Genomic DNA, 115,343 nt, shown 5'->3' with positions numbered 1-115,343 from the left:
ATAAGAAGTTCCTTATAGCCAATACCTCTAGCTGACTGGCTGCCTTGAAGTCCTCTATCATAGAGCCACTGAACTTCTTCAAGAAGACCTTCCTTCATCATTTGATCCACTCGTTCATTAATTCTTTGATATAATTTCTCCCGCTCCATCGATAACCCGATCAATTGGAGATTATAGGCGTTTCATCCTCTTCTTGTTCATAAAATCGATCCATTGTTTTGCCCGTCAGATGATAGATTTCAAGAGCACGTATTACTCTTCTAAGGTTTTGAGGCGGAATCTCTTTAGCGCTCTTTGGATCTATTTCCCAAAGCTTTTGGTGTACTGCCTCTTTCCCAAATTTCTCTGCTTTCTCCTCCAGACTCTTTCTGAAACCTTCATCCTTCTCTGCTTCATTAAATGAAAAGTTTCTTGTCAGTGCTCGTATGTATAATCCGGTCCCTCCTACCACAACGGGAATCCTTCCCTTTTGGTTTATATCTGTAACCAGACGGCGGGCTTTCTCCTGAAATTCGGCAGCGGTAAAAGATTCACCAGGCTCTTTAATGTTGATCATATGATGGGGGACCTCCCCCATTTCTTCAGGAGTCACCTTAGCTGTTCCGATATCAAGGCCTTTATAGACTTGCATGGAATCGCCGCTGATGACTTCACTATTAAAATGTCTGGCGATTTCCACTCCTGCTTTTGTTTTTCCTACGGCAGTCGGTCCTACTACAGCGATCAATTTTTCCTTCATGTGTTTCCTTCTTTCTTTTCAATGGTTCCAAAAGCAATCTTTGAGCTCTTTCTTTTTCTTGGTATAAAGCCATGCAGATGAAAACGAGGACTATGGACCTCATCTTTTAACACAACTCTCTCCTTGGCCACTCTCTTTCCTTCTTCTACTGCTACCGCTGTCAAATCATTATACCATGCAAGTTTTTTAGGGGATGCAGATGAGTCGATGCATCAATCGTTTCATGAAACATAGGGTCAAAATAAACGATATCAAAACTATCTGACTGCTGCTTTTGAAGAAAAGTAACGTGGTCAGAGACCACCACGTTTATTCGCTGACAAGCTTCATCAAAAGACTCATTCCCGCTTTTCCACTCCTTAAGTCCCCAGGTCACCGCTTCAGCCATATACCGATTTCCTTCTAAAGCGGTCACCTTTCCCTTTTCTCCAGCAGAGAAGCTGGCTATGATGCTGTCTGAAGCCAGTCCCATTGTACAGTCCAATACCGACATACCTTCCTGAAGGCCAGCAGCTTCCACGAAAGTGTCCCTTTCATTATTAAGAAGGCGTTTTGCTCTCAACCAGGCCATGCTTGGATGAAAATAAAACGGATGCTCTTCATCGGGATGATAGATTTTTTCCGTATCGTTTTCCACTACATAGACCGGCTGATTCCATTCTCTTAACAGTGCTTTCATCGATGCCTTTTTGCGAATGACAAACGGCACCTCCCACTTGTCGGCAAGGTATTGAGCTCGTTGTACTTTATTGCCTTTTGCTTGTTTACTTGTCGTAATGATCAAGGTATCACCTGCTTTTTATCTTTTCCAAGTATACCATTTTTCACCCCTTGAAGAGGCAACTTGACCATAAAAAGCTTCCTAGCTCTTAAAAAAGCAAAAAAAAACCGCATGTCTGCGATTATCATTCCTTTTACCTGTCTTTTTTTCTTGCCTGGTATAAAAATGAAAAAGCAACCATTAAACCGATGCCAAGCATAAATGTAGATAAGCTGATAATAAGAAGGAGTTCACCAGCTGACATTGTATCTTCCTCCCTTTTTTAATAGGAAAGCTTTTCTTTATTTCTATGTCAGCTGATTCTTTTTATGCCAGTGCTGGCACCCAAAGTTTAAAAAATAATAGAAACCCTATCCACCAGGGGTTTTGGTCTCTACTGTGTTACAGTAACATTACATAAGATAAGGGTGCCAGGCACCACAAAAAGAGGCACCAAAAAAGCACCGGCATCCGGTGCTTTTTGCTTGTCCAATTAAGACTTATCTGATTCAGACTGCTTAAGAAAGTAAATCCCCATGATAATACCTACTCCAATTACAAAAGCGGAGATTCCTAAGATCGCGATTAGATCCAAGCCTGTCATGTTTTCACGCTCCCCTTACGTCTTTTTGACTTATTATACCACATTTCCCGATTGATTAACGAGGAGAAAGTGAACATTATGAGACGGTCAGCCGGGCCGTTCCAGTTAATAAAAAACGCTGATACTCCTTTGTATACGACGAGCTGGAAACAAATCCCCGGCCTTTCAGACTTCTGCCAATTTCATCATTCATTTCTATCGTGGCCAACTTCCCTTGCTGCTGCAGATCACTTAGGAAATCACTATAGGCCGTTTCAATCGTAATCGTCCAGGAGTGATTTTCTCCAGAGTTCGGGACCTTTATCAGACCAGTATGAAAATGTACCTTTTCCCCCTCAATCCAGACACTTTCAAGCTTATATCTTTCCACAAAGCTCCCTCCTTAAAACAATCATTGTCCTGCTGCTTTAGCCTACATAATTCTCTTAAACATTTTTTCCATATCATAGGTGGAATAATGAACAATGATAGGACGTCCGTGAGGACAAGTAAACGGGTCTGTGCTTTTTCTAAGCGTCTCCAGTAAGGAAAAGATTTCTTCCTCTTTTAGATGCCTGTTCGCTTTGATTGCCGCTTTACACGACATAAGAATAGCTGCTTCTTCACGCAGCTGATGAAGATCGATCTTTCTTTCCTCAAAAAGCTGATCAAGAATGTCTCTGATGGTTTCCTCCTCTTCTCCTTTAGGAAACCAAACAGGGTGAGACGTCACTCTATAGGTTAAAGGACCAAAAGACTCCAGAAAAATCCCGACGTCCTGTAATGCTTCTGAGTGGGATTCTAGAATGGCTGCTTCAGGCTGTGAAACCTCCAGAGTAATAGGAACCAGCAACTCTTGCAAGTATGGTTCTACTTCTCCAATTTTTTCTTTGAAATATTCATACTTAATTCGTTCTTGAGCTGCATGCTGATCTATAATGTACAATCCTTGTTCATTTTGAGCTAAGATATATGTCCCGTGAAGCTGGCCGATAGGATACATTGGCGGCACGCGAGCCTCGTGTGTCTCTTCAGCTGACGTCCAATCCTCCTGTATTTCGGTCTCTTCCAGCTCTTTTTCTTTAGTACCTTTTTGAACGTCAGATGATAGACCTGAAAGTGGAAATGATTCTTTAACCATCGATTCCATCACCGGATGTTCATCTTCCTCTTCTTTCCTTTCTTCACTCGGAGGTACTATCTTTCTATCCATGGGAGGAGGAGGCTGATCCTCAGGAGCATGTATCCTCGTTTCAGAAGAAGATGAAAAACGATTCAAAGAGAGACTTATTTGTTCTGATTTTGGTTTTGCTGCTTTTGGAAGTTCCCCCTGGGGTATCAGCTGTTCCCCTCGAAAAGCATTTCGTATTCCTTCTTCACAGGCTTTTAACAGTTCCTCTTCCTTGCTTAAACGGACTTCCAATTTAGAAGGGTGGACATTGACGTCAAGAAGAACCGGATCCATTGTAATATGAAGCACCACAAGAGGATGCCTGCCAATGGGAAGCAAGGTGTGGTATCCCTTCTCGATGGCTTTGTGAAGGGGGAAATGCTTGATATATCGTCCATTAATAAAAATAGAAATGTACTGGCGGGTGGCTCTGGTCACTTCTGGCCTTGCAATGAATCCTTTTATCTCGTAATCAAGAGTCTTCACTGATAAAGGCAAAAACTTCCTTGCCGTCTGCCTTCCATATATGGCTGCAATCACAGGGAGCAGATCGTCATTCCCATTAGTAAATAACAGCTGGCGTCCATTATGGGTCAACCGAAAAGAAATATCCGGATGGGCAAGGGCCTGACGGTTAATCACGTCCGTAATATTGCCGAGCTCTGTATGAATGGTTTTCATATACTTTAAGCGGGCTGGCGTATTAAAAAACAAATCCAACACCGTAATTTCGGTTCCCTTCCTGCTTTTTGAAGAAGAGGAGGCGATTCGCTTGCCGCCTTGATAACGAATCATCGTGCCAGGTCCCTCTCCATTTCCGGTTTCAATGGTCAGCCGGGACACAGAGGCAATACTTGGCAGAGCTTCTCCTCTAAACCAAGTGTGGAAATCTTGAAAAGATCCTGCTCATCTTTTATTTTGCTTGTCGCATGGCGGAAAAAAGCATTTTCTGCGTCTTCTCTCGTCATTCCTTCTCCGTCATCTAAGATGCGGATTTTTGAAAGCCCGCCTTCTTCCACATCAATTTCAATTCTTGAACTATTGGCATCAATTGAATTTTCAACCAGCTCTTTCACTACAGAAGCTGGTCTCTCTACAACTTCGCCTGCGGCAATCTTATTTGAAAGCTCATCATTAAGCTTAATAATCTTTCCCATGCCCTCACCTCCATACTGCGTCTATCAGTCTTTTATTTTTTGCTGCAAGTCATATAAGGTCTGCAGTGCCTGAATAGGCTCATGTTCAACACATCTGCTTTCTTTAACTCTGAAAGCACACCCTTTGCCTGGGAGGAAGCTTTTTCTTCAGGAGCTTTTGTGTGCTTTAAAGCAGCTGGCTCTTCCTGAAACAGTGAAAGCTGCTGAGGAGATGCCTCTTTCTCATTATCTTCAAGAGATCTTGTTTTCACAAAAGACTGTCCACCTTCAAGCTCTTTTAAGATCACCTCAGCTCTCTCTATGACAGAATCAGGGAGGCTCGCAAGCTTCGCTACATAAATTCCGTAGCTTCGGTCTGCCTGCCCTGGAATGACTTTATGCAAAAAACAACTTCTCCGTCTTCTTCCATCGCGGATACGTGGACATTTTTCATACGAGGAAGATTCTGATCCAGGGCTGTCAACTCGTGATAATGGGTGGAAAACAGCGTTTTGGCTCCAATGTTATTATGAATGTGTTCAATAATCGCTTGTGCCAGGCCATGCCATCATAGGTAGAGGTTCCTCGTCCAATTTCATCTAATAAGATTAAGCTGTTTTCTGTAGCCTTGGATAACGCATGATGGGTTTCAAGCATTTCTACCATAAAGGTGCTTTGCCCGGCTGCCAGGTCATCTGCAGCTCCAATCCTTGTAAAGACCTGATCGAATAAAGGAAGCTCTGCCTTTGCAGCTGGTACGTAGCACCCTACTTGCGCCATAATTGACAGTAAGGCAAGCTGTCTCATGTACGTGCTTTTCCCCGCCATATTTGGACCCGTGATAAGCAGCATTTCACATTCTTTGTCCATGGTGACATCATTGGCCACGTATTCACCCCGCTCAATCATTTGCTCTACGACAGGGTGTCTTCCTTCTCTGATTACAACCTTTCTGTTCTCAGAAAACGCAGGCATAACATAGTTTTGTTCTTCACTTAACACTGCAAAACCCTGAAGAACGTCTATTTCACTAATGATTTTTGCCAATTGCTGCAAAGGAGCCAAGTAGTCTTTCACACGTTCACGTATGTCAAGAAACAGATCATACTCCAATTGTTCTATATTCTCGGTCGCCTCCAGTATTAATGCTTCTTTCTCTTTAAGCTCCGGAGTAATAAAGCGTTCGGCATTCGTGAGCGTTTGCTTTCTTTCATATAAGCCTTCCTCAAGGTAAGGAATATTTGCCTTGGTGACTTCTATGTAGTATCCAAATACTTTGTTGTAGCCAATTTTTAAAGATTTGATGCCAGTTCGTTCTTTTTCTTTTTTCTCAAGAGAAGAAATCCATTCCTTGCCGTTTCGGCTGGCATGCTTGTATTCATCCAGCTGCTCATGGTAGCCGTCTTTAATCATGCCGCCTTCTTTAATAGAAATGGGTGGCTCGTCTACCAGACTTTTTTCCAATAAGTCTACTAATGGGCTGCATATATCCACGCTTTCTATTTGTTTGCTCGCGTACTCATTATTTAAAGAAGAGATGATTTCAATGATTCCCGGAACTTGTAAAAGAGATCGTTTTAATTGCACAAGCTCTCTTGCATTGACATTTCCGTATGCTACCTTCCCACATAAACGCTCAAGATCATAGACTTCTTTTAGTTTGTCTCTGACATCTTCTCTTGCAAAGAAATTATCAAGCCAGGAGGACACAAGTGAATGGCGCTCCTTAATACTGTCTTTTTCTAATAGAGGCTGCTCTATCCACCTTTTCAGTAACCGTCCTCCCATTGCAGTCACTGTTTTATCAAGGAGCCATAACAAGGAGCCTTTTTTTGTTTTTTCCCGGATCGTTTCAGTAAGTTCCAGATTGCGCTTAGAGAAAACATCGATTTGCATATGGTTGTTAGGGTTATAGATGTCCACGGCCTGCAGATGATCTAGCGACCTTCTCTGAGTGCTTGACAAATAGTTGGTCAGCCTGGCATACGTTTGTATGATCTTATCCTGCTGCACATGGCGGCACAAAGAGTGAAACGCCTGGTCTACCTCCGCATTGTCTTCATAGGAAACCGTGATCCCCAGCTTCTTGATTTCTTCAAGAATCCGATCTGGTGCTTCCCTGCAGACAACTACCTCTTTGACAGAGGTTCCGGCAAGTTCTCTTGTCCAATCTTTTGGATCATCAGTAAGAAGAGAGGCCACAGACTCCCCTGTAGTCAAGTCAATTCTTGCCAACGCTACCGTTCCGTCTTCAAAGTCATGTACAGCTCCTATAAAATTGTTTTCCTTCTCATCAATCATTTTTCCATCCATTACAGTACCTGGGGTAATTAATTGAACGACTTCCCTCTTCACTACTCCTTTGGCTGTCCGAGGATCTTCCACCTGTTCACAGATGGCTATTTTATATCCTTTAGCTATCAGCTGTGTAATATAATGCTCGGCTGAATGGTAAGGAACACCGCACATCGGAATGCTGTCTTCACCTTGTCCCCTTTTTGTTAACGTGATCTCAAGCTCCTGGGCGGCCTTTACCGCATCCTCTAAAAAGAGCTCATAAAAGTCTCCAAGTCTAAAAAAAAGAAAGGCATCCTGGTGCTCGGCCTTTATTTGTTTATATTGTTTCATCATAGGTGTTTCTTTCGCCACAACAATTCCTCCAAGTCTATCTTTCTACTCGTACAATTTTGCTGTCACATATTATATCATACTCTCTTTCTGTTCATCAGAGGGGCAGTACCAGAAGAATAAAGAACAAAAATGGAAAAAACAAAAGACAAAAGAAAAACACCTGGGTTACAGGTGTTTTAATCTTTATAATCGTGCTTGCCTCCTAGAAAATCTGTATCAATTTCTTTTAATTCTTCATCAGATACTTGCTCATCCCACTTAATATCCTCATAATCATGATCTTCAGCATCAGGATGAATTTGGATGCATACCTTTGTTTCTCCGACAATTTCAGCTGCAAACTCGCGCTCCACTTCTACCCTTACCTCTCTGTCTTTGTCCCCAATGGATGCTTCCAACGTATTTGGCTGTTTAATGGTTCTTGCAATCACATCAAAATCATCAGACATGACTTCTTTATCTCTCATGGTTAAAGGGACATACTCTTTATATTGGACATTCTCCGTGGTAACCTCAGTTTTAGTATTATCCTCATAGGAATACCAAATGTTAATATCATAGAACCCGGCTATTTCAACACTATCTCCTTTGCGGTCAGCTTCATACTTATGATTAATGATCCAGCACCCTAAAATACTTGAAGGTTTGTGCGGCGTTTTAACGACATGATGCTCTTTTGAATACTTTTTCCCTTTCCCGCAAACTGCTTTCGTGATAATCTCTCGATATTTTATTTCTTCACCGTGAGACATTTCCCTTCCCTCCTTCTTGAATAGCCCCCTGTTGGACGCAGCACGTACAATCAGGCTTTTACCTATACCTATGCAGAACAAATGGTGAATTTGCCTATCCTTTATCTCATGATGTTAAATAAGAAAAGTAGTCCTCACCCCTAATACCTATGCACAGGCTCTAAAAACATGAACAAAATATTGTCCGACTCCTCAGCAAATGAAGAAAAATGCCCTTTCTTCAGCGTAAGGAAAAAAATTAATTTACTTATGCAGACGTTGCCCTTCTGCACCCTTTTTTAGGGACAGGAGCCAGATTGCTTCAAGCTTTCGAGCTAAAAAGAAGGATCAGGAAGGCTGCTGCCTTGCTCCTGAAATCGATTAGAACCTTTTCCGTGGCTCCCTATCTAGACCAAAAAAAGAAGGCACCTCCAAAAGTCAGTATTTTGGAGGTGCCTTCTTTGCTTCTTATTTGTTATTAATGTTTAAGAACGGATTCTTATTTGTCGTGCCTTGAAGCACATCTCCGCCCATTGACGTAATAATTTCATCTGTCACTTTATTAGAGATGGTTCCGGATACAAGCTGAAGAAGTTCATTCACTTCTGTCTGGCTGCTTTTAAACTCATTGACAATTGGAATCTCATCAAGCTGTGCATTCAATTCATCAATTTCTTTTTCAACATTTTTCAAAGCTTCGCCTTTTTGATAATGTTGAAGATTGACAGCTTCTTTTTGCTTTTTCTTAATTTTACCAATTAATTCCTGAACTTTTAAGTTCTGGTTGATTTGTTTTTCGGCTCGCTTAAAAAAATCAACCTCTTCTGTTCCTGCAATTAACTTTCCTAGTTCCTTTGCCTGGGAAAGGACTTCTTTTTTTGTTACATATTGTTCTGACATCTACTTATTCACCTCTGCATGTTCAACAAGTTGGCCATCGAGCGACCACGTTTTAGCCTCTGTTACTTTTACATATACTATTTCACCTATTACAGACTTTGGACCAGCGAAGTTTACAAGTTTATTGGTACGTGTTCTTCCTGACAAGATATCTGGATTCTTTTTGCTTTCACCTTCCACAAGCACCTCAACCACTTGATCCTGAAGGGCCAGGTTCTTCTTAGCTGCAATATCATTGACCACTTTGTTTAATCTGGCCAGGCGGTCTTTTTTCACTTCCAACGGAACATTGTCTTTCATTTTAGCTGCTGGCGTTCCTTCTCTAGGAGAATAAATATACGTATATGCACTATCATATTCCATTTCTTTCATCAGCGAAAGGGTATCCTCAAATTGTTCTTCTGTTTCGTTAGGAAAACCGACGATAATGTCAGTAGTAAAGGAAGCATTAGGAATAGCTTTTTTAATCTTTTCAGCTAACTTCACATAGTGTTCTCTTGTATACTTTCTGGCCATAAGCTTCAGCACTTCACTGTTGCCTGACTGAACTGGCAGGTGGATATGCTCAACCAGATTGCCGCCTTTGCAAGAACTTCAATTAAATGATCATCAAAGTCACGCGGATGACTCGTCGTAAAGCGAACACGTGGGATGTCTATTTTTCGGATTTCATCCATCAAATCTCCTAAGCCGTACTCTTGATCTAAATCCTTGCCGTATGCATTAACATTTTGGCCAAGGAGAGTAATTTCTTTATATCCCTGTCTGGCAAGATCCCTTACTTCAGCGATGATATCCTCTGGTACTCGGCTGCGTTCTTTTCCTCTTGTATAGGGCACAATACAGTACGTACAGAACTTATCACATCCATACATAATGTTCACCCATGCCTGCGTTTTGCCTTCCCGCTTTCGCGGCATATTTTCAACAACGTCACCTTCCTTGGACCAGACTTCAATCACCATTTCTTTCCCATAAAGTGCCTCCTGGACGAGCTGAGGCAAGCGGTGAATATTGTGTGTTCCAAAGATTAAGTCAATGTGCTGATGCTTTTGCATAATTCGGTTCACAACGGCTTCTTCCTGAGACATACAGCCACATACCGCCAACATAAGTTCTGGCTTTTCCTGTTTGAGAGGCTTTAAGTGTCCTACTTCCCCAAACACCTTGTTTTCCGCATTTTCCCGGATTGCACAGGTATTAAGCAAAATAAAATCAGCTTCGTTTGTTTCTTCTGTTGCTTCAAAGCCCATGCCTTCTAGTATGCCAGCCATATTTTCCGTGTCATGGTAATTCATTTGACAGCCATATGTGCGAATGAGGTACTTTTTCCCTTTGCCTATCTCTTTCATTTCTTCAGGGATGGAGAAATCATAATGAACCTCCACTTCCTCTTTCCCTCTTCGCTTTCCCTTTTTATAATCAGGCTGGTCATTAATTAAAATACTGCGGCCGCCTATTTTCATATATTGTTTGCCGTCTTCTGAAGATTCAATGCTTGCTTTTGAAAAGTCGAAGTATTTACTGTATTCCTTTGGAGTCTGTTTCTTTTCCACTGACTCTGTCTCAGCTTCAGGTTCTAACCCTTGCTGCTGCCTGCGCTGTTCTTCATTCATTGTGTTAACTCCTTTCTTACAGGTGGTACTCTTCTATTTATATAAACAAAATGATCTGTTGTAAGACAAAGATACAATAGTAAATTATAACTCCAAATGACTGCAAACACAATAATTCCTTATATTTAACGGGGCTTTGCCACTTGAAGGGAGCGAAGACGATTGATGGCTGCGGATACTTCTATGCGTCTTGGCTTGGCAAGCTCCCCCGGATGCTTGCCTGGAAAAGAAGAAACCATGTCAATTCCCTTTTCCTCCATTTCCTTTTCAACTCTATCAAGAACTTCAGCAAGAGATGTTTGATCATCAAAAAGCTTGTCAGCACAATATTTTATAACGCAGCTACAGCCTTTGTCTGACTGGGATCAACCAATTGTTCGACAAAAGAAAGATCGATCGTTTCCCGGCCATAAAAATGGTGGTTCTTCCTTTGGCGTCCACTTTTTCCTTCTTGCCTTTTCTGGTATCAAAGCTTTCTTTTTTCACCAATCTTTTTTTGAAATCTCCAAACGATTCATCAAATAAATCACTTCTTTGTTTGCTGTCCTTTGCAATTTCTTTGGCCTTCTCCGTAACATCCACAGGGGTGTATTCATCCATCATGACCACTTTATCAGCAACTTCAAAATAATCTCCTGACCCCCCTACGACAAGGATGGTTGAGATGCCGTGCTCTTGGTACAGACTTGTAACCTTATCAATAAACGGAGTAATCGGCTCTTTCTCTTTAGCAACAAGCGCCTGCATTCGGCTGTCTCGAATCATAAAATTAGTGGCGCTTGTATCCTCGTCAATAAGCAATGTTTCGGCACCGGCTTCAATGCTTTCCATAATATTTGCTGCCTGTGACGTGCTGCCGCTGGCATTATCAGTGGAAAAGTGTTGTGTATCCTTTTGAATGGGAAGATTCGAAATGAAAGGTGAAATATCCACTCCCTTCACACTACGTCCATCTTCAGCCCGGATTTTACATGCACTTTCTTCGGTAATCACGTATTCACGGCCATCACCTCGTCTGTGGTTATATACTCCTCGCTCAATGGCTTCAAGGAGAGTGCTTTTCCCGTGGTATCCGCCGCCAACGACTAAGTTCACTCCTTTGGTCAGTCCCATGCCTTTGATGGGAGAACCGTGGGGAACTGGTATCTCAATTTCCATGGAAGGCGGGGATTGAAAGCTTACTGTCCTTGAAGATTGCAATGGTTTATTGCTGATTCCGCTTTCTCTGGGAAGAATTGAGCCATTGGCTACAAACGAAACAAGGTTATTTTTATGTAAATAGGTGCGAATGGCTTCTTGCTGATCCATAAGGATTAATTGTTCTGTAAGCCTTCTTTCCGCAAAATCAAAGACTGCCTCATTGATTAAAACAGGAAGCTCTTCAGTAAGAACAACTGCAGCCTGCTTTCCTAATATCGTCCGTCCCCTTGCCGGCAAGTGAAGGGACAGACGAAGCTCCAGACCATTGTCATTTGCAGCGCAAGCACTGCGCTCTATGACCTCCTGACCGGGTGCGTCTATGGTTAAAGAGCGAAAATGATTTTTCTTTATCCTCTCGGCTGCATTTCTTGCAAAATAATCTTCCACAGCAATCTTTCTGGCACGAGAAGAGAACCACTCTTTGTTCATCGGAAACAATTTCTGCTTGATTTCAATTCTTATTTTCGAAGGACTTGCATAGGGATCTGCCTGCACATGATCAATGTGTAAAATAAAACGAGGAAACTGATAAGTGCCTTTACAATCTTTGTACGCTTTGTATCCTTTATGATCAATTCGATGCAACAATTGTTTTAATTCTTTCATGACATGTACCCTCCTGCTTACATTTTCCTCCCCTAGCTTACCAAAGGGAATAAAAAGAAGGAAAGGACCTAAGAAGATCCTTCCCTTCGATTACATAAACTCATGTAACAATTCATTAAACTTTTCTTCATCCAAGTCGAGATCCTCGTGGGCGAGAGGAGTTTCTTTGTAGCCTTCCACTAATTCCTGATAGGATGGCTTCTCAGTATCTTGATAGATTAATCCGGTTACAAGGCCATTGTTTTCCATGAGCGTCTGCATTGCCTGCATGCGGCTGGATGGATCATATCCTTCAACTGAACTTAATTTCGTTAGATTCTCTTTAAACCAATCATAAGTATTGACCTTATTAAACGTAATACATGGACTAAAGACGTTAATCAACGAGAATCCTTTGTGAGCCATTCCTTGCTCAATTAAGGATGTTAATTCTTTTAAGTCACTTGAAAAGCTTTGAGCAACAAATGTGGCGCCAGCTGTCAACGCTGTTTCCATAACATGAAGTGACGATTCAATCGATCCTCCAGGCGTGCTTTTGGTTTTAAACCCCATTTCACTGCGCGGGGAAGTCTGTCCTTTGGTCAGACCATAAATTTGGTTGTCCATGACGATATAGGTAATATCGATGTTTCTTCTGATCGAATGGATCGTATGGCCCATTCCGATAGCAAAACCATCCCCGTCTCCTCCAGAAGCAACCACTGTAAGATCACGATTGGCCATTTTCACGCCTTGTGCTAAAGGTAAAACTCTTCCATGCACGCCATGAAATCCATATGAATTAATATAGCCGGAAAGGCGTCCTGAACAGCCAATTCCTGTGATCAAAGCTAGTTCATGAGGTTCCAGGCCTGAATTGGCAGCTGCTCTTTGAATCGCTGCCTGGACGGAAAAATCTCCACACCCCGGGCACCAATTAGGCTTAACCTTATTGCGAAACTCTTTCAATGTTGCCACGATGTGCAGCCTCCTTGCATTTATTATGAATTTCTGATGGAAGAAATGGGTTACCGTCATATTTCAAAATATTTTCGATATGAGCAGCCCCTGTATTTAAGCGAATAATATTGGCAAGCTGTCCGGTAGCATTATTTTCAACAACGACTACTTTATCAGCTCGGTCCATAAGCGGCTTAAGTTCATCGCTTGGGAAAGGGTGAAGAAGCCTGATTTGTGCATGGTTTACCTTGACACCGTCTGCTTCCAGACGAGGAATCGCTTCACTGATCGTCCCCCTTGTTGAATTAACGCCAATAACCAAAAGATCAGCATGGTCATGGGTACCTGTATAAGCCACCGGTGTATCAAATCGGTCTGAAACAGCGGAAAGCTTCCTCATTCGCTTGTCCATTTGGTCTTTACGATTTACCGGGTGTTCAGAAGCTTTCCTGTTTCATCATGCTCTACTCCAGTCACATGAAAAATTCCATTTTTTGTACCTGGGACCACACGAGGGGAAACGCCATCATCGGTTACGGCAAAACGCTTAAAGTATTCTGCCGGGTCCTGTTCTGGAAGGTTTGGATGAAAGTCCAATTTTCCACGGTTAATGTTAATTTTTTCATAATCGAGAGGCTCTACTGTCTGTTTCCCGAGTGAAAGTGCCAGATCTGTAACCATAATGACAGGGCACTGGTACTCATCTGCCAGGTTAAAAGCTTCTATCGTATCATAAAAGGCTTCTTCTACTGTACTTGGAGCCATCACAATCTTAGGGATTTCTCCATGCGTGCCGTAAATCATCGCCATTAAATCCGATTGTTCCTGCTTTGTCGGCAGTCCGGTACTCGGGCCGCCCCGCTGTGTATCTACAATTACCAGAGGAGTTTCTGTCATCCCTGACAGGCCGATCGCTTCTGTCATAAGAGAAAGCCCGGGTCCGGCAGACGCTGTTAATGCTCTTACCCCTGCATAATTAGCCCCAATGGCCATGACTGCTGCCGCAATTTCATCCTCAGTTTGGATAACAGTCCCTCCAAACTCTGGAAACTTCTTAATGAGATATTCCATAATTTCAGAGGCTGGGGTTATCGGATATGCCGGCATAAACCTGGCGCCGCCAGCGACAGCACCCAGTCCAATCGCGTCGTTGCCGATCATAAACATTCTCTTTTTCCCATCAGCTTCTATTAAATGGTATCTCTCTACTTCACCAGCCTGTTCTTTGAAAAATGCGGCACCCTGCTGCAAAGCTTCCATATTTTTCTCAACTACCGCTTCTCCTTTTTTTCCGAATATCTCTTGCACGACGTTTCGGTACAATTCAGGAGCAAGACCCAATACAGCAGCGGAAGCTCCGACAGCTACCATATTTTTCATCAGGGAAGTTCCTAGTTCCTTAGCAATCTCTGAAAAAGGGACAGGATAAAGTTCTGCCTTTCCTTCCTCAGGCAGGGTTGGAGAAAACTTTGCATCGGCAATCACAATGCCGCCTTCCTTTAATTCATGAACATTCACATCTATTGTTTCCTGGTCAAACGCTACTAATATATCAAGATCATCTGAGACAGAATTTAACGGTTTGGTACTTACACGGATCTTGTTATTGGTATGTCCGCCCTTGATTCGTGAAGAGAAATGCCTGTATCCATATAAATAATATCCTAAACGATTTAAAGCAATAGCGAAGATCTCTCCCGTACTCTCAATCCCTTCACCTTGCTGACCGCCAACTTTCCAGGAAAGTTGATCAATCATATCATCCAACTCCTTCTTGTCCATTTATAGAAATAAGGTATACGCAAACGATATAGATTCCTATTCAGGCCAGAATTGCAGCCTAAATTCCTTTATTAATCTTAGAATGAAGCGTAGTAAAAAGCAAGAACGCAAAACCTTAAAAATGTCACTGAGTACCGGTAATCAGAGGCCCTTGACCTCCCGGTTTTTCACTATTAATTTACCTCCTCCAAAACTTTAAAATAATAAATTTCAAAATTTGCCTCGTTGTGACAAAACCGGCATGGGCTTTTCATATCATTTTTTTTAATATGGGGTGCGTGGAGCAATTCAATTCCATCCTTAACATGGTCGCTGCAAACTAAGATCATTTTTCTTCCTCCACCTTTCCTAAAGAAAAATTCTTATTATGGTATACAATATACCATAATAAGAATTTTCAGACAACAGTTTCAGCAATAAAAAAAGGGCGATGACAAGAAATTTATCATTACCCTTCAGAAACTTGTTGGTTTTTACTGTTGATTGCTTCAATGTAGGCTCTCTTGGAGTTTTCGATGTGAATCTTTGTAAGGTATTCGGCCATCTCAACCTCATGGTCTCTCACAGCCTTTAAGACAGCTAAATGCTCTCTCATGGACTCCTCCATCCGCCCTTTAAGCTTATGGCCGGTAGAGGCAAAAGCACGGATATAGTCCATTAAATCTGTCAGCATCTCATAAAGCTTAGGCTTCTAGCCGCTCTATATAAAGCGTGGCTTATTTCAATATGAAGTTGAGAAATTTCAGCTGAATCCTTTTTCTCCAGAGCTGTCGTGATCTTTTGTATATATTGATCAAACTTCTCTTTTCAGTCTCTGAATTTTCTGTGCAGCCAACTTCGCCGCCAACACTTCTAGTGAAGATAAAATCGTAAATACTTCGATAACTTCTTCCGTGGAAATTTGGGAAACAAGCACTCCTTTTCGGGGAACCGTTTTAACAAAGCCTTGAGACTCCAATCGAAATAGTGCTTCCCTGATTGGCGTTCGGCTAATGTTCATTTTTTCCGCCAGTTCTCGTTCAACCAAACGATCACCAGCTTTATACTCGCCCTCTAGAATCATATTTTTCAAATATATATATGCCCGCTCCCTGATGGATATAATTTCCTCTTCAAACCAGCCTTTCAATGAAATCCCCCCTTGTTTTCTACCTTATTCCTAAAATTATACCGTATTTACTGCATTAAACCAATGAAATCAACTTCCGTAGTTTTTTGCGTTAGAGAAGAAAACCAAAACGTAAAAATTCACATCGTTTTCTTTTTATTATATAGCACTTTGTGGTATATTGTATACAAATAATTATTTAATAAGTTAGTATTTTTTGAATTATCTGCAATAAAAAACAAAATAGTAGGTGGATACGGATGCTGAAGTATTTGTTTACCGTACTAATAATTGTGTATCTTTTATCTGTTTTATTCCCTTCTTCTGTCGTTGAGTTCCTTGTTTCACTTCTTTCTCTGTTAAGTATTTTACTAACCATCACTTTAGTTAATAAAATGGTATTAAAATTCGGTCTTGCTTTCCTGGGTTTGGGGATATTCATGCTTTACACGAGTGGGACGAGCCCAGCCCATTATTTATTTTCATTTGGCAGCATGCTCAATTTACTAAGTTTATTTGCATTGGTCCCCATTCTAGCTTTGCCCATTAAATTAGGGAACTATGCTGAAGCTGTGCAAAATATTATACAGGAAAAAGTAAAAAACTCTGGCCAGCTATACATGCTGTCTTCCGGGATATCTTACTTCTTAAGCTCTTTTATGAATCTAGCTGCCCTCCCAATGACGTATTATGCGATTCAGCCATCGATCAGACTGTTTTCTATTACGAATAAACCTCGTTTTATGAGCAGGTCTATTACTCACGGCTTTGCTATGCCTTTACTATGGACACCTGTCACGCCGATCGTGGGGATTGTAATCGAAATGACTGGTGTCTCCTGGGGAGCCATGCTTCCTATTCTGATTCCTTTAAGTATTTTAGGCCTTCTGCTGGATTGGGCCACTGGAGTTTACTTATCAAAAAATATCATTCACCAAGCCCATTAGGACGCCCTCAAGCATACAAAGAAATGGCAGCTGCGATAGATCATTCTTCTCAAGGCGAAAAAACTTCTAAGCTGTTTCATTTAATTGGTGCTGTTCTCTTATTAAACGTCATTATTACTTTTGCAGACCTATACTTAGACGTAAGTTTCTTGTTTTTAGTTACGATTCTAGTCATCCCATTTTCTTTTACTTGGGCGCTTCTTATCCAGAAAGGCAAGGGATTTTTGACTGGATTAAAAGAGCACTTTGATACTCACCTGTTGAAAATGAAAGACCAGTTTTTTATCTTTTTATCTGCCGGCTTTTTCATTTCAGCCATCGGTATTTCGGGTACAGAACAAACCATTAATAAATGGATTGGGGGACTGATAACTGTTATAGGAGAGCATGCTTTTTTATTTATTGTGCCGCTGTTACCCCTTGCTTTAGCCTTTATTGGCCTGCATCCGGCTGTTGCTTTAGCACTTCTCGTTGAAGCAATCGACTTTTCTATCCTTGGCATCTCGCCGGTTGTCTTCACGTTAGCTATGTTGGGAGGAGCGGTGCCGGCATTTTTAATGGGTCCATATAATGCAACCCTAGGCTTATGTCCAATATCATAGACGAAGATCCTTATAAGATATCACGATGGAATGCCGGTTTCACCTTTATGTACCTCTTATTATTATTGATTTTTATCTCAGTTCTACAACTTATCTTTTAATCTTTTTTATAGGAGCTGTCTAACAGATTCCTGGGCGTGAGTTCAGCATAGTGCCGTGCTCACGTCTTTTTTGTCAGGTCCTTTTTAACCCTGGTAGTTGTGAAACATAATTGGAGGGATGGCAATGTTTACATAATGACTATTAATTCTAAAATGACTGATATGTCTAAAGGGGCATTCCTAAAAAAGAGAGGGATTGATAGTGACTTCCTCTCAAATAAGAAGTTATACCCCAAAGGCTATAATAACTTCAGGATGGCTTGGGTTATGAACAAAAGATAATCAAACACTGGCTGGAGAATAAAGATCAAATTTCTTTAATGTACACTGGGGTATACTCGATCCAAACCACAACCAACTATACTAATATTGAGAGATATGGAAGCGGTGGAATGAATATGAAGCTTAATGACTATAAAAGCCTAGGACGTAATAAGTCCTTGACTTAAGTCATCTTCTATTTGTTCTGTTTCGTCTCCGTTAACTTCTTCACCTTCGGCCATGTTTTCAAGTTCTACCTCTTCTGATACTTTTCCCCCACAAGCCACTAATGATGTGGCCAAAACCAAGACTCCAATGGTTAGACTGTTTTTTATCTCTTATTCCTCGGTTATCCTCTTGGTTACAGTTCTTATGTAAAAGGCCAGGTTCACAACTGTTAAAAGTGAGGGCAGAGCAAAGGATCTGGTGAAATATAAAATCAAGTCAGGATATAGACACCTGCAACAGTAATCAAGGGAATAATATCAATGCCTAAAGAAATCTCGCACTCTCTTTCTAGAAGTAAAATGATGAACTAGAAGTGATTATTAGTTAGACCGAAGGCGCAGAGGTTTTTTATCTAAGGGAAGGAACTTTCATTACACGACTATTGCAAGCAATGGAGTCGGTAGTGTTAATTACTACCCGATAAAGACAGATTGATAATTTCTAATGTTCTAAATCCTGTTACTGGATGAATTCCTTTGTCAAAGGAGTATCCTTTTTCTTTGAATTTGTTTCTTATTTCGTCGTTGATATACATATCACCAAGAGAAACCTCAGTTTTCCGTTCTTCCATAGCGTTTTCGATTCTTCGAACAATCTCTTTTATTTCTCTTTCGTAAGTTTCTTTAGTATTGCTGTTCATTTTTTCTTTTACCTCGGTTGCGTCCGGTATAATAATCATAGAAAAACCCTTTCTTTTTGTGTCATTGTACTATAAAGGAAAAGATTTTTGTAAGAGGTGTTGAGAAAATGATGTATGGCAGCCTTGTGATGGATAATGCAAACAACCATAATAAGGATTATAATACTGAGATCCACAATTATAGAAGAAAAGGAAAAACTGATACTAATTTCTCTGATATTCTAGAAGTGCAAAAAACGCTGTAACTACTGTGGACAAACCTATATTATTAAATCATGTTATTTCTGATCTATTTAAGTCCAGAGGAAATAAAAAGTATTTAATGTAAAAATAGTGCAACTAAACGTACTACTTTATTTTGAAACATAAAAAAAGGCCCTCCTGGAATCAATATGTTGTCCTGATAATAACTCATTGAGGAGCATGAAGCGTCTACTCATTTCTATACTGCCTAAAAACCAAAAGGTCTCCTTTTTTGAGGTAAGACATTTGATTCTCTGCAGAATCATTCAATATTCATGAGCGGCAAAACTTGAACATTACTTTAGCGGTTCTGTCGGACCTTGATAAGGAAGAACAAGAAAAACAGATCGAATGAGGAGAAACGGCTGCTTATTGTTCATCTATTCTGATGATTAAAGCTCACTCCTTTCAATGATAAAAAACTGCGCCTCCATTATTTTTGAGGAGGGGCAGTTTTTTAATTATTATCCTATTACGTGGCATCCTTAAATGACAGGAGGACGGCATGCAATTTCATTATCTTCGGTTGTTTCACTTGTTAACCAGGGACATTGTTCACAGTGTGATTTGCAAATTTGTCCGTATAATTCGCAAGAGACTGTCTGGTTCTCTTTGACCTGAACGACCCTTTCTTCAAACATATTCTCCCACCAATTTATTTGTTTAGGTAGAATCTTCATAAACATTCTCTCCACTTCTTTCTTTTTTTATTATACTCTCTTTGGTTTATTGTATACCAAATGAAGCAAAGATAAAACCTAAATCGTAAAAGTTCAATAATTTATAATATTCTTTCTAATGTAGACTCATTATAACGATGGGAAAACACGTAAACTATCTCTCCTTGGTCATACATTAGGTAAGCTTCCCACAGAGAAGAGGCATTATGGGAAGCGTTAACTATTTTAGCTTATATAAAAAAGAAACCAAAGTGGAAGAGAAAATGTTTATACCGTTGAATAAAAGGGTTCCGTTGAGACTTTAATTGATTCTGTCGGACAGCCTTCTTCTGCATCCAGCAAGTCTTCTTCAAGCTCCTCGTCCACTTGCTCTACTCCTTTATTACCATCTAATATATTTTCTGCCAGTCCTTCATCATCATAGTCAAATATCTCAGGTGCCGCAGCGCCGCACGCCCCGCACGCAATACAAGTCTCTTTATCCACCATTGTATATTTTGCCATCATCGACCCGCCTTCTATTATTATTAAGAAAATATACTTGTACTATGAAGCGGTTGCACCTTCGCCTTTGGATCAATAAAGGATTTAGCGTTATTTACTGCTGTTGGCGCTTCACCAAAGCCAGTTGCAATCAGCTTAACTTTTCCTTCATACGTACAAATATCTCCTGCCGCATATACCCCGGGAATGTTAGTTTCCATTTTTGAATTTACTACAATAGAGTTTTTCTCAATCGTAAGCCCCCAGTCTTTCATCGGCCCAAGTGAAGAGAGAAATCCAAAATTAACAATAACATCATCAACTTCCACGGTTTGTCTGTCAGTCTCTTCTTTGCTGTGTCTTAAGATGGTTTCTTTAATAGTGTGATGATCTCCCTGGAAACAGTCAGGTATATAAGGTGTTTTAATATCAACAGAGCTGTTAAATAACTGCTCCACGCTGAATTCATGGGCCCGGAACTTTTCCCGGCGGTGAACCAGTGTTACCTTTTTTGCTAATGGTTCAAGCATTAAAGCCCAATCCACTGCTGAGTCCCCGCCTCCAAACACCAGTACATTTTTTCCTTTAAACTTGTTCAAGTCATTTATAAAATAATGGAGATTTTTCCCTTCATACTGAACTGCATTATCCAATTCAATTTTCCTTGGACTGAAAGCACCGTTTCCTGCCGTTAATATAACTGTTTTCGTAAAATGAACCTGCTGATTAGTGGTCAGCTTAATTGTTTTGTCTTCTTGGACCTCAATATTTTCAACCATCTCTCCGAGGCAAATATCAGGGTTAAAGTAGTTAGCTTGTTCCCACAGCCTGTCAACTAGATACTGTGCTTTCACTTTTGGAAAACCTGCAACATCATATATATATTTTTCCGGGTAAAGGGCTGAAAGCTGTCCCCCTAAATGGGGCAGGCTTTCTACAATTTTTACAGATAACTGACGCATTCCTGCGTAGAAAGCAGTAAATAAGCCAACGGGGCCGCCCCCAATAATCGTGATATCATGTATTTCTTCTTTAATAGTCATGAATACTGTCTCCTTTAGCTCCGTACTCTTGAATTCCTACGTTCTTGTTATAAGGTATATTGTATACCAAAATGGTAGAAAAACTGATGATACATTCCCAAAGGAACATATCATTCTACTCAATCACACCCAGATTTAGGTGCTTACTTTTTTGACTTTCTGTCTTTGTACTTTTTTAGTCATTTCTTTATCCCAAGAAAGAGTAATCTCATCTTTTACAACAAATGTCTGGCAAGCAAGTCGATACCCTTCTTCCAATAGATCTTCTCCTACTTTCTTCTTTTCAGCTGGTTTAATGTTATCCAGGTTTTCACTTCCATCTTCAATTTTCACGAGGCATGTCCCACAATAGCCTCCACCACAGCGGTTTGGCACATCACCATCGTACCTTAATGAGTTTCTCAGGATGTTAGAATTATCATCTACCTCTAATTGTCTATCCGTGTTTTTAATTTTTATAATAGCCATATAAATAAATCCTCCTTTAAAGTCATAATGAATGTAGAGAATCACAATTCCTGTTACTTCTTACAGGTACAAGTACAATCACTGCACTTTCTTTTTTCTTTTCCCCCTGAACAGATACTTTATTAGAAGCAGCCTTTGCTAACAGCGAGTCCCCATTCACTTTCTTTTCCAATAGCTTCCCCCTCAAAATAAAATATTGTATACCAAATACAATATCACAAACTTAATTTTCTGACAATATCTTTTTTATTTATTTTTCTCGCAAATATTATTATTCAGAATAATCACCCGCTTTATTTGACATAAAGATAGAAGTAAGGCAAAATCAAGGTATAACTCGACCTTTTCAAACCTTTCATTTTTCACTTATATCCTTTCGGTTCTGTTTTTAAGAAATTTTGTTTCGTCTTTAGGTATACAATATACAACATTGGCGGTGATAATATGATTCAAATAGGTATCATAGGGTTTGGCACAATCACAAAGCAATTGATTTCTTTACTTTCAAAGGAAGAAGTAAATGTAGGGGGTATTCTCGTAAGGGACAAAGAAAAAGCGAGATGAATAGCAATATCTCTTTGCCGTTCACTGATGATCCTGACCAATTCTTTTCCAATAATTTTGATTATGTAGTGGAAGCTGCCGGCCATGAAGCTGTGAAAACATACAGCAGCCGAATTGTTAAAAACAGCAATGTCATCATTGTTTCAGTAGGCTCGCTTGCCGACCCTGAATTTCTAAATCATCTACAAGACAAAGCAGCGGCCAATAACAAACAAATTATTGTTCCTTCTGCGGCAATCGGTGGTTTGGATAGAGTTGCAGCCGGGGCAATGGGAGAGATTACACAAGTAAAATTAATTACGAAGAAGCCTCCTAAAGCCTGGTACGGTACAGTTATTGAACAAGAATATGATTTGCCTTCCATTACAGAACCCTTACTTGTATTTTCTGGAATCGCGCGGGAGTCCGCTGTTAAGTTCCCTGAAAATGTAAATGTGTCAGCAGCCTTAAGCCTGGCTGGGATTGGTTTTGAAAAAACAGAAGTTGATGTTTATGTAGACCCCTCCATAGACCAGAACATACATGAGATTTATATAGAAGGGCTTTTTGGGTCAACGAAAATAGAAGTCCAAAATACTCCCTCCCCCCATAATCAAAAACAGGCTACATCGTTGCGATGAGCATTGCAAAAGTCTTACATGGGTATACAAAACCATTAGTAATGGGAATATAGTTTCCCGGCACCTCAAAGTATTTCCTGGTCCTTATCAAAGGAACGACAGGGATAACAGTTGAGGTGTCTTTTTATTGAAAAAATACCAAAGAAAAATGGCCTAGTTTAAATAACCATGCCAGAGAGAAAAACAGCACCGTAGCATAATGCTCCTAAAATAACTAAAGCTGGGTGAACCTTCCACTTTTCTAAAGCAAGAAAGCTTACCGCCGTCAAAAGGAGAAGTTGAAAAATCCCGCTTTGTTCAAAGCTGTTTAAGAAAAACTGATAAGCCAGTACAGCCAGCAGAATAGCTATGACTGGCTGTACTGACCGAGTCATAAACTTTACTTGCAGCGCATTTTTAAATAAGTTCACAAACTTAAACAAGATAATGACAGCTACTGCTGAAGGAGCCACTGTTGCCATCAGAGCAGCACTTGCTCCCAGTACCCCGCCAATCTCATAGCCAATAAAACCTCCCATTTTTGTGGCAATCGGCCCTGGAAGAGCATTCGCAATAGCCAGCAGATCACCAAATTCCTCCATTGTCATCCATTCATATTTTGTAACCACTTCATGCTGAATTAGAGGAATGGTCGCAGGGCCGCCACCGTATCCTAGTAAATTAGCAATAAAAAAAGCTATAAAAAATTTCCACATAAATCATAAGCTGGCATCCTTTCTTAGCTCATTCTCTTCTTCAGCAGCCAGCTTCTGACGACGGCTGAGGTAGGTACCATATGAAAAGGCAAGGGTTAGTATAAAAGCAATAATAATCCCTGGATGGATAAAAAAGACTTCTAAAAACAACAAACAAAGTCCAGAGGTCACAATCATTCCTTTTTTGCCAAGACCGCTTGACGCTTTTTTGAAAAAACCAAATGCCATAACAGCAAGCATAACAGCAATAACGGGGGTAATAGCTTGAACCATTCCACTTACAATCCCGGAATTACGGTACGTATATAAAAATCCAAGAAGCCCGATCATCGCGATAATAGACGGCATGATGTGGGCTAAAATGGCTACCGCCGCCCCGCTTGACCCTTTTACCTTATAGCCGATATATGCTGCCATCTTTGTTGCTATCGGACCTGGCAGGGTATTGGCCAAGGCTAACGTATCCCCAAATTCATCTGAGTCCATCCATTTATATTTTTTACGGCTTCATGTTCTATTAATGGAATAACTGTAGGGCCGCCTCCGAACCCCAATACCCCTGACCTTGCAAAACCTGTGATAATTTGTAAGTAAGCACTCATCTCTCCTGCTCCCTCTCTTTTTCCTCCCGGAGAAAACAATCGTCATAGCATTCCCAAGCTTTGAATGCTATGACGACTTCTCCTTCTTTATAGTTTTATGTCTGCATCAGTAACAACGCTTAGATCCTGGTCTTTTACATGCTCTTCTAGTGCTTTTAGCGCAGCTGTACCTACTGCTGTATCCTGTTCACCGTTTCCGCCGCTGACTCCTACTCCGCCGACAACTTCACCATTGACAACGATTGGAAAACCGCCAACAAATACGGCAAATTTCCCAGGAATCATATGCTGGATGCCGAAAGCTTCGTTTCCAGGAAGCACCGGGCCATTAGGCTCCTTGTTAAATAAATGAGTGGATCTTTTGTGTCCGGCTGCAGTAAAGCCTTTTGCCATTGCGATTTCAGGACCTGTAATCCTGGAATTGTTCATTCGATCAAGAGCAATTAAATATCCCCCTTCATCTACTATCGCAATGGTTTCCAGGACATTGATTTCTTCAGCTTTTTGTTTTGCTGCTTCTATCATAATATGAGCTTCTTCTAAAGTGAGTTTGAGCGCTTGTTTCATTAATAGATCTCCTCCCTTATTTTAATAACCTACATAAACCGTTTTGATTTGGGTAAAAAATTCTAAGCCGACTCTTCCAGACTCTCGAAACGTTGAAGTGCTCGATTTTTTCAGCCCTCCAAATGGAGCATTTATTAAATTACCGGTCGTTGTCCGATTGACTTTAACAGTTCCTGCCTCAATATCTTTCGTAAATTGTTTTGCCAGCTTAATATTGTTTGTAAGAATGGAAGCAGATAAGCCATACTCTACATTGTTAGCAATCTTAATCGCTTCTTCATAGTTGCCAGCCGTTATGATAGAGATGACAGGTCCGAAAATTTCTTCCTGTGCTATGCGCATCTCAGGAGTAACACTGGTAAAAATAGCAGGGGTGACAAAATAACCGTTTTCAAATTTTTCACCTTTCACCTGCTCCCCGCCATATTGAAGAACGGCTCCCTCTTCTTTCCCAATATCAATGTAATGTAATACGTTGGTCAGCTGTTTTTTATTAGCAAGAGGCCAATTTTTGCGTTCTCATCAAGTCCATGGTCTATCCGTAATTCTTTTGTTTTCTCTACCAATTTCTGTGTAAATTCTTCCACCACCGATTCCATAATTATCACTCGGCTGGTACCCGTACATGCCTGTCCTGTTAAGGAAAAGCCACCGTTAATCACAATTTGAGCAGCCTGGTCCAAATCTGTATCTTCCATTACAATAACCGGGTTCTTTCCTCCGAGCTCCATTTGAGTGCGTGTCGTAAGAGATGTGCTTCGGTGTATTTGTTCACCTGCTGAAGTTGAGCCTGTAAAAGTTATGGCTTTAATAGCCGGATGGGAAACAATGGAGTCACCTATTTTTGAAGAGGATCCAGTCACAAAATTTAATACGCCTTCTGGAAGCCCTGCTTCATGTAGAGCCTGGACAAGCCGAAGCGCAATTAACGGCGTGTCAGATGAAGGCTTGAAAATAACAGTATTTCCTGTAATTAAGGCTGGCGCAATCTTTCTTGCAGGGATCGAAATCGGGAAGTTCCATGGAGTGATAACTGATACCACCCCCAATGGCTCTCTTTGCGTAAAGACATCCATATTCGGGTCATCATTTGGGAACGTTTCTCCTGTAAAGGTCTGCCCCTCTACCGCATAAAACCGAAGCGTTTGTGCTGTTCTTTTCACTTCCCCTTTGGCTGCAGAAATGATTTTCCCTTCTTCGCGCGTCAATTCTTCTCCGTACTCATCTACGCGGCTTTCTAATATTTCGGCAGCCTTATTTAAAATGGCAGCACGCTTGGAAGGAGATGTCTTGGACCAGGTTTTAAAAGCTTTTTCTGCAGCTTCAATTGCCTTTTCCACATCTTCAGGCGCAGAAGACTGGAATTCACCGAGAATATCATTTGTGTCAGCCGGATTAATGCTTGTAAACGTTTCTTTACTTGTGCTTTCCACCCATTCTCCGTTTATATAATTCTGGAACGTATTCACACTTGTTTTTAACACGTATACCACCCTCTGCTGTCAGTTTATGAATAAGGACGGCAGTTTCCAGTTGGAAACTGCCGATTTTGTTTAAATGGACAAAATGTTCGGAATTAGGACTTAACTGCTTCACCCAAGTCTTCTTTTAAGTAGGCATCCCATAAACCATCCATGTACATTCTTCTCATTTTGGCCCCTGTGCGGACAATTTCAAGGCATCGTTGCTGCAGCTCAGGAGTATCTGCATATTCTAGAACGATCTTGTACCCTCTTTCTCCGTGAATTTCATCAGAGACAATGTGCAGATCAAAGAATTCAATTTCTTCATCTGTAAATCCGTATTTTTCACGTAATACTGGAGTTTGTTTACGATAAATAGCAGGCACCTGTGATTCCAATCCTACAACAAGTGCAGCTGTAGCTACGACGAAGTTTTCACGTTGAGCTACTGTGTAGCACCAGCTTTGAAGACCTAGAGTAGTAGCAACCATATTTTTAGGATCTTCTACTCTTTCACGAGTGGTTCCACATGTTTCAGCAAAACGGATAAGCAAATCTGTATGTCTGTCACCAGCAATTTCTTCTTCATACATGTTTTGGAGAATAAAGTCTTTCGCATCAGAGTATTGTTCTGGTGTGTTGTGATACATATATGCTAGATAGTCAGCGAATGGTCCCACATAATGGTAGTGGTTCTCAGCCCAGCGTGCGAAATGTTCTCTTTTAAGATCTCCATTAGCCCATGCAATTGTAAATGGAGCAGCCTCACTATGATTTCCTTTGATTGCTTCCTCTAACTCTTTACGAAACTCTTCTCTTGATAATAGTTCTGCCATTTTAATAGCCTCCTTTAAAAGTAAAAGAAATTGATTTTTCTAAAAAGGTACGACCAAATGATGTTAGTATTTTGTATTTGGTATACCAAATGATAGTTTTATCGTAATGGACAACCATGTCTTCTGTCAATAACTTTGAAGAAATTTTCTAAATATTTTTTTTCTTCAGTTATAAGAAGAACATAATTGCCACAATACAGGCAACAAACAAGCCTGTCATCACAGGAATAAAGTTTCTGCGTACTAAATCAATCGGTTTTACCCCGGCAATACCGGCATCTGCTGCTACCCCAAACGCCCATGCAGCTAACGTACCGCCGCCGGCAAAAATAGCAGCTACTTGTCCTAGGCCTGCTAATACAGCGATATCCACACCAGCCCCGCTTCCAAGTCCCGAAGAAAGTGCGCCAACAAGGGGCAGCCCTGAAAAACCGGAACCATCCATCCCTGTTAATATGGCAATGATTACAATACCGAATGTTAAGGTGATCGTGTTTCCATCAATGTATTGCGCCATGGAATTCCCTAAGTCAAATAAATATCCGGGAGCTCCTTCACCTAACACTGTTTCTGCGTGATCCGGGTGTCCAATCAAGAAAAAAGCAGCTATAGGGATAACCGGAGCAAAGATCTTAATGGCAAAGAAGAAACCTTCTCTTATATAACTGACAATCCCTTCAATCGCTTTTGTTCCCTGGCTGCACAACGTTGATATGATTAATAATACAACAGCTGTACCTCCTAATAACGATGTTGCATCTCCGCCTTGTATGGCGTTATCCGGGTCAAACACACTCCGGTATACCATTAATGCAACGATAGCAATCAATGAAGCAGGAACTAATACAGCTAAAAATCTTGAATACTTGCCCAGTGGCGCTCCAGTTTCAACCGTTGCAGCAATTTCTTTAGATGCTTTATCATCTGGAAGCGCTTTCTTTTTTTCATTCCCAATGTCGATTGGAGGCTTTTCAGCCTTCAGTTTTCCTTTTTTCATATCTCTTCTAATCGTATAATAAGAAATTCCGATGGCTACAAATCCGACTATCAAAGAAAACATAAACGTATAAGGCAGGAGAATCGCTGAATCAATTCCTGCTGATGCAGAGGTTAACCTTGTGGCCCCTTGAATAACCACATCACCTGAAAGAGCCATCCCATGTCCAAACAAGTTAATGGATACTGCAGCTCCCATAGCTGGAAGGCCCATTTTCATAGCAACTGGAATAAGAACTGTACCTACAAGAGCTACAGCAGGTGTAGGCCAGAAAAAAGTAGCAGCCAGGTACATCGTAATTCCTAAGACAAAAAATGCTGTTGTCGTGTTCACCATTAACTTTTTCATAGGAGCGATCATGAGTACATCAGCCCCTTGAGACTGCAATGATTTTAACATTGCAACCATCAGTGCGATAACAAGCATAATATCAAATAGTTCTACCCCGGCATTTAAAAATGCCTGAAAGACGATTTGTCCAGAACCGATTGCTCCGTCAATGAATCCTGCTTCAGAGTTAAACATCCATCCTAAGACAAAAAGTCCAATGATTGAGGGCAGGACCACATCACGTCTGAAGATCATAAAAGCGAATATTGTGAAAATCACCGTTAAGTAAATCCAATGGGAGCTTGTCAGTGTCACACTTTCCATTATTTCCCCTCCGTTAATAGGCAGTATTCATCTTATCTCCCCACTTTTTTAACTCAGCCAGGCACTTTTGCACATTTACACTTCATGAACATTGTCAGAGGTTTCAAGCAGCTTTGAGATGGATGCAGACAGGTTTTCTAATGCTTCTTCTACAATTTCTCTTCCTATTTCCTCGCTCGCTTTGCGAGCATCTCCTATACAGCCATTTTTCGTCATCTCTTCATAGTAGTAAAACCCTTGCACAGGTTTGCCAGGCCGCAGCAATTCCCAATTCCCAGAATGAATGTCTCCTTTTTCGAGACGCTCACGGCGGACGATATGAGGAGCAAGATAAAGAGCTTCAGACACTTCCCTTTCACAACTGTGGCCAAACAGAACAGATTCTATATTCGTATCCATCGCTGTTTTGGCTGAGCTCGTAGTTTTTGCAAAATAAACCGCAACGTCCAACTCTTTTGAAAGCTTCATGCTTGCCACACTGAGAGTTGACTGGTTTCCCCCATGGGCATTAAGCAAAAGGAAATTTCTAATGCCATGCCCGCGCAATGACTCAATTATGTCTCTAATCATTGCAATAAGAGTATCAGGCTGAAGAGAGATCGTCCCTGGAAAATGTAAGTGATGAGGAGAAACCCCCATATTTATTGTTGGGGTTACCAGGGCCATTGGAGACAGTCTCTGTGCTAATAAATCGGCCATTTCCGTTGCCAGAACGGCATCACAGCTTTCTGCCATGTGGGGTCCATGCTGTTCATGAGCTCCTACTGGAATAATAGCAATCTTTGTTGCAGGCAGTGCCTCATCGACTTCTTCCCATGTCATCTCGGTTAAATTATATTTCTTCATGTCTTTCCCTCCTCCCTATAAAGTATTTGGTATACCATTAACTATAAATGAAACGAGTGGTTTTGATGATAGGTTTGACAGATAATATACGATTCTTTTTCTATCGATGGTAATTTTTACCTCTTTTTTGAATATTGTATACCAAAAATCCAGACGCTATTGGGCTAATTCAATGTCTCCCTGGATCGTCAATTGACATGTTAAACGATACCCTTCATCGAGCTTATCCCCTAGCATCTTTTTTTCCTTCCAGTTTGGCGGGGCCAAGTTTTCCTGTCCACTTATAATTTTAGATGTGCATTTCGTACATTTCCCCATTCCACAGCCATATTTTAAGGCTGGAAACTGTTTAATACCTGCTAAAACTACTAAATTACTATTTTTTTCTACTTCTTGCTCGTAAACTTCATTGTTTTGATGCAATTTTACTGTTGGCATACTATACACCCCTCAATATTTGGAATATAACAACATTATAAAGGTAGTTTGGTTGGTAAATCAACATATTGTGTGAAAATTTTTAATAATTATATTTTTTTATTTTTTCTCTTGTTTTATTTGCTTGTTTCCTTTACTATTTATGGTATACAATATCCCATGAACGAGGGGGTGAACTTTACCAGTTTTGTCGTCGGCGTAAAGGAACGCCCTACTTTACTTAAGGAGGAGAAAACATGAGTTATATTATCTTAACGAATAAAGCGGACTATCAAACAGATGTGCAAAATGAGGGCTTAGAAATTGTGGAAACCTATGAATATTATTTTTTTAAACAGTTAAAGGCGACCTACTCTATTGCGAAAGTAATTAAAGATGATATTAAAGTAACCTTACGAGAGGAAAAAGATGGTAAAACCTATACAAACCATATTCCTCTAAAATTCTTTGAAGCCTACGAGAAAATCGAAGATGCACATGAAGAATTAGGAGAAATCGCTGGTCCAGATTCTGAAAGTGCACGGTTAGTAAAAAATACTACAAATGAAATAACAATTCCCTCTTAATCATGACGATACTAATTAATAGTTTAAATAAGATAAAGCACCACTTTTTCAATTGAAAAGCTCAGGTGCTTTTCTTATTATAAAAATTAGATTGATATTTCTACATCTTTCTCATTACTGGAACGCTACTCCAAACAATAAAGGAGGATCCTATGAAAGAAACGGACACGATTGAAAATGATTTAAAAAGCATGGGCTTGACACTACCCCCGCTTCCTAAAAGATCAGGAAATTATTTACCTGCCAAACAACATGGTAAGTGTATATATTTAAGCGGAATAACGTGTAAAACTAACGGTCAGATTGAATATAAAGGAAAAGTGGGAGAGGATGTATCTACTGAGGATGCTTACTACGCTGCCAGGCTGTGTACATTGAACCACTTAGCAGTCATTAAATCGATGGTTGGCAGCTTAGAACAAATTAAGAGCGTCATAAAACTAGTAGGATATGTAAATTGCAGAGATGATTATCAAGACGTTCCTCTTGTAATTAATGGAGCTTCTGATTTATTAATTGAATTATTTGGGGAAAGGGGTCAACATGCTCGTTGTGCAGTTGGTGTTAGTTCACTCCCTGGTCTTGCTGCTGTAGAAACAGATTTAATTGTCGAAGTAAAATAAATAGAAAAAGGAAAAGCATCACCTGCTAGTGGTGATGCTTTTCCTTTCCCGCCTAGGATGAACGATCTGTTACCTTGGCTCCACAATTAATTTTATTGCCGTTCGCTCTTCACCCTCAATTGTAATATCAGTAAATGCAGGGATACATACGAGATCAATGCCGCTTGGTGCTACAAATCCTCGAGCGATGGCCACAGCTTTAATAGATTGATTGAGCTCCAGCGCCAATTGCTTGTATTTCTGCTGCTCCTCTTTCCCGGATGACACCTGCCAGGGCACCGGCTACAGAATTAGGGGTAGATTTAGCTGATACTTTTAATACTTCCATCTTTAGTACCTCCTTTTGTGGGATAATGCCACTCCCATACTATATTCCTGATAAGAGCCTATATTCCTTCTTTCAAAGGTAAATGTTTTCAAAATTTTCTGGTACGAATGTAAAATGAAAGAGTAGCGGCCCTGAGCCTCTTGTCTCAAAAAAGGAACTTCACTCAAAAAATGGCTTATCTTCACTAATTTGAATTCTTTGTATTTTGTTTGCTCTTCCTGTTTTTGGATGTACATCCACAAGAATTCCATTTAACTGTTCCCTGCCATTGGTGACTTCAAACCTTACAGGAAGATTTGTAAGAAATTTTTTCAACACTGCTTCCCGATCCATCCCAAGCACCCCATCATACGGGCCAGTCATCCCAGCATCGGTAATATAGGCTGTCTGATTTGGAAGGATGCGTTCATCTGCGGTCTGAATATGAGTATGGGTGCCGGCAACTGCTGTAACGCGACCGTCAAGATACCATCCCATCGCTTGCTTTTCACTTGTCGCTTCTGCGTGAAAATCCACAAAGATAAATGGAGTTCTTTTGCTCACTTCATCAATCAATTCATCTGCTTTGCGAAATGGGCAATCATTCGGCGGCAAAAACGTTCGCCCCATTAAATTGATAATAGCAAATTCAATGTCATTAATTCTTACATAAGTATACCCTTTTCCTGGTGTTCCCTCAGGGTAGTTAGCCGGCCTAACCAAATGAGGAGCATCTTCGATAAACTCAAAAATTTCTTTATTGTCCCATGTATGGTTTCCCATCGTGACTGCCTGGGCTCCCGAGTCAAGAAAACTTTTATATATTTTCTCGGTAATTCCCCGCCCTCCTGCTGCATTTTCTCCATTAATTATTGTCAGGGTGGGCTTATATTTGGTTTTTAGTTTAGGCAAATATTCTTTTACCATCTGCCTTCCCGGAGATCCAACAACATCTCCTATAAACATTAATCTCATCGTTTTCTACTTCCTTTCCTTTTATCGCTGCACAGTAGTATACTGATTTTCCTATTACTAAAACGTTTCCCATCTTTAAAGAATACTAATCAAATGGTTTACCCTATGTAAACGTGAAAAAGCGAATCTTTTAGAAAAAGAAATAAAGTGGCAGTAGCTGCCACTTTATTTCGCATATTCAACGGCCCTCGTTTCTCGAATCACGGTGATTCGAATGTGTCCCGGGTAGTCGAGTTCATCTTCAATTCGCTTAGTTATTTCTCTAGCCAAGTGATGTGCGACCGCATCGTCTACCAAGTCAGGTTTAACCATAATGCGCACCTCACGGCCAGCTTGAATCGCATACGTTTTTTCAACACCATCAAATGATTCTGCAATTTCTTCGAGTTTCTCTAAACGCTTAATATACGTTTCTAATGTTTCTCTTCTTGCTCCTGGACGAGCAGCTGATAATGCATCAGCCGCAGCCACTAACGTTGAAATTACGGAAGTTGGTTCAGTGTCCCCATGGTGAGAAGCTATACTGTTTATCACAACAGGATGCTCCTTGTATTTCGTGGCCAATTCGACACCAATCTCCACATGGCTTCCTTCTACTTCATGATCGATGGCTTTCCCGATATCGTGAAGAAGACCTGCACGTTTAGCTAATTGTTCATCTTCTCCAAGTTCAGCTGCCATTAGTGAAGTAAGGTGAGCTACCTCCATTGAATGCTTTAGTACATTTTGGCCATAACTTGTACGATATTTCAAACGTCCAAGTATCTTAATTAAATCTGGATGCAGCCCATGGATTCCCATCTCGAAAGTAGTTTGTTCCCCATATTCCCGGATAAGTTCATCTACTTCTCGACGCGATTTATCAACCGTTTCTTCTATTCGAGCCGGATGGATACGACCATCTTGTACCAGCTTTTCTAAAGAAGTTCTGGCAATTTCCCGTCGAATCGGATCAAACCCTGATAGAATTACGGCCTCCGGTGTATCATCAATAATTAAATCGATTCCAGTAAGCGTCTCTAAAGCTCGAATATTACGGCCTTCCCGTCCTATAATGCGGCCTTTCATTTCATCATTCGGAAGGTTTACTACAGACACTGTGGTTTCAGCAATATGATCAGCGGCACAACGCTGAATCGCAAGCGAAAGAATTTCTTTTGCTTTCTTATCAGCCTCTTCTTTGGCTCGCTCGGTATGATCCTTAATCATTAATGCCGTCTCATGCTGAAGTTCCTGTTTCACATCCCGAAGAATCATCGCTTGAGCTTCTTCACGAGACAACCCTGACACTCGTTCTAATTCTGCTTGCTGCTTAGAAAGGATTTCCTCCACTTTGCTATGTTTTTCTTCAACTTGTCGTTGTTTGTCGGCGAGAGTTTCTTCTCTCTTTTCCAACGATTCTTCTTTCTTGTCCAATGTTTCACTTTTACGGTCAAGAATTTCTTCTTTTTGCATCAATCGGTTTTCTTGTTTCTGAATTTCATTTCTTCGTTCGCGAAGATCTTGCTCAGCTTCCGCACGAATCTTATGAGCTTCATCTTTCGCTTCAAGGATAGCTTCTTTTCTGCTTGCCTCGGCATTTCGTTCAGCTTCCTCTGTGATCTGCTTAGCAGCTTGCTCCGCACTTGAAATCTTCGCTTCCGCTATGGATCTACGAATAAAATAACCGATAAATCCGCTCAAAGCTGCAACGACTATTAGCAAAATGGAGATGATAAAGATTAAATCCATGTCTTTTCACCTCCTCTTGCTATCAATTTGTCTTTGTTGGCCTTTCAGCCGGCCGACTTTTTCAAAAAATTGTCGGCAGATCATTAAATAATTATTTGGTGTGAAAAATGAAACGATATAATCTTACAATGAATGTTCCAATGCTAAACGCTGATTACTCACTTTCTTGCTCATTCCTGCGAACATTCAGTAAAATATGATGCTTGTAGACATCATTCCTGTTAATTGTATCCTTGAATAATATACATGTCAAGACTCCCTAAGGCTGAAGCAGTAAGGAAAAGAGAGCATTCACGTTTGCCGGGTCCATAATTTTCAAAGATCTGCCTGTAAAGCACAGGGGAAGAACCAAATCTCAAAAAATTGTCGGATCTTTTAGATCTTTGACTTTCTTTGCTTACTTTTATGTATATAGATTTATTTGTTTTATTTGGCTCGATTCTTCTTCAAAAAAAGCACTCTTAAAAGAGTGCTTTTCTCTTACTCCTCAACATCTAATGGCAAACCATCTTCATTTTCAGCTTCGCCTTCAGCCTGCTTAGCGTCTAATTCATAGTGGCTTCGGATGCGTTCCTCAATAATGCCGGCAATTTCCTGGTTTTCTTTCAGAAACTGCTTTGCATTCTCTCTCCCTTGACCAAGACGATCCCCGTCAAAAGAATACCAGGCTCCGCTCTTTTGAACGATATCAAGCTCAGAACCGATATCAAGAATAGATCCCTCTCTGGAAATCCCTTCTCCGTACATAATATCAACTTCTGCCTGCTTAAATGGAGGAGCAACTTTGTTCTTAACTACTTTAATTCTTGTTTTGTTACCAACCATGTCATTTCCTTGCTTTAATGTTTCTGCCCGGCGTACTTCCAAACGTACAGAAGAGTAGAACTTAAGGGCACGGCCGCCTGGTGTTGTTTCAGGGCTCCCAAACATTACTCCAACTTTTTCACGGATTTGGTTAATAAATACAGCAATAGAATTTGATTTGCTGATAGCCCCGGACAGCTTACGAAGAGCTTGAGACATGAGTCTTGCTTGCAGGCCTACATGACTGTCACCCATTTCACCTTCAATTTCAGCTTTTGGCACAAGGGCAGCAACAGAGTCAACAACCAGAATATCGACTGCTCCGCTTCTTACAAGAGCTTCAGCAATTTCTAACGCCTGCTCTCCTGTGTCTGGCTGAGACAATAGAAGATCATCAATGTTTACACCTAGCTTTTGGGCATATACCGGATCTAATGCGTGTTCTGCATCAATAAAAGCCGCTTGTCCTCCTTTTCGCTGTACTTCAGCAATAGCATGGAGGGCTACCGTCGTTTTACCAGAGGATTCAGGACCGTATACTTCAATCACCCGGCCACGAGGATATCCTCCCACCCCAAGTGCTATATCAAGAGCCAATGCACCGCTTGAGATTGTTGATACTCTTCTCTCAGCCTGTTCACCAAGTTTCATAATAGACCCTTTACCAAATTGTTTTTCAATGTTACGTAGAGCTTGATCAAGAGCTGCTTTACGTTCGCCCATGTGCCATCTCTCCTTTATAAGTTAAAGGCCTCACAAGAAATAAAGAAAGCAAAAAATACCCGTCCGCCTTCTTGTTTTCATTGCTTATCAGCCTGATAGATACTTGACTTGTTTCATCTACTTCATCATACATTGTTTTGAGATGTATGCCAATACTTTTTACGAACATTTATTCGCTTTTTCGAAAAAAAGATAGTGACGGTTAGTGAGCATATTGCTCAAAAGACCGATCCTTATTTTGAAAGTCTCTTTTTCAAAAAAGAAAGATGCCCTTTTGAAGAACTTGATTCAAAGGGGCACCTACGCTTTCGTTTATTGTTTTCTAGGAGCACGTTTTTCGCGAGGAGGGCGAGGTTTCGCTGGTTCCAGATTCACTCGCGCACCATTAATTCTTGAATAGCGAAGAGCTTCATATACAAATGGAGCAACCTCTTCAGGAACTTCTACAAACGTGAATTTTTCAAATATATCAATGCGTCCTACGGCTTTTCCAGGGATACCGACAATATCGGAAATCTCTTCAATGAGCACTTTCGGACTCATTTTGGCATTGCGTCCCACATTAATAAAGAAACGTACCATTCCCTTGGCTCCGCCGGTTTCACCAAAGTTGTAGCCGTCGTCGCTTTCATCAGTAACAGAAGAAAAGTTCATTTTCATTAAGGCTCGGACAACGTCCTTCGCCTCATAGTTGTACATAAGCTCTTCAGCTAAGTCATCAAACAAGCTCATGCCTTCCGGATTTTCCATCTGTGCCGTTATCTGCTTTTTCCAAGAATCCTGCTGCTTTTCCACCACTTCTTCAATAGATGGAACATCCTTTGTGGGAATCTGGGATTTAATTTCTGCTTCAATCGCACGAAGATGCTTCATCTCTCTTGGCGTCACAAGCGTTAAAGCTTGTCCTGTACGTCCGGCTCGCCCTGTACGGCCAATTCGGTGCACATAGCTTTCCGGGTCCTGAGGAATATCATAGTTAATGACGTGGCTGACGTTCTCCACATCAATCCCCCGAGCGGCTACATCGGTAGCTACAAGAAACTCAATGGAAGAATCGCGGAACTTTTTCATCACCGCATCCCGCTGTGACTGAGTTAAATCGCCATGAAGTCCGTCTGCCAAGTACCTCTTGCCTGGAGGGATTCTGTGAGCTCAGCCACTCCTTTTTTTGTACGAGAAAAAATAATGCCCAATTCCGGGTCCTGACTGTCTAAAATGCGGCATAAAGACTCCAGCTTATTTCGTTCTAGTACCTTGAAATAAGCCTGGTCAATAGAAGGCGCTGTAACTTCTCCTCTATTGATTGATACAGTCACTGGATCCACCATGTAGCGTTTGGATAGTTTTTTAATCGGTCCTGGCATTGTTGCTGAAAAAAGAAGTGTCTGCCTATCCACGTTAATTTGTTTTAAAATCGCTTCAATATCTTCCACAAATCCCATGTCAAGCATTTCATCTGCTTCATCCAGGACGACCATTTGAACACGATCAAGCTTAAGCGTTCTGCGTCGCAGATGGTCTTGAAGTCTGCCGGGCGTTCCAATTACGATTTGTACGCCTTGCTTTAACGCTTTGATTTGATGTCCAATGGACTGGCCACCGTAAATCGGAAGAGTTCTAACATTTAAATGTCTGGATAGCTTCTGAAGCTCTCCTGAAACTTGAATAGCAAGCTCCCGTGTAGGGTAAGAATCATCGCCTGCACATGTGGTTCATTGGTAATAGAATCTAATAGCGGAATTCCAAAAGCTGCTGTTTTTCCTGTACCTGTCTGCGCCTGGCCGATTACATCATCGCCTTTTAGTATGGCCGGGATTGCTTTTTCTTGTATGGGTGATGGCTCTTCAAAGCCATATCCTTTATTGCCTTTTTAATTTCCTCTTTAATCGTAAAATCTTCAAAATAAGACATTCTCACATCACCTTTTCTACACTTTCAATAATAAATGAGCACCGTGTTTTACCGTTTGGATCCTGATCGTGCTCCTGGAGCCGCTCAATGTAAGGTTTTTGCAAAAGAACCTTCAGGAGTAGCTACGCCTACCCAAACATCCCCAGGCAGTTTTCCTTCATGAGCACCAGGACCAGCCACTCCGGTAAAGCTTATGCCGATACTGCTTTTAAATTTCTCTTTTACCTGCTCGGCCATTTTCTTGGCACAATTCTCACTTACTGCACCATCTCTTTCAAGGAGGAGTGAATCAATGCCGAGCACATTTTCTTTCACTTCATTCGTGTACGTTATTGCTCCTCCGGCAAAGACCGATGAAGCTCCTGGCAAAGAAGTAAGCTCCTGGCTGAATAAGCCGCCCGTTAAACTTTCAGCAGCAGCCACAGTCCACTCCTTCTCCTTAAGAAGTTCTAGCGCCTTGCCCATTAATGTATCTTCACCGTATCCATATAGATAATTCCCTACTCTTTGCCTCACTTTACACTCTAAATCATCTAAGCTTTTTATTGCAAGGTCTCTGTCTTGTTCTTTTATGGTTAATCGAAGAGTTACTTCTCCTTCTTCGGCTAAAGGGGCAAGTGTAGGATTTGTTTGAGTCTCGATAAGATCTTTCAGCTGATCCTCAAGTGAAGATTCACCGATCCCAAAAAACGAAGCACGCGAGACCGTACAGCCTTTGCTTTTGGGTATAGGTTCTTAATATACGGCTTCACTGAAGCTTGAATCATCGCTTTCATCTCACGGGGAGGTCCAGGAAGCAGCAAAAAGTGAGTCCTTTCATTAGAGCAGGCCATCCCGCAAGCCAGGCCTGCTTTGTTCATAAATACATTGCTTCCAACAATATGATGAGCCTGCTTACGGTTAGAAGGTGTTACGGCCCTTTTGGACTTTGCAAAAAACGTTTCAATGTTTTCCAAAGAAGGGCTGTGAACTGCAATTTTCTTCCCGAGATGCGCTGCCACTGTTTCTCTTGTTAAATCATCATCTGTCGGGCCCAAACCACCGGTGAGTATAACGATATCTGCTCTTTCCTCTGCTTCTGCAAGCGCTTCTCTCAAGCGACCTGCATTATCGCCCACCACCGTATGACGGTAGACATCAATCCCTAACAAAGCCAGCTCCTTCGATATATACTGGCCATTTGTATTTGCAATCTGCCCTAATAATAGTTCTGATCCTACTGCAATGATTTCTGCATTCATTGTTCCACCTCTTTTTTCACCATCCGTCCGTTTTACATGGACTTTAATACTACATGCTTATTTTTCACTAAATAGTCCCATCCGGAAAGAAGAGTTAAAATAACGGCAATCCACATGGTAATCATTGCAAAAGGAATGCCTGCTGCCGCGAAAGGAACATTATGAATGAGCAGAGCGGTGATCGCTACCATTTGAAATACCGTTTTCCACTTACCCAGGGAACTAGCCGCGATCACTTCTCCTTCGGCCGCTGCTACTAACCTGACACCCGTCACAGCAAATTCCCGGCTTAGGATAACAATAGCCATCCAGGCTGGAAGCATTTGAAGCTCAACCAGTGAGATCAAAGCTGCTGTCACTAACAGTTTATCTGCCAGTGGATCTAAAAATTTCCCAAAATTAGTAACTAATTCATATTTTCTCGCAAAGTATCCATCGAGCCAGTCTGTTCCGGCAGCCACCACAAAAATGACCGCTCCGATAAGATGAGTGAAAGGAAGAGTGCTTCCTGCAATAGAAACCTCTCCCCAATCCATGGGAACAAGCAGAACGACCATGAAGAGCGGAATTAAAAAAATTCTTCCGATTGTAATTTTGTTAGGTAAATTCACTATTATCCTCCTGCTGTCTCATAAAGATTTATTTATCTGGCAGTAATTTATATAAGTAAAGGAAAGGAGGAAGAAACGTTGTCACCGTACGAAACACGAAGGAAGCATTTGGACTTATTGTATCATAACTTCCCGTATAAGAGGGAGATTATGCTTGTTTTATACAAGAAAAGCATAAGGTCCACAAATTAATGCTTTCTCTCATTTCAATAAGATCCCGGTGCCAAAAAGTAAATGAGGTGACAAAAAAGCAAGCCTCTGGAGGCTCACTTTTTACTCTTCTTCGTCATCGTTCTCTTCTTCAACTTCAACGATAATATGCTGTCTTGCCTCATTGATAGGGTAATCAATCTCTTCACCGTTGATAGAGAGTGTTACCGCTGAGGTATTTCCAACATTTACCGTAACAGCAGATTGACCGCTAAAGTCATACGATTCAGAATCTCCGTCGCTGGAGCTGTGAATCGTTTCAGTAATATCGCCATCTTCATCTCTAATGTCAACATATGAGTTTCCGCTGAACTCCATCTCAACAAGTAATTCATCGGTTCCTGTTAAAGTATAAGTAGAACGGTAACTTTCTGTATCTACATGCTCTATTTCACCGGTTTCTTCAGCATTTTCCTCTTCATCATTACCGTTTTCCTCTTCTTCCTCATCATTTACAGCTTCCTCATTACCGTTCTCCGCTTCTTCCTCAGCGGCTTCCTCTTCACTGTTTTCCTCTTCGTCATTACCGTTTTCCTCTTCTTCAGCAGGCCCGATAGCTCCTCATTGGAATCTACTTCAAAGCCGGGGTCGCCTGTCGGCGGTTCTCCTTCGGTCGTATCACCGCCTCCGAAGCCTTGAACAACAACCCAAATCCCTACGGCGATCACTGTAGCAAACACAAAAACCATGACAGCAGGCAAAAAGGATAGCTTGTTGCTCTTCTTCCGGTTTACAGGGGGCTTTCTTCTTTCCATCCGGGGAGGTATTTCAGCTGGTTCTTGCTTAGGCTTAGGAAGTTCACTGCCGTATTCCTCGAAAACTTCGTCTGGATCGAGCCGTAGTGCTTCCGCGTAGCTTTTTACAAAAGCACGTGCATAAAATGACCCTGGAAGAGCAGAATGATCTCCCTCTTCAATTGCTTTTAGGTACCTTTTTTGAATCTTTGTCATCTCCTGCATTTTTTCAAGAGATATTCCTTGTTCTTCTCGTTTCTCTTTTAGAAACTCTCCTAATTGTGACACACCTAACACCTACCAACTAACTAATATCAAAAGAAGAAAATCCAGTATCAACAATATCATAGGAAATTTCTTCATTTTCTTCATTTCTCAATTCAATGATACAATCAAAATCTTTTAAAGAATATCCTGACTCTCTAACAAAAATGTCAGGATGTTCAACCACCTTGACAGCAGGAAGCCTCATCACCTCATCGACAAGCATGCGGTGTTTCTCGGAAGCTCGCATCATCGTTACAATCCCATCAATAATATATACATGCTCGCCATCTAATTCATCATCAGCAAGCTGGCTTCGTACAGTCTGCCGTAAAAGTGTTGAAGAAATAAACGACCACCTTTTATTTGCACACACACTTGCTGCAACGAGTGACTCTGTCTTCCCCACTCTGGGCATCCCGCGAATGCCTATTAAAAAATGGCGGTCCTTTTTAAAAAGTTCAGCATGAAATCAACAAGAAGCCCGAGCTCTTTTCGCACAAATCGAAACGTCTTTTTATCGTCTGCATCTCTTTCTATGTACCGGCCATGCATAACAGCAAGTCTGTCTCTAAGCCTTGGTTCCCTGAATTTACGGACTGTGATATTTTCCACAGTATCCAAGATCGCTTTAAACCGTTCAAGCTGGTCGTCGCTTTTGCTGCGTATAAGCATTCCCCGTCTGCGGTCTTCCACACCATTAATCGTCACAATATTAATGGAAAGCATACCTAGAAGGATGAAATGTCACCTAATAATCCGGGTCTGTTTTTGTGGATTTCGTACTCTAAATACCATTCTTTTGCTTCCATATTTGAGCACCTTTCTTCATTAGAGGTTACCTTGGCACTGGTTAGGCTTTTTTATATAAGAAACACCTGTCTAATTCTCTGCAGAACGGCAAGCATTGCATCCTCTGCCTCATTCTTCCGTTATAGATTACTTGTAATTTTACGCTATTTCTTATTATTTGAACAGGATTTTCCCGATAAATCATTCGAATACACTTGAGTGCAAAGCGTTAACTCCCTTTTCCTCTTGCACCTGCTCGAATATTTACCCAGGCTTTCTTTTGGTCTTTGAGTGCCCTGTTCTCATAAAGCTTAAAGTTTGTCACAGTAAATATATTATACAGCCAACTTTACTTCCTTTAAAGGGTCTTCCTTCCTTGGTGTAAAAATACAAGTGCATAAAAGAAGGGCACCGCATCACGCAGCACCCTTCATTCTTTTATATCTTAACTTAATGCGTTCCTTCGTTTTGAACAAGCTTAACCATCATGTTGGCAATGGCATGCTGCTCTTGTTCATTGGCTACTTTCCACATTTGAGCTAAAACGCGTTCTTGCTCATTTTTTGGTTCTACTTGGTTGGCTAAATATTCTCCAACTTCATAAGCTACCTCAGAAATTGTTTCATTATTCATTCCTTCGCCTTGCCCTTGATGTAACGTCGCCTAGAAAATCTTTCCACTGCTCCCAGTTGTCTAATACAGACATGAAGCTTCCCTCCTTACTAATGGTTTCTTTCGTAGTTTTTCATTAGTAAAGAAAAATTATTCCCCTCCTGTTAAAATTCCTTTGTTAACAGTACCAGGCTCCATTTACTGAAAGAATTTGTCCTGATATATAGCTCGATTTAGAGGAGAGAAGAAACTCTGCAGCATCAGCTACTTCACGAGGAGAACCTAGTCTGCTCATTGGGATTTCCTCACGCAGGGCCTCTTTTTCCTCAGGAGAAAAAGCAGACATCATTGGTGATTCAATAGCTCCTGGTGCTATGCCGTTGACATATACCCCCGATGGGGCTGCTTCTTTGGCTAAGGACTTCACAAATGTGTTTAATCCTCCTTTAACCGTAGAATACATCACTTCGCAGGCAGCTCCGGTTAATCCCCATATAGAGGAAATAACAAGTATGTGCATGGCGCCTTTGAATCATTCCGGGCAGCAAGCTTTTCGTAAGCTCTAAAGGGCTTGTTAAGTGAAGTTGAATGTTGTCTTGTATGTCTTTGGAGTCAAGGTCTGTAAATAGTCCGTAGGAGCTTTTTCCACTGTTATGAATCACGGCTCCCACGGGTGAATGAATACCTTTTAATAGCTCAGAAACTCCTTCAGGCTTAGATAAATCGCTTTGTACAAGGTTTACTTCCACGCCAAGTCCTTCACATTCTCTCTTTAGAGATTCTGCTTTTTCTTTAGAAGCATTATAATGTAAAAATAAAGGGCGGCCGGAAGCCGCCATTTTTAAAGCTATTTCCTTTCCTATTGCTCCGCTCGAACCAGTAATTAAAACGTGCTCAGTCATTTATGCAGATTCCTCTGCTTTCTTGCCCACCACCTGGGAAATAGTGCATTGGTCTTCCCCAAAATGCTCCGTAAGCGCAGCTTCTAAATCTTTTGAAGTCAATTCTTCCAATACAGGAATCACATCATATAAATGCATCTCATTAAAGAGATAGCGAGTAAATTGATTTGCGATAAATTCCGGGGAATTCAATTGCTTTAAAAAGGATCCGATCTTTTTCTTTCTGATCCGCTCTACCTCTTCCTCATTTATTCCCTCTTGCTTCATGCTGCGAACAGCTTCCTGAATCTTCTGTGCCAAAGCATCAGGATCTTTAGTGTCTCCACCAATCACACTGAATGCAAATGTTTTCTCCCCTGTATAATCAAAGGAAAAGGAATCGTCAATCAGTCCCTCTTTGTACAACTGTTGATATGTTTCTGAGCCCTGACCAAACATGAGTTCAAGGATAATCTGCAAAGAGAGCTCATAGCGAAGCAGTTCTTTCCCTTGTTTTTTTGGATCGGGTTCTTTGTAGCCAACCAGGCATTTTGGTGTGTTTACACTCATTGGAAGGACTTCTTTTTCCCTGCGAACGTTTTCCGGCTCCTCGGCAAGAAACCTTTCGATCTCTTCCGGCTCTTTAAATTCTTTTTCTCCCTGGTTGTCCCTAACCAGCTGCAGAATCTCCTCTGGCTCAACGGGGCCGACGATAAATAATGCCATATTTGATGGATGGTAAAAGGTGTTGTAGCAGGTGTACAAATCATCTTTTGTAATCTTGTCAATGGAATCAATAGTACCTGCGATGTCAATTTTCACAGGATGATTATGGTACATGTTATCCAGGAGGTTAAAAAACACACGCCAATCAGAGTTATCTTCATACATCTTTATTTCCTGCCCAATGATTCCTTTCTCCTTCTCTACACTCTGTTCAGTAAAATAAGGATGCTGAACAAAATTTAATAATGTTGTTAGATTCTTCTTTACTTCCTGGGTGCTGGAAAAAAGGTAAGCTGTCCGAGTAAAGCTGGTAAATGCATTAGCCGAAGCGCCCTGTTCTCCAAAAACCTGGAAAACGTCTCCTTTTTCATCTTCAAACATTTTGTGCTCTAAAAAATGAGCGATACCGTCAGGAACTTTCACTTTTTCGTTTTCCCCCAGAGGGACAAAATGATTGTCCACTGCACCATAATTTGTCGTAAAAGTAGCATAGGTTTTGTTAAAACCTTTTTTAGGAAGAACATATACAGAAAGTCCATTGTCAAGTTTTTCCTGGTACAACGTTTCCTTTAACTGGTCAAATGTTTGTTTTTCAGCCATTATTTAGCCTCCTTTCCTCGTAAGAAATAGATCGTATCCATTTCAACCGTTTTCGCGCATTCAATTACATCTTCTTTGGTCACTTTATCAATCGCTTCAAGCCAGTCATCAAGAGGCCTTTTTTTCCCTGAAACAACACCCTGGTAAAACATTTCGATCAATCCCCTGGGTACATCTGCCATTTCAAGTAATTGGTTTTTAAGCATTTGTTTCGTCTGTTCAATTTCCTTGTCAGAAAAGTCGCCGTCTTTCATTGCCTTCATCTGCTCTTTAATAATGGTTAAAGCTTTATCGTAGTTTTTCTGGTCCACCCCTGACATCACAAGCAGAAGGCCTTTACTGCTTTCATACCTGGATGCCGCATAGTACGCCAGGCTCTCTTTTTCCCTGACATTAATGAAGAGCTTTGAATGAGGAAAACCGCCAAATAGTCCATTCATCACCTGCATCGCCGGATAATTTTCATCTTTAAAAATAATAGACGTTCGGTATCCGATGTTCAATTTCCCTTGCTGTACGTCCTGTTCTTCGCTTACCTCCCGTACCTCTTCAGGCTTTGTAATTGATGCCGAAGAGGCCTCAAGGCTTCCTTCTCTTTCGGGAAGACGAAACAGCTCTTGTATATCCTTTTTTAATTCATTTTCTTTCACATCACCTACGACATACAAATCAAAGTCATCCTCGTTGATCATGCTATCGTACGTTTCTTTCAAGTCATCTTTGCCTATCTTCTCAATTTCCTCTTCACTCCCATAAGGATGAATCCCGTATGGTTCGTCTTTGCACATCTCTTCAATTAAACGAACATTTGCGTAGCGCATTTTATCATCAAAAATAGACTCCAGGCGCTGCTTCAATGTGCGCTTTTCTTCAGTAATGATACTTTCAGAAAACCCTCCATTTTCCATGAAAGGATCAAAGAGGACATCCCGGAGAAATTCCAGGCTCTTTGTTAAGAGAGGGCTTGGATCCTGTAAATATTTTTCATTTGCCACTTCAATTCGAAAAGAGATCAGGTGGGCTTCACCTTTTTTGGTCACATCGATCCCAAATGAAGCTCCGTAAAGTTCATCCAAATATAAGCGGATATCCTTTCTCGTAGGATGGTTTTTCGTAGCGCTTTTTAACACATTGGCCAACAGCGACCTTTGCGTCACCGTCTCTTTTTTTAACGGGGCTTTTACTTGAAGAACAACAGTATTGGTTTTGAACTTATCAGTGGGAACAACATGGACATGTAATCCCTTAACAGAATACGTTTCTTCTTGGATCATCGTTAAACACCCTTTCTCCAACTATAGCTGTAATGAATGCGTATCAGGCTTGCTCTGACGATTGCTCCTCACGTCGATCTACTAATACTTCACGAGGCTTGCTGCTTCATATGGCCCTACAATTCCCCTGACTTCCATTTCATCAATCAGTCGTGCTGCCCGAGTATAGCCGATTCGAAACCTTCTTTGAAGCATGGATACGGACGCGCTGTTCATTTGCATGACAAGAGATACAGCATCATCATACAAATCATCCTGAACTTCAGACTCAACCTCAGGAACTTCCTCAGGCATCATTTCTTCCTGGTAGTTCGCTTTCTGCTGAGCTATGACGGCATTGACAACGGCCTCTACTTCTTCATCTGATACAAAAGCGCCCTGAATACGAGTGCTTTTGTTTGCTCCTACTGGAATAAACAGCATATCCCCCCGGCCAAGGAGCTTTTCAGCCCCTCCTGAGTCCAGAATAGTTCTGGAATCGGTCTGGCTGGACACACCAAAAGCAATTCTTGATGGGATGTTTGCTTTTATGACTCCGGTAATAACATCGACAGATGGACGCTGTGTTGCAATAATCATATGGATACCAGCAGCCCTTGCCATTTGAGCAAGCCTGGTAATGGCATCCTCCACATCACTTGACGCTACCATCATCAAGTCGGCAAGCTCGTCAACAATGACAATGATATACGGTAATGTTGGCTGTTTTTCATTGTTTTTCTCATTTTGCTTCCTAATCAGATCATTATACCCCTCAATATTACGAGTTCCGCTGTGAGAGAACAGATCATAGCGGCGTTCCATCTCTGCCACAGCCTTCTTAAGGGCCTGAGACGCTTTCTTAGGCTCTGTCACAACTGGTGTCAGTAAATGGGGAATCCCATTATACACGTTGAGTTCAACCATCTTAGGATCAATCATCATGAGCTTGACTTCATGGGGTTTTGCTTTCATCAAAATACTGGTAATAATTCCATTAATACATACACTTTTCCCGCTTCCAGTTGCTCCAGCTACCAGAAGATGAGGCATTTTGTTTAAGGATGCCAGTACAGGTTCACCTGATATATCTCTTCCCAAAGCAACAGAAAGAATATGCTCATCCTTTTTCTTTCCTGCTTCAAGGACTTCCCGCAGCCCTACCATAGCAACTTCCTGATTGGGAACTTCAATGCCGATAGCGGATTTTCCTGGGATTGGTGCTTCGATCCGGATATCTTTTGCAGCTAGTGCCAAAGCAAGATCATCGGCTAAATTTACGATTTTACTCACTTTCACCCCTATATCAGGCTGCACTTCATACTTTGTTACTGCCGGGCCTAAGTGCACTTCATTTACCTTTGCTTTCACACCAAAGCTTAATAAGGTCTGCTCCAGCTTTCTCGCATTGGAAGAAATCTGGCCCTTTTCATGCTTTTGACTGTTCTGTTTTGGGCTTGACAATAACTCAATAGGAGGGACCTGGTAATCCTCATTTGTCGTTTCAGCCGCCACCATAAGAGGTTCTTTCACGGCTTCTTCAGTCTCTTTATCCTTCTTCTCCCGCTGAGAAACCTGGGACTCTTTATCAGAAGTGTTCCGGTTCTCTGACGAATATGCTTGATCCGCAAAATTATAAATGACCGGATCCGGTCTTTCTCCAGGCTTTGCTTCTTTTGCCTCCTTCTCTTCTTTATAGGCCTGACTTTGCGCCTGCCTTTTTTCCTTTTTGCTTTTCCCTTCTTCTTTCTTTTGCTCCCTGGCCTGTTTAAATTCAGCTCCTTTTGCTTGTACAGCTTTGCCGGCTGCAAGAGTGCTCTCTTTCATTTTATTTACCACGGTAAGAAAAATACCTTGCATGGAAATGCCAGTTAATAAAATAAATGAAATGACAAACAAAAATACTGAGACTACCCTTGTTCCTCCTCCATCAAAAAGAAACATGCTTACAGTAAACAGGAGAGCCCCGATCATCCCTCCGCCGATATCTTCATACGCGCTGTTTCCGCTCACATCGAGCCAGTAAAGTTCCCATGTTTGCAGAAGGGCAGAACCGCTCTGAAAAGGACTCTGTGCTCCAAGATTTTCAAACAGCATTAAATGACTTAACAGGAGAAAGGTCGATATGGCAATATACAAACCGCTTAAACGTCTCCCTGCCAGTGGCGGAAACTTGCGCTTTACGATAATGTAGACAGAAACAAACAGGACAAAAAGAGTTAACAGGACATGCCATTCTCCTAGAAAAAAGCGAAAAAGCTGAACAACTATTTCCCCAACGAAACCGAATCTGAAAAGTGCAATGATTGCCAAGGTAAAGAAAAGCAGGCCTGCAAGCTCGTACTTCATTTGCTTAGCCCACTGATTCTGCTTTTGGCTTTTCTTTTTTTTCTTTTTTGCCATAACCTCACCCCGACAAGTTTATTCCATATGTAACCAGCTTTTCTATTCATAAAGAGAGCCGCCGGAGGCGGCTCGTTCTTAATTATAGCATATTTTTCTAATCCTTTATATTGTTTAGAGGCTGTCTGTCCATACTTTTCCAGGCTGGTAGCAATCTTGCAAGTACGCTTGGGGGTCCGTGCTCATGAGCCTGGTAATGACCCATTTGTTTGGTTCCTGTTCTTCAAGGAGGACCACTCCATGTTCACAAGGTACGCTCCGCTGGGAGGCAGTTGTTTCATGTTCCTCTTTGTACACGGCTTCCATTGGAACAGGCGTATAAAGAATCATTGCATCATTCCTTCTTTCTGTCCCTTCTGTTCACTAATTAATTGATTCAGCTTTTGAAGCGCCTGCCCTACACCGCCTACTTCATTTATAATTCCATAGTCAACGGCGTCAGGCCCCACCACATTCGTGCCTATATCTCTTGTTAAATTTCCTTTTTCAAACATAAGCTCTTTAAATTTCTCTTCGGCAATATTCGATTGTTTGGTGACAAAGGAGATCACACGCTCCTGCATTTTATCCAGGTACTCAAAGGTTTGCGGAACCCCAATAACCAGACCAGTCAAGCGTATGGGGTGAATGGTCATGGTAGCTGTTTCTGCGATAAAAGAATAATCAGCAGCTACGGCTATGGGGACTCCAATGGAGTGGCCTCCTCCAAGTACAAGTGTTACCGTAGGCTTTGACATGCTGGCCACCATTTCAGAAATAGCCAGCCCTGCTTCCACATCTCCCCCTACTGTATTCAACACAATCAGCATACCTTCAATCTTAGCATTTTGTTCAGCAGCTACAAGCTGAGGAATAATGTGTTCATACTTGGTCGTCTTATTTTGAGGAGGCAGCTGCATATGACCTTCAATCTGACCAATAATTGTAATACAGTGGATATTTGTCTGTTCCATTTCAGGAACATTTGTCTGCCCAAGCTCTTGGATTTTATTTAAAATTCCTGAGCCTTTTTCTGCTCCGCCTGGCTGCCCTCCAGGCTGCTGCGGCGGTGACTGCGGAGGTGCTTGAGGGGAAGTCTGCGGGGTATTTGGATCTTGGTTTTGAAACATAAATGACCCTCCTATTATGATTAATAGGATTAGTATAACGAGCCCGTGCTTATTTATACAAAGGGAGCCATTTGACACGCTCGTGATTCTCAGGGGAAGCTTCCTTTTTTACGAAAAAAACCGGGGAATCCCCGGTCTTATACCTCCATTATAATTGGCAGAATCATCGGCCTGCGTTTTGTTTTTTCATAAAGGAACCTGCTTAACACATCACGGATATTACTTTTTAAAGAAGACCACTCATTAACGTTTTCACTCATACACTTTTCAAGTGTATCGGAAACTTTTTTGTTTGCTTCCTCAAGAAGCTTTTCTGATTCACGGACGTACACAAATCCTCTGGAAATAATGTCAGGACCGGAGATAATTGAACTGCTTTTTTTATTTAGCGTTACGACAACCACGAGAATCCCGTCTTCTGAAAGAAGGCGTCTGTCTCTTAGGACGATATTACCAACATCCCCGACTCCAAGCCCGTCAATTAAGACATTCCCTGAAGGAACTTTGCCGGTTCTTTTTCCTTGTCCCTTGGTAAATTCGATGACTTCTCCCTTGTCTATTAGAAAAGTTCTGTCCTGTTTAATACCGACAGATTGAGCTAGCTGCCTGTGTGCAAACTGCATCCTGTATTCCCCATGAACCGGTATAAAAAAGCGTGGGCGCATGAGGTTGAGCATAAATTTCAATTCTTCCTGGCTGCCGTGGCTGATGCGTGAACTTGTTTATCCCCGTACACCACATCTGCTCCAATGCGCGAAATGAAATCAATAATTCTTGAAACTGATTTTTCATTTCCAGGAATTGGTGTAGCCGAGATGACGACTGTGTCCTCAGCTTTCATGGATACTTGGCGATGAGCTCCTTTAGCCATTCTTGTCAGCGCTGACATAGGTTCGCCTTGGCTGCCTGTGCAAAGGATGACAATTTGATCATCGTTATAGTTATTTATTTGATCAAGCTCAATAAAAATATTTTTGGGCACTCGCAAATATCCTAGACGCTTTGCGATTTCTATTACTTTCAGCATGCTTGTCCCCACAACACCAATTTTTCGATTATCATTGGCGGCGGCTCTAACCACCTGCTGAATTCTGTGAATGTTGGAAGCAAAAGTGGTAACAATTACTCTTCCTTCTGCCTCTTGTATCACCTGATTAATCCCTGCTCCGGTAGATGTTTCTGAAGCGGTCGTTCCGGGGCGTTCAGCGTTTGTACTATCAGACATGAGGCAAAGCACCCCTTTTTCCCCCATATCAGACATCTTGCCTACTTCAGCAAACTTCCCATCAACGGGGGTCTGGTCAAATTTAAAGTCCCCGGTATGGACAACCATGCCCTGGGACGTTTCAATTCCAACACCAACCGAATCAGGTATGCTGTGATTAGTCCGAAAAAAGCTGACAGGAACATTTCCAACTTTAATTTTCGAATGAGAATCAATCAGTCTCAAATCGGCTTTTTTGATTAATCCTTTTTCTTTTAGACGCTCTTCCACTAAACCGATCGTAAGCTTTGTTCCGTAAACTGGTACTTTTATTTTTTGAAGGACATAAGGAAGGCCTCCAATGTGGTCCTCATGACCGTGTGTGAGGATGATGCCTTTTACTCTTTCTTTATTTTGTATAAGATACGAGATGTCGGGAATGACAATATCGACCCCAAGCATATCATCCTCTGGAAACATTAATCCCGAATCAATTACAATAATATCTTCTTCTACTTCAACAACATACATGTTTTGCCTATTTCTCCAACGCCGCCCAAGGCAAAAACACGTACAGTTTCTGAATTTTGCTTTGACAATTTACGTTCCTCCTATATATTCAGTTACATTGTATCTTCTTCCTCTCCTGTTCTAGGAAGGAAAAGTCGTTACTCATCCTCTCTTTTTCACCATTGCACCCGGACGAATCACTTGGTTGTAGTATAACTTAATTTGGAAAGAGAATACAAGACCAAGAGACCTTCTCTGGTTTGTTCACCCTCTCCTTTCTGCTGGCAGGAAAAAGAAAACCCGGCTGTTATGCCGGGAGAAATATATCTCGAACCCAATTCATTTCCGGATCAGTTAACGGTAGAATGGGGGATCTTGTTGTTCTCGAAAGGATCCCTTTTTGCTCCAAAACCCCTTTGATAGGCGCAGGGTTTGGAGTAATGAAACATGCTTTCATTTTGGCTAGCAGGCCCCTGTGAATAACAGCAGCTTTTGTAACATCCCCTGTCAAATAACATCCGATCATCTCACTCATTTCCCTGCCAATCAAATGGGCGGCAACAGACACCACCCCATGACCTCCTATTGATAAAACAGGGAGCGTCAAAGAATCATCTCCACTATAAAGCTTAAAGTCTTTCGGGGCATTTTCAATCACATATGCCATTTGCTCTAAGTTTCCATTGGCTTCTTTGACGGAAGTGATATTAGGAATGTGAGCCAGCTTTAATAGAGTCGTACTGTGCAGGTCAACGATACATCGACCAGGGATATTATAAATCATAACCGGTAATGAGGTGGAATCTGCTATTGCTTTAAAATGATGATACATCCCTTCTTGTTGGTTTATTATAGTAAGGAGTCACAGCCATAATACCATCTACACCCAGCGAAGAGGCTTTTTGGGTCAGCTCCGCTGAATAAGCTGTATCATTGGTTCCGGTCCCTGCGATGACTGGAACCCGCCCTCCGGCTGCTTCCTTAACTCGTTTAAAAAGAGCAAGCTTCTCTTCAGTGGAAAGCGTGGGAGACTCTCCGGTCGTTCCCGCTACAACTAAGCCTTCCGTATTGTGGGCAATTAAATATTCAACTAGATCATCAACCGCAGCCCATTCAATTGCACCATCCGAATTGAAGGGAGTCACCATTGCTGTGAGTAAGCGCCCGTGGTCCACTTCTTTCATCTCCTTTTCACCTATGAAAGGGTTGTCACAAGTTGACATTATAGGTCAGGCGGGGATTTCTCCCCGCCTGATTTCTCTTACGTTACCTATTAATTTTCAAGTTCAAACATATGATGAAGGGCATTCACTGCTTTTTTCGTATCTTCCCCATGCACTAATACCCAGATTGTAGTGTGGGAATCAGCAGATTGAAGGATTTGGATGTTTTGTTCGGTTAACGCAGCCACGATTTTGAACGCTACACCAGGAACACCAGTCATCCCAGCTCCTACTGCAGAAACCTTGGAACAGTTTCTCACAACCTGTGATTCATACCCTTTATCGAGAAGCAGCTGCTCTGCTTTGGCTGCGAGATGATCGGGAACCGTATACACTACTCCTGTGGGGTGAATATTAATAAAATCGACACTAATATTAGCCTGAGCCATCGTTTTAAAAACATCCGCCTGCAAGTTATACTGGCCTTCCTTTTCTTTCACAGTAATCTGGGAAATTTCAGATAAATGAGCAATCCCTGTCACCGGGCGTTCTTCCAGATCACTGCCGGCGCTGCCCCCATGAGTTGTCGTAATTAAAGTTCCCGCTCCGTCAGATTGTGTAGAGCGGATGCGAATCGGTATCTTAGCCTGCATGGCAATTTCGACCGCACGAGGGTGAATTACCTTGGCACCCTGGTATGCCATATTGCAAATTTCATTGTATGTTACTGCCTTTAAAGGTCGAGCTGTATCCACCATTCTTGGATCAGCAGTCATCACCCCTTCTACATCGGTAAATATATCGACGTATTCAGCTTGCAAGGCAGCGCCTAAGGCAGTGGCTGACGTATCACTCCCACCCCGGCCCAGGGTAGTAATTTCCCCAGTAGCCGAGCTGCCTTGAAAGCCTGCTACTACTACAACATCAAAGTGGTGCAGACGCTCTTTTAAGCCATCGCATTGCATATCAATAATTTTTGCATTTGAGAACTCTTCATTTGTGCGAAAACCAGCCTGAGCTCCCGTCACAGCAGAAGCTTTTACATTCAAAGATTGAAGCAAGTCAGTAAAAACAACAGAGGAGATAACTTCTCCGCATGATACAAGTAAGTCCTTCTCCCGCACATCGGCAAAGGAATCATTGCCATTCACAAGACTAAGAAGTGTATCTGTTGCGTAGGGATCACCTTTTCGACCCATAGCTGACACAACCACTATCACTTTATAGCCATTTTCAACGGCTTCCTTGACATGATGTGCTGCCTGCCTTCTTACTTCTTCATTCCTAACCGAGGTTCCCCCAAACTTTTGAACAACAACCTTCATAAGCCACCCTCTTCTTTACTTCAAGAGTCCTAATTTATCAAGACTTTCAGCAATTTGAACGGAATTGTATGCTGCACCCTTTACTAGATTATCAGAAACAACCCACATATGATAACCATTGTCACGATCAAGGTCTCTGCGGATTCGTCCGACAAATACATCAGGAAGACCTACACAGTCAATGGCAAGGGGATACTCCTGCTGGGAGGGGTCATCTTTTAAAGTGATTCCTTCTCCTTCAGCAATGGTGTTTTTAAACTCTTCTGCTGATGCTCCGCCGTTTTCCACTTCTACATAAACTGATTCAGAATGTCCTGTTTCCACAGGCAGACGGACGCATGTAGCAGCTACCTCCAGAGAGTTCATATGCATAATTTTTTTCGTTTCATTAATCATCTTCATTTCTTCAAAGGTGTACCCATTTTCTTGAAAAAGGTCAATTTGAGGAACCGCATTATAGGCAATTTGATAATGCTTTTTGTCTCCGCCTACAGGTAAAATTTCTGGTGTTACTTCTTTTCCATCTAAAATATCTCTTGATTGCTCTTTCATTTCTGTGATGGCTTCAAGTCCCGCTCCTGATACCGCCTGGTACGTGGAGACAATGACTTTTTTAAGGCCATACTTTTGACGTACTGGTTCTAAGGCTACAACCATCTGAATAGTAGAACAGTTAGGGTTTGCAATAATGCCCTTATGATTTTTTACATCTTCTTCATTTACTTCCGGCACGACTAGAGGAACATCCTCATCCATGCGGTAAGCACTTGTATTATCTACTACTACTGCTCCACGCTTCACAGCTTCAGGAGCAAGCTTTTTGGAAACTGATCCTCCTGCAGAAAACAGGGCGAGCTGAATTCCCTCAAATGCTTCTGGAGTTGCCTCTTCTACAGTAACTTCTTCCCCTTTAAAGGAAAGCTTCTTTCCTGCTGAACGTTTGGATGATAACAATTTTATAGACTTAATAGGAAAATCTTTATCCTCTAACGTTTTTAACATTTGTTCACCAACTGCACCAGTTGCTCCTACAACTGCTACGTTATAACCTGCTTCATTTGCCATTATGTGTGATTCTCCCTTCTTTATGTCACCGTTTTTGCATAATTACCTTTATTCCCGTTTTGAAAATAAATCAATCGAAAAAAAAGGCTCTTTAACTAACATAAAAGATGGGAGAAAAATTATCAACTATAGTTACGGCTCAATCTCTGAACTTTTCAATTATTACTGGCTGATATTGGCGACCATGTATAGCTGCTTCAATTGTAGCCGGGATTGCTTCCATTCTGGCAACTAGTGAGTTTGGTTTCTGTTCAGGAGCGTCCTGGCCGAAAGGAACAAAATAAATATTTTTTGTTGCCATCAGCTTCATAACATTTACTCCATTAAGTCCTAAAGCATCATTTGTTGAAATGGCAAGGACGACAGGCTTTGAATTCCTTAACGTTGCTTTTGCTCCCATCAATACCGGAGAATCAGTCATAGCGTTAGCAAACTTGCTGATAGAAGTCCCGGTAAGGGGAGCGATCAGCATAGCATCCAAAGGGGTTTTAGGACCAAAGGGTTCTGCCTTTACAATTGAATCAATGATATCATCCTGCCCGCTGGCTTTTAGAATTTCTTTTTTCCAGTGGTCTGAAGAACCAAATTTTGTATCTGTTGATAAAACGGTGTGACTGACAAAAGGGATAACCTCTGCCCCCATTTCGCGCAGTCTTTTCATTTCCGGCATGATTTCTTCCAACGTACAATGAGAGCCGGTTACCCCAAATCCTATACGCTTACCTTTAAGCGTCATCAGTGGGCCTCCTTTCACATTCACTGCTCTTCTAACAATCTGACAGCTACATCAGCCAAAATCCTCCCGGCTGTTTTTGGAGCGACTAAACCTGGAAGACCCGGTGCAAGCTTGGCGCGGATCCCTCTTTTCTTTGCATAGGTAAAGTCCGTACCTCCGGGTTTGGAGGCCAAGTCTACAATAATACAGCGGGGAGCCATATGAGCCAGCACATGGCCTGTTAAAACTGGAGCTGGGATTGTGTTTATACAAATATCTGCGCTTTGGACTTTTTCAGGTAATTCTTTTAGTGGGAAAGCTTTCATTTTCATTTCCTCTGCCCGAGCTCTTTCGGCAGAATTATCGGTCCCTACTTTTACATATGCTCCTAAGGCAGAAAAGGTTCTGGCTACGGTCATTCCAACCCGGCCTAACCCTAAAATTATTGTTTCAGACCCGTGTACCGTAATATCTGTATCCTGAATGACAAGAAGCAGCGTACCTTCTGCAGTCGGGATCGCATTATAGATCGCGACGTCATCCCGCTCTAATAATTTAATTAAGGAGCATTCCGCTTTCTTTGCCATCTCGTCAAGTGTTTTATTTGAAATTCCCGTATAAATCGAGCAATCTTTTGGGGTACGATTTAACCATTCCTGCGTAACGACAGCCGGTTTGCTTGAGAACGTCGTTTCTACCTCACCATTTTCCTGCATCCCGCTAACCGGGAGTAATACAGCGTGCAGATCTTCTCCTAAAATTTCTTCCATCGTTACATGCTTGGCACCAATGAACTGCCTTTGTAACTTTTCAAATCCTACTAGAAACAAGGTGGCATCACGTTGAATTAAACGATCTATCACCTCAATTTGTCTTGCATCTCCACCTATAACAGCTATTTTCTTTCCTGTCAGCATGGGGCTTCCTCTCCCTCTCCTTCAACCTTCCATGCAAATATCTTGGTTTTTCCTTTTCTCTCTACTACGGTATGAGTATTGAGAACTTTCGTGAGACGGACAAACACCTATTATTTTATGTAAAGAATGCATGGACTGTTTGCCTCACTCCCATCTCTTCCCCGACTCTCAGGTTATGCAGGCTGCCTGATGAGCGTGCAGAAGAAATATGTACAGTTTAACTTGATGGGGATAATCTTTGTATGCAAAAAGAGCCATATCATGGCTCTTTACATATCAATGATTAAAAAGTCATCGCCTATCGTTTTAATGTGGTGCCAATAAACAGTCATTTCGTTTTTGTTTTTTTCTAAAAGGCATCCAGCTTTGTGTCGGTAACAGAAAGGCTTCTACTTTTCCGGTTGCTTCATCCACTAACACGTCAGCAGCACCCAGGACTCCAAGCCTTTCTCCTTTTTATAATCAATCACTTCTTTACCATGGAGCTCACTAAGGCGCATGTATGCCCCCTCCTTTTCTTTTTATGTGTATGTGTACAAGACAAAAAAATTAACCAGTTCTAGCGAACTGGTTAAAAAAGTACTTTATTTAGATAAAGATGAAGGAAACCTGCCTGTAGGACTGATTAGAGACAAGGAAAAGTCATCAGTAAACACCTCGGAGGCCACCTTTAGCACATCTTCTTCAGTAACCTTGTTTATCTGCTGGATCACCTCATCAAGGCTGCGGTGATATCCGAGCAGAAGCTCATTTTTCCCATTTCTGCTCATCCGGCTGTTTGAACTTTCCAGGCTTAGCATTAAGTTTCCTTTTAACTGCTCTTTTCCATTTGTTAATTCTTTCTTTGTTAATCCTTTTTTTCTTAAATCCTTAATACAATTCACTGTCGCGTCAAACAACTCATCTAAATGGTCAGGCGCTGTCCCTCCATAAATTGTGAGCATTCCGTTATCCTGAAAAGAAGAGTGGTAGGAAAAGACAGAATAAGCCAATCCTCTTTTTTCTCTGATCTCTTGAAACAAGCGGCTGCTCATGCTTCCTCCCAGCACATTGTTAAGCAGTGCCAATGCATAAATGCTTTCATCCCCTGCTGGTACTCCCGGGTAACCTAAACAGAGGTGAGCCTGCTCAGTCTCCTTTTCTCTTGCCATCTTATTTGTTAAAAATGCAGGCTTTTCTATATTTTTATCTGCACCTTTGGGCTTCAATTCAGAAAAAATAGTGGAAATCTGGTCAATCATGTCTTCTTTAATGTTCCCGGCTATGGAAATAACAACATTTTCTCCTGTGTAATAACGCTCCAGGTAGCCTTGCAGAGTTTCACGGCTGAATGCATTCAACGTATCCGCCGTACCCAAAATAGGAAGACCAAGGGGGTGGTTCCCGTAGCTTGCCTCTCCCAAAATGTCATGGACAATATCATCTGGTGTATCATCAACCATTTTAATTTCCTCAAGGACCACATTTTTTTCTTTCACCAATTCCTCTGTATCAAAGGTAGAATGAAAGAACATATCCGACAGGACATCAAGGGCCTTTGGGGCATGCTCATCAAGTACTTTTGCGTAAAAGCAAGTATATTCCTTTGAGGTAAATGCGTTAACTTGTCCCCCGATTTGATCAAAGCTTTCTGCAATTTCCTGAGGGTTCCGCTTTTCCGTCCCTTTAAAAAACATGTGCTCAAGAAAATGGGAAATACCATTCTCTTCTTTTTCTTCATTTCTTGAACCTGTTCCTACCCATATACCGATAGAAACTGAGCGCAGCGACTCTATTTGCTCTGAGACGATACGCACACCATTATCTAACGTTATTTTATTTACCAACGTAATGCCTCCTTGAAATCTACTGCCTTACTACTGCCTATTGGACTCTTCCCTCATCTACTAAACGGGAAACGGTGCCAATTTTAAGTCCTTTTTCTTTCATTCCTGTAATCATGCTCTCTAAGCCGTCTCTTGAGGCCCCTGTCGGGTGCATCAATATCATTGCTCCAGGGTGGCTGTCTTTTACGATTCTTGCTGCCATAGATGAAGGTTCAGGGCTTTTCCAATCAATGGTGTCCAGTGTCCACATGATGGTCCCCATTCCATGTTCATGGGCGATATCAACCACATCCTGGCGGTAGCTTCCTGATGGAGGAGCAAACCAGCGCGGTTTCACATCGAGAGCAGCTTGTATGGTTTCATTGGTCTTTAAAATTTCTTCATGAATTCTTTCGTTTGACATTTGCTTTAAATCAGGATGTGAATAAGCATGGTTGCCAATTTCATGCCCTTCTTCGAGAATCATCTTAGCTAACTTAGGGTTATTTTTCACCCATGAGCCATCGAGAAAAAACGTGGCTTTCACATTATGTTTTTGAAAAGTTTTCAACATGTCAGGCAGGTATTCATTTCCCCATGCTACATTGACGAGAAAGGCTACCATAGGCTTTTGGGAATTCCCTTTATATATTGGGGTTGGGGGAAGGTCGGATAAATGAACCTTCGGGCTCTCTTCTTTAAAGACAAGCAGATCCTTATCAAATTGCCCCTTTTGGTTCATTTTCTTGTAGGAAGCATCAATATCAACAACTCTCCCATTATATCCTGGTACCGCTTTCCACACCTTATCCACTACCGCATCAACAGCCGGTTCATTGTACTGTTCAGCAGCTTCTTGAATTTGTTCATATAACGACTGCTGCATGGTAGTTGAAGCCATTCTAGCTTCCTGCTTTACTTCCTGTATGTACTCAGTGCTAAAGGGGTTGTAAACTGCACTGTAGCTAATCACTCCAATTATTGCAAAAACGAATAGTTGTATAAGAATAAATCGTTTTCTCATCATGATTCCCTCCTCGTCCCATTATTATGTGATACATGAAAATAATAGAACGAAGCAGAAGGGGGATCTTTTTGTCTTTACAAAATTGAAAAACAAACCATATTCTCACAGTACAAAAAGAACTTGGCTTTCGCCAAGCCAAGCATCTTTACTGTATCAGACAAGGGTCCTGATCGCCCCTAGTTTTGATTTTGCTCCTGGTTTTGTTCCTGAGATTCTTCTTGTTTCTTCTTCTCTTTCAAAAGGACTTTTCTGGAAAGATTGACACGGCCTTGATTGTCAATTTCTGTGACTTTTACTTCAATTTCATCACCGATTTTAACAATGTCCTCGACTTTGTTCACCCGCTCTTCTGCCAGCTGGGAAATGTGAACAAGACCATCCTTGCCTTTAAAAAGTTCCACAAAGGCTCCAAATTTTTCAATCCGTTTCACTTTTCCTTTATAGACTTCACCAACCTCAACTTCACGGACAATATCTTCAATGGTTTCTTTTGCTTTTAAGTTTGCTTCCTGGTCCGTAGAAGAAATATAAATGGTGCCGTCTTGTTCAATGTCGATTTTTACGCCTGTATCTTCAATGATTTGGTTAATAGTCTTTCCGCTTGGACCAATTACATCACGAATCTTTTCTGCCTTAATGTTCATTGTAAGAATTTTTGGAGCGTACTCTGAAAGCTCTGTACGATATTCTCCAATAGCCGCAAGCATGTTTTCTAAAATACGAAGACGGGCCTTTCTTGCCTGCTCTAATGCATATTCCAGGATGTCACGGTCAATTCCGGAAATTTTAATGTCCATTTGCAGGGCTGTTACGCCTTTTTCCGTGCCTGCCACTTTAAAGTCCATGTCCCCTAAAGCGTCTTCCATTCCCTGAATATCGGTTAAAATGGAAACATCCTCATCTTCTTTGACAAGACCCATCGCAATCCCGGCAACCGGAGCTTTAATAGGTACACCTGCATCCATCATGCGAGGGTGCTGGCGCAAATACTCGCCTGAGAAGTAGAACCGTTGGATTCAAGCACTTCTGAAACTAAACGAATCGTATAAGGGAACGCTTTTTCATCTGGGATAATTGGCTCAAGTGCACGTTCTCCCAATGCCCCGTGCCCGATTTCTCTTCTTCCAGGTGCACGGATCGGCCCTGTTTCTCCTACACTGAAAGAAGGAAAATTATAATGATGCATAAATCGCTTGGATTCTTCCATACCTAACCCATCAAGAATTTGAACATCTCCTAATGCCCCTAGAGTACAAACACTTAACGCCTGGGTTTGTCCTCTTGTAAACAGGCCGGAACCATGGGTTCTAGGCAAAAGCTTAACAATCGAAGAAAGGTCACGAATTTCACTGGATGAACGACCATCCGGACGGAGGTCCTCTTTTGTGATCAGACGCCTAAATTCTTCTTTAACAAGTTTTTGAAGAATTTCTTTCACTTCTTCTCGCTCTTCTTCTTCAAATTGTTCCTTAATTTCTTCTGTAACTTGATCAATAGCATCCTGACGGGCATGCTTTTCTTTCACTGTCACTGCACTCTTTAAGGTAGCTTCAGCATGGTCCCGCACTCTCGTTTCCAGGTCAGGATCAAGTTGTTTTAAAACAACGTCCATTTTTTCAGGTGCAAGCTTCTCAGCAATTTCTTCCTGAAAAGCCACAAGTCTTTTAATTTCTTCATGGCCAAACATTATGGCTTCGAGCATCGTTTCTTCAGAAACCTGCTCCGCTCCGGCTTCCACCATATTAATTGCTTCTTTTGTTCCTGCAACCGTTAGTTCAATATCACTTTGTTCCAATTGCTCTGTTGTCGGGTTAATGATAAACTCTCCATCCACACGTCCCACAACCACTCCAGCAATCGGACCTGAAAAAGGAATATCAGACAAAGACAGAGCCAGCGATGAACCAAGCATAGCTGCCATTTCTGTAGGCGAGTTTTGGTCCACACTCATTACAATGCTGATCACTTGTACTTCGTTACGGAAGCCATCAGGAAATAAAGGACGGATCGGCCGGTCAATCAGGCGGCTTGCCAGGACAGCCTTTTCACTTGGACGGCCTTCCCTTTTAATAAATCCTCCAGGGATTTTCCCGGCAGCATACAACCGCTCCTCATAATTGACGGTCAATGGAAAAAAAGGAAGGTCTTTTGGTTCTTTGGAAGCTGTTGCAGTAGAAAGAACCACAGTGTCCCCATAGCGGATAAGCACGGAACCGTTTGCCTGCTTCGCAAGCTGCCCTGTTTCCACTGTGAGCTTCCGTCCTGCCCAATCTAACGTAAAGGTCTGTTTTTCATGTTCCATTACCAATGAGTATTCCTCCTGTGTTTAAATTCATTTTTATTTTATATACTTATCTTTGCCAACTGCTTCAATACTTAAGCAAATACAGTTTATTTCATAGGAGAAGAGCACTTGAGGATTTGTAAATCCTACACTGGTTTGAAAAAATATCCAGTTGCTGAACCTAACAAAAAGCGGGAACATATCCCGCTTTTGTTATTGCTTATCGACGAAGACCGAGCTTTTGAATTAATTCACGGTAACGAGTAATGTCTTTGTTTCTCAAGTAAGTAAGCAGGTTACGTCGCTTACCAACCATCTTCAAAAGGCCGCGGCGTGAATGATGATCTTTCTTATGAGTACGTAAGTGCTCATTAAGGGTGTTAATCTGCTCTGTTAAGATCGCCACTTGTACTTCAGGGGATCCTGTATCGTTTTCGTGAGTTTTAAACTCTTCAACTAGTTCTTGCTTACGTTCTTGTGTCAATGCCATGAAAGGCACCTCCTTGAATTTTTTTCAACCAGTTCCTAGCAGTTCGTCGGAGAAGCGATACAGCCAAGAAGTGGTCACTTTTAATACATTGATTAGAATACCTTTTTTTCGTGCAAATTGCAAGAGATCACCGTTATTTTCCTTCACTATAACCTATTTTGAAGGAGCCCGGCTTTTCTCTTCTTTGAAAAACTGTTCTGCTTCCTGTTTATCTTTTTCAATTTGTTTTACAAGGTCGTCCACGGAAGAAAACTTTTTTTCCTGACGAATTCTTTTGTGCCAGATGACCTCTACATCTTCATCATAAATATCTTTTTCAAAGGAAAAAAGGTGGACTTCTATATTGGGTTCTCCTTTTCTTTCTTTATGAAAGGTAGGCTTATAGCCAACATTGCAGACCCCGTCATACACTTTTTGGCCAACCTTTAGCGACACAGCGTAAACTCCCAGCGCTGGATATACATAAGGAAAGGAAAAGGATACATTAGCTGTAGGAAAACCGATTGTCCGTCCTCTTTTTTCCCCATGCACGACTTTTCCTGTTACCTTATACCTGCGGCCAAGAAGGGTATTTGCTTCCTCAATCTCACCATCACTTAGTTTAGTGCGGATCAACGTGGAACTGATTTTCTCATCCTTTTCTTCAAGCTTTCCTACAGTCGATTGACCGAATTGACCTCTTGAATGAAAAGGAAGGGTTTCCATCGTTCCTTTTCCCATTCTTCCATAAGAATAATCAAAGCCCGCCACGACATGTACTGCATGGAGGCCGATTAAGTACTGATCCACAAACTCTTGAGGGGTCAAGGCTGCAAACGTAAGATCAAAGTTAACAATATAAAGGCGATCTACTCCCAAGCGCTTCATTTCACTTTCTTTATCTGGCATCGGGGTAATATATTTCATGTCTTCTTCATTAACCTTGGAAGATAAGACAGATTTAGGATGAGGGTGAAAAGTCATCACCGCACAATCAGCTCTCCTCTTTTCAGCCTCCGCCTTTGCAGCTTTGATCACTTTTTGATGCCCCCGATGAACGCCGTCAAAATAACCTAAGGCTATAACGGTTTCTGGAAGGTCGTTTTTTGTATATGAGTGAGGATGGTAAAGATATATGGTTTCCACAGCTATCACCTGCCAAACTAATTCCCTTATTTTCTTTCCGTTTTTTAGTTGAGGCCGCCCTCTTTTAACAAAGCGGGTCTCCGTGCCTCACTGCCTTTCTTGCAACTCTACTTTATATTCTTTCATACAGCCAAAAGAGAAGCAACTAAACTTCTATTATCCTCGCTTCCCCAGCATGGTTTCAGGCTTAACCATGCCTCGCTTTTTCGGATGATCTGTATAAATGGCAAGAATTTCTCCTTGATACGAGATTAAGAATGAAGAAGAAGAGACGGTTGAAAACCTTTCAAATACCCCGCCATTTAACACTTTCTCTGCGATTTCCCGATCAACTTCCACTTTTTCATAATCTTTCAGTCCTGTGGAAATGGGAAGAAGGTGTACCTCCTGAGAACCATCTTTTTTTGCCTGTTCAAGCTCTTCAAAGGTTACGCACTCTTCTATCGTAAAATTACCTGAAGCAGTACGGGTAAGCGCGGACATATGGGCAGGGTAACCAAGAGCACGCCCCATATCCACAGCCAATGTGCGTACGTAGGTTCCTTTGCTGCATGTCACCGTAAAATCAAAGCTTACTGTTTTTTCTTCGGAACGGACCGACTGATGATGAAAAGACAAATCATAGATGGTTACTTCCCTTTTGGGCCGTTCAATTTCTACCCCTTCTCTTGCATACTCGTAAAGCTTTTTCCCCTTTACTTTAACGGCTGAGTACATTGGGGGGACCTGTGTGATCGTCCCGGTAAACTGCTTTATAACGGTCTCAATATCAGCTATCGCCGGGGCTTTTGAGACGCTTATCTGTTCAATGATGCTCCCAGTTGCATCTTCTGTGTCGGTTGCCGCGCCAAGGGTTACGGTTCCCTTGTATGTTTTTGGCTTTGCTGTTAAGTACTCAGATATTTTCGTGGCTCTTCCAATACAAATAGGAAGCACCCCATCGACTTCCGGGTCGAGGGTACCTGTATGTCCAACTTTTTTCGTTTGAAATATTTTTCTGATCTTCATCACACAATCATGCGAGGTCAAGCCTTTTGGTTTATATAAAGGCAAAATACCATCCATATTATAAACTCCCTGCTGCATAATTTATTTCATTTTTCGAGATACTCTTTAAATTTTTAAAGGGAAGAAAAGGATAGACAATAAATTTGCCTATCCTTTCTCCTTTACTGTTCTCGATTGTCTGTTTTCACTTCTTTTAACAGCTGTTCAATCCGATTCCCATATTCAATGGACTCATCAATCTCAAAAGAAATATCCGGAGTCTTGCGAAGCTGTATCCGCTGCCCCACTTCACTGCGGATAAACCCTTTCGCATCTTGGAGAGCTTTGACTGTTTTGGCTTTTTCTTCTTCATCACCAAGAACTGTGATAAAGACCTTTGCCTGCTGCAGATCGCCTGTAACGTCTACACCTGTCACAGTCACAAACTGAACCCGGGGATCTTTAATTTCTCTGGTGAAAATATCTGCCAGTTCTTTTTTCATTTGCTCTCCTACACGGTGAGCTCTTACATTGCCCATGATCTAGGTCCTCCTTTTTACAGCCACTCATACGTTGTGACTGTTCGTTCTAAATCATAAACTCCGTCAATCAAGGAAAGAGCCCGCTGCAGTTCTCTTTCCACGGGCTCTTTTTCAGAGCCTACGCAAACGATTGAAAGAGCTGTACGCTGCCAGACATTTTGATGGTCCACTTCAGCTACTGAAACGTTAAGCCTTTGCCTTAAACGTGTGACCAGGCTTTGTAAAACAGACCGCTTTTCTTTTAAGCTGCCCGCTTCATAGATGAAGCATTCGCAATGAACTACACCAATCATGCCTGTTTAATTTCTTCCATTACGTAGGCTTCAATGATGTCCCCTTCTTTAATGTCGTTGAAATTATTAAGGGTTACACCACACTCATACCCGTTTTGCACTTCTTTAACATCATCTTTAAAGCGTTTCAGAGCATTCAACCCACCTTCATAGATGACAACCCCGTCTCTAATCAGACGGACATCAGAATCACGGGTGATTTTCCCTTCAAGGACATAGCTTCCGGCAATAGTGCCGATTTTGGAAACATTGAACGTCTGACGCACTTCAACCTGTCCAATGACCTTTTCACGGTATTCAGGATCAAGCATCCCTTTTAGTGCTGCTTCAATTTCTTCAATGGCATCATAAATAACACGATGCAGGCGGACATCAACGTTTTCAACTTCCGCTGTACGCTTAGCATTTACATCAGGGCGGACATTAAACCCTATGACAATGGCATTTGATGCAGCTGCTAAAATAATATCTGATTCTGCAATCGCCCCGACGCAGTATGAATGATGTTGATCTTAGCGCCTTCTACCTCAATTTTCTCAAGGGATCCTCGTAATGCTTCAGCAGAGCCTTGAACGTCTGCCTTGACGATAATATTGATCTCTTTCATTTCACCTTGCTGAATTTGATCGAATAAATCATCAAGACTGACTTTGTTCGTTTGTGAACGTTCTTCGTCTCTCGCCCGTACGCCTCTAGCTTCCCCTATTTGTCTTGCTTTTTTCTCATCTTCAAAAATCACAAATTGATCTCCAGCTTGTGGAACATCATTTAATCCTGTAATCTCAACGGGAGTAGAAGGTCCTGCTGTTTTTACACGACGGCCTACATCATTAACCATGGCCCGAATCCGGCCAAATGTGTTACCCACTACAATAGGGTCTCCCACTTTCATCGTTCCTGATTGTACGAGAAGCGTGGCAACCGGTCCTCTTCCTTTATCAAGTTCAGCTTCAACGACCGTACCCCGTCCGCGTTTATCAGGGTTCGCTTTTAACTCTTCCACTTCAGCTACAAGAAGAATCATTTCCAGGAGTTCATCAATACCTTCATTCTTAACAGCTGAAACATTTACAAAAATCGTATCTCCGCCCCATGCTTCAGGGAGAAGGTTATGTTCAGAAAGCTCCTGCATAACGCGATCAGGATTTGCATTTTCTTTATCCATTTTGTTAACTGCCACAATAATTGGAACTTCAGCTGCTTTCGCATGGTTGATTGCTTCAACCGTTTGTGGCATAACTCCATCATCTGCCGCTACGACAAGAATCGTGATATCGGTAACTTGAGCACCGCGTGCACGCATGGTTGTAAAAGCCGCGTGGCCTGGCGTATCAAGAAACGTAATTTTCTTGCCGTTTTCCTCAACCTGATAGGCACCAATATGCTGGGTGATACCTCCTGCTTCCCCTTCCGTTACCTTTGTATGGCGGATAGAGTCAAGCAGCGTCGTTTTCCCGTGGTCAACGTGCCCCATGATTGTCACGACAGGTGGCCGCTCTTGTAGATGTTCTTCTTTATCATCATCTTCTTCCACGTAATGTTCAATATCCAGCTCATCTACATAGACTTCTTCTTCTACTTCCACACCGAATTCTTCCCCAAGGAGTTCGATTGTTTCTTTGCTGAGCTGTTCATTTTTGGTTGCCATTACACCATGGAACATTAACTTTTTAATAATTTCAGAAGAATCTTTATGAAGCTTTGCAGCTAATTCTCCTACTGTAAGAGTGCCTGGATAAGTGATTTTTTCCGGGGTAGGTACTGTTTGACGTGGCTGCTGTGGTCTTTTCCTTGCTCCTCCGCCCCGTCTTTGCTGCTTTCCTTTTCTTGCGTTAGGATTTCTGTTTCCTTGTCCTTGTCTATTCTGGGTTTTCTTATCATTATTACTCATGCTATTACCACGGCCTTCCTATTGGGATCTGATGTCCCTTTTCTTTCAAGTGATCCTTTTATAATCAAAAGGTGAATGCTTCTTTTCTTTGCCTCTTTGCAAACAAGAAAGCTTATCCTGCCCTTTTGTCTTCAAGGTCAATGATTCAGAATCTTTACAGGTGTAGAAAACACCTGCACCTCTAAAAAACTCTTAATCATATAAAGCATAACTCTTTTTATTATCAATCATCAAGAAGTGAAATCATTTTTTCTGCAAAGCCCTTATCAGCAATGCCTGCGATTACTCGCTGTTCCTTCCCCATAGCCTGCCCAAGCTGATCCCGGCTCCCGGCAGTACGCCACGGGATTTGATAAAACGTGCATTTATCCTGAACTTTCTTTCTTGTGTTAGGGGAAGCATCATCTGAGACAAGAACAAGATAAACGGTCTTTTTCCTCAATTCCTTAAGGACAATTTCTTCTCCGGAGAGTACCTTTCCTGCTCTGACCGCAAGACCAAGAAATGAATAAAAAGAATTGTTCATTTCCTGCCCGCCTTTTGTCTTTCCTGTTCAAGCCTGTCATATTCTTCTGCAGACAGCTTGACTTTTAAATGCCTGGACAGCAAATCCTTTTGCTTGGCCTGCAAAAAAGATTCTTCGCTGTTAGTAAGATAAGCGCCTCTTCCGTTCATTTTCCCGCCTGGGTCAACGGAAACTTCCCCTTCTGGAGAGCGCACCACTCGGATAAGTTCTTTCTTTGCCTTCATCTCACCCGTTGCTATGCATTTTCGCAGCGGCACTTTTCTTTTTTTCACTGTCCTCTCCCCTTTTAGTCTTTTTCACTTTCGTCCCAGTCCATCTCCGGGTCATCAGGATTACCTGCTCAAGCCAGTCTTCTTCACCTTCAACGTGGCTTTCCTCATCTGGCTCTTCCTTCGGTTCCGCACCAGGAACATTTGCTGTTTCAGGATCATAGAGCCCAAGTTCTTTCGCTTCTGTTTCATTTTTGATGTCAATTTTCCAGCCTGTTAATTTTGCTGCCAGACGTGCATTTTGTCCTCTTTTCCCGATAGCAAGTGAAAGCTGGTAATCAGGTACCACGACAAGCGTACTTTTTTCTTCTTCGTTCACCTGTACATCTAGGACTTTTGAAGGACTGAGTGCATTAGCAACGTAGTCTACCGGGTTCTCAGACCAGCGGACAATATCAATTTTTTCGCCTTTCAGTTCATCCACGATGGTCTGAACCCGCTGTCCTCTTGGGCCTACACACGAGCCTACAGGATCGACATCTTTGTCTTCAGCATACACAGAAATCTTGGAGCGGTCACCAGCTTCACGAGCGACCGAGACAATTTCTACAGTGCCATCATAGATCTCCGGAACTTCAAGCTCAAAAAGACGCTTCAACAGACCCGGGTGAGTACGAGAAATCATGATTTGCGGCCCTTTTGTCGTCTTTTCAACTTTCGTAATATAAGCCTTAATTCTGTCGTTATGTTTATAATGTTCGTTGCTCATCTGCTCACTTTGAGGAAGCAGGGCCTCTACCTTTCCTAGATCAACATAAATAAACCGGTGATCCTGGCGCTGTACTATCCCGGTCATTATGTCTTCTTCACGGTCTATAAAATCAGAATAAATAATGCTTCTCTCAGCTTCACGTACACGCTGGGTCACCACTTGTTTAGCGGTCTGAGCTGCAATGCGCCCGAAGTTTTTCGGCGTAACTTCTATTTCCACGACATCATCAAGCTCATAGGCCGGGTTGATTTCCTTAGCTGCTTCAATGGAAATTTCCAGGCGCGGATCAAACACCTCTTCCACAACTTCTTTGCGTGCAAATACTCTGATGGTTCCTGTATCCCGGTTCACGTCAACCCGCACGTTTTGAGCCTGATTGAAATTCCTTTTGTATGCCGAGATCAGAGCCGCTTCAATGGCTTCCACAATGACCTCTTTTTCAATTCCTTTATCTGTTTCCAGCGTTGACAACGCATCCATAAAGTCACTATTCATGGATGTTATATCCCCCTTTCAAAGACCGTCTCTCGGCCATTCCTAGTCCCATAAGCTTTAAATAAGAACAGCCAGGCGGGCCTTTGCTACTTTATCATATGGTACCTCATACGTTTTTTTCTTTTTGCTTTACTTTCACTTCGATTTGCAACAAAGAACCGTCAAAGTCAATCAATGCTCCCTCAAATGCTTTTTCACCTTCCACCGGCTCATAAGTTGTCACATAAACGTTCTTTCCAATCGCTTTGTACATATCCTTTTCTGTTTTCAATGGACGTTCTGCACCGGGAGAAGAAACCTCAAGATAGTACGCCTGCTTAATGGGATCTTCCTGATCAAGCTTTTCACTTAATTGTTCACTGACCTTTCCGCATTCTTCAATATCAACGCCATTTTCACCATCAATGAACACACGTAAAAACCAGTTTTCCCCTTCCTTCTTGAACTCCACATCGACAAGCTCAAGGTTCATTTCCTCCACAATAGGGTCAACCAAGCGAGAAGTAATTTCAGTCACTCGATCGCTCATGCCAAACCTCCTTTTATACAGTTCTTTTCATTTGTTAATATGATAAATTAGTCCTTAATGCAAACGAAAGAGTGGGTTTCCCCACTCTTTCCCCATTCGTTATCCAAAGTATCACCATAGAAAAGGTACCATATTCTGCTTAATATTGCAAGACAGGCCACCCTCTTCCCGTTTTTCTTAAAAGAGGGAAAGCTGGTTTGAGTCTGGGAGGCCTTCTAAGCAGCCATGAGCATCTAAATGCTCGATTACAGTCTTTGTTGCTCTGCTTCGCTGCTGCAAGTCCTCCTTTGAAAGGAACTCTCCATCTTCTCTGGCTCTTTCAATGCTAAGGGCAGCATTTGTTCCTACACCGTCTAACGAATTAAAAGGAGGAATTAACGTTTCCCCGTCCACGACAAACTCAGTAGCTTTTGAACGGTAAAGATCTACTTTCTGGAAAGAGAATCCCCGTTCACACATTTCCAGGGCAAGCTCCAGCACAGTCACCAGGTTCTTTTCTTTAGGTGAAGCATCAAAGCCTTTCGCTTGGATTTCCTGGATCCTTGCTTTAATCGGGCCTCCTCCCTTCACCATCGTATCAATGTCAAAATCCCCGGCTCTTACAGTAAAGTAAGAAGCATAAAAAAGGATCGGGTAATGAACTTTAAAATAGGCAATCCGTACAGCCATTAATACATAAGCCGCGGCGTGAGCTTTCGGGAACATATATTTAATCTTGAGGCAAGACTCAATGTACCAGTCAGGTACATCGTTTTTCTTCATCTCTTCGACCCAGTCATCTTGCAGGCCTTTCCCTTTCCGAACAAATTCCATGATCTTAAAAGCCAGGGAATGCTCGACTCCTTTGTAGATTAAATAAACCATAATATCATCCCGGCAGCCAATCACGTCCTTCAGCTCGCACGTTCCACTTTGAATCAGCTCCTGAGCGTTACCAAGCCACACATCTGCTCCGTGTGAAAGCCCAGAAATCTGCACCAGTTCAGAAAATGTGCTTGGGCTTGTTTCTTCAAGCATCTGACGGACAAAACGGGTTCCAAATTCGGGAATACCGTACGTACCTGTTTTGCAAAGGATCTGCTCTTCGGTCACTCCCAGGACATCAGGCCCGCTGAAAATTTTCATTACCTCAGGATCATCCACAGGAATCGTTTTAGGGTCGATTCCGCTTAAATCCTGAAGCATTCTGATAACAGTGGGGTCATCGTGGCCAAGAATATCAAGCTTTAAAAGATTGTCATGAATGGAATGGAAATCAAAATGTGTCGTCCGCCATTCCGAGGTCTTATCATCTGCCGGAAACTGAACCGGACAGAAGTCATGAATATCGTACTCTTCAGGCACAACGATGATGCCGCCTGGGTGCTGGCCTGTTGTTCGTTTAACACCTGTACATCCCGACACGAGACGGTCTATTTCTGCTCCCCTGTAATGGAGATCATGATCCCCTGATAACCTTTTACAAAACCGTAGCTGTCTTATCGGCAACCGTGCCGATTGTTCCTGCCCGATACACATTCTTCTCTCCAAACAGTTCTTTTGTGTAGTTATGGGCTCTCGGCTGATAAGCTCCCGAGAAGTTCAAATCAATATCAGGAACCTTATCCCCTTTAAAGCCAAGGAAAGTTTCAAAGGGAATGTCATGGCCATCTTTTACATACGGTGTTCCGCATTTTTCACAGTCTTTTTCAGGAAGGTCAAAGCCTGAACCGACAGAACCGTCATTAAAGAAATATGAATGCTGGCAGGATGGACATACATAATGAGGCGGAAGCGGGTTAACCTCTGTGATTTCAGTCATGGTCGCTACAAAGGAGGAACCGACAGAACCACGTGAACCAACAAGATACCCGTCATCCAAGGATTTTTTTACAAGTTTTTGAGAAATTAAATAAATAACGGCAAAGCCATGACCGATAATACTCTTTAACTCTTTCTCCAGGCGGGCTTCTACAATCTCGGGAAGAGGATCACCATATATACTTTTGGCTCTGTTGTAACTCATTTCCCGCATTTCCTCATCAGCGCCTTCAATGTTTGGCGTGTAAAGATCATCGGGAATAGGATGTATCTCCTCGATAGAATCAGCGATAGCCTGAGTGTTTTCTATAACAATCTCTTTCGCCTTTTCATCACCTAGAAACGAAAAGCATTCAAGCATTTCCTGGGTGGTTCGAAAATGCACCTGAGGCTGGGTCTGTTTGTTTAAAGGATTTGCCCCGCCCTGGGAAGCGATAAGAATCTTTCGATAGATATGCTCCTGGGGGTCAAGGTAATGGGCATTTCCTGCGGCCACTACTTTTTTGTTGAGCTTTTTCCCTAAGTCTATAATTTTGTTAATGATTTCATAAATCGCTTCTTCATTTCTTACAAGCTCTTTTTCCACTAAGTGGTGATAATTGGCAGGCGGCTGAACCTCTAAATAATCATAAAATTTAGCAGCTTCCTCTGCTTCCTCCGGAGATTTCTGCATCATTGTTTCAAAAACCTCTCCTTTATCACATCCAGAGCCGACGAGAAGGCCCTCTCGATGCTGTTGGAGCTGAGAACGAGGAATGCGAGGAGTTCTAAAAAAGTAATTTAAATGAGACATGGAAACCAGCTTATAAAGATTTTTCAAGCCTTCCTGGTTTTGCGCGAGCAAAATACAGTGTGACGGACGAAGACGGTGGAAATCCCCTTGGCCCATGTTGTTATTTAACTGATCGTGATATTCAATATGGTTCTCCACAGCATCTTTCACCATTTTCCACAGCAGATAACCTGTTGCTTCCGCATCGTAAATTGCTCTGTGATGACTGACCAGCTCAATATCGAACTTTTTACATAATGTATTTAATCGGTGATTTTTCAGCTGCGGGTAGAGAAACCTCCCGAGCTCTAACGTATCTACTACAGGATTTGGAGCAGCGCCTAATCCAATTTTTTTAAAGCCTGCATTCAGAAAGCCCATATCAAAGCTTGCATTATGGGCAACTAAGATATCATCACCGATAAAGTCATGAAAATCCTTTAACACATCGCCGACTTCCGGCGCATCTGCAACCATATCATCTGTGATCCCCGTCAAATCAATGATCGTATTTGACAATTTTTCGTGAGGGTTTGCAAACGATTCAAACCGGTCAATAATTTCCCCATCTTTAATTTTGACCGCTGCCAACTCTATGATTGTGTCATATACAACAGACAGCCCTGTCGTTTCCACGTCAAAAACGACGTATGTCTCATCCATTAGAAGTCGGCGGGCTTCATTGTATGCAATAGGGACCCCGTCATCTACTAAATTGGCCTCAAGGCCGTAGAGCACCTTAATTCCATGCTTCTGTGCTGCTCCATAGGCTTCGGGAAAAGCCTGGACAACTCCATGATCTGTTATCGCTACTGCTTTGTGTCCCCACTTTGCTGCCTGAGTCACGTAGCTGCCCGCTGTATGGATTCCGTCCATTTGGCTCATCGCCGTGTGCAGATGCAGCTCTACTCTCTTCTCATCTTCCGGGGCCTCATCCATTCTCTCATGAGGATCTATCTGGATCACATCATTTGCAATCATAACCAGATCCCTCACGAAGGTGTCGTTTTGAATGCCTCCTCTTACCTTAAGCCACATGCCTTTTTTGACTGCCTGCAGGTTTGGGACATCTTCTTTATCACGAGAAAACATCTTTACGAGAATAGAATCTGTATAATCCGTAATCTTAAAGGTTAGTAATGTTCGGCCACTTCGCAGTTCCCTGGTTTCCGATTCAAATACATAGCCTTGTACCGTAATACGACGCTCTTCATCTTCAATGGTTTCAAGGGCCACCGGATCATCCTTTATGGGATAGCCGATTTGCAGGCGTTCTTGTTTCCGTCCTTCCGCAGCCTGCTGCTCCTGCTTTTTCTTTTCCATCAAAGCTTCGATCACTTTCGTCTGGTCTTCCTGCTTTTTCTTTTCTTCGAACTGCTCTTGCTCTTCTTTGGATGAATGCACTTGAGACTGAAGCTGATATTTGTTAAACCCTAAAGAAAGCAAGGCATCATGTAAAGGGTCTTGAACCCTTCTTTCAATCATTGTTCCTTCTGCTTCATTTTTACATGTAACAACAAGGTGATTTCCCTTCACTTCTGGCGGACTGTTTTGAAGCCTTTGACGGAGGTGAGGAGCAACTCCTTCCATCTTATCTACGATTGCCGGCCAAAATTCTTGCAGTTTTTCAGACGGCAAAGCTCCTTCTTCATATCGTATAGAAAACTGCACGGAAGCAATATGCTGAAATGCTTGCTGAATTCTCTCATGCAGCAGGAGAAAAACTGTATGGGTTAGAGGTTTATCCAATAGAAAATAGAAATGCCACCGCTTTTCATCTTTAAAAATTGACAGCTTTTCAATTTTCCCCTCTTGAAAATATTCCTTAACAACGTCCTGAGGCATCATGATCTGTTCAAGGAGCAACTGAAAGCGTTCCTTGCGTATTTGTTGGTCTTCCCCAGTCAACCTTCTTCCCTCCTTGCTTACCTGCCATTAGAATGGCAATGGTACCCTTACATAAAGGGTACCATTCTCTCTTTTCTTATTGAATTGTGTGGAAGAGTGACTCAAGATAAGAAGGTAATTCATCCTTGTGGACCTCTTCCATTTCACCTGTTCGACGCACCTTCACTTCCACAATTCCTTCATCTGCTTTTTTCCCGCACGCAATTCGTACAGGAAGTCCGAATAAATCAGAGTCTTTAAATTTTACGCCCGCCCGTTCCTTGCGGTCATCATATAATACATCAAATCCAGCCTTGCGGAGACTGGCATATAACTCGGTGCCCAATTCACTCTGTTCTGCTTTTTTCGCATTTAGTGTGAGAAGGTGGAGATCAAATGGCGCCACTGCTTTTGGCCATACAATGCCATTTTCATCGTGGTGCTGTTCAAGGATTGCAGCCACCGTTCTGCTTACTCCAATACCGTAACAGCCCATGATTAGCGGCTGGGTCTTTCCATTTTCATCTAAATACTCTGCCTTTAATGCTTCACTGTATTTAGTCCCAAGCTTAAAGACATGACCACTTCAATTCCCTTGGCAAACTTAATTGTTCCCTGGCCATCAGCTGAGGGATCTCCTTCTTGTATGAAACGCAGATCTCCAAAACCATCGACACGAAAATCACGTTCGATATTGGCATTGGTATAGTGCTTGTCTTCTTCATTGCCTCCGCAAAGGCTGTTCATCATTCCGGCCACCTCGTGGTCCGCAATAATTTGAATTCCCTCTTTCAGATCAATTGGACCAATGGAGCCTGGACGGCAGCCCGTATGCTGCAGTACCTGTTCCGGACTGGCCGATTCCACCTGTACAGTATCAAAATAACGGCCGACTTTTACATCGTTTACTTCCCGATCTCCCCGGCAGAGTACCAGCACTGGCTCGTCATCCACAAAAAACAGGACCGACTTTAAAATGTCTTTTGCCTCGATTCCAAGGCCGGCAGACAACTCCTCAATCGTTCTCATGTTCGGTGTGTCTATTTTTTCAAGAGGCTTCTCTTCCCCTCTTCTTTCCACGTTTGGTTTCGGTACTTCGGCAATCTCAATGTTTGCCGCATAGGAGGAAGAGTCAGAATAAGCGATCGTATCCTCTCCAACGTCTGACAACACCATAAATTCATGAGTGCCGCCTTTTCCTCCAATGGCGCCTGCATCAGCTTCTACTGCCCTGAAATCAAGGCCGCACCTGCTGAATATTTTTTCATAAGCCTCATACATTGCTTGATAGCTTTGATCAAGGCCTTCTTTTGAGGCATCAAAAGAATAAGCGTCTTTCATGATAAATTCTCGAGAACGAAGCACTCCAAAGCGCGGGCGCCGTTCGTCTCTATATTTGGTCTGGATTTGATAAAGGTTTACAGGGAGTTTTTTGTAAGAGTTCAACTCATCCCTTACTAGACTCGTAATCACTTCTTCATGGGTAGCCCCCAGTACAAAATCTCGCGTGTGGCGATCTTTGAGGCGCATAAGCTCTGGACCGTAATCATCTAATCTGCCAGATTCCTCCCACAGCTCTGCAGGCTGGATCGCAGGCATTAAAAGCTCCTGCCCGCCCGCTTCATCCATTTCTTCACGAATGATCTCTTCTACCTTGCGGAGCACCCTTTTTCCCAAAGGGAGATAGGAATAAATTCCAGCGGCATTTTGGCGGATTAAGCCAGCCCGGAGCATAAGCTGATGACTGGCTATATCTGCTCCAGCAGGGATGTCCCGCATGGTTGGACTAAATAACGACTGCTGTTTCATACATTAGTGCCTCTCTTTCTAACACCTTAATTTCTATAGGAAAAATTTGTTTATATCATTCCAGGTAACAACAAGCATGAGTAGAAACAATAAAGCAAAACCTACAAAATGAACAAGCCCCTCTTTTTGAGGATCCACAGGTTTGCCCCGTACCGCTTCAAATCCAATAAATAAAAGCCGGCCTCCGTCTAAAGCTGGAAGAGGCAGTAAATTAACAATGCCAAGGTTCACACTTAAGAGGGCCGCCCATTGGATTAGGAGAATTGTACCCATGGCTGCAGCTTCGCCAGTGTAATTGTAAATACCGACTGGGCCAGCGAGATAATCTAAAGAAAAATTACCAGTGACTATCATGCCTAAAACATCAAAGATTAATATTGTGACTTCATACACTTGAACGGCTCCAAATTGGATCGCTTCGATTGGGGAGTGTTCCGCTGGAGCATTTACTCCAATAAATCCTTCTTGCCGTTCTGTCATTTCATTATAATGGGAAGTGGTCACGACTGGAATGGAAAGAATTTCGCCATTTCTTTCAACCTGAAACACTACTTCTTCGTTTGGGTGTTCCTGGATCTGGGCAGTCATTTCCTCCCATGTATTCACTTCTTCTCCCCAATAGCTAATACCTGGTCTCCTGCCTCCAGCCCGTATTCGTTGGCAGGTCCGTCACCAGTCAGCTCTCCCAGTTCTGCCTGGTCATACTGAGGGACCCCGTTAATGAGGCCAAATAAGACGAGAAGGAAAAAGGCAAGCACAAAATTCATTGCTGGTCCAGCAAAAATTGCCAGTGCTTTTTGGCTTGGCTTCTTAGAACCAAACTGCCGGTCCCAAGGAGCTATTTGAGAGGCTTGTTCATCGACAACAAGCTCTGCTTTGTCATTTACCTTAAAGGTTTGCAGTTCTTCTTCCTCTCCGGTATAAGCTTGAATAATAAGATCATGTTCAAGGTCTGCTTTTTCTACAGAAACGACCTTTGCTTCCGGATGCTTCGATTTATTGTTAACAATGATTCGGCTGACTTCACCTACTTGGTTAAACACAAGCCCTACTTCATAGCCAGGCTTCAGCTGGACAAGCTCAGGATCTTCTCCCGCCATTCGCACAAATCCGCCTAACGGAAGCAACCGTATAGTGTAAACTGTCTCATTTTTCTTAAAAGAGAACAGCTTTGGCCCAAACCCAATGGCGAACTCCCTGCACAAAATCCCAGCACGTTTTGCAAAATATAAATGACCCCATTCATGCACGGCAACGAGAACACCAAATATTATAATTATGGCTATTAAAGTATTCACTTATTTCCCACCTTCAATTTAATCGTGTGCGCACGTACTCTCTTGTCTCTTGATCTACCTGCAAAATAGTATCTAATGAAGGATTCTTCAGGGCACTGTGACGATTCATTGCTTCTTCAATCACATCTTCAATTCCAAGAAAGGAAATGCTTTTTTGAAGGAATGCCTCCACTGCTACTTCATTTGCCGCATTCAATACCACAGGCATCGTGCCGCCTTCTTTCCCGGCGTCAAATGCATATTGAAGACATTTATAACGCTTGAAATCAGGCTGTTTAAAATCCAATGTCCCAGCTTCCCATAAGTTTAACCTTTTTGTATCTTTTAGTTCAAGTCTTTTCGGGTAAGACAAAGCATATTGAATAGCACTCTCATATCAGGGTCCCCAGCTGTGCCAGTACGCTTCCATCCTGGTATTCAACCAGGGAGTGAATAATGCTTTCACGATGAAGGAGGACTTCAATCTGCTCATAGGGAATTCCAAAGAGCCAATGGCTTCAATCACTTCCAGCCCCTTATTCATCATTGTGGCTGAGTCTATGGTGATCTTTGCCCCCATTGACCAATTTGGATGGTTTAACGCATCTTCCACTGTCACCCCATTGAGCTCCTTCCTGCTCAAATCACGAAAGCTTCCTCCAGAGGCAGTAAGGATTAAGCGGCTGACTTCATCTGTTTGACTTCCTTCCAGGCACTGAAAGATGGCCGAGTGTTCACTATCCACAGGCAGAACTTGTACATTATTTTCTTTGGCTTTTTCCATAACAATGTGTCCTGCTGTAACCAAGGTCTCTTTGTTGGCTATCCCAATAACTTTCCCTGCCTCAATAGCCGCCAGCGTGGGTTCAAGCCCCACGCTTCCAAGCACCGCATTCATTAAGAAATCAGCTTTAGGATGAACTGCGACTTCTTTTAATCCTTCACCTCCATAAACTACATTTGTTCCTGCAGCACCTCAGCCTAATTTTTCCGCATCCTTTTCCTCTGCCACTGACACGGTCTCTGGTTTAAACTCATTGATTTGTGTAATGGCAAGCTTCGTATTACGACCGGCTGACATAGATATCAATGAAAATTTATCAGGGTGTGTCCGAATAATGTCTAAAGTCTGGGTACCGATGGATCCTGTGGAACCGAGCAGTGCAATATGTTTCATTTTACGTTCACCTTTCTCTTCCTATCACCAAAGTTTTAAAATCATTGCTGCTTCGTTATGTACAACTTCCTCCTCACCCTAAAAATTGCAAAAGGTGTAATATTGGCATAACAAATATCAAGCTGTCAAAGCGGTCTAATATCCCTCCGTGACCCGGCAGGACATTCCCAGAATCCTTCACAGCATAGTGCCTTTTTAAAGCTGACTCTACTAAGTCTCCAAGCTGTCCAAAAATAGAGGTGACAACAAGGAGCCCAGTCAGGTGGAGAACTGAATCAAAGATCGGAAAGAAAGAGTGAAAGATAAAGCCTACAACAAAGGCTGCGACGATTCCTCCAACAGACCCTTCCACTGTTTTCTTTGGGCTGATATGTGGAGAGAGCTTTTTTCTTCCCCATTTCCGACCAACAAAGTAAGCCCCTGAATCAGTAGACCAGATAGCAAACAGTATTAAAAAGACAACTTGCAGCCCCACTTCCGGAATCTCTCTTGAAGTAATCAAGTAATGAAAGCCGTAGCCCACGTAAACTGACGATAAGATCGCAAACCCGACTTCATCAAACGTAAACGAGTTCTTCGTGACAACTGTCAAGGCAAGCAAAAGAAGGATCATAAAGATAAAAATCTCCGTTTTGCTTACATGATCCAAAAAAGCCACATCAAGCCACCCCGGGGGGACAAGAAGCACCCACATAAGGGCAAGGCTTCCCAAACCTTTTACTGATAACGGCCGTATTCTTCTCATCTTTAACAGCTCTATCATAGCTACCGAGGCTACAAGTGCTATAAATAAAGTAAAAGTCGTTCCTCCAATAATTACTGCGGTTAAAAATACGATTGCTCCTAAAAACCCTGTTACAACCCTTTGTTTCATTGGGATATCCTCCCTTTAAACACCGCCGTAGCGCCGTTTCCTTTTTTGGTATACTCTGATGGCTTCCACTAAATCTTCTTCTGAAAAGTCAGGCCAAAGAACATTTGTAAACCAAAATTCGCTATAAGCAACCTGCCATAACATGAAATTACTTAACCTGATTTCTCCGCTGGTTCGAATGAGGAGATCCGGGTCTGGCAATTTGCTGCTAAGAAGAAATTGGGAAAGGTAGTTTTCATCAATATCTTCTATGCTTTGTTTTCCTTCCTGTACTTCCCTGCACGCTTCTTTCACCATCCGTATCATTTCATGCCTGCTACCATAGTTCAAGGCTAGATTTAAAACCAGTCCATTGTTTTCCTTTGTTTCTTCCACTGCTTTTTTTACCGCGTCAATCGTATAGGAAGGAAGCCCATCTAATGTTCCCATGATCGTTACTCTTACATTGTTTTCTTTCAGTGACGGCAGCTCTTTATGAAGAAACTTTTCAGGCAAGCGCATAAGAAAGTCCACTTCCGCTTTTGGACGTTTCCAGTTTTCAGTAGAAAATGCATACAGTGTTAAATACTTGATTCCTATATGGTTCGCTTCCCTGACAACCTTGTTAATAACCTTCATACCTTCTCTGTGCCCAGCTATGCGCGGTAGCCCCTTTTGTTTTGCCCAGCGGCCATTTCCATCCATTATGATAGCAATATGAGCAGGAAGGTTTTCTTTCTCGCCGACAAAAGCTTCTTCATGTTTGGCAGCTGTCTCCTCTTTTTTTATAAACCTTTCAAGCATAAGGACACCAGCCTTTATGTTATCTAAAATTGAACTTCTATCTTAGCCCTTACTTATTATAATATATTCTATTTCGATTACCTTACATTCTTTCAAATTCGCCTACAAAAAACCCTCCCGGTAAGAAGAGGGTTTATTAGCATGATCCTATTGTAACTTGAATACACTTAAACTTCCATAATTTCTTGCTCTTTAACCTCTGCTGCCTGATCAATCGCTTTGATTTGTTTGTCAGTTACCTTCTGAACCTCATCCTGACTGCGGCGAAGGTCATCCTCAGTGATTTCTCCGTCTTTTTGCTGTTTTTTCAATTCATCATTGGCATCACGGCGAATATTACGGACCCCTACACGCGCCTCTTCGGCATATTTTTTTACAAGCTTGACTAAATCTCTGCGACGCTCTTCTGTCAGCGGCGGAACGGTAATTCTGATTACATTTCCGTCATTGTTAGGAGAAAGTCCTAAATCAGCTTTTTGAATTCCTTTTTCAAGATCACCGATGGCAGATTTATCAAATGGGGTAATAAGCAACAGGCGAGCTTCTGGTACTGTGATTGTCGCCAGCTGGTTTAATGGAGTTGGAGCGCCATAATAGTCAACCATTACTTTATCAAGCATAGAAGGTTGGCACGTCCAGCTCTTAGTGTCGCAAGCTCCCGGTGGTAAGCTTCAACCGTTTTTTCCATACGTGCATCTAAATTTTTTGTAACATCATTAGCCATTATTTGTTCCCCCTAATGACTGTCCCGATTTTTTCACCAAGGACAGCTTTTTTAATATTTCCTTCTTCCATGATCGAAAAAACAAGCAGCGGGATATCGTTATCCATGCAAAGGGTAGAAGCAGTAGAATCCATCACACCAAGACCGCCATTTAAAAGGTCAAGGTATGTAAGCTCCTGATATTTCTTGGCGTCTTCGTTTACTGATGGATCAGAATCATATACACCGTCAACTTTGTTCTTAGCCATTAAAATAACTTCTGCTTCAATTTCAGCAGCTCTGAGGGCAGCTGTCGTGTCAGTTGAGAAGTAAGGGTTTCCTGTACCCGCAGCAAAAATAACTACTCGCTTTTTCTCCAGGTGCCGTATTGCTTTCCGGCGTATGTATGGCTCTGCAACCTGGCGCATTTCAATGGACGTCTGAACTCTTGTTTCTACTTCAATGTCTTCCAGGCCGTCCTGAAGAGCAAGAGAATTCATCACAGTAGCAAGCATACCCATATAATCGGCAGTTGCCCTGTCCATTCCTTTGGAGCTTCCAGCCATTCCTCTCCAAATATTCCCACCGCCGACGACAACAACTACCTCTGTACCTAATTCTACAATTTCTTTTATCTGTGAAGCAATAGATTGAATGACCGTTGGGTCAATTCCATACCCTAAATCTCCTGCAAGAGCTTCACCGCTCAATTTTAAAACCACTCGGTTATACTTACTCATGTTAAACCCCCAGTATCAGCCTTGGTGACGTGCTTTCCTTTTAAAATTCAACTGCGAATCGCTAATCGATAACAGCTTGGGCTGCAAAAATAGGGAACACAAAGGTGTTCCCCTTAAAAATTATTTTTTCACTTGAGACATTACTTCTTCAGCAAAGTTATCTTCACGCTTTTCAAGTCCTTCTCCAACTTCGTAACGGATAAAGGTCTTCACAGAAGCGCCTTTGCTTTCAACGTATTTTTTCACTTTCTGGTCGCCATCTTTAACGAATGGCTGTTCTAAAAGACATACTTGTTCAAAGAACTTCCCAAGGCGTCCTTCAACCATTTTTTCAACAATGTTTTCAGGTTTTCCTTCGTTTAGCGCTTGCTGCTTAAGAACTTCACGCTCACGCTCAGTTTCTTCTGCAGGTACTTCGTCACGGGAAACGTAGGTTGGGTTAATAGCTGCTACGTGCATAGCTACATCCTTGGCTGCCTGCTCGTCCGTTGTACCTTCAAGAAGGGAAAGAACACCAATACGTCCGCCCATGTGAAGGTAAGCACCGAAAGCAGCGTCGTCATCTTTTGTAAGAACAGTAAAGCGGCGCAAAGAAATCTTTTCACCAATCTTTGCGATTTGGTCATTGATGTAAGACTCTAAAGTAGAACCTTGCTCAATTTCCTGGCCTAATGCTTCTTCAACATTTGCAGGTTCCTTTGCAAGCAAATGAGTAGCTACTTTACTTACTAAGTTTTTAAAGTTTTCGTTTTTAGCGACAAAGTCTGTTTCTGCATTGATCTCCAGAATCACTGCTTTGTTCCCGTCAACCTCGACAGAAGTAAGTCCCTCTGCAGCTACGCGGTCAGCTTTTTTCTGAGCTTTCGCGATTCCTTTTTCACGAAGGTAATCTACTGCTTTCTCCATGTCACCGTCCGTTTCAGTCAATGCTTTTTTGCAGTCCATCATACCTGCACCAGTTTTTTCACGAAGTTCTTTAACCATGCTAGCTGTAATTGCCATATGTCAATTCCTCCTAAACAAATTTAATATCTTCTTTTACTCCCTGATACAGACAGCAATTCAAGGAATTACCACTTAATCAAGGCAAAAAAAACCATTTAATCAGGATAAAAAAGGTGATAAAGGGCTTTACCCTTTACCACCCTTGATCCGTTCATTCATGTAGTTTCTCCAAGACTGGCCTTGCTTATTGATTACTTGAAACCGTTTCCTCTTCCTCTTCTTGAGGAGCTTGCTCCTGCTCAGGCTCTTGGTTGTTTTGTGTTGCTTCCACAACTGCATCAGCCATTTTGGAAGTAAGAAGACGAACCGCACGGATCGCGTCATCATTACCAGGAATCACGTAATCAATTTCGTCAGGGTCACAGTTTGTATCAACAATGGAGATGATAGGGATATTTAACTTATGAGCTTCTGCAATAGCAATGCGCTCTTTTCTAGGATCGATAATGAAAATAGCGTCAGGAAGCTGATTCATTTCTTTAATTCCGCCAAGAAATTTCTCAAGACGGTCTAATTCTTTTTTCAAAAGCATAACTTCTTTTTTAGGAAGTACATCAAACGTACCGTCTTCCTGCATTTTTTCAATATCCTTCAAGCGTGCAATACGCTTACGGATGGTAGCAAAGTTTGTCAATGTTCCACCTAACCAGCGTTGGTTAATGTAGTACATTCCACAGCGAAGAGCTTCTTCACGTACTGAATCTTGAGCTTGCTTCTTTGTGCCGACGAAAAGGACTTTCCCTCCGTCTGCTGCTACGTCACGTACGTAGTTGTAAGCTTCCTCAACTTTTTCACTGTCTTTTGCAAATCGATGATATAAATCCCGTTACGCTCAGTGAAAATGTAACGGCTCATCTTCGGGTTCCAGCGGCGAGTTTGATGTCCAAAATGCACACCAGCCTCAAGCAACTGTTTCATTGAAATAACTCCCATGATATAAATCCTCCTTAAGGTTTTTAATTCCTCCGTTTGCCTCATCTTAAAACAAAACTGTAAATAACAGCACCCTTGTTCAAATCCACAAACGTGTGTGATTAACACCGTTGTATAATATACCACATCCTGCTTCAGAATGGCAAGGGAGGGAAGCAGGAATTACTTATAAAATTTTAAGAGAAGTTCTACTTCTCCTTTCCCTATATCCAGTTCTTTAGCTATTTCATCTCTGTCCAGCCCTTTTGAAAACAGCGAAAGTGCTTTTGCTGCGGGAGATTGAACCACTTTATCCTTTTGATTAGGAATGTAAGGCATTCCCATTTCCTTATGAAATGAATCATGGTCAGGTCGAGAGCTTTCAATTCTTTTACTGTCCTTTTCGTTGTTTCCAGCTTTCCTGTTTCCAGGATCATGATGAGTCGCATCACTTCGTGGGGTCTTTTGTTCTAGTTCTTTTAATAATCGCTCATTGTCTTCTTTCATTTCAGCTGTGTAAGCTACCAGTAAATCTTCTATCTCAGAAGTAAGCCTGTGAGAATCCTTTAAAATCCCTGCTTCCTTTTGCCACCTTCTATAAAAATAAGGATAATATAGAAGGAAAGTAAATGAAGGGACAAGCTTATACAAATTAAGAAATATATCATTATTTCACCTTGTTTTTTAGTTTCGATTTTACGCATCGACCTTTAGTATAAAAATTCCTACTTCGGATGGGGACTGCACATGCTTCTTTCATCTCAGCTATTCTATCAGACCTTGTCCATCACTTCTCTTTTTTTTGAAGAATCTGTTTCAATCGCAAAATCGCTTTAGAATGAATTTGTGAAATTCTTGAAGTTGATAAGTTAAGTACTTGCCCGATTTCAGTGAGAGTAAGTTCTTCATAGTAAAAGAGGCTGACGACCACTTTTTCCCTTTCATTTAACTGATCGATCATAGTAGCCAGCTCTTTAAACGTATCTTTCTTTACTGTCTCCTCCTCAGGAGTGATCGCAGTGGTATCAATCAAGTTTGCACGATATGTTTCTTCTTTTTCATACTCCTGGGATTCCTCATCAATAGACAGGATATTGGCAAAAAAGGTTTCGGATACAATTCTTTGAACCTCATGCTTGTCCATGCCAAGCTCCTCGCTTATCTCTTCTTCCGTAACAAAGCGGCCGTATTGTTGTTCCAGGCGTTCCACCGACTCTTCAATTTTTTTGGCTTTTTCCCGCATAGTCCTTGGAAGCCAGTCCTCCTGGCGAAGTCCATCAATAATAGCCCCTCTTATCCGAAAAGAAGCATAGGTGTCAAATTTCAATTCTCTGGAGTAATCAAATTTATTGATAGCATCAAAGAGTCCCATTAGACCGTGGCTCATGACTTCTTCTCGATTAACATTGCGGGGCAGTCCGGCGGAAATACGGCCACGTGATATCTCACAAGGGGGAGATATGCCTCAACTAATTGATCTGCCGCTTCTGTGTTTTTATCGTTTCCCCACTTTTCCCACAAATCTTTGTAATTGCCAGCTGTTACATTTGTCATTAAAGCTCCCCCTTTTTATGCTCGTAAATCCTGGTCTCTTTTCAAAGGACTATATGATTTTCTCTTCTGCATTCACTGTTCGAATGCTTAAATGAGAAGTAGCTGGATCAAACAGTACGGTCCGGCCGCTTTTTCCCCCTGTATCTTCTGCAGCCAGAAAAATGTGCATCTTTTTTAAGGTCTCCTTGACCGCTTCCACGTTCCTCGGACCTATTCTAAGAGCAGAGCTTGCTGCCTCAAACATTTGAGCCCCTCCTGCAATCTTTGCCTTCACCTTATTCCTTCTGGCTCCATGATAAATGAGCAGTGAGTACAGGTCTTCTATAGCTGAATCTGCATACTTCGCTCGATTACATTCTCCCGAAGCATGCAGACGGGAGGAAGGAAGCATAATGTGGGCCATACCAGCTGCTTTTGCTTCTTCGTCGTACAAGACTACACTCACACAAGATCCAAGCCCTGAGGTTTGAATGAGTTGAGGAGCAATGGCAATATTAAGGTCTGCCATCCATACTTTTACAATATTTACCTGTCCGATACGGGAACTCATTGGTCTTTGACTCCTAAAGATTGAAAAAGGCGGACAAACGTCTCTGGATCAGGTAGTAAGAAGAAATGGCCTCCAGTACTTTGGTGGCTGCTATCTTTCTTTTTTAAGACCGTACTCATGACCAGGCATATTCTCCAACCTCAGACCATTCTAGTAAGCCATGTTCCAATATTGCCCCTGCCATATCAATGGCCAGGGAAGGGACGGAATGCTGTATCCTGACGTGCAAAAACTCTGATAAATTTGTAAGATAAGAGCCTGCCAGAATATTCCCGACCTCCTGTAAAGAAGAGACAGCCAGCGGGTCATGTTGTATATCTGTGATACGTTCAACATAAGTTCCTGTAAGATCAAAGATGAAGGCTCTTGCCTCCTGTTCCGGGAGCATAAAAAACATGTTTCCCTTTGCTTCTCCTGTAAGTCTGAAAAATACGGAGGCCATCACTTTTTCCGCCCCGCCTATGTGGTTCGGAATGTCCCGAAAAGGCATAACCACTGCCTCAGGAACATTCATCTCGATCTCTTCTTTTGTAAGCTTTGATAGCGACGTAGCAGCATTTCCTGCCCCAATGTTTGCTGCCTCTTTTAAAATATCCAAATGATAGCTTTGAATAAGGTCCATATGCGTTTTCCTTCCCTTATGAAAAATCTTTTTCGATGTAGCGGCGAATGCTCTTACTCATATTAAAAAGGGGGACCACTTCATCTATCTGACCTGTTTGTGCCGCCGCTTTAGGCATTCCAAATACTGTGGAGGTGCCTTCTGATTCCGCGAGGGCTATATTGCTCTTCTTTTCCTTAAGCTTTTGGATCCCGACCGCCCCATCAGCTCCCATCCCGGTCATGATCACAGCTACGACAGAGTATCCTGCAATGTCAGCCAGAGATGTAAACAATGTATCAACTGATGGTTTATGGTTATTATGAGGGGGAGTGTCCAGCAGATTTAACACTAGGGCTTCTCCCGAGTTTTTTACGGTTACATGTTTTCCTCCAGGAGCAATGTACGCTACTCCATTTCTGGCTACTTCCCCATCTTCCGCCTCTTTTACGGTAAGCTCTGACATGTCGTTCAGCCTTTTTGCTAATGACTGAGTGAAACCCGCCGGCATGTGCTGCACAATAAGTAAAGGTGCTGCCAGCGTTCCAGGCAGATCAGAAAAAAGCTGCTGAAGAGCCCGCGGCCCCCCTGTAGAGGTTCCAATTGCAATGACTTTTTTCTTTAGCATTAGGTTAGATGGATGAAGAGGAGGAGTACTTCTCGTGATTTCAACTTTCTTTTCCTTGGTAAGTATTAATTGATGAAAAGCCTCGGAAGCGATTTTAATTTTCTCTATCAACTCTTTCCTGACAAGGTCGAAGTCAAGGGAAATTGGCCCCGAGGGCTTGGCTACAAAATCAACTGCTCCTAACTCCATGGCAGCAATCGTTTGCAGTGCTCCTTGCTGAGTTGCGCTGCTGACCATAACCACAGGATGAGGAGACTCTTCCATAATTTCCTTTAAGGTGTCAAGCCCATTTTTTTGGGGCATTTCCACATCTAGTGTAATCACGTTTACCTTTACATACCTTAGCTTTTCTATCGCCTCTGCTCCATTTCTGGCAGTAGCTGCTACAGTCATATCTTCATTCCTGTTTATAGCGTCGGAGATAACCTTTCGCATAAAAGCTGAATCATCTACGACAAGTACGCGGATCATGCTTTCAGGCCCCTTTCTATGACGGTGAAGACATAAAACCTTTTAATTTGGATATAAAAGAGTAAAAAGGTTTTCTCGGCTCTCGTTCTGACTCATCAAGGTATTTATTGCAAGCATTTCTTATCGCTCCGGTAACTTTTGCTCGTGGAAAAGCTAAAGAATAAGGGATCTGTTTATAAACTGCTTTTCGAACGGCATCATCATCAGGAAGTAAGCCCAGAACATTCAGTTCTTTATGTAAAAACCTTTTGCTGACCTTTTGAAGATTTTCTCCGGCCTTTTTCCCCTCACTGAGATAGAAGGCCCGGTTTACAATCAAAAAAAGCGGCAGATTTTGATCACAAGCAGTTATATGCTTTATCATTGAGTAGGCATCTGTAATTGACGTTGGCTCTGGTGTAGTAACTAAAAAAACTTCATGGGAGGCAAGGACCAATTGCATGCTGTTCTTTGATACACCTGCTCCAAGGTCAAAAATAATATAATCAAAGTGGCCATTAAGCATTTCTATCTGATGTAGGAATCTCTTTTTCTTCCCCTCTGTTAGAGAAAAAATATCTGACAGACCTGACCCCCCGGCAGCAAAATAAACACCTGAAGGACCCTCGTTGATAATATCCCACACTGACAGTTCTCTTTCGATCATATCTCTTACGTTAAAAGCAGCATGTGTACCGAGCAAGATGTCTACATTGGCCATTCCGATATCCATATCGAAAAGAACCACTTTTTTCCCTTTTTGCGCCAGGGCGATTGAGAAGTTGACAGACACGTTCGTTTTCCCGACTCCCCCTTTGCCGCTGACTACCGAAATAATGTGAGTTTCTCTTCTTTCTGCTCTGCTGTTCATCAACTTACGCAGACTTTCTGCCTGGTCATTCATGATCGTTTTCCTCAAATAGTAATTCGGCTACCAGTCTGGTATCAGCCACGTCCAGATCTTCCGGTACGTTTTGCCCCTTTGTGAGAAAAGCAGCTCCAATGCCGGTTGTTTTCATCAGGTTTATCATTGGTCCGCAAATGGAGGTTTCGTCAGTCTTTGTAAATATAAATTGATCGATGGACAGCGAGGAAAACTGTTGAAAAATGTTTTTCATGTCTGTGTATTTAGAGGTTAATGACAATACCAGGCAGGTTTTTGTTTCTTCATTTAAAGAGATGATCGTTTTCAGTTCCTCTATATTCAGTTTGTTGTAATAGTTTCTTCCGGCCGTATCAACAAGCACGGTGTCATATTGTTCGAAACTTTCCAGTGCCTTGTGGTAATCTTCCTTGCTGTACACGACTTCGATGGGGATTTGTAGTATACTGGCGTATGTTTTCAGCTGTTCAACCGCCCCGATTCGGTACGTATCAGCAGTCAGGAGAGCTACTTTTTTCTTTTCATAAATATGTTGGCGGGCAGCAATTTTGGCTATCGTCGTGGTTTTCCCTACCCCTGTCGGACCGACAAAGGTAATGACTTCTCTGCCGGATGGTTCTTTTCCTGAAGAAAGGGTGCTAAGTGATTTTTCTAAGGAAGCCTTCGCCCAATCCTTGACTTTTTCTTCTTCTATTTTCTCGGTGTCACCCGATTCTTTCACCCTTTTTACAAGTGAAGCCAGAATCTCTTTTTGAAGTCCGGCCTCTACTTCCTGTTCTGTCAATTGTGTTTGAATGAGTCGTAAGGCAGGATGCAGAACAGAGGTTTTTTCCAGTTCAGCATCAGCGGTTAATTCCTTAACCATTTCCTTAATTTCCTTCATCTCTTCTTGAATTTCAGTGGAAGAATAATTGAAGTGAGACTGTTTGTGAGGCTCCTTTTCCTGTCTTGTTTGAGAGGGCTTCACCGTATCTTTTCTTTTAAACACCATCTCTTCATCAACCGCAGCAATTACCTCTAATGTTTTTTTTGAGAACAGGCCAAAAATCCCCGGGCTTTGAATCGATTTCGAGCGAAGAATGACAGCCTGTTCGCCAAGCTCTCCCTTAATTTTTTTCATTGCTTCCGGCATGTCCTTAGCAATAAACCTTTGCACTTTCATTATGTTTTCACCACTCCTACGCTTTGCACCTCAACGTGAGGCTCGAGCTCATTATAAGAAAGGACAAATACCTGAGGAAAATACCTTTCAATTAATTGACGTACATGCATGCGAACAGCCGGAGAACAAAGCAGTATTGGAGTATGGCCCATTTGTGCCAAACGGTCAGCTTCAGAAGCTGCCGCTTCAATAATCGGCTGAGAGTCCTGTGGATTCATCGATAGGAAGTTCCCATGCTCAGTCTGCTTGATGTTGTCCACAATTGCTTTTTCCACGCCTCCGCTCAAGGTAATGACACACAATGGTTCCCCTTCCACCGCAAATTGTTTAGTGATTTGCCTTGCCAGTGCCTGGCGGACATATTCTGTTACTAAATCCATATCTTTTGTCATCTGTCCATACTCAGACATTGTTTCAAAAATGACAGGAAGGTTTCTGATTGACATTTTTTCTTTTAGAAGGTTTGTTAACACTTTTTGAATCTCTCCCAAAGATAATGGGTTGGGCGTGACTTCCTCTACAAGAGTCGGATAGGTTTCCTTTAAATGGTCAACCAGCTGCTTTGTTTCTTCACGTCCAAGAAGTTCATGTGCATGTGCTTTAATGACCTCGGTCAAATGAGTGGATACCACAGAGGGAGGATCTACCACTGTGTAGCCTGAAAGCTCTGCCTGCTCTTTCATTTCTTCTCCTATCCACAAAGCAGGAAGACCAAAAGCAGGCTCTACCGTTTCAATTCCTGACACTGCTTCATCTTCAACTCCAGGACTCATAGCCATATAATGATCCAGAAGAAGTTCACCCCTGGCTATTTCATAACTTTTAATCTTAATGACATATTCGTTTGGCTGCAGTTGGATATTGTCTCTGATTCTAATCACTGGCACCACCATGCCAAGTTCTAATGCCAGCTGGCGCCGGATCATGACGACCCTGTCCAGCAGGTCTCCTCCTTGATTAGCATCAGCAAGGGGAATCAGGCCATAACCAAATTCAAATTCAATAGGGTCAATGGTCAGAAGACTTACGACATTTTCCGGGGATTTCATATCCTCACTTTCACCGTTATCCTCTTCCTCTTTCTCATCTTCGGAGAGACTGCCGGTATCTGTGTTTCTTAATAAGAAACCTCCTGCTGCCAACACACCAGCCATTGCTGAAGTAAGAAGAAAGTTAATCGGTGTAAACACTCCGAGAAAAAATACGGTTGCCCCTGCTACATACAACATTTTCGGGTGAGAGGAAAGCTGTTTTGTAACATCATGACTCAGGTTCCCTTCTGAAGCTGCCCTGGTAACCACAATTCCTGTAGCTGTTGAAATAAGAAGAGCTGGAATCTGGCTGACTAGTCCATCTCCTACAGTAAGGAGAGTGAACGTTCCCGCTGCTGTGCCCAGGTCCATTCCCAGCTGCATCATACCAATGACAAGGCCAAAAATGATATTAATAATAACAATCACTATACCGGCTATCGCATCCCCTTTTACAAATTTACTTGCCCCGTCCATGGATCCGTAAAAGTCAGCTTCTTTTTCTATCTTTTCTCGTCTTTTCTTAGCTTCCTGGTCTGAAATCATCCCTGCATTCAAGTCAGCATCTATGCTCATTTGTTTCCCGGGCATAGCATCCAAAGTAAATCTGGCCCCTACCTCTGAAACTCTTTCTGAGCCCTTTACAATGACTACAAATTGTATAATTACCAAGATTAGAAACACTACAAACCTACGAGAGGGTTCCTCCAACAACAAACTGCCCAAAGGTATCTATGACATTTCCAGCTTCGGCATTTCCGAGTATAGAACGGGTGGTGGAAACATTTAAACCGAGCCTAAATAAAGTAACCAATAATAATAGAGTTGGAAAAATGGAAAACTCAAGAGGTTCCTTTGTATTCATGGCCACAAGAATAATGACCAGAGCAAGAGAGATATTGGTAATAATCAAAATATCAAGGATGGGGTCGGTAAGGGAATAATTAACATGATAACAATCAAAATAACCCTACCAGTACTATTAAATCTCTTGCTCTCATAACAAATCTCCTCTTTCTTCAGCCGGTTCGGTGTGCTCTTGTTTTTATCTCTGCAGTAAACTCTTATTTGTTCCCTTTTAGGGCAGCTTATTTTTCAACTGGTACACATAAGCCAGCACTTCCGCCACCGCTTTAAATAAATCTTCCGGAACGTGGTCTCCTATATTTCCGTGACTGTACAGTGATCTTGCCAGGGGCTTATTTTCTACCATGCGACCTCATTTTTTTCAGCAGCCATCCGAATTCTCATAGCCATAAAATCCACCCCTTTTGCAACAATCACCGGGGCTTCCATCTTGTCTTCCTCGTACTTTAATGCAATCGCGTAATGAGTGGGGTTAGTAATGACCACATCAGCTTTAGGAACTTCCTGCATCATTCTTTGCATAGCCATATCCATTTGTTTCTGGCGGCGCTTTGATTTAATTCGCGGATCTCCCTCCATCTTTTTATGTTCATCTTTTACGTCCTGCTTTGACATTCGTATTTGTTTTTCATGATCATATTTTTGATATATATAATCGGGAATTGACAGAAAGAGTAAAAGAACGGCAACCCCCGCTCCAATAAGGCCTGTAAGCTGTGCTATTTCAAAAAAACCAGCTTCTATGTTTTTATGAGAAAGGAGCAATAGAGAGTCAAGGTTAAACCAAATGACGGAAAATACAAGAATCCCCACTAATGAGATTTTCAAAAGAGACTTCAAAAGCTCAACGAGAGCACGCGCAGAAAAAATTCGTTTAAACCCCTGGATAGGGTTGATCTTGGAAGCTTTAAATTTAATTGCTTCCGGGGCAAATAAGATACCAACCTGCATCATGGAAGCTGCTGTACCTGCCACCATAGCTACAAGCATGATCGGAAGCAGAACAATTGCTGTTTCCATCACAAGCTCCTCTAATATCACCGTAAGCGTAAAGGAAGTGATTTCCCAGCGTAAATATTCACTAAATATATGCCCCATCATATTTAAAATGTGGTCCCCAAGGATTCCGGCATATAAAAAAGAAATAAAAAGACAGCCAGAAGAATGAGTGCGGTGTTAACGTCATTACTCTTTGCCACTTGTCCTTTTTTTCTGGAATCCTGTCTTTTTTTGGGCGTGGCCTTTTCTGTTTTTTCCTGGGAAAAAACTGAAGTTCCATGCGAAGTTTCATTCTTATGCCCCTCCAAACAATTCCAGCAATGTCCTCATGGCTGTGCCTGCTTCCTCAAATGTATAAGATACAAGAGAAAAGAAACCAGGCAGCATAATGGCCAAAAGAGGAAGCCCAAGGAAGATTTTTAAAGGCAGGCCCACTACAAAAACGTTCATTTGAGGGACAGCCCGTGACATCATCCCTAATGCTACATCTACTAAAAACAAACACCCGATAATCGGGAAAGCCATTTGGAAAGCGATGATAAACATCGTCGTAAAGGTGGTTAGGGCAAAGTATGCGATCGATCCATTTCCAAAAGGAAGAAACAATTGTTCCAGGGGAACAAATTCATAGCTGTAATAAACACCATCAAGAAGTAGGTGATGTCCATCTACCGCAAGTAAAAAAAGCATGGTAAATGCATAGAGGAATCCTCCGGTAAGCGGACTTTGAGCCCCTGTCTGGGGATCAATAACGTTTGCTACTAAAAATCCCATAAGAATATCAATAAACATTCCGGCTACTTGTACGGCGTAAATCAGCATACTTGCGACAAGCCCTACCAGCAGTCCGACTAACGCTTCCTTAATGACAAGCAAAAAAAATTCAGCATTGATGGCAAGTTCCGGTACATCCACAGTAAACATCATCGTAAACGCCATAAATACAGCCAGGCCTATTTTAAAAGTATTAGGTACGTTTCTATATGCAAAATCGGCATTGTCGTAAAAAAGCCAGCACTCGTACAAAGATTAATAAAAAGGCTGGAAATTGATTGATCCATTCCATTGTGTCCATCTTATCCTACATAATGGTGAAGATTGCTTAGAATTTGATGAGCAAATTGAACCACATGAGACAGCATCCACGGACCAAAAATAATTAAAGAAGCAAGCACTCCTAATATTTTCGGGATAAAGGCCAACGTCTGCTCTTGAATTTGAGTGGTTGCTTGAAAGACTGCAACCCCAAGACCAAGGACCAGCGCAACGACTAACAAAGGTCCTGCTACCAGAAATACTGTCCATACTCCGTTTTCCGCCAAGCTTATAACCATTTCCGGACTCATCATATACCACCTTTAATAACTTAAAAGCAAAGATTCAACAATTAAATACCATCCATCAACCAAAACAAATAACAAAATTTTAAATGGAAGTGAAATCATCACCGGGGGAAGCATCATCATTCCCATCGACATAAGAACACTGGCCACTATCATGTCAATGACTAAAAAAGGGACAAAAAATTAAAAAGCCGATCTGAAAAGCCGTTTTAAGTTCACTTATAGCAAACGCAGGGATAAGAGCTGTTAAAGGGACATCATCGAGTGATTCAGGTCTTTCAAGACCCGCGTACCCCATGAACAGGGCCAAATCCTTTTCCCTGGTGTGCTGGGCCATAAATTCCTTTATTGGTGACGCTGCTTCCTGGAATGCTTCTTCTTGTGTAATTTCACCCTCAAATAAAGGGGTTAACGCTTCATCATTTATTTGAGAAAACACAGGGGCCATAATAAAAAAGGTTAAAAATAAGGCTAAACTAATCAACACCTGATTGGGAGGCATCTGCTGAGTAGCAATTCCCATTCTCACAAAAGAGAGCACCACCACGATTCTTGTAAAGCAAGTCATTAAAATTAAAATAGCAGGGGCCAGTGAAAGGATCGTTAACATAATTATCAGCTGTATGGTGGTTGCCAGGTCTTCTGGATCATCGCTTAACAGGTTGCCAATATCTACTGCTGGAAGAAAGATAATCATTGTTCCCTCTCCTTTTCCCGGCGGCCCGCCTGTTCTCTTGCTTCCTTTAACTCACCCAGACGGCTGTTTAAAAGAGATTGAAAAGGTTTAACGTTATCGTCATCCTGCTTCTTACGCAGAATTTTGGTTTGAAGCCAGTCTGTGGCTTTTTCCATGGCTTCATCGTTTTGCCCGTCTTCATTGTTCAAAATTTCTTGTATTTCTTCTTCATTTTTTATTTCTTTTAATAGATGAATAGAGTCACCCACCCCGACGACAAGAAGGCGATTTCCTACCTTCACCAGCTGGACAGATTTGTGATTTCCAAGAGGCACCCCTCCTATGTTTTGAAGCGTGCGGGCAGAGTGATAAGATTTTGTTTTTTTACTAATAAACTTTAAAAGAATGTACATTAAGCCGATAACAAACAAGAGAGCGCCTATCATTTGAGCAAACATGAGAAAAGGATTTCTTTCTGCTAAGACAGGTTCATTGTCTGAACTTGCATCAGACAACGAACCCTCTTCCTCTTGATTTTGAAGCCAATCATTTACCGTTCCATTTTCACTACTTTCAGCAAAAACGGAGCCGGGCGGCATGAAATAAATAAGTAGAAAACATATCATTATTAATAAACCGAAAATATTTTTCATAAGAGGCGACACTTTATCCTAACGTTTTTTTAATCGCTTCAATCACACGGTCTGCCTGAAAAGGCTTCACGATAAAGTCCTTTGCACCTGCTTGAATAGCATCTATTACCATTGATTGCTGGCCCATAGCTGAACACATGATGACTTTGGCATTGCCATCAAAAGCTTTGATTTCTTTTAATGCCGCTACCCCATCTTTTTCAGGCATAGTAATATCCATTGTAACCAGGTCAGGGGATAGCTCTTTATACCTCTCCACAGCTTCCTCGCCATTTTGAGCCTCACCGGCAATCTCAAAACCATTTTTAACCAGAATGTCTTTAATCATCATCCTCATAAAAGATGCATCATCAACTATTAATACAGATTGTCCCATGCTAATATCCCCTTTCATATCTCTGCTTAATTTAAATTTTTTATTCTATCTTTTTGACTGATAATATCTGTCACTCTGACACCAAAGTTCTCTTCAATCACCACTACCTCTCCTTTGGCTATCAGCTTTTGATTTACTAAAATATCAATAGGCTCTCCGGCTAATTTATCGAGTTCAATGATTGATCCATGAGAGAGGGCGAGAATGTCTTTGATTGATCGTTTTGTCCTGCCGAGCTCTACGGTAACGTCAAGTGGTATGTCCAACAGCATATCCAGGTTCTTTGGCTCCGCAGCTTTCCCTTCCCTCTCTTCAAAGTTAGAGAATACTGCAGTTTGGACTTCCCTGTCCGGCTCGGAATGAAAGTTTTCCGGTCCGCCATTGTAACTGTCAGACCTGGCCGCAGCTGTTTCTTGAAGAGCCTCTCTGCTGATGAAATCCTCAGCTTTCTTTGTATGTTGAGTAAAATCTTCCTTATTGGCTAAGGTCTCACGTGTGGTTACTTCTTGCCCCTTGGTGTCAGAAGACGGCTTACTCTCGCCATCAGGTTCTTCAGTCTCCATCAGTTCACTTATCATTTTTTTAGCAAAAGGAATGGTGACTACTTGCATAATAGAGGAATCAATCAATTCTCCGACCTTTAAACGAAAAGATATTTTCACTATCATTTCTTCGTCATCAGCAGGTGATTCTTTTGTTTCAGCGTCTAATATTTCAATTCCAGGGGGAGTAATATCCACTCGTTTCCCAAAGATGGCAGACATCGACGTTGAAGCTGACCCCATCATTTGGTTCATAGCCTCTTGCACGGCACTAATTTCCATTTCACCAAGCTCTTTATCTTCAACTGAACCGCTTCCGCCCATCATTAGATCAGCAATAATAGAAGCATCACTGCTTTTAATAACTAAAAGATTTGTTCCTTGAAACCCTTCTGTGTACTCTACATTCACGGAAAGACATGGCTCCGGAAATTCAGTCTGCAGCTCATGCATAGCCACTGCTGAAACTACAGGGGTCGTAATTTCCACCTTTTGGTTAAGCAATTGAGACAAAGCGGTTGCTGCGCTGCCAAAGGAAATATTCCCTATTTCTCCCAATGCGTCTTGTTCAATGGGCGTTAAATAGGATTCTATATTTCTCTCTCTTTCTTCTTCTTTTTGATTATTTAAGGCCGTAGAATCTGTTGTTTCTGTCTCATCACTATCACCGTTTACACCTTTTAACAGCTCATTGATCTCCTCTTGAGAGAGCATATCATCATTCAATTTTCTTCCCCTCCTCAAACTCCCTGGTTACTTGGACGGCCATTTTGTTTTTCATCTTGCCAGGCTGCCCATAATACTTTTTCTCTCCCTCAACATGTATTTCTAAGGGTTCATGAATACCCTGATTTAATTGAATAACATCGCCAGGACTCAACTGAAGAAAGTCTTCAATAGAAATTTGCGAATGCCCAAGCAAAGCTTGAACAGTAAGCGGAGCTTTTTGAACGGTTGCCTGCAAAGCTTTTTCATGATTGCTGTCTCTTTTTTGCTTTTTGGTCTGCATCCAGTAATGCACAGAGAGCTTTGGCAGAATTTCTTCAAGTACTACATGAGGAAGACAAATATTTATCATCCCGGAAGCTTCATTAATTGTCGTAGACAAGGAAATTACCACCACTGTTTCATTTGGAGATACCATTTGCAGAAACTGAGGGTTAACCTCTAATGCATGCATTTCAGCCTCAATACTGATCACAGATTCCCAGGCTTCTTGAAACGTTTCAAGCATTCTTTGAAAAAGCTGCTTTAGTATTCTAGTTTCAATTTCTGTTAACGTATCAATTTTATTAAAGCTGGCTCCTTTTCCGCCAAGCATCCGATCCAGCATGACATAGCCAATGTTAGGATTTACTTCGACTAAAAACCTGCCTTCTAACGGGTATGGCTCAAAAACATTTAACAACGTCATTTGAGGAATAGAGGAAATAAATTCTTCGTAAGGCAATTGGTCTACAGAGGCTACAGATATCTGCACAAAGGTTCGAAGCTGTGCTGAAAAGGTAGTGGTGAGCAGGCGGGCAAAATTTTCATGTATTCTTGATAAGCTCCTGATCTGATCCTTTGAAAATCGCACCGCTCTTTTAAAGTCATAGGTGTGAATTTTTTGTTTTTCTTCTTCCTTTCGCAGTTCCTCTGCATCCATCTCTCCAGTAGAGATCGCTGAAAGTAATGCATCAATTTCATTTTGTGATAACACATCTGCCAAATCGCTCACCTCTTTTCCCTATTCCAATAGAATTCTTTTATTGGATCATCCGCTGAGTTGTATACACGTTCACTACTTTGCCGTCTTCTACCATTTCATTTAATTGCTCAACAAGCGAAGCTTCTAACTCTTCAATTCCTTCTTTACTTTGAAGGTCGCTCGCTTTAAGGTTGGCCAATTCTCGGATAATCAAATTGTTAACTTGAAAATCTCTTTGCTTAATTTCCTCTCTGGTATGCTTGGCATCCAGATGAATCCTGAATTGGGCTCGAATAAAATGGTTAGAGGATAGATTGGTTGTAATTTCCTCTGTCTCCCAGGAGTTTTCAATCACTTCCTCAATACTTGGTTCAGCGGTTACTTCCTGGTCGTCAGAAAGGTAATTAAAAAGAACGATCGCCAGCACGCCTAATAACGTAATGGATACAAGCATAACGGCCATAATACTGAGAAGTTTATTTTTTTTCATTCCTTATCTCCTCCTTTCATGGCCGTTGTACCGACTAAGCCGATAGAGGAATAAAAAGCCTGCATTTTTTCATTTACTCCTGTCATCGATTCTTTGACGATAATAGATTTTCCGTTCGTGAGAAGAATGGTAGTATCAGGAAAGGCTTGAATCTGTTCTATTAACAGGGCGTGAAGATAAAAAGTCTGCCCATTTAACCTTGTTAGTTCAATCATATTCGTCATCAGAGCCAAAGAGTTCGCAGCTCTGCCCTCCCTTTGTTATAAATTACCGTTTTAAATTGACTAATTCTTGCAGAATTTCATCTGAGGTTGTAATGATTCTCGTATTAGCCTGGAAACCTCTTTGAGAGACTATCATTTCTGTAAATTCCTCTGATAAATCAACGTTGGACATTTCCAATGTTCCAGCAACAAGGCTTCCTGCCCCCCCTGCGGCAGGAGCTCCAGGTACTGCCGGTCCTGAGTTGGCTGTTTCCTGATAAAGATTCCCGCCTATTTTGGAAAGGCCTTCCGGATTATCAAAAATAGCAAGACCTACCTGACCGCCTGCGACAAGGTCTCCATTTTCGTTAATGATATTAACTGTTCCATCCTGGCCGATACTAAAGCTTTGAGATGTAGCAGGTACTGTAATAGGAGAGGCTCCGCCAGCACCTACCAGTACATGCCTTCACTGTTTACAATAGAACCGTCTTCATCTAAGTAGAAATTCCCCGCTCTCGTATAATAGTCAGCATCTCCATCTGTTACAGTAAAAAAGCCGTCTCCAGAGATTCCTAAATCAAGCTCCCTGTTCGTATTTTGAAGGCTCCCCTGGGTCATGATCGTATCAATAGAGCCAATCTGAGATCCCAGGCCTACCTGAATTGGATTTGTTCCTCCTTGCCCTGCCTGCGGTCCAGTGGCACCCGCCATCTGTTGGCTCACCATATCCTTAAACGTCGTTCTTCCTTTTTTAAAACCAAAAGTATTTACATTAGCAATGTTATTTCCTATGACATCTAATTTCGTTTGAAAATTGTTCATTCCTGATATTCCAGAATACATTGAACGAAGCATATGCTTTTCCTCCCTCTGTTTTGAAACTCACTGTATCAGTCGATCTACAGCTAAAGGCTTCCTTGGCAGGTCGGGCCTTCTATAAAACAATTGTCCCATTTATGTTTGTAAATATTTGACCGTTTGCTTCCTGTCTATTCATTGCTGTAATAACTGTCTCATTTTTGGCGCTTACTATTAATGCAGCTTATCAGTGAGAACCAGCGATTCATTTACTCCCTTTTTCTTTGCGTTTTTTATTTGTTCGTCGATCTTTTTCCATTGCTCAGGCGAAATTGTTACCTCTCTTGCAGCAAGCCGTTTATCAGCATGTTTGCTGATTTTTAAACTAGTAGGCCCGGCGAGTTCTTCTGTAAACAATTTCTGAAAATAAGATGTTTCAATCTTATTATTTTCGGGAATATGATTTTGAGGATGAGGCAATTGATGCAATCCATAAGATTGAATAGGAATACTCATTTTTTCCGCCTTTCACTTGCTATTGCCCGTGAATTTCAATAATTTGTTTATTTGTAACCCAACGGTTGTTATCAAGCAGGACCCGGATGGTTCCGTCTTTTTCTTGTTTTACGGAAAGAACTCCATGTTGTTCTGCAACTGTTTGGGTCCTATGTTCATCCACCTCTACTTCACGTTCCCAGGTGACTTTTCTTCCTATAAGTTCACTATTTTGAACAAGCGCGCTGCTTTGTTGTGATGTGATAAAACGTTCAAGAGTTTTGTTCATATTGGTCATCTGCTCTAATGAAGAAAAATTGGCCATCTGTGCAATAAACTCTTTATCTTCCATTGGATTTAATGGATCCTGATTTTGAAGCTGGGTAATAAGAATTCTGAGAAAATCATCTTTTCCCATAATATTGCCTTGAGCTTCTTTAACAGGTACATTGTGCTGCTCAGCAATACCAAAGGATGAATGTATCGTATTTGTCATGGCTCCCCCTTAGATCTCAGTATTTATCCTTTCCTTTTCTAGAAAGTCAGCAAATTCTTGTCTTCTAGGATCATTTTCTTCTTCTTGCTTTTCCTCTTGATCAGTATCTCTTCTATCCTTTTGAGAAGAAGATTCCTTTTCTTCTTTATCGTCGTCCCAGGAAGGGTGCTGGGCTATTTCAATTTTTTCTACAGAAAGATTTTGCTGCTGAAAGAGAAGACGAAGCTGGGAGATTTGTGATTCAATTAACTCTCTTGCACCAGAAGAAGACACAATCATTCTGGCTGCTAACTTACCATCTACATGGGTGAACTGAATGTCCAGTCGGCCTAAGTTTTCAGGGAACAGCTTTATTGACAGCTGCTGCTGGCCATTTGAAAGCTGTTGGAGGTTGGAGCGGCCCATGATTTCCTGAAACTGTCTTATAAACTCCTGCTGCCGCCTGTATGTGGTCTTGTTTTCCCCAAGATAAATGTACAGCTGTTCAGCTTTACTGCCTGTTGTCATTCCTTCAGAGGTACTAACGGACAAAGGAAGCTGCGCAGGCGACTGACTGTGACTTTTAGGAAATAATTCCTTTGCTGCCGGCATGATTTCCCCTCTTTGTGTTTCTCTACCATTCTTTTTATCCACAGTTTTGAAAAAAGGGGGAGGATCGTTGATATACCGGTGAAGCTGATTTCCTCTTTCGCTATTATTGGTATTCTCACCTGGATTCGGTGAAATCTGACGTAAAGCCTCTGAAATAGTCCTGCTTTCCGGGAACAAACCACCCATTGAAACAAGAAAGCCCTGCTGTTGAGAAAGGGGCAATTCTCGAACTAGGGCCTCAATGGGAACACCCTCCTCCTGTAAGACAAAAAGTCCCGCTGCAGTCAATACCTTGACGGCTTCCTTTACGCTTTCCTCTTCTTCAAACGGTTTATTCTCTATCATGGACTCCTCTATAGACGACAGGGAAAGCAGCTTCAGGGGTAATGGGGTTGGCGTCATATTTTCCCCTGTTTTTCCAAGGAAACCGTCAGAGTCTATTTCTTTGCCTTCAGTAATTGAATAGATGTTGTCAGAGAGAATCTCTTTGCCTTCGGTAGTAGGATGGATGCTGTCAGAGAGAATCTCTTTGCCTTGAGTGGGTAATGGAAGGTCCACAATAGAGGTTTTGTTTCCTCCCCGCTTCATTTGGGAAACTTCCGAAACAACATCGAGCAGGCTTGTCTCTTCCTTCATCATTTTCGTAATTGCTTCTTGTACAAGAAGCGGCAATTGATCAAACTGATGCTCCCACTCAGGCAAGGAGGTTCCCATAGAGGGTTCTAGTTTCCTCTCCCACTTTTTTTCAAGCTTTTCAGCCAGCCCTTCTATGGCTTGAATGAATATCTCCCATTCTGCATGAATCTCCTCCTGCTGGTACGAAGAGTCGTCTAGTGACAAGGAATTTTCGTTATCTTGGAAAGGAGAAGAGAGCAAAGCTGTCAGCAAAACAGAAAAGCCTTCATTGTGTTCAGACAAGGGATTGACTTTTTCCTCTGCAAGCTGCTGGGGCATAACTTCTTTAGAAAACAACTGACCCATCATTACATCATTCATAAAGTTCACCTCCTTTCACCATATAGATCATTGATAAGATAAAGCTGCCATCACTTCAGCAGCCTGCTCCGGCTCCATCTTAGCTAAAATCTGGCCTCTGCTCTCCGTTCTCATCTCACTCATATGAATGATGATGTCAGCAGTACTCATCTCTCCTAAAATGGCTGCAGCTCTTTTAGGAGACATCGATTCATAAACCCTGGCAAGCTCTTTGATTTCAGCCTGTCCCCCCTCAATTTCTGCGTCTTCTTGTTCCTCATTTTCCTCTGCTTCTATACTTTCCTCCAGCTCTTGAAGGGCACCTTCACTTGCTTCAAGTTCTTGTTCTAGTTGATAGATTCTCTGTTCTTGCTCTTCAATGGTAGCAATCATATCCTCTCTTTCATGTTCTTCTGCTTCAGCTCCCTCTCTTGAATCTACAAGTGATGAAATAACCGGGATGTTAGATGCGATATTCTTGGCTGGTTCTGCAATGCTAAAGCCTAGAAAAGAGAGAATCACAAGGCCCACAACCATGGCAAAAAATCCTGGGATGATAATAATAAGCAAAATCCATTGAAGCTTGCTTGCTCCTTCCCTTTCTTTATTATTTCCACTATTTTTACCCATTCTTTTTTCCCTCACCGTGCTGCATATTTCTGAATAGAAATTTCGTCCATTATTTTCTCTTCTTCTTTTTTCAAGCCATACTCATACTCTCGTCTTTTATGCTCACGAATCCTCTCATATTTCTTATACTCTATAAACGCGTACTGCATTTCATTTTTTTTGGAATTCATCAACACTCTGGCATGATCGGCTGACACCTTTGCTTTCATGACGTCCTGGTGTAGAAGCATGAGAGAAGATTCTGCCGTTTGAAGTTCATGGATTGGCATGCCGTGCTTCATTTTTTCTCCGTAAAAGGCTTCAGCCTCTTCTTTTCTTTTTAGGAGGTGATACAGATGTGTAGCTTTTTCCTCAAATTTAGTAACAGAACGGCTGTATTCCTCTTCAGCTGACACTCGGGCGTTTTCTTTCATTTCAAGTAATTTTTTCAATGAAAATTGAAAGCTCATGCCTGAACTCCTCCCCCTTCAAATCGCTTTTGTAGAGCCTTAATGATTTCTTCATATGTATATTTTTCATCTGTTCTTTGTTGAAGAAAGGTCAATATATCCGGGTACGCATCGATCGCTTCATCTATGTGAGAGGAAGAACCTTTTTTATAGGCGCCGATATTGATGAGGTCTTCGGAATCGTAATACGTTGACAATAAATACCGTAAGTTTTCAGCTGACTCCTGATGCGTTGAATGAGTGATATCTCCCATCACCCGGCTTATGCTTTTTAAAACGTGGATGGCTGGATAATGGCCTTTATTCGCCAACTCTCTGTCAAGCACCATATGTCCGTCTAAAATCCCTCTCACAGCATCTGCAATCGGTTCATTCATATCGTCTCCATCTACTAAGACCGTATAAAAAGCAGTGATTGACCCTCTCTCATCTGTGCCAGCTCTCTCTAAAAGCCTGGGAAGCATAGCAAAAACCGATGGAGTATATCCTTTGGTCGTAGGAGGCTCACCAATCGCCAAACCAACTTCTCTTTGAGCCATTGCAAAACGGGTGACAGAATCCATAAGTAAATTGACATGAAGGCCCTGGCTCCGAAAATATTCCGCAATCGCTGTCGCGGTCATTGCTCCTTTAATTCTCATTAAAGCAGGCTGATCGGAGGTGGCAGCTACAATTACAGACTTTTTTAATCCTTCTTCTCCCAAATCACGTTCAATAAAATCCTTTACTTCTCTTCCTCTTTCACCAATTAAAGCAATTACATTCACATCAGCTTCAGAGTTTTTTGTAATCATAGCAAGCAATGTGCTTTTGCCGACTCCACTCCCTGCAAATACCCCGACACGCTGGCCCTTTCCTACAGTAAGGAGACCGTCTATCGCTTTTACTCCTAGAGATAAAGGCTCTGTTATCCTTGGCCTTTGCAAAGGGTTTGGCGGATCTTGTTCTGTAGGGATCGAGGAAAGCCCTTTAGGCAATTCTCTTCCACTTAGTAACTGTCCGCAGCCATCAAGCACTTCCCCTATCAGGCCCCGTCCGGCTTTTATTTCCAAGGGCTTGCGGGTTGATTCTACCAGGCATCCGGGAGAAATGTTTTTCGTAGTTGTCAGGGGCATTAAAAGTACGCTTTTTTCTTTAAACCCAACAACTTCAGCCAGAACTGGTTCTTTTGCCTTTGAAACATGGATTTTGCATAAATCTCCTACTGAGGTATGAGGTCCTCTTGATTCAATAGTCAGCCCTACCACTTTTGTCACTTTTCCAAGTTTTTTATAAGGGCTTAATTCTTTAATTTCCTCAATGAGCTCGGCTGCTTTCATGAGCCTCCTCCTTCAGCACTTCAATCAGCTGCTCTTTTAGTTCCTTTAACTGACTATCCAATGAGGCATCCAGTCTTCCATAAGAGGTTTCAATCACACATCCTCCGGAATCTAACTGACTGTCAGGGTATATTCTGAGCATTTGTGAATAGCTAAGAAGCTCTTTGATTTCCTCAGTCTGTTGTTGTATTTGCTCAAATTGGGATGGGGGAACAAATATAGTAACTTCTTCTTGCTCTTTCACTTCCTGGACAGCTTTCTTTACAATATCTGTCCACCTTTCAGGCTCATCTTCGAGTGCCTGGTACAAGATGCGGTCTGCCACTGCAAGAGCGATATTTAAAATAACAGGCTCAGCTTCTTCAAGGTAACGGATATATTCTTGCTTTGCCTGTTGAATTAAATGTTTAGCATCATCGACCGCAGTTACATACTCTTCTTTCCCTTCCTGTTTTCCAGCTTCATACCCTTCTAAAAACCTTTTTCTCTTGCTTCTTCATACGCAAGCTGAATACGCTGCTTAGAACTTTCTTCTTCCTGGCTTACCGCCATTTGTATTCTGTCAGCTTCATCGTAAGCCTGCCTGATCATTCGTTCTCTCTCTTTTAACGCTTCACTGATTATCTTTTCTTTTTCTTTCGCTGCTGCGGCTATCTCATCTTCTGGGGAATATTCTGATTGTGCCGGCCCGAATTCTTCCTTCCTCTCCCCTTGAGAAGAAGAAAGCTTCTTAATCGATATTTGCCTTGGCAAAGGTGTGTGACTGCCATGAGAAAAATCTGCTTTCCCTTTGATCACCCTAAACGACAATGTCATCTCCACCCCCTCGCGCAATGACAATCTCGCCGGCTTCTTCTAAGGTCCTTACTGAACCTACAATTCTACTTTGAGCTTCTTCAACGTCACGAAGTCTCACAGGTCCCATAAACTCCATTTCTTCTTTAAACGTTTCAGACATTCGTTGTGACATATTATTAAAGATGATGTCCTTCACTTCATCACTTGCCACCTTAAGAGCGAGTTGAAGATCATCATTTTCCACTTCCCTGATCACTCGCTGAATTGAGCGGTTATCGAGTGTAACAATATCTTCAAATACAAACATTCTTTTCTTGATCTCGTCTGCTAATTCCGGATCTTGAATTTCCAGGGATTCCAGTATGGTGCGTTCTGTGCTCCGGTCTACGCTATTTAACACTTCTACGACAGATTCCACCCCTCCGGCTTCCGTATAATCCTGCACCACTGTTGCAGAGAGTTTCTTTTCAAGTATGGATTCCACTTCATTCACAATTTCCGGTGAAGTGCTATCCATCAGAGCAATCCTTTTTGCAACATCAGCTTGAAGTTCCTCGGGAAGCTCCGATAAGATCTGGCCCGCTTGAACAGATTCCAAGTAAGAAAGAATTAAAGCAATGGTCTGCGGATGTTCGTTCTGGATAAAATTTAAAATCTGGGACGGGTCAGCCTTGCGGGCAAAATCAAATGGCCTGACTTGCAGGGTGGAGGTAAGACGCTCAATAACCTCCATCGCCTCATTTTCTCCAAGAGCTTTCTCCAAAACGCTTTTCGCGTAACCAATGCCTCCTTGGGAAATATAATCCTGTGCCATTACAATTTGATGAAATTCCTCAAGGACGGTGGCCTTTATTTCACTTTCCACTTTTCGCACGTTTGCTATTTCTAACGTTACCTTTTCAATCTCTTCTTCTGTTAATTGCTTATACACCTGAGCCGACACATCAGGACCCAATGAAATGAGAAGGATAGCAGCTTTTTGTTTTCCCGTTAACCCGCTTTTTTTCTTAATCATTTTCCACCCTCCTAATCATCTGAAAGCCAAGTGCGCAGTAATTTAGAAAATTCTTCCGGCCGCTCTTTAGCCATTCTTTCAAGCTGCTTTCTTTTTGCCTCTTCTTCTGTTTCTTCCGGCTCTGGCAAGTCTTCATATTCACTGGAAATTGTAGTTTCCATCAATTCTTCTTCCTCAATTACTTGTCTTCTGGATCGGAGGAGAAGAATAATAAGCAAAATGATGACTGCTATTAACACGCCGCCTGCAATATAAAGCCACACAGGAATGCCTGCACCTTGCTCAGGCTCCATTTCAACTTTTCCAATAAATGGCTGCGAGGAAACAAAGATCTTATCCTCGATATCCGCTTCAGTAAGATCAGCTGTATATTCCTGGTCTATGCTTGTTCTCACAATGGTTCCCAATATTTCCTGTATGTCGTTTATACGATCTGCCGGAAGAGTAGCCGGATCTTCAGGATCGGGAGGCTCAACCATAACCTGGACACCGATATCCCTGACTTTATAAGGCTTTCTACTATTTCCCGATGGATACGGTTCACTTCATTATTGATTCGATCTTCTATTCTTTCGTATTCACCCTCCCCTGCTCCAGCTTCTGCTGGAAAAGCAGGGATATCCTCTTCATCTGCACCAACAATACCGCCATCTGGAGCACCGTTTCCTTCATAGGTTTCTGTTATCCGTTCTACACTTACTGCAATACCTTCCATATTTTCTTCATCAACTGGCTCAACCAGAGACTCTTCTCGATTCTCTTGAGTAAAATCTATATCCGTTGTCACAGAAACGAGAACTTTATCCTGGCCCATCATCGTACCGAGCATTTGCTGCAGCTCTCTTTGAATATCTTGTTCAATTTCACGCTGAATGGAACGCTGCTGGTCAAATGCAGATAAAGTACTGTCTGTTTGATGGTCTTCGTAATAAAAATGTTCAAACATCTGGTTCATGATGACGATATTATCCACAGGAAGGCTTGGGACACTTTTTGAAACCAGGTGGTACAATGACCGAACTTGCTGCTGGTCGGGCTGATATCCCCCAGCAGTATGAAGAACGATCGAAGCCGAGGCTTCCCCAGGCTGATCCGATACCCATGTTGATTCTTCAGGAAGAGTGATCATTACATTCGCCTGATTCACCCCGTCAATTCCCCGAATTAAATTTGCAAGTTCTGTCTGCATGGCCGCTCTTTCCATCACTGAAAACTCGCTGTCTGTCATTCCAAAACCCATTCTGTCCTCGACAAATGAGTAATCGATGGAGCCGCTTTGAGGAATTCCTTCAGCTGCCAGTTCTACTTTCAGTGTATCGACTAACTCCTCTGGCACTTTTATCGTTGTCCCGTCATCTGACACTTGAGAAGAAATGCCTCGGGCATCGAGAGTTTCTTTAATCTGCCCTGTTTCCTGTACTGTTAGGTTTGAGTAAAGAGGTGTGTATGTAGACCGGGTGCTAAAGAGAATGGCCAGAACCATGAGGATAATTAAAAAAGAGAGAATCCCAATGAACGCTAATTTTTGTTGTTTAGTTCTTTGCTGCCAATATTCAATTGTTTTATTTTTATAAGTGAGAAATTTCTCGTTCATGCCGCCTCCAGCTCCCGCACCTTCAATAAATAAATTATTCTATTACACTTGCATTCTCATGACTTCCTGATAGGCTTCAATTACTTTGTTTCTAACCTCCACAGTGGCCTGTAAGGAAATGCTTGATTTCTGAGCAGCTATCATCACGTCATGTAAGTTTTCTGCTTTTCCTGCAGCCAGCTTTTCAGTCATTTTGTCAGATTCCTTCATGGTCTCATTGACCTGGCTTAATGCATGGGTAAAGGATTCCTTAAATGACTGATGAGCTTCAGCGGGCGTTTTTTTCGTTTGCATGTTATCAAGAGTTCTGCTGTCGCCGATTGAATACAGTTCCATCTCCGTTCCTCCTTGTTATCAGCCTCTTCCTATTTCAAGAGCTTTCAGCATCATATTTTTTGAACTGTTCATTACTGTGACATTTGCTTCATAGGAGCGAGTAGCTCCCATTATATTTACCATCTCTTTTAACGGATCCACATTTGGCATGGCAACGTATCCTTCTTCGTCAGCATCCGGGTGTTCAGGTTGATACACCTGTCGAAAAGGAGATTCATCTTCCACAATCTCAGTTACTTTCACCCCGCCGCCAGCCTGTTGATTGCTTTTAAGAGCTTGTTGAAATTGGGAAGCAAAATTACTGCTATTAGGTGCGAAAGCCACATTTTTTCTGCGGTATGGTTCCCATTCCCCATCTACAAAAGCGCCCCGGGTCGTCTCAGCATTAGCCATATTTGCAGAAGCTACATCCATTCGCAGACGCTGGGACGTAAGAGCCGATGCAGAAGAGTTTATTCCTTGAAACAGAGACATATTATCTCCCCCCTCGTATAGCGGTTTGAAGACTATTCAATTTTCCGTTCATTCGTTCTATTAATCCGTTATAATAAATCTGATTTTTGGATAATTCAGCCATTTCATAATCTATATCCACGTTATTAAGGTTGTGATTGAACGTAGTATGCTGGTTCACGGTGGTATAGACCCCTTTTTGAGACCCTCCAAAATCAAGATGGCGATCATCTGTTTTGTGAGATTGCAAATTTAGGTTTTGAAGTGATTCATTAAGGGTATGTTTAAAGTGTGTCTTTTTTGCTTTGTAACGAGGAGTGTCAATATTAGCTATATTGTCAGCAATGTTCTTTTGCTGCTTTGATGCTCCATGAAGCCCTTGGCCTAAAAGCTGAAAGGTGGAGTTATTAAAAATATCCATTACTTCCCCTCCGAATTATGTATGACATTTTTCCTATCAAAGATGATTTTTGGCGATATTTGTAAAAATAACAGGCAAAACGCAGGACCATAGGCTAAATTGTATTAAAATATGTGAGATATGTCTAACTTTCTTCTTAATATTTTCTATATCACTAGCAAAGACCCAACCTCATTGATCTATAAGATTCAGTACCTTTGACCTAATAATGTTCCATATTTTTGGTTATCCTCTGTTTTTTTCTTAATAGATAAGGAGCAATGTCCTTCTTTTTGGGCAATTGACCTTACGAAGAGCTGAAAACGCTTTCCTTTTTGATCTAAAAAAACCAGGGAGCACAATGCTCCCTGGTTTTTCAAGATACTATTTAGTCAGCTTGTTTTTAACTTCTCCAACTCCACTAAAAATTTATCGTTTAAGATCTTTATATACGTTCCTTTCATCTAGTGAGCGGGATTCAATAACTCCTGCACTTTCCAGCTTACGTAGTGCATTAACAATTACCGAGCGGGTAATCCCTACACGGTCTGCTATTTTACTCGCTACAAGGAGTCCTTCTTTTCCATCGAGCTCTTCAAAAATATGTTCAACAGCTTCCAGTTCACTATAAGACAGAGAGCTGATGGCCATTTGTACGACAGCCTTGCTTCGTGCTTCCTCTTCAATCTCCTGTGTTTTTTCATGGAGGATTTCCATACCAACTACAGTTGCACCGTACTCGGCAAGAATGAGATCGTCATCGTCAAATGAATCATTAAGACGGGCAAGCACTAAAGTTCCTAATCGCTGTCCTCCCCCAATGATCGGCACAATGGTGGTTAAACCTGAGCTGAAAAGGTCACGGTTCTCAATAGGGAATGCTGTATAATCACTATTTACATCCAGGTTAGGAGATGTTTCCTCAATCTTAAAAAGTCCGGTTGTGTACTCTTCTGGAAACTTCCGTTCTTCAAGCATCTGTTGCATGCGATCGTTCTCTATTTCCTGCTTCAACGAATAACCCAATAACTTTCCTCGACGGCTGACGACAAAGATATTGGCATCAATGACCTCACTCATTGTTTCAGCCATATCTTTAAAATTCACATGGTCTCCAGCTGTTTTTTGCAGCATATCATTAATCTTTCTTGATCTATTTAATAGATCCATACCATTTTCCTCCTGACATCCTATAAAATATATTGACTCATATCTCGATCTTTTGTGATGGAAGACAGCTTTTCCTCTACATACTCTGGTGTGATAGTGATTTTTTCTAAGGTGATATCAGGGGCTTCAAATGATAAATCCTCCAGCAAACGTTCCAGCAGCGTATGGAGCCGACGCGCCCCGATATTCTCCGTGTTTTGATTCACACTTTGTGCCATTTCAGCGATTTTACGTACAGCATCGTCAGAAAATTCCACATTTATACCTTCTGTTCCTAATAAAGCTTGATATTGTTTCAGAAGGGCATTTGTCGGTTCGGTTAGAATGCGCACGAAATCTTCAATTGTTAAGCTGGACAGCTCTACCCTGATTGGAAACCTCCCCTGCAGCTCAGGGATTAAATCAGACGGCTTTGCAATATGAAAAGCGCCAGCTGCCACAAATAACATATGGTCTGTTTTTACCGGGCCAAATTTTGTGCTTACCGTAGAACCTTCAACAACAGGAAGAATGTCTCTTTGCACCCCTTCTCGGGACACATCCGCATTTCCTCCTTGCTGCTTCGCTGCCACTTTATCAATTTCATCTATGAAAATGATACCCAGCTGTTCAGCCTTTGAAACAGCCTCTTGGGAAACCTCATCCATATCAATGAGCTTTTGAGCTTCGTCTTCAATGAGAAGCTTCCTGGCTTCCCTTACTGCAAGGCGGCGCTTTTTCTTTTTCTTTGGCATCATATTTCCAAGCATTTCTTGCATATTCATGCCCATCTGCTCCATGCCAGAGCCTTGAAACATATCCATAAAGGATTGTGTCTGCTCCTCTACCTCTACTGTGACAAGGTGATCCTCAAGCTCACCCATCGCCAGCTGGTGAGCAAGCTGTCTTCTCTTTTGTGAAACGGTTTGGTCTTCCTCTTCTGTTTCTTCTGACTGCTTCTCCTGTTGCTGAAAAATCATTTCAAAAGGATTGGAAAATTGCTGATTTTGTTTTTTGGCGGCAGGAGCCAAAAGTTTGACAAGCTTTTTGTTGGCCAGCTCTTCAGCCTGTTTTCTTACCTCCGACATCTTCTCCTCTTTCACAAGACGAGCAGCTGATTCCACCAAGTCCCTTACCATTGATTCGACATCACGTCCTACATAGCCAACTTCAGTAAATTTGGTCGCTTCGACTTTAATGAAAGGAGCTCCTACAAGTTTTGCCAGACGTCTTGCAATTTCTGTCTTTCCTACTCCTGTCGGACCAATCATTAAAATATTCTTAGGTGTGATATCATCTTTTAGACTCTCTTCTAGCTTACTGCGACGGTACCTGTTTCGTAAAGCAACAGCTACCGAACGTTTTGCGTCATTTTGACCAACAATGTATTGATCCAGCTTTTCAACAATCTGTCTTGGGCTTAATGGGGTTTCCAAACGGGTTCTCCCCTTTCATCAAAATTTGTTGAACATGAAGCATTCGGAGCCAAAGCCTTATATTTCCTCAACAACAAGCTGATCATTTGTAAACACGCAGATATCGCCAGCGGTTTTCAAGGATTCTTCAGCCATTTCCTTGGCACTCATATGAGTCGCATTTCTCTTTAGTGCTCTTCCAGCCGCCAAAGCAAAATTTCCTCCTGAGCCGATAGCTAATATCCCATCGTCTGGCTCAATCACCTCACCCGTGCCTGAAACTAAGAGAATGGTCTCTTTATCCATCACAATCAACATGGCCTCCAAACGCTTAATACCTTATCACTGCGCCATTCCTTAGCAAGCTCTACAGCGGCTCTTTTTAAATCACCGCTAAACTCCTGAAGCTTCACCTCAAACTTCTCAAACAGAGTGAACGCGTCTGCCACCGAACCGGCAAACCCGGCAAGTACTTTGCCATTGTAGATCTTTCTTACTTTTTTTGCTGTATGTTTCATCACCACCGACTGTCCAAAGGTTACCTGGCCATCTCCTGCCATCGCCCCTTTTCCATTATGGTGGACTGCAAATATGGTGGTCGCATGAAAGGATTGTTCCATGAATGACTCCCCCTTTGTTTAGGCACGCGGATGTGCCTGTTGGTAGACATTTTTTAACCGTTCTTTCGTTACATGGGTATACAGCTGGGTTGTTGATAGATTTTCATGTCCCAGAAGATCCTGTACGGCTCTGATATCCGCACCATTATCCAGTAAATGTGTAGCAAACGTATGCCTGAGAGAATGGGGAGAGGCATGAAGAGTTAACGAAACCTTTTTCATTCGTTTCGTAACCACATGGCGAATTCCTCTGTCTGTTATCGGAGTGCCGAGATGATTCAAAAATAGGTATTCTGAGTCTTTATGACTTGATTTCTTAAGTAAATGCAACCTTCCATTCTTTGTATACCGATCAATGGCATCAAGAGCAAACGATCCAATCGGGGTATATCGCTCCTTATTGCCTTTCCCTTTCACAAAAATGGTTCCTAAAGAAAAATCAATATGAGAAAGCTTTACATTGCAGCATTCGCTGACTCTTATTCCTGTGGCATATAGGATCTCAAACAATGCAAGGTCCCGCTGGTCGAGGGCTTTAGAAGCATCAAATGATTGAAAGAGTGCTTCTAACTCCTTGGCATATAAAAAATGAGGGAGCCTCAGCTCCTTTTTCGGAAGCGTGGTTAAAGCAAAGGGATTCTCAGTTATCAGCCTTCCCTCATTAGATATTTATAAAACGTCCGCAAGGCCGAAATTTTTCGGGAAAGCGAGGTGCGTTTGTACCCTTTATCGTATAAATGGGTAAAATACAAACGAACAAGGCGGTCATCGGCCTCTTTTGGGCTTGATACCGCCTCTGCATCCAAAAACTTTTCAAAATCAGACAGATCAAGGGAATATGCTTCCAACGTCATAGGAGAAGCATTTTTTTCGACCTGCATATATTTAAAAAAATTCTCTCCCAGAGCTTGAAAGGGCGCCTCTTTCATTACACCACCTCACAAAAGCTATTAAATTTTACCATACCTGTTTTTGGAGAGCAAGGAATATGTTTATCTTTTCACAAAATTCTGAATTGCTCCCAATGCTCGCTGAGCCAATTGTTCATTTCTTTCTTTTTTATTTTTTATTCTATTCTCAAGTGGCGGAAGAAGCCCAAAATTTGCATTCATTGGCTGAAAATTATCCGGGTTGGCTGTTGTAATGTAATTGGCCATGGCTCCTAAAATGGTTTCTTGTGGAAGTACAGCAAGCTCTTCTCCCTGGACGAAGCGGGCTGCATTGATTCCGGCGATCAATCCTGCAGCAGCTGATTCCACGTAACCCTCTACTCCAGTAATTTGTCCTGCAAAAAACAAATCCTCCCGCTCTTTGAACTGGTAGGTCGGCTTTAATACGTTTGGTGAGTTAATAAAGGTATTGCGATGCATCACGCCATATCTGACCACTTCGGCATTTTCCAATCCCGGGATTTTCTGATCACTTCTTTCTGGGGTCCCCACTTTAAGTGAGTTTGAAAGCCAACTATATTGTAAAGAGTGCCTGACTGATTATCCTGCCGTAACTGCACAACAGCGTATGGCCGCTTTCCTGTTTCAGGATGTTCAAGGCCGACGGGCTTCATCGGACCAAAAAGCATGGTCTTTTTTCCTCTTTTAGCCATGATCTCGATCGGCATGCAGCCCTCAAAGAAGATTTCTTTTTCAAATTCTTTCAATGGAACTGTTTCAGCTGAAGTTAACGCCTCATAAAACTCATCAAATTCTTCTTCTGTCATTGGACAGTTAATATAAGCAGCTTCTCCTTTATCATATCTTGATTTGAGATAAGCTTTATTCATATCTATGCTGTCCGTTTCAATAATGGGTGCTGCAGCATCATAGAAATAAAGGTATTCTTCACCTGTTAAATCCTTTATCGTCTGAGACAGGCCTTCTGTAGTCAATGGACCCGTTGCTATAATCGTCGGTCCTTCAGGAAGGCTGGTAATTTCTTCGTGAATGACTTCCACATTTGGATGCTCCTTCACCCGAGAAGTGACAAGCCCTGCAAATTCATGGCGGTCAACAGCTAAGGCTCCGCCGGCAGGTACAGAACAATCATCTGCAGAACGAATGATTACAGAATCCATTTCTCTCATTTCTTCTTTTAACACGCCTACTGCGTTTGTCAGACCGTTTGCTCTCAGGGAGTTGCTGCAGACAAGCTCGGCGAACTTATCCGTGTGGTGAGCGGGGTCTGTTTTACAGGCCTCATTTCATACAATTTTACTTGGATCCCTCTTTTGGCAAGCTGCCATGCAGCTTCACTTCCTGCCAGACCGGCTCCTATCACATTAACTGTCGTGTTCATCATTCTAAAACTCCATTCTATATACTTGCTTCTTATTTATTTTGCTGTGGCATCATTTTTCAACTTTATAAGCTATTCTAAAAGAACATAGGAAAGCCCCTTTTTTAGAAAAGGGGTTTCTCCTACTTACTATACCGATTTCATTTTTGTTTCACAAGAGATTAGTTCGGCTCTTCCTTGTAATCACATTCAGCGCATTGAACATGAACGCCCTTTTTCGTTTTCTTTTCCACAAGGAGCCCTTCACATTTCGGGCAGGGACGGGATATTGGTTTATCCCAGGAGACAAACTCGCATTCTGGATAGCGGTCACAACCATAAAACGTCCGGCGTTTTTTGCTTTTTCTTTCAACGATATTACCTTCTTTACAGCTTGGGCATTTGACGCCAATATCCTTTACGATCGCTTTCGTATTTCGACAATCAGGAAAATTAGAGCATGCCATAAATTTTCCGTAACGCCCCATTTTATAGACCATTTCGTGTCCGCACTTCTCACAGTCTTCTCCAGCCGGTTCATCTTTGATTTCAACTTCCTTCATTTCTTCTTCTGCAACGGTAAGCCGCTTTTCAAAGTCCTGGTAGAAGGTATCAATAATCCTGATCCAGTCTTCTCGTCCTTCTTCAATGAAGTCTAAGTCGTTTTCCATTTTTGCTGTAAATTCAACATCTAGAATTTCCGGAAAAAATTCAACAATTAATTCAAGAACGATCTCGCCAAGCTCTGTCGGAACAAATCTTTTATCCTCAAGAGCCACATATCCTCTTCTCTGGATCGTGTCAAGGGTTGGAGCATAGGTGGACGGCCGCCCGATTCCAAGCTCCTCCATTGTACGTACCAGTCTTGCTTCCGTATAGCGCGGAGGCGGCTGAGTAAAGTGCTGATTCGGTTCAAGCTCCTCTTTCTTCACCATTTCTCCTTCTTTTAAATCAGGGAGGAACTTATCTTCTTCCTTCTTTCCATCATCATTACCTTCAACATAAACTTTCATGAAGCCTGGAAATTTAACCTTTGATCCAGTGGCCCGAAAATCACACCCTCATTTGTAAGGTCTACTGTCATCGTATCCATCACAGCGGGAGCCATTTCGCTTGCAACGAGCCTTTCCCAGATTAACTTGTAGAGGCGGAACTGATCACGGCTCAAATACTGTTTGATTGTTTTGGGATCTTTCAGTACAGAGGTGGGACGTACAGCTTCGTGAGCGTCCTGTGACTTGTTGTCTTTCTTTTGTGATTTTTTACCTCCGCCGATGTACTCTTTGCCATACGTATCTTGAATGTATTGTTTTGTTTCCTCTTTCGCTGTATCAGAAATCCGGGTAGAGTCAGTTCTCATATAGGTAATTAACCCTATTGTCCCTTCTTTGCCAATATCGATTCCTTCATAAAGCTGCTGAGCAATCATCATTGTTTTCTTTGCCCTGAAATTCAGTTTTCTGGCAGCTTCCTGCTGAAGAGAAGAGGTTGTAAAAGGCAACACAGGATTTCTTCGGCGCTCTCGCTTTTTTACAGAATCAATAAGAAACTCCTCTCCCTTTAGTTTCTTTAACACATTCTGTACATCTTCTTCTGAGTTCAATTCGAGTTTTTTTCCATCCTGGCCGTAGAATTTAGCTTCAAATGATTCTTTTCCATAAAGAAAAGAGCCTTTAATACTCCAATATTCTTCCGGGACAAATTCTTTTATTTCTTTTTCACGCTCAATAATCATCTTGACTGCAATGGACTGAACTCTTCCGGCACTTAACCCCTTCTTTACTTTCTTCCATAAAAGAGGGCTGATGTTATAGCCGACAAGCCGGTCAAGAATTCTTCGTGCCTGCTGAGCGTCAACTAAATCCATGTTAATCGGGCGTGGATGCTTAAATGCATCCTTAATTGCAGCCTTGGTAATTTCGTTAAATACTACTCTGCAATCGGAATCTTCGTCGATATCCAGGCTATGAGCGAGGTGCCAGGCTATGGCTTCCCCTTCTCTGTCGGGGTCAGCTGCTAAATAAATCTTTTTAACTTTTTTAGCAGCGGTCTTTAATTCTTTTAAGACCGGGCCTTTTCCCCTTATGGTAATGTATTTTGGTTCGTACTGATTAGTTGTGTCTACTCCCATTTGACTTTTTGGTAGATCCCGGACGTGACCCATTGATGCTTTCACGATATATTTTTTCCCAAGATATTTACCTATCGTTTTTGCTTTAGCGGGAGATTCAACGATTACTAAATAATCTGCCATTTCTTTTGTGTTCTC

83 protein-coding genes and 38 pseudogenes (1 of these 121 cut by a window edge) are annotated in these 115,343 nt (G+C 41.9%); 6 read left to right on the top strand and 115 right to left on the bottom strand.

From position 1 onward, the window contains the following. The 13 genes and pseudogenes from miaA to JCM19033_RS25005 form a co-directional block, all read right to left on the bottom strand. Positions 1-739, bottom strand: a pseudogene (gene miaA, locus JCM19033_RS04250) (tRNA (adenosine(37)-N6)-dimethylallyltransferase MiaA) (it extends 202 nt beyond the left edge of the window). A gap of 160 nt (positions 740-899) precedes the next feature. After that, positions 900-1,523, bottom strand: a complete 624-nt coding sequence (locus JCM19033_RS04245; protein ID WP_054635370.1) for a class I SAM-dependent methyltransferase — start codon at positions 1,521-1,523, stop codon at positions 900-902. A 656-nt stretch (positions 1,524-2,179) separates the two neighbouring features. After that, complete coding sequence (locus tag JCM19033_RS04240; RefSeq protein ID WP_054635369.1) at positions 2,180-2,473, bottom strand: hypothetical protein; 294 nt, start codon at positions 2,471-2,473, stop codon at positions 2,180-2,182. 42 nt (positions 2,474-2,515) lie between these two features. Beyond that, positions 2,516-4,410 (bottom strand): annotated as a pseudogene (mutL, locus tag JCM19033_RS04235) (DNA mismatch repair endonuclease MutL). 24 nt (positions 4,411-4,434) lie between these two features. Then, positions 4,435-7,038 (bottom strand): annotated as a pseudogene (mutS, locus tag JCM19033_RS04230) (DNA mismatch repair protein MutS). A 158-nt stretch (positions 7,039-7,196) separates the two neighbouring features. Beyond that, positions 7,197-7,772, bottom strand: coding sequence for an outer spore coat protein CotE (cotE, locus tag JCM19033_RS04225; RefSeq protein ID WP_054635368.1), 576 nt, complete (start codon positions 7,770-7,772; stop codon positions 7,197-7,199). Between the two features lie 447 nt (positions 7,773-8,219). Further along, positions 8,220-8,651 carry a RicAFT regulatory complex protein RicA family protein gene (locus JCM19033_RS04220; RefSeq protein WP_054635367.1) on the bottom strand — a complete coding sequence of 144 codons (432 nt, stop codon included), beginning with the start codon at positions 8,649-8,651 and terminating at the stop codon, positions 8,220-8,222. Continuing rightward, positions 8,652-10,267 (bottom strand): annotated as a pseudogene (gene miaB / locus JCM19033_RS04215) (tRNA (N6-isopentenyl adenosine(37)-C2)-methylthiotransferase MiaB). 125 nt (positions 10,268-10,392) lie between these two features. Then, a pseudogene (locus JCM19033_RS04210) lies at positions 10,393-12,073 on the bottom strand (ABC-ATPase domain-containing protein). Between the two features lie 90 nt (positions 12,074-12,163). Continuing rightward, complete coding sequence (locus JCM19033_RS04205) at positions 12,164-13,030, bottom strand: 2-oxoacid:ferredoxin oxidoreductase subunit beta (protein WP_054635366.1); 867 nt, start codon at positions 13,028-13,030, stop codon at positions 12,164-12,166. After that, positions 13,002-14,770: pseudogene (locus JCM19033_RS04200) on the bottom strand (2-oxoacid:acceptor oxidoreductase subunit alpha). The gene JCM19033_RS04205 and the pseudogene JCM19033_RS04200 overlap by 29 nt, the downstream one beginning before the upstream one ends. 472 nt (positions 14,771-15,242) lie before the next feature. After that, positions 15,243-15,470, bottom strand: a pseudogene (locus tag JCM19033_RS25010) (FCD domain-containing protein); the annotation flags it as partial. A 117-nt stretch (positions 15,471-15,587) separates the two neighbouring features. Next, positions 15,588-15,923, bottom strand: a complete 336-nt coding sequence (locus tag JCM19033_RS25005; protein ID WP_269757953.1) for a GntR family transcriptional regulator — start codon at positions 15,921-15,923, stop codon at positions 15,588-15,590. A 239-nt stretch (positions 15,924-16,162) separates the two neighbouring features. On the opposite strand from JCM19033_RS25005, the gene JCM19033_RS25000 reads away from it, so the two are divergent. Continuing rightward, the gene (locus JCM19033_RS25000; RefSeq protein WP_269757952.1) at positions 16,163-16,849 is read left to right on the top strand and encodes a hypothetical protein; all 687 of its coding nucleotides are present in this window, start codon (positions 16,163-16,165) and stop codon (positions 16,847-16,849) included. Between the two features lie 23 nt (positions 16,850-16,872). Beyond that, positions 16,873-17,451 (top strand): hypothetical protein, encoded by a 579-nt coding sequence (locus JCM19033_RS24995; protein WP_269757951.1) that lies wholly within the window; start codon positions 16,873-16,875, stop codon positions 17,449-17,451. Positions 17,452-17,974: 523 nt separating this feature from the next. Here the strand turns inward: JCM19033_RS24995 and JCM19033_RS23120 are convergent. Next, positions 17,975-18,115, bottom strand: coding sequence for a hypothetical protein (locus tag JCM19033_RS23120; RefSeq protein ID WP_157049728.1), 141 nt, complete (start codon positions 18,113-18,115; stop codon positions 17,975-17,977). A gap of 332 nt (positions 18,116-18,447) precedes the next feature. Then, the gene (locus JCM19033_RS04185; RefSeq protein ID WP_054635365.1) at positions 18,448-18,720 is read right to left on the bottom strand and encodes a hypothetical protein; all 273 of its coding nucleotides are present in this window, start codon (positions 18,718-18,720) and stop codon (positions 18,448-18,450) included. Between the two features lie 68 nt (positions 18,721-18,788). Here JCM19033_RS04185 and JCM19033_RS23115 point away from each other — a divergent pair, with 68 nt between their 5' ends. Then, entirely contained in the window at positions 18,789-18,926 is a 138-nt protein-coding gene (locus tag JCM19033_RS23115) for a hypothetical protein (protein WP_157049727.1), read from the top strand. A 483-nt stretch (positions 18,927-19,409) separates the two neighbouring features. On the opposite strand, the gene JCM19033_RS04180 is transcribed toward JCM19033_RS23115, so the two are convergent. From JCM19033_RS04180 to JCM19033_RS23110, 5 genes are all read right to left on the bottom strand, one after another. Beyond that, on the bottom strand, positions 19,410-19,604 hold the full coding sequence (locus JCM19033_RS04180; protein WP_054635364.1) for a hypothetical protein: 195 nt from the start codon (positions 19,602-19,604) through the stop codon (positions 19,410-19,412). Between the two features lie 267 nt (positions 19,605-19,871). Next, positions 19,872-20,108: a ferredoxin gene (locus tag JCM19033_RS04175; RefSeq protein ID WP_054635420.1), complete on the bottom strand. Its 237-nt coding sequence runs from the start codon at positions 20,106-20,108 to the stop codon at positions 19,872-19,874. A gap of 23 nt (positions 20,109-20,131) precedes the next feature. Continuing rightward, a complete protein-coding gene (locus tag JCM19033_RS04170) occupies positions 20,132-21,130 on the bottom strand; it encodes an NAD(P)/FAD-dependent oxidoreductase (protein WP_054635363.1) in 999 nt (332 codons plus the stop codon). A 135-nt stretch (positions 21,131-21,265) separates the two neighbouring features. After that, positions 21,266-21,598, bottom strand: a complete 333-nt coding sequence (locus tag JCM19033_RS04165) for a 2Fe-2S iron-sulfur cluster-binding protein (protein WP_054635362.1) — start codon at positions 21,596-21,598, stop codon at positions 21,266-21,268. A 22-nt stretch (positions 21,599-21,620) separates the two neighbouring features. Beyond that, a complete protein-coding gene (locus JCM19033_RS23110; protein WP_157049726.1) occupies positions 21,621-21,770 on the bottom strand; it encodes a hypothetical protein in 150 nt (49 codons plus the stop codon). 388 nt (positions 21,771-22,158) lie between these two features. Here JCM19033_RS23110 and JCM19033_RS04160 point away from each other — a divergent pair, with 388 nt between their 5' ends. Further along, positions 22,159-22,782 (top strand): aspartate dehydrogenase, encoded by a 624-nt coding sequence (locus JCM19033_RS04160; protein WP_054635361.1) that lies wholly within the window; start codon positions 22,159-22,161, stop codon positions 22,780-22,782. 158 nt (positions 22,783-22,940) lie between these two features. Here the strand turns inward: JCM19033_RS04160 and JCM19033_RS04155 are convergent, their stop codons facing one another. The 8 genes and pseudogenes from JCM19033_RS04155 to JCM19033_RS04120 form a co-directional block, all read right to left on the bottom strand. Continuing rightward, on the bottom strand, positions 22,941-23,477 hold the full coding sequence (locus JCM19033_RS04155; RefSeq protein ID WP_054635360.1) for a chromate transporter: 537 nt from the start codon (positions 23,475-23,477) through the stop codon (positions 22,941-22,943). A 3-nt stretch (positions 23,478-23,480) separates the two neighbouring features. Then, positions 23,481-24,079, bottom strand: a pseudogene (locus JCM19033_RS04150) (chromate transporter). An 87-nt stretch (positions 24,080-24,166) separates the two neighbouring features. After that, positions 24,167-24,646 carry a heme-binding protein gene (locus JCM19033_RS04145; RefSeq protein ID WP_054635359.1) on the bottom strand — a complete coding sequence of 160 codons (480 nt, stop codon included), beginning with the start codon at positions 24,644-24,646 and terminating at the stop codon, positions 24,167-24,169. Positions 24,647-24,667: 21 nt separating this feature from the next. Further along, positions 24,668-26,130: pseudogene (locus JCM19033_RS04140) on the bottom strand (aldehyde dehydrogenase family protein). Between the two features lie 92 nt (positions 26,131-26,222). Further along, a complete protein-coding gene (locus tag JCM19033_RS04135; protein ID WP_054635358.1) occupies positions 26,223-26,945 on the bottom strand; it encodes a TenA family transcriptional regulator in 723 nt (240 codons plus the stop codon). Positions 26,946-27,114: 169 nt separating this feature from the next. Then, positions 27,115-28,596: a hypothetical protein gene (locus tag JCM19033_RS04130; RefSeq protein WP_054635357.1), complete on the bottom strand. Its 1,482-nt coding sequence runs from the start codon at positions 28,594-28,596 to the stop codon at positions 27,115-27,117. 75 nt (positions 28,597-28,671) lie between these two features. Further along, positions 28,672-29,442: a creatininase family protein gene (locus JCM19033_RS04125; RefSeq protein ID WP_054635356.1), complete on the bottom strand. Its 771-nt coding sequence runs from the start codon at positions 29,440-29,442 to the stop codon at positions 28,672-28,674. 156 nt (positions 29,443-29,598) lie between these two features. Further along, positions 29,599-29,880 (bottom strand): 2Fe-2S iron-sulfur cluster-binding protein, encoded by a 282-nt coding sequence (locus JCM19033_RS04120; protein WP_054635355.1) that lies wholly within the window; start codon positions 29,878-29,880, stop codon positions 29,599-29,601. Between the two features lie 236 nt (positions 29,881-30,116). Here JCM19033_RS04120 and JCM19033_RS04115 point away from each other — a divergent pair, with 236 nt between their 5' ends. Both JCM19033_RS04115 and JCM19033_RS04110 read left to right on the top strand, forming a co-directional pair. Further along, positions 30,117-30,446, top strand: coding sequence for a hypothetical protein (locus JCM19033_RS04115; protein WP_054635354.1), 330 nt, complete (start codon positions 30,117-30,119; stop codon positions 30,444-30,446). Positions 30,447-30,598: 152 nt separating this feature from the next. After that, the gene (locus JCM19033_RS04110; protein WP_054635353.1) at positions 30,599-31,069 is read left to right on the top strand and encodes a RidA family protein; all 471 of its coding nucleotides are present in this window, start codon (positions 30,599-30,601) and stop codon (positions 31,067-31,069) included. 69 nt (positions 31,070-31,138) lie between these two features. Here JCM19033_RS04110 and JCM19033_RS04105 read toward each other — a convergent pair. The 87 genes and pseudogenes from JCM19033_RS04105 to topA all read right to left on the bottom strand — a co-directional run bounded on the left by JCM19033_RS04105 (position 31,139) and on the right by topA (position 115,328). Continuing rightward, positions 31,139-31,397 (bottom strand): annotated as a pseudogene (locus JCM19033_RS04105) (stage V sporulation protein S). Between the two features lie 159 nt (positions 31,398-31,556). Further along, the gene (locus JCM19033_RS04100; RefSeq protein WP_054635352.1) at positions 31,557-32,351 is read right to left on the bottom strand and encodes a TIGR00282 family metallophosphoesterase; all 795 of its coding nucleotides are present in this window, start codon (positions 32,349-32,351) and stop codon (positions 31,557-31,559) included. Positions 32,352-32,516: 165 nt separating this feature from the next. After that, entirely contained in the window at positions 32,517-34,082 is a 1,566-nt protein-coding gene (gene rny / locus JCM19033_RS04095) for a ribonuclease Y (protein ID WP_054635351.1), read from the bottom strand. A gap of 480 nt (positions 34,083-34,562) precedes the next feature. After that, complete coding sequence (gene recA, locus JCM19033_RS04090) at positions 34,563-35,609, bottom strand: recombinase RecA (RefSeq protein WP_054635350.1); 1,047 nt, start codon at positions 35,607-35,609, stop codon at positions 34,563-34,565. Positions 35,610-35,921: 312 nt separating this feature from the next. Then, positions 35,922-37,520, bottom strand: a pseudogene (locus tag JCM19033_RS04080) (DEAD/DEAH box helicase). A 16-nt stretch (positions 37,521-37,536) separates the two neighbouring features. Continuing rightward, positions 37,537-38,761: pseudogene (locus tag JCM19033_RS04075) on the bottom strand (competence/damage-inducible protein A). A gap of 32 nt (positions 38,762-38,793) precedes the next feature. Further along, positions 38,794-39,372 carry a CDP-diacylglycerol--glycerol-3-phosphate 3-phosphatidyltransferase gene (gene pgsA / locus JCM19033_RS04070; RefSeq protein ID WP_054635348.1) on the bottom strand — a complete coding sequence of 193 codons (579 nt, stop codon included), beginning with the start codon at positions 39,370-39,372 and terminating at the stop codon, positions 38,794-38,796. A gap of 273 nt (positions 39,373-39,645) precedes the next feature. Continuing rightward, positions 39,646-39,900: a DUF4115 domain-containing protein gene (locus JCM19033_RS04065; RefSeq protein WP_054635347.1), complete on the bottom strand. Its 255-nt coding sequence runs from the start codon at positions 39,898-39,900 to the stop codon at positions 39,646-39,648. 134 nt (positions 39,901-40,034) lie between these two features. After that, entirely contained in the window at positions 40,035-40,604 is a 570-nt protein-coding gene (locus JCM19033_RS04060) for a RodZ family helix-turn-helix domain-containing protein (RefSeq protein ID WP_054635346.1), read from the bottom strand. Positions 40,605-40,620: 16 nt separating this feature from the next. After that, positions 40,621-41,392, bottom strand: a pseudogene (locus tag JCM19033_RS04055) (DUF3388 domain-containing protein). Positions 41,393-41,822: 430 nt separating this feature from the next. After that, a pseudogene (locus tag JCM19033_RS04050) lies at positions 41,823-42,078 on the bottom strand (DUF3243 domain-containing protein). Between the two features lie 84 nt (positions 42,079-42,162). Further along, positions 42,163-42,886 (bottom strand): annotated as a pseudogene (gene ymfI / locus JCM19033_RS04045) (elongation factor P 5-aminopentanone reductase). Beyond that, positions 42,887-44,191 carry an EF-P 5-aminopentanol modification-associated protein YfmH gene (yfmH, locus tag JCM19033_RS04040; protein WP_054635345.1) on the bottom strand — a complete coding sequence of 435 codons (1,305 nt, stop codon included), beginning with the start codon at positions 44,189-44,191 and terminating at the stop codon, positions 42,887-42,889. After that, positions 44,191-45,465: an EF-P 5-aminopentanol modification-associated protein YfmF gene (yfmF, locus tag JCM19033_RS04035; protein ID WP_054635344.1), complete on the bottom strand. Its 1,275-nt coding sequence runs from the start codon at positions 45,463-45,465 to the stop codon at positions 44,191-44,193. The genes yfmH and yfmF overlap by 1 nt, the downstream gene beginning before the upstream one ends. A 43-nt stretch (positions 45,466-45,508) precedes the next feature. After that, positions 45,509-47,847: pseudogene (locus JCM19033_RS04030) on the bottom strand (DNA translocase FtsK). A gap of 114 nt (positions 47,848-47,961) precedes the next feature. Further along, positions 47,962-48,177: a YlzJ-like family protein gene (locus JCM19033_RS04025; protein ID WP_054635343.1), complete on the bottom strand. Its 216-nt coding sequence runs from the start codon at positions 48,175-48,177 to the stop codon at positions 47,962-47,964. After that, a complete protein-coding gene (locus tag JCM19033_RS04020) occupies positions 48,174-48,956 on the bottom strand; it encodes a ClpP family protease (RefSeq protein ID WP_054635342.1) in 783 nt (260 codons plus the stop codon). Before JCM19033_RS04020 ends, JCM19033_RS04025 begins: the two co-directional genes overlap by 4 nt. A 137-nt stretch (positions 48,957-49,093) precedes the next feature. Next, positions 49,094-50,759 (bottom strand): annotated as a pseudogene (locus tag JCM19033_RS04015) (ribonuclease J). A gap of 218 nt (positions 50,760-50,977) precedes the next feature. Next, positions 50,978-51,854, bottom strand: a pseudogene (dapA, locus tag JCM19033_RS04010) (4-hydroxy-tetrahydrodipicolinate synthase). Positions 51,855-51,943: 89 nt separating this feature from the next. Beyond that, a complete protein-coding gene (dapG, locus tag JCM19033_RS04005; RefSeq protein ID WP_054635341.1) occupies positions 51,944-53,158 on the bottom strand; it encodes an aspartate kinase in 1,215 nt (404 codons plus the stop codon). Between the two features lie 15 nt (positions 53,159-53,173). Beyond that, positions 53,174-54,223, bottom strand: coding sequence for an aspartate-semialdehyde dehydrogenase (asd, locus tag JCM19033_RS04000; RefSeq protein WP_054635340.1), 1,050 nt, complete (start codon positions 54,221-54,223; stop codon positions 53,174-53,176). A 139-nt stretch (positions 54,224-54,362) separates the two neighbouring features. After that, positions 54,363-54,959 carry a dipicolinate synthase subunit B gene (locus JCM19033_RS03995; protein ID WP_054635339.1) on the bottom strand — a complete coding sequence of 199 codons (597 nt, stop codon included), beginning with the start codon at positions 54,957-54,959 and terminating at the stop codon, positions 54,363-54,365. 20 nt (positions 54,960-54,979) lie between these two features. Then, positions 54,980-55,855 carry a dipicolinic acid synthetase subunit A gene (dpaA, locus tag JCM19033_RS03990; protein WP_054635338.1) on the bottom strand — a complete coding sequence of 292 codons (876 nt, stop codon included), beginning with the start codon at positions 55,853-55,855 and terminating at the stop codon, positions 54,980-54,982. A gap of 584 nt (positions 55,856-56,439) precedes the next feature. Beyond that, a complete protein-coding gene (locus JCM19033_RS03985; protein ID WP_054635337.1) occupies positions 56,440-57,681 on the bottom strand; it encodes a pitrilysin family protein in 1,242 nt (413 codons plus the stop codon). Positions 57,682-57,718: 37 nt separating this feature from the next. Further along, positions 57,719-58,687 (bottom strand): polysaccharide deacetylase family protein, encoded by a 969-nt coding sequence (locus JCM19033_RS03980; protein WP_306301215.1) that lies wholly within the window; start codon positions 58,685-58,687, stop codon positions 57,719-57,721. A gap of 176 nt (positions 58,688-58,863) precedes the next feature. Next, positions 58,864-60,989: pseudogene (locus JCM19033_RS03975) on the bottom strand (polyribonucleotide nucleotidyltransferase). A gap of 202 nt (positions 60,990-61,191) precedes the next feature. Beyond that, the gene (gene rpsO, locus JCM19033_RS03970) at positions 61,192-61,461 is read right to left on the bottom strand and encodes a 30S ribosomal protein S15 (RefSeq protein WP_054635335.1); all 270 of its coding nucleotides are present in this window, start codon (positions 61,459-61,461) and stop codon (positions 61,192-61,194) included. A 153-nt stretch (positions 61,462-61,614) separates the two neighbouring features. Then, positions 61,615-62,586, bottom strand: coding sequence for a bifunctional riboflavin kinase/FAD synthetase (ribF, locus tag JCM19033_RS03965; protein ID WP_054635334.1), 972 nt, complete (start codon positions 62,584-62,586; stop codon positions 61,615-61,617). A 156-nt stretch (positions 62,587-62,742) separates the two neighbouring features. Further along, positions 62,743-63,651, bottom strand: coding sequence for a tRNA pseudouridine(55) synthase TruB (gene truB / locus JCM19033_RS03960; RefSeq protein WP_054635333.1), 909 nt, complete (start codon positions 63,649-63,651; stop codon positions 62,743-62,745). A 104-nt stretch (positions 63,652-63,755) separates the two neighbouring features. Then, complete coding sequence (gene rbfA, locus JCM19033_RS03955; RefSeq protein WP_054635332.1) at positions 63,756-64,112, bottom strand: 30S ribosome-binding factor RbfA; 357 nt, start codon at positions 64,110-64,112, stop codon at positions 63,756-63,758. A 17-nt stretch (positions 64,113-64,129) separates the two neighbouring features. Beyond that, on the bottom strand, positions 64,130-64,408 hold the full coding sequence (locus tag JCM19033_RS03950) for a DUF503 domain-containing protein (RefSeq protein ID WP_054635331.1): 279 nt from the start codon (positions 64,406-64,408) through the stop codon (positions 64,130-64,132). Then, a pseudogene (gene infB / locus JCM19033_RS03945) lies at positions 64,405-66,167 on the bottom strand (translation initiation factor IF-2); the annotation flags it as partial. The pseudogene infB and the gene JCM19033_RS03950, both read right to left, overlap by 4 nt. Before the next feature lie 355 nt (positions 66,168-66,522). Further along, positions 66,523-66,825: a YlxQ family RNA-binding protein gene (locus JCM19033_RS03940; RefSeq protein ID WP_054635330.1), complete on the bottom strand. Its 303-nt coding sequence runs from the start codon at positions 66,823-66,825 to the stop codon at positions 66,523-66,525. Beyond that, positions 66,822-67,097 (bottom strand): RNase P modulator RnpM, encoded by a 276-nt coding sequence (gene rnpM, locus JCM19033_RS03935; protein WP_083465255.1) that lies wholly within the window; start codon positions 67,095-67,097, stop codon positions 66,822-66,824. The genes JCM19033_RS03940 and rnpM overlap by 4 nt, the downstream gene beginning before the upstream one ends. Next, positions 67,051-68,301, bottom strand: coding sequence for a transcription termination factor NusA (gene nusA / locus JCM19033_RS03930; RefSeq protein WP_083465254.1), 1,251 nt, complete (start codon positions 68,299-68,301; stop codon positions 67,051-67,053). Before nusA ends, rnpM begins: the two co-directional genes overlap by 47 nt. 106 nt (positions 68,302-68,407) lie before the next feature. Next, positions 68,408-68,830, bottom strand: a complete 423-nt coding sequence (gene rimP, locus JCM19033_RS03925; RefSeq protein WP_306301214.1) for a ribosome maturation factor RimP — start codon at positions 68,828-68,830, stop codon at positions 68,408-68,410. A gap of 177 nt (positions 68,831-69,007) precedes the next feature. Continuing rightward, positions 69,008-73,250, bottom strand: a pseudogene (locus JCM19033_RS03920) (PolC-type DNA polymerase III). A gap of 136 nt (positions 73,251-73,386) precedes the next feature. Continuing rightward, positions 73,387-75,098, bottom strand: a pseudogene (locus tag JCM19033_RS03915) (proline--tRNA ligase). Between the two features lie 33 nt (positions 75,099-75,131). Beyond that, positions 75,132-76,396 (bottom strand): annotated as a pseudogene (gene rseP / locus JCM19033_RS03910) (RIP metalloprotease RseP). Between the two features lie 13 nt (positions 76,397-76,409). Beyond that, a pseudogene (locus JCM19033_RS03905) lies at positions 76,410-77,552 on the bottom strand (1-deoxy-D-xylulose-5-phosphate reductoisomerase). Between the two features lie 73 nt (positions 77,553-77,625). Next, positions 77,626-78,426 carry a phosphatidate cytidylyltransferase gene (locus JCM19033_RS03900; protein ID WP_054635328.1) on the bottom strand — a complete coding sequence of 267 codons (801 nt, stop codon included), beginning with the start codon at positions 78,424-78,426 and terminating at the stop codon, positions 77,626-77,628. Between the two features lie 15 nt (positions 78,427-78,441). Then, positions 78,442-79,209 carry an isoprenyl transferase gene (locus JCM19033_RS03895; protein WP_054635327.1) on the bottom strand — a complete coding sequence of 256 codons (768 nt, stop codon included), beginning with the start codon at positions 79,207-79,209 and terminating at the stop codon, positions 78,442-78,444. 167 nt (positions 79,210-79,376) lie between these two features. Continuing rightward, positions 79,377-79,933: pseudogene (gene frr, locus JCM19033_RS03890) on the bottom strand (ribosome recycling factor). Further along, complete coding sequence (gene pyrH, locus JCM19033_RS03885; RefSeq protein WP_054635326.1) at positions 79,933-80,652, bottom strand: UMP kinase; 720 nt, start codon at positions 80,650-80,652, stop codon at positions 79,933-79,935. Before pyrH ends, frr begins: the two are co-directional and overlap by 1 nt. Positions 80,653-80,772: 120 nt before the next feature. Further along, positions 80,773-81,654 carry a translation elongation factor Ts gene (tsf, locus tag JCM19033_RS03880; RefSeq protein ID WP_054635325.1) on the bottom strand — a complete coding sequence of 294 codons (882 nt, stop codon included), beginning with the start codon at positions 81,652-81,654 and terminating at the stop codon, positions 80,773-80,775. A gap of 187 nt (positions 81,655-81,841) precedes the next feature. Next, positions 81,842-82,590 (bottom strand): annotated as a pseudogene (rpsB, locus tag JCM19033_RS03875) (30S ribosomal protein S2). A gap of 162 nt (positions 82,591-82,752) precedes the next feature. Next, positions 82,753-83,220, bottom strand: a complete 468-nt coding sequence (locus JCM19033_RS03870; protein ID WP_054635323.1) for a DUF6115 domain-containing protein — start codon at positions 83,218-83,220, stop codon at positions 82,753-82,755. 136 nt (positions 83,221-83,356) lie between these two features. Further along, positions 83,357-84,123: pseudogene (locus tag JCM19033_RS03865) on the bottom strand (FliA/WhiG family RNA polymerase sigma factor). Positions 84,124-84,172: 49 nt separating this feature from the next. After that, the gene (locus tag JCM19033_RS03860) at positions 84,173-84,673 is read right to left on the bottom strand and encodes a chemotaxis protein CheD (protein ID WP_054635322.1); all 501 of its coding nucleotides are present in this window, start codon (positions 84,671-84,673) and stop codon (positions 84,173-84,175) included. A 115-nt stretch (positions 84,674-84,788) separates the two neighbouring features. Beyond that, positions 84,789-85,295: a chemotaxis protein CheC gene (locus JCM19033_RS03855; protein ID WP_269757950.1), complete on the bottom strand. Its 507-nt coding sequence runs from the start codon at positions 85,293-85,295 to the stop codon at positions 84,789-84,791. A gap of 16 nt (positions 85,296-85,311) precedes the next feature. Then, entirely contained in the window at positions 85,312-86,373 is a 1,062-nt protein-coding gene (locus JCM19033_RS03850; protein WP_054635321.1) for a chemotaxis response regulator protein-glutamate methylesterase, read from the bottom strand. Positions 86,374-86,389: 16 nt separating this feature from the next. Beyond that, on the bottom strand, positions 86,390-87,256 hold the full coding sequence (locus JCM19033_RS03845; RefSeq protein WP_054635320.1) for a MinD/ParA family protein: 867 nt from the start codon (positions 87,254-87,256) through the stop codon (positions 86,390-86,392). Next, positions 87,249-88,397 carry a flagellar biosynthesis protein FlhF gene (gene flhF / locus JCM19033_RS03840; RefSeq protein WP_054635319.1) on the bottom strand — a complete coding sequence of 383 codons (1,149 nt, stop codon included), beginning with the start codon at positions 88,395-88,397 and terminating at the stop codon, positions 87,249-87,251. Before flhF ends, JCM19033_RS03845 begins: the two co-directional genes overlap by 8 nt. Beyond that, positions 88,397-90,429: pseudogene (gene flhA / locus JCM19033_RS03835) on the bottom strand (flagellar biosynthesis protein FlhA). Before flhA ends, flhF begins: the two are co-directional and overlap by 1 nt. Positions 90,430-90,506: 77 nt before the next feature. Then, a pseudogene (flhB, locus tag JCM19033_RS03830) lies at positions 90,507-91,393 on the bottom strand (flagellar biosynthesis protein FlhB). Between the two features lie 5 nt (positions 91,394-91,398). Next, a complete protein-coding gene (locus tag JCM19033_RS27075) occupies positions 91,399-91,602 on the bottom strand; it encodes an EscU/YscU/HrcU family type III secretion system export apparatus switch protein (protein WP_306301211.1) in 204 nt (67 codons plus the stop codon). Further along, positions 91,589-92,233 carry a flagellar biosynthetic protein FliR gene (gene fliR / locus JCM19033_RS03825; RefSeq protein ID WP_306301210.1) on the bottom strand — a complete coding sequence of 215 codons (645 nt, stop codon included), beginning with the start codon at positions 92,231-92,233 and terminating at the stop codon, positions 91,589-91,591. The genes JCM19033_RS27075 and fliR overlap by 14 nt, the downstream gene beginning before the upstream one ends. Before the next feature lie 137 nt (positions 92,234-92,370). Then, positions 92,371-92,640 (bottom strand): flagellar biosynthesis protein FliQ, encoded by a 270-nt coding sequence (gene fliQ / locus JCM19033_RS03820; protein ID WP_054635318.1) that lies wholly within the window; start codon positions 92,638-92,640, stop codon positions 92,371-92,373. A 12-nt stretch (positions 92,641-92,652) separates the two neighbouring features. Continuing rightward, a pseudogene (gene fliP / locus JCM19033_RS03815) lies at positions 92,653-93,334 on the bottom strand (flagellar type III secretion system pore protein FliP). After that, positions 93,331-93,966, bottom strand: coding sequence for a flagellar biosynthetic protein FliO (gene fliO / locus JCM19033_RS03810; protein ID WP_054635317.1), 636 nt, complete (start codon positions 93,964-93,966; stop codon positions 93,331-93,333). Before fliO ends, fliP begins: the two are co-directional and overlap by 4 nt. Before the next feature lie 13 nt (positions 93,967-93,979). Beyond that, positions 93,980-94,342, bottom strand: coding sequence for a response regulator (locus JCM19033_RS03805; RefSeq protein ID WP_054635316.1), 363 nt, complete (start codon positions 94,340-94,342; stop codon positions 93,980-93,982). Positions 94,343-94,368: 26 nt separating this feature from the next. Beyond that, positions 94,369-95,610, bottom strand: a complete 1,242-nt coding sequence (gene fliY / locus JCM19033_RS03800) for a flagellar motor switch phosphatase FliY (protein ID WP_269757949.1) — start codon at positions 95,608-95,610, stop codon at positions 94,369-94,371. Continuing rightward, positions 95,603-96,595 (bottom strand): flagellar motor switch protein FliM, encoded by a 993-nt coding sequence (gene fliM, locus JCM19033_RS03795; protein ID WP_054635315.1) that lies wholly within the window; start codon positions 96,593-96,595, stop codon positions 95,603-95,605. The genes fliY and fliM overlap by 8 nt, the downstream gene beginning before the upstream one ends. Positions 96,596-96,632: 37 nt before the next feature. Then, positions 96,633-97,064 (bottom strand): flagellar basal body-associated protein FliL, encoded by a 432-nt coding sequence (gene fliL, locus JCM19033_RS03790; RefSeq protein ID WP_054635314.1) that lies wholly within the window; start codon positions 97,062-97,064, stop codon positions 96,633-96,635. Continuing rightward, positions 97,061-97,279: a flagellar FlbD family protein gene (locus tag JCM19033_RS03785; RefSeq protein ID WP_054635418.1), complete on the bottom strand. Its 219-nt coding sequence runs from the start codon at positions 97,277-97,279 to the stop codon at positions 97,061-97,063. The genes fliL and JCM19033_RS03785 overlap by 4 nt, the downstream gene beginning before the upstream one ends. A gap of 52 nt (positions 97,280-97,331) precedes the next feature. After that, a pseudogene (gene flgG / locus JCM19033_RS03780) lies at positions 97,332-98,125 on the bottom strand (flagellar basal body rod protein FlgG). 79 nt (positions 98,126-98,204) lie between these two features. Next, positions 98,205-98,267, bottom strand: a complete 63-nt coding sequence (locus JCM19033_RS27070; RefSeq protein WP_306301219.1) for a hypothetical protein — start codon at positions 98,265-98,267, stop codon at positions 98,205-98,207. A gap of 35 nt (positions 98,268-98,302) precedes the next feature. Further along, positions 98,303-98,584, bottom strand: a complete 282-nt coding sequence (locus JCM19033_RS03775) for a flagellar protein (RefSeq protein ID WP_306301209.1) — start codon at positions 98,582-98,584, stop codon at positions 98,303-98,305. A 19-nt stretch (positions 98,585-98,603) separates the two neighbouring features. After that, on the bottom strand, positions 98,604-99,059 hold the full coding sequence (flgD, locus tag JCM19033_RS03770; RefSeq protein ID WP_054635313.1) for a flagellar hook assembly protein FlgD: 456 nt from the start codon (positions 99,057-99,059) through the stop codon (positions 98,604-98,606). A gap of 9 nt (positions 99,060-99,068) precedes the next feature. Continuing rightward, positions 99,069-100,646, bottom strand: a complete 1,578-nt coding sequence (locus tag JCM19033_RS03765) for a flagellar hook-length control protein FliK (protein WP_054635312.1) — start codon at positions 100,644-100,646, stop codon at positions 99,069-99,071. 27 nt (positions 100,647-100,673) lie between these two features. Next, positions 100,674-101,255 carry a MotE family protein gene (locus tag JCM19033_RS03760; protein WP_054635311.1) on the bottom strand — a complete coding sequence of 194 codons (582 nt, stop codon included), beginning with the start codon at positions 101,253-101,255 and terminating at the stop codon, positions 100,674-100,676. 11 nt (positions 101,256-101,266) lie between these two features. Next, positions 101,267-101,704 (bottom strand): flagellar export protein FliJ, encoded by a 438-nt coding sequence (fliJ, locus tag JCM19033_RS03755; RefSeq protein ID WP_054635310.1) that lies wholly within the window; start codon positions 101,702-101,704, stop codon positions 101,267-101,269. Beyond that, positions 101,701-103,023: a flagellar protein export ATPase FliI gene (fliI, locus tag JCM19033_RS03750; protein ID WP_054635309.1), complete on the bottom strand. Its 1,323-nt coding sequence runs from the start codon at positions 103,021-103,023 to the stop codon at positions 101,701-101,703. Before fliI ends, fliJ begins: the two co-directional genes overlap by 4 nt. Beyond that, positions 103,001-103,450, bottom strand: a pseudogene (fliH, locus tag JCM19033_RS03745) (flagellar assembly protein FliH); the annotation flags it as partial. The pseudogene fliH and the gene fliI, both read right to left, overlap by 23 nt. Before the next feature lie 44 nt (positions 103,451-103,494). Beyond that, complete coding sequence (locus JCM19033_RS03740; protein WP_157049724.1) at positions 103,495-103,839, bottom strand: hypothetical protein; 345 nt, start codon at positions 103,837-103,839, stop codon at positions 103,495-103,497. Further along, positions 103,823-104,836 (bottom strand): flagellar motor switch protein FliG, encoded by a 1,014-nt coding sequence (gene fliG / locus JCM19033_RS03735; protein ID WP_054635306.1) that lies wholly within the window; start codon positions 104,834-104,836, stop codon positions 103,823-103,825. The genes JCM19033_RS03740 and fliG overlap by 17 nt, the downstream gene beginning before the upstream one ends. An 11-nt stretch (positions 104,837-104,847) precedes the next feature. Next, positions 104,848-106,430: pseudogene (fliF, locus tag JCM19033_RS03730) on the bottom strand (flagellar basal-body MS-ring/collar protein FliF). Between the two features lie 42 nt (positions 106,431-106,472). Beyond that, a complete protein-coding gene (fliE, locus tag JCM19033_RS03725) occupies positions 106,473-106,766 on the bottom strand; it encodes a flagellar hook-basal body complex protein FliE (protein ID WP_054635305.1) in 294 nt (97 codons plus the stop codon). Positions 106,767-106,784: 18 nt separating this feature from the next. Next, positions 106,785-107,240, bottom strand: a complete 456-nt coding sequence (gene flgC / locus JCM19033_RS03720; RefSeq protein ID WP_054635304.1) for a flagellar basal body rod protein FlgC — start codon at positions 107,238-107,240, stop codon at positions 106,785-106,787. Between the two features lies 1 nt (position 107,241). Then, positions 107,242-107,640 carry a flagellar basal body rod protein FlgB gene (gene flgB, locus JCM19033_RS03715; protein ID WP_054635303.1) on the bottom strand — a complete coding sequence of 133 codons (399 nt, stop codon included), beginning with the start codon at positions 107,638-107,640 and terminating at the stop codon, positions 107,242-107,244. Positions 107,641-108,011: 371 nt separating this feature from the next. Further along, positions 108,012-108,789, bottom strand: a pseudogene (codY, locus tag JCM19033_RS03710) (GTP-sensing pleiotropic transcriptional regulator CodY). 20 nt (positions 108,790-108,809) lie between these two features. Then, complete coding sequence (gene hslU, locus JCM19033_RS03705; RefSeq protein ID WP_054635302.1) at positions 108,810-110,204, bottom strand: HslU--HslV peptidase ATPase subunit; 1,395 nt, start codon at positions 110,202-110,204, stop codon at positions 108,810-108,812. Positions 110,205-110,261: 57 nt separating this feature from the next. Then, a pseudogene (gene hslV, locus JCM19033_RS03700) lies at positions 110,262-110,803 on the bottom strand (ATP-dependent protease subunit HslV). An 18-nt stretch (positions 110,804-110,821) separates the two neighbouring features. Further along, a pseudogene (gene xerC / locus JCM19033_RS03695) lies at positions 110,822-111,732 on the bottom strand (tyrosine recombinase XerC). Positions 111,733-111,795: 63 nt separating this feature from the next. Then, positions 111,796-112,931 (bottom strand): annotated as a pseudogene (gene trmFO / locus JCM19033_RS03690) (FADH(2)-oxidizing methylenetetrahydrofolate--tRNA-(uracil(54)-C(5))-methyltransferase TrmFO). After that, positions 112,928-113,098 (bottom strand): FAD-dependent oxidoreductase, encoded by a 171-nt coding sequence (locus JCM19033_RS24985; RefSeq protein ID WP_269757947.1) that lies wholly within the window; start codon positions 113,096-113,098, stop codon positions 112,928-112,930. Before JCM19033_RS24985 ends, trmFO begins: the two are co-directional and overlap by 4 nt. Positions 113,099-113,256: 158 nt before the next feature. Then, positions 113,257-115,328: pseudogene (gene topA, locus JCM19033_RS03685) on the bottom strand (type I DNA topoisomerase). Positions 115,329-115,343 lie beyond the last annotated feature (15 nt).

This window comes from Thalassobacillus sp. C254, assembly GCF_001310615.1.
This window is presented reverse-complemented; position numbering and strand designations above follow the sequence as displayed.

What these genes read in the sequence shown, in the direction of transcription:
- JCM19033_RS04145 (WP_054635359.1), bottom strand. Translation starts at nt 24,646, where the DNA reads ATGAAACAAGCGCTCAAACTCACTTTAGAAGAAGCTCATATTATGATA.
- flhF (WP_054635319.1), bottom strand. Translation starts at nt 88,397, where the DNA reads ATGAAAGTGCAAAGGTTTATTGCTAAGGACATGCCGGAAGCAATGAAA.
- fliL (WP_054635314.1), bottom strand. Translation starts at nt 97,064, where the DNA reads ATGAAAAAAAATAAACTTCTCAGTATTATGGCCGTTATGCTTGTATCC.
- fliI (WP_054635309.1), bottom strand. Translation starts at nt 103,023, where the DNA reads ATGAAAGCAGCCGAGCTCATTGAGGAAATTAAAGAATTAAGCCCTTAT.
- JCM19033_RS04175 (WP_054635420.1), bottom strand. Translation starts at nt 20,108, where the DNA reads ATGGCAAAATATACAATGGTGGATAAAGAGACTTGTATTGCGTGCGGG.
- fliO (WP_054635317.1), bottom strand. Translation starts at nt 93,966, where the DNA reads ATGAAAAATATTTTCGGTTTATTAATAATGATATGTTTTCTACTTATT.
- truB (WP_054635333.1), bottom strand. Translation starts at nt 63,651, where the DNA reads ATGGATGGTATTTTGCCTTTATATAAACCAAAAGGCTTGACCTCGCAT.
- JCM19033_RS03855 (WP_269757950.1), bottom strand. Translation starts at nt 85,295, where the DNA reads ATGGACCTTATTCAAAGCTATCATTTGGATATTTTAAAAGAGGCAGCA.
- JCM19033_RS23115 (WP_157049727.1), top strand. Translation starts at nt 18,789, where the DNA reads ATGATGTATGGCAGCCTTGTGATGGATAATGCAAACAACCATAATAAG.
- flgC (WP_054635304.1), bottom strand. Translation starts at nt 107,240, where the DNA reads ATGTCTCTGTTTCAAGGAATAAACTCTTCTGCATCGGCTCTTACGTCC.
- rbfA (WP_054635332.1), bottom strand. Translation starts at nt 64,112, where the DNA reads ATGGGCAATGTAAGAGCTCACCGTGTAGGAGAGCAAATGAAAAAAGAA.
- recA (WP_054635350.1), bottom strand. Translation starts at nt 35,609, where the DNA reads ATGGGCGAACGTAAAGCAGCTCTTGATCAAGCTCTACGTAACATTGAA.
- JCM19033_RS04110 (WP_054635353.1), top strand. Translation starts at nt 30,599, where the DNA reads ATGAAAGAAACGGACACGATTGAAAATGATTTAAAAAGCATGGGCTTG.
- yfmH (WP_054635345.1), bottom strand. Translation starts at nt 44,191, where the DNA reads ATGGCTGAAAAACAAACATTTGACCAGTTAAAGGAAACGTTGTACCAG.
- fliJ (WP_054635310.1), bottom strand. Translation starts at nt 101,704, where the DNA reads ATGAGCTTTCAATTTTCATTGAAAAAATTACTTGAAATGAAAGAAAAC.
- rny (WP_054635351.1), bottom strand. Translation starts at nt 34,082, where the DNA reads ATGGATTTAATCTTTATCATCTCCATTTTGCTAATAGTCGTTGCAGCT.
- JCM19033_RS24985 (WP_269757947.1), bottom strand. Translation starts at nt 113,098, where the DNA reads ATGATGAACACGACAGTTAATGTGATAGGAGCCGGTCTGGCAGGAAGT.
- JCM19033_RS25000 (WP_269757952.1), top strand. Translation starts at nt 16,163, where the DNA reads ATGCTGAAGTATTTGTTTACCGTACTAATAATTGTGTATCTTTTATCT.
- JCM19033_RS03950 (WP_054635331.1), bottom strand. Translation starts at nt 64,408, where the DNA reads ATGATTGGTGTAGTTCATTGCGAATGCTTCATCTATGAAGCGGGCAGC.
- asd (WP_054635340.1), bottom strand. Translation starts at nt 54,223, where the DNA reads ATGGCAAATGAAGCAGGTTATAACGTAGCAGTTGTAGGAGCAACTGGT.
- JCM19033_RS04135 (WP_054635358.1), bottom strand. Translation starts at nt 26,945, where the DNA reads ATGGCAGAACTATTATCAAGAGAAGAGTTTCGTAAAGAGTTAGAGGAA.
- fliR (WP_306301210.1), bottom strand. Translation starts at nt 92,233, where the DNA reads ATGGCGTTTACGATGATGTTTACTGTGGATGTACCGGAACTTGCCATC.
- JCM19033_RS04170 (WP_054635363.1), bottom strand. Translation starts at nt 21,130, where the DNA reads ATGACTATTAAAGAAGAAATACATGATATCACGATTATTGGGGGCGGC.
- JCM19033_RS03940 (WP_054635330.1), bottom strand. Translation starts at nt 66,825, where the DNA reads ATGAACAATTCTTTTTATTCATTTCTTGGTCTTGCGGTCAGAGCAGGA.
- JCM19033_RS24995 (WP_269757951.1), top strand. Translation starts at nt 16,873, where the DNA reads ATGGCAGCTGCGATAGATCATTCTTCTCAAGGCGAAAAAACTTCTAAG.
- JCM19033_RS03845 (WP_054635320.1), bottom strand. Translation starts at nt 87,256, where the DNA reads ATGAATGACCAGGCAGAAAGTCTGCGTAAGTTGATGAACAGCAGAGCA.
- JCM19033_RS03980 (WP_306301215.1), bottom strand. Translation starts at nt 58,687, where the DNA reads ATGATGAGAAAACGATTTATTCTTATACAACTATTCGTTTTTGCAATA.
- JCM19033_RS03805 (WP_054635316.1), bottom strand. Translation starts at nt 94,342, where the DNA reads ATGGGACAATCTGTATTAATAGTTGATGATGCATCTTTTATGAGGATG.
- fliQ (WP_054635318.1), bottom strand. Translation starts at nt 92,640, where the DNA reads ATGAGTCCGGAAATGGTTATAAGCTTGGCGGAAAACGGAGTATGGACA.
- JCM19033_RS04130 (WP_054635357.1), bottom strand. Translation starts at nt 28,596, where the DNA reads ATGGAAAGTGTGACACTGACAAGCTCCCATTGGATTTACTTAACGGTG.
- JCM19033_RS04020 (WP_054635342.1), bottom strand. Translation starts at nt 48,956, where the DNA reads ATGTTTCAAAACCAAGATCCAAATACCCCGCAGACTTCCCCTCAAGCA.
- JCM19033_RS04220 (WP_054635367.1), bottom strand. Translation starts at nt 8,651, where the DNA reads ATGTCAGAACAATATGTAACAAAAAAAGAAGTCCTTTCCCAGGCAAAG.
- nusA (WP_083465254.1), bottom strand. Translation starts at nt 68,301, where the DNA reads ATGAATAGTGACTTTATGGATGCGTTGTCAACGCTGGAAACAGATAAA.
- rpsO (WP_054635335.1), bottom strand. Translation starts at nt 61,461, where the DNA reads ATGGCATTGACACAAGAACGTAAGCAAGAACTAGTTGAAGAGTTTAAA.
- dpaA (WP_054635338.1), bottom strand. Translation starts at nt 55,855, where the DNA reads ATGCTGACAGGAAAGAAAATAGCTGTTATAGGTGGAGATGCAAGACAA.
- JCM19033_RS03900 (WP_054635328.1), bottom strand. Translation starts at nt 78,426, where the DNA reads ATGAAACAAAGGGTTGTAACAGGGTTTTTAGGAGCAATCGTATTTTTA.
- dapG (WP_054635341.1), bottom strand. Translation starts at nt 53,158, where the DNA reads ATGAAGGTTGTTGTTCAAAAGTTTGGGGGAACCTCGGTTAGGAATGAA.
- JCM19033_RS04100 (WP_054635352.1), bottom strand. Translation starts at nt 32,351, where the DNA reads ATGAGATTAATGTTTATAGGAGATGTTGTTGGATCTCCGGGAAGGCAG.
- flgB (WP_054635303.1), bottom strand. Translation starts at nt 107,640, where the DNA reads ATGGATATTTTTAATAACTCCACCTTTCAGCTTTTAGGCCAAGGGCTT.
- JCM19033_RS04115 (WP_054635354.1), top strand. Translation starts at nt 30,117, where the DNA reads ATGAGTTATATTATCTTAACGAATAAAGCGGACTATCAAACAGATGTG.
- JCM19033_RS04160 (WP_054635361.1), top strand. Translation starts at nt 22,159, where the DNA reads ATGAATAGCAATATCTCTTTGCCGTTCACTGATGATCCTGACCAATTC.
- pyrH (WP_054635326.1), bottom strand. Translation starts at nt 80,652, where the DNA reads ATGAGTAAGTATAACCGAGTGGTTTTAAAATTGAGCGGTGAAGCTCTT.
- JCM19033_RS03740 (WP_157049724.1), bottom strand. Translation starts at nt 103,839, where the DNA reads ATGACATTGTCGTTTAGGGTGATCAAAGGGAAAGCAGATTTTTCTCAT.
- JCM19033_RS03785 (WP_054635418.1), bottom strand. Translation starts at nt 97,279, where the DNA reads ATGATTGAACTAACAAGGTTAAATGGGCAGACTTTTTATCTTCACGCC.
- yfmF (WP_054635344.1), bottom strand. Translation starts at nt 45,465, where the DNA reads ATGATCCAAGAAGAAACGTATTCTGTTAAGGGATTACATGTCCATGTT.
- rimP (WP_306301214.1), bottom strand. Translation starts at nt 68,830, where the DNA reads ATGAGCGATCGAGTGACTGAAATTACTTCTCGCTTGGTTGACCCTATT.
- JCM19033_RS04120 (WP_054635355.1), bottom strand. Translation starts at nt 29,880, where the DNA reads ATGCCAACAGTAAAATTGCATCAAAACAATGAAGTTTACGAGCAAGAA.
- JCM19033_RS03995 (WP_054635339.1), bottom strand. Translation starts at nt 54,959, where the DNA reads ATGACGCTTAAAGGTAAGCGTATAGGATTTGGGGTAACCGGCTCTCAT.
- JCM19033_RS04025 (WP_054635343.1), bottom strand. Translation starts at nt 48,177, where the DNA reads ATGATTCTTTATACGCCTGTTCCAATGGAAGCCGTGTACAAAGAGGAA.
- JCM19033_RS04155 (WP_054635360.1), bottom strand. Translation starts at nt 23,477, where the DNA reads ATGTGGAAATTTTTTATAGCTTTTTTTATTGCTAATTTACTAGGATAC.
- JCM19033_RS04165 (WP_054635362.1), bottom strand. Translation starts at nt 21,598, where the DNA reads ATGGCTATTATAAAAATTAAAAACACGGATAGACAATTAGAGGTAGAT.
- JCM19033_RS03760 (WP_054635311.1), bottom strand. Translation starts at nt 101,255, where the DNA reads ATGGGTAAAAATAGTGGAAATAATAAAGAAAGGGAAGGAGCAAGCAAG.
- fliE (WP_054635305.1), bottom strand. Translation starts at nt 106,766, where the DNA reads ATGGAACTGTATTCAATCGGCGACAGCAGAACTCTTGATAACATGCAA.
- JCM19033_RS04065 (WP_054635347.1), bottom strand. Translation starts at nt 39,900, where the DNA reads ATGGAGTTCAGCGGAAACTCATATGTTGACATTAGAGATGAAGATGGC.
- JCM19033_RS03860 (WP_054635322.1), bottom strand. Translation starts at nt 84,673, where the DNA reads ATGAGTTCCCGTATCGGACAGGTAAATATTGTAAAAGTATGGATGGCA.
- JCM19033_RS03895 (WP_054635327.1), bottom strand. Translation starts at nt 79,209, where the DNA reads ATGCTTGAAAGGTTTATAAAAAAAGAGGAGACAGCTGCCAAACATGAA.
- JCM19033_RS03765 (WP_054635312.1), bottom strand. Translation starts at nt 100,646, where the DNA reads ATGAATGATGTAATGATGGGTCAGTTGTTTTCTAAAGAAGTTATGCCC.
- JCM19033_RS04185 (WP_054635365.1), bottom strand. Translation starts at nt 18,720, where the DNA reads ATGATTATTATACCGGACGCAACCGAGGTAAAAGAAAAAATGAACAGC.
- flgD (WP_054635313.1), bottom strand. Translation starts at nt 99,059, where the DNA reads ATGACAAATACGATACATTCATCCTTTGGTATTGCTGAGCAGCACAAT.
- JCM19033_RS04125 (WP_054635356.1), bottom strand. Translation starts at nt 29,442, where the DNA reads ATGAAGAAATATAATTTAACCGAGATGACATGGGAAGAAGTCGATGAG.
- JCM19033_RS03775 (WP_306301209.1), bottom strand. Translation starts at nt 98,584, where the DNA reads ATGAGTATTCCTATTCAATCTTATGGATTGCATCAATTGCCTCATCCT.
- cotE (WP_054635368.1), bottom strand. Translation starts at nt 7,772, where the DNA reads ATGTCTCACGGTGAAGAAATAAAATATCGAGAGATTATCACGAAAGCA.
- tsf (WP_054635325.1), bottom strand. Translation starts at nt 81,654, where the DNA reads ATGGCAATTACAGCTAGCATGGTTAAAGAACTTCGTGAAAAAACTGGT.
- fliG (WP_054635306.1), bottom strand. Translation starts at nt 104,836, where the DNA reads ATGATTAAGAAAAAAAGCGGGTTAACGGGAAAACAAAAAGCTGCTATC.
- JCM19033_RS03850 (WP_054635321.1), bottom strand. Translation starts at nt 86,373, where the DNA reads ATGATCCGCGTACTTGTCGTAGATGATTCAGCTTTTATGCGAAAGGTT.
- JCM19033_RS04180 (WP_054635364.1), bottom strand. Translation starts at nt 19,604, where the DNA reads ATGAAGATTCTACCTAAACAAATAAATTGGTGGGAGAATATGTTTGAA.